The organism is Pseudoalteromonas sp. S3260 (assembly GCF_005886925.1).
Lineage (GTDB): Bacteria > Pseudomonadota > Gammaproteobacteria > Enterobacterales > Alteromonadaceae > Pseudoalteromonas > Pseudoalteromonas tetraodonis.
The window spans coordinates 1-115,343 of the sequence record NZ_PNCV01000010.1 but is presented as its reverse complement, the minus strand read 5'-3'; the positions used below and the strand labels follow the sequence as shown (position 1 = coordinate 115,343).

107 protein-coding genes, 2 tRNA genes and 1 pseudogene (1 of these 110 running past the window's edge) are annotated in these 115,343 nt (G+C 40.1%); 42 read left to right on the top strand and 68 right to left on the bottom strand.

Going from position 1 to position 115,343, the window contains the following annotated elements:
• Positions 1-66: the start of a hypothetical protein gene (locus CWC14_RS02250; RefSeq protein WP_138561021.1), read on the bottom strand. Its footprint begins 726 nt before the window's first position; 66 of the gene's 792 nt are visible here — the first part of the coding sequence; the start codon lies at positions 64-66; the stop codon falls past the left edge of the window.
• A gap of 375 nt (positions 67-441) precedes the next feature.
• Here CWC14_RS02250 and gloA point away from each other — a divergent pair, with 375 nt between their 5' ends.
• Positions 442-969 carry a lactoylglutathione lyase gene (gloA, locus tag CWC14_RS02245; RefSeq protein WP_138561019.1) on the top strand — a complete coding sequence of 176 codons (528 nt, stop codon included), beginning with the start codon at positions 442-444 and terminating at the stop codon, positions 967-969.
• 72 nt (positions 970-1,041) lie between these two features.
• On the opposite strand, the gene htpX is transcribed toward gloA, so the two are convergent.
• From htpX to bioB, 5 genes are all read right to left on the bottom strand, one after another.
• Positions 1,042-1,905: a protease HtpX gene (htpX, locus tag CWC14_RS02240; RefSeq protein ID WP_064666216.1), complete on the bottom strand. Its 864-nt coding sequence runs from the start codon at positions 1,903-1,905 to the stop codon at positions 1,042-1,044.
• A gap of 139 nt (positions 1,906-2,044) precedes the next feature.
• Positions 2,045-2,728 carry a dethiobiotin synthase gene (bioD, locus tag CWC14_RS02235; protein ID WP_138561017.1) on the bottom strand — a complete coding sequence of 228 codons (684 nt, stop codon included), beginning with the start codon at positions 2,726-2,728 and terminating at the stop codon, positions 2,045-2,047.
• A gap of 18 nt (positions 2,729-2,746) precedes the next feature.
• Positions 2,747-3,565, bottom strand: coding sequence for a methyltransferase domain-containing protein (locus CWC14_RS02230; protein ID WP_138561015.1), 819 nt, complete (start codon positions 3,563-3,565; stop codon positions 2,747-2,749).
• Positions 3,562-4,716 carry an aminotransferase class I/II-fold pyridoxal phosphate-dependent enzyme gene (locus tag CWC14_RS02225; protein WP_138561013.1) on the bottom strand — a complete coding sequence of 385 codons (1,155 nt, stop codon included), beginning with the start codon at positions 4,714-4,716 and terminating at the stop codon, positions 3,562-3,564. The genes CWC14_RS02230 and CWC14_RS02225 overlap by 4 nt, the downstream gene beginning before the upstream one ends.
• Before the next feature lie 55 nt (positions 4,717-4,771).
• Complete coding sequence (bioB, locus tag CWC14_RS02220) at positions 4,772-5,812, bottom strand: biotin synthase BioB (RefSeq protein WP_138561011.1); 1,041 nt, start codon at positions 5,810-5,812, stop codon at positions 4,772-4,774.
• 95 nt (positions 5,813-5,907) lie between these two features.
• On the opposite strand from bioB, the gene bioA reads away from it, so the two are divergent.
• The 5 genes from bioA to CWC14_RS02195 all read left to right on the top strand — a co-directional run bounded on the left by bioA (position 5,908) and on the right by CWC14_RS02195 (position 11,772).
• On the top strand, positions 5,908-7,209 hold the full coding sequence (gene bioA, locus CWC14_RS02215) for an adenosylmethionine--8-amino-7-oxononanoate transaminase (protein WP_076921316.1): 1,302 nt from the start codon (positions 5,908-5,910) through the stop codon (positions 7,207-7,209).
• Positions 7,210-7,389: 180 nt separating this feature from the next.
• Positions 7,390-8,202, top strand: coding sequence for a hypothetical protein (locus tag CWC14_RS02210; protein WP_013464977.1), 813 nt, complete (start codon positions 7,390-7,392; stop codon positions 8,200-8,202).
• Positions 8,203-9,249, top strand: coding sequence for an extracellular solute-binding protein (locus tag CWC14_RS02205; RefSeq protein ID WP_138561009.1), 1,047 nt, complete (start codon positions 8,203-8,205; stop codon positions 9,247-9,249).
• Positions 9,249-10,748 (top strand): ABC transporter permease, encoded by a 1,500-nt coding sequence (locus CWC14_RS02200; RefSeq protein WP_138561007.1) that lies wholly within the window; start codon positions 9,249-9,251, stop codon positions 10,746-10,748. Before CWC14_RS02205 ends, CWC14_RS02200 begins: the two co-directional genes overlap by 1 nt.
• 13 nt (positions 10,749-10,761) lie before the next feature.
• Positions 10,762-11,772 (top strand): ABC transporter ATP-binding protein, encoded by a 1,011-nt coding sequence (locus tag CWC14_RS02195; protein WP_076921321.1) that lies wholly within the window; start codon positions 10,762-10,764, stop codon positions 11,770-11,772.
• Between the two features lie 57 nt (positions 11,773-11,829).
• On the opposite strand, the gene CWC14_RS02190 is transcribed toward CWC14_RS02195, so the two are convergent.
• Positions 11,830-12,264, bottom strand: a complete 435-nt coding sequence (locus CWC14_RS02190; RefSeq protein WP_013464982.1) for an AAA family ATPase — start codon at positions 12,262-12,264, stop codon at positions 11,830-11,832.
• A gap of 291 nt (positions 12,265-12,555) precedes the next feature.
• Between CWC14_RS02190 and asnS the strand changes: the two genes are divergently transcribed.
• On the top strand, positions 12,556-13,953 hold the full coding sequence (gene asnS, locus CWC14_RS02185; protein WP_013464983.1) for an asparagine--tRNA ligase: 1,398 nt from the start codon (positions 12,556-12,558) through the stop codon (positions 13,951-13,953).
• A 61-nt stretch (positions 13,954-14,014) separates the two neighbouring features.
• On the opposite strand, the gene CWC14_RS19600 is transcribed toward asnS, so the two are convergent.
• From CWC14_RS19600 to CWC14_RS02170, 4 genes are all read right to left on the bottom strand, one after another.
• On the bottom strand, positions 14,015-14,374 hold the full coding sequence (locus tag CWC14_RS19600; protein WP_249928673.1) for a hypothetical protein: 360 nt from the start codon (positions 14,372-14,374) through the stop codon (positions 14,015-14,017).
• A gap of 117 nt (positions 14,375-14,491) precedes the next feature.
• The gene (locus CWC14_RS19595) at positions 14,492-15,043 is read right to left on the bottom strand and encodes an acyltransferase family protein (RefSeq protein WP_249928672.1); all 552 of its coding nucleotides are present in this window, start codon (positions 15,041-15,043) and stop codon (positions 14,492-14,494) included.
• Positions 15,044-15,267: 224 nt separating this feature from the next.
• Positions 15,268-16,194, bottom strand: coding sequence for an electron transfer flavoprotein subunit alpha/FixB family protein (locus CWC14_RS02175; RefSeq protein ID WP_138561005.1), 927 nt, complete (start codon positions 16,192-16,194; stop codon positions 15,268-15,270).
• The gene (locus CWC14_RS02170) at positions 16,195-16,944 is read right to left on the bottom strand and encodes an electron transfer flavoprotein subunit beta/FixA family protein (RefSeq protein ID WP_076921329.1); all 750 of its coding nucleotides are present in this window, start codon (positions 16,942-16,944) and stop codon (positions 16,195-16,197) included.
• Between the two features lie 220 nt (positions 16,945-17,164).
• Here CWC14_RS02170 and CWC14_RS02165 point away from each other — a divergent pair, with 220 nt between their 5' ends.
• The 5 genes from CWC14_RS02165 (at position 17,165) to CWC14_RS02145 (ending at position 22,921) form a co-directional block, all read left to right on the top strand.
• A complete protein-coding gene (locus tag CWC14_RS02165) occupies positions 17,165-18,811 on the top strand; it encodes an electron transfer flavoprotein-ubiquinone oxidoreductase (RefSeq protein ID WP_076921332.1) in 1,647 nt (548 codons plus the stop codon).
• A 101-nt stretch (positions 18,812-18,912) separates the two neighbouring features.
• Positions 18,913-19,377: an acyl-CoA thioesterase gene (locus CWC14_RS02160; RefSeq protein WP_024602547.1), complete on the top strand. Its 465-nt coding sequence runs from the start codon at positions 18,913-18,915 to the stop codon at positions 19,375-19,377.
• Positions 19,378-19,627: 250 nt separating this feature from the next.
• Complete coding sequence (locus tag CWC14_RS02155; RefSeq protein ID WP_055012103.1) at positions 19,628-20,197, top strand: outer membrane beta-barrel protein; 570 nt, start codon at positions 19,628-19,630, stop codon at positions 20,195-20,197.
• A gap of 165 nt (positions 20,198-20,362) precedes the next feature.
• Positions 20,363-21,067 (top strand): tRNA (N6-threonylcarbamoyladenosine(37)-N6)-methyltransferase TrmO, encoded by a 705-nt coding sequence (gene tsaA, locus CWC14_RS02150; protein WP_090492532.1) that lies wholly within the window; start codon positions 20,363-20,365, stop codon positions 21,065-21,067.
• A gap of 129 nt (positions 21,068-21,196) precedes the next feature.
• A complete protein-coding gene (locus tag CWC14_RS02145; protein ID WP_076921336.1) occupies positions 21,197-22,921 on the top strand; it encodes a proline--tRNA ligase in 1,725 nt (574 codons plus the stop codon).
• A 123-nt stretch (positions 22,922-23,044) separates the two neighbouring features.
• Here CWC14_RS02145 and CWC14_RS02140 read toward each other — a convergent pair whose 3' ends face one another.
• From CWC14_RS02140 to CWC14_RS02130, 3 genes are read right to left on the bottom strand one after another with little or no spacing between them, the layout of a single operon-like run.
• Positions 23,045-24,253 (bottom strand): ABC transporter permease, encoded by a 1,209-nt coding sequence (locus CWC14_RS02140; RefSeq protein WP_138561027.1) that lies wholly within the window; start codon positions 24,251-24,253, stop codon positions 23,045-23,047.
• Positions 24,246-25,034, bottom strand: a complete 789-nt coding sequence (locus tag CWC14_RS02135; RefSeq protein WP_138561003.1) for an ABC transporter ATP-binding protein — start codon at positions 25,032-25,034, stop codon at positions 24,246-24,248. The genes CWC14_RS02140 and CWC14_RS02135 overlap by 8 nt, the downstream gene beginning before the upstream one ends.
• Complete coding sequence (locus CWC14_RS02130; RefSeq protein WP_138561001.1) at positions 25,031-25,843, bottom strand: DUF3025 domain-containing protein; 813 nt, start codon at positions 25,841-25,843, stop codon at positions 25,031-25,033. The genes CWC14_RS02135 and CWC14_RS02130 overlap by 4 nt, the downstream gene beginning before the upstream one ends.
• A gap of 107 nt (positions 25,844-25,950) precedes the next feature.
• On the opposite strand from CWC14_RS02130, the gene CWC14_RS02125 reads away from it, so the two are divergent.
• Entirely contained in the window at positions 25,951-27,579 is a 1,629-nt protein-coding gene (locus tag CWC14_RS02125) for a M28 family metallopeptidase (RefSeq protein ID WP_138560999.1), read from the top strand.
• Between the two features lie 85 nt (positions 27,580-27,664).
• Positions 27,665-28,834 carry a putative manganese transporter gene (locus CWC14_RS02120; RefSeq protein WP_138560997.1) on the top strand — a complete coding sequence of 390 codons (1,170 nt, stop codon included), beginning with the start codon at positions 27,665-27,667 and terminating at the stop codon, positions 28,832-28,834.
• Between the two features lie 99 nt (positions 28,835-28,933).
• Here CWC14_RS02120 and CWC14_RS02115 read toward each other — a convergent pair whose 3' ends face one another.
• The 6 genes from CWC14_RS02115 to seqA all read right to left on the bottom strand — a co-directional run bounded on the left by CWC14_RS02115 (position 28,934) and on the right by seqA (position 36,313).
• Positions 28,934-30,481, bottom strand: a complete 1,548-nt coding sequence (locus tag CWC14_RS02115; RefSeq protein WP_138560995.1) for a dihydrolipoyllysine-residue acetyltransferase — start codon at positions 30,479-30,481, stop codon at positions 28,934-28,936.
• A gap of 8 nt (positions 30,482-30,489) precedes the next feature.
• Complete coding sequence (locus CWC14_RS02110) at positions 30,490-31,467, bottom strand: alpha-ketoacid dehydrogenase subunit beta (RefSeq protein ID WP_013464999.1); 978 nt, start codon at positions 31,465-31,467, stop codon at positions 30,490-30,492.
• Positions 31,467-32,681 (bottom strand): thiamine pyrophosphate-dependent dehydrogenase E1 component subunit alpha, encoded by a 1,215-nt coding sequence (locus tag CWC14_RS02105; RefSeq protein ID WP_064662492.1) that lies wholly within the window; start codon positions 32,679-32,681, stop codon positions 31,467-31,469. Before CWC14_RS02105 ends, CWC14_RS02110 begins: the two co-directional genes overlap by 1 nt.
• Positions 32,682-32,946: 265 nt before the next feature.
• Positions 32,947-33,999 carry a succinylglutamate desuccinylase gene (gene astE, locus CWC14_RS02100; RefSeq protein WP_138560993.1) on the bottom strand — a complete coding sequence of 351 codons (1,053 nt, stop codon included), beginning with the start codon at positions 33,997-33,999 and terminating at the stop codon, positions 32,947-32,949.
• A gap of 82 nt (positions 34,000-34,081) precedes the next feature.
• Positions 34,082-35,719: a phosphoglucomutase (alpha-D-glucose-1,6-bisphosphate-dependent) gene (gene pgm / locus CWC14_RS02095; RefSeq protein WP_138560991.1), complete on the bottom strand. Its 1,638-nt coding sequence runs from the start codon at positions 35,717-35,719 to the stop codon at positions 34,082-34,084.
• A gap of 9 nt (positions 35,720-35,728) precedes the next feature.
• The gene (gene seqA, locus CWC14_RS02090; protein WP_028835192.1) at positions 35,729-36,313 is read right to left on the bottom strand and encodes a replication initiation negative regulator SeqA; all 585 of its coding nucleotides are present in this window, start codon (positions 36,311-36,313) and stop codon (positions 35,729-35,731) included.
• 314 nt (positions 36,314-36,627) lie between these two features.
• Between seqA and CWC14_RS02085 the strand changes: the two genes are divergently transcribed.
• The 5 genes from CWC14_RS02085 (at position 36,628) to fur (ending at position 39,159) form a co-directional block, all read left to right on the top strand.
• Positions 36,628-37,395, top strand: a complete 768-nt coding sequence (locus CWC14_RS02085; RefSeq protein ID WP_008113779.1) for an alpha/beta fold hydrolase — start codon at positions 36,628-36,630, stop codon at positions 37,393-37,395.
• Between the two features lie 95 nt (positions 37,396-37,490).
• The gene (locus tag CWC14_RS02080; protein WP_138560989.1) at positions 37,491-37,712 is read left to right on the top strand and encodes a DUF2788 domain-containing protein; all 222 of its coding nucleotides are present in this window, start codon (positions 37,491-37,493) and stop codon (positions 37,710-37,712) included.
• A 2-nt stretch (positions 37,713-37,714) separates the two neighbouring features.
• Positions 37,715-37,993 carry a LexA regulated protein gene (ybfE, locus tag CWC14_RS02075; protein WP_008113775.1) on the top strand — a complete coding sequence of 93 codons (279 nt, stop codon included), beginning with the start codon at positions 37,715-37,717 and terminating at the stop codon, positions 37,991-37,993.
• A 13-nt stretch (positions 37,994-38,006) separates the two neighbouring features.
• Entirely contained in the window at positions 38,007-38,534 is a 528-nt protein-coding gene (gene fldA, locus CWC14_RS02070; protein WP_008113772.1) for a flavodoxin FldA, read from the top strand.
• Positions 38,535-38,715: 181 nt separating this feature from the next.
• The gene (gene fur, locus CWC14_RS02065) at positions 38,716-39,159 is read left to right on the top strand and encodes a ferric iron uptake transcriptional regulator (RefSeq protein WP_013465004.1); all 444 of its coding nucleotides are present in this window, start codon (positions 38,716-38,718) and stop codon (positions 39,157-39,159) included.
• Between the two features lie 70 nt (positions 39,160-39,229).
• On the opposite strand, the gene glnS is transcribed toward fur, so the two are convergent.
• Entirely contained in the window at positions 39,230-40,894 is a 1,665-nt protein-coding gene (glnS, locus tag CWC14_RS02060; RefSeq protein ID WP_036982606.1) for a glutamine--tRNA ligase, read from the bottom strand.
• A 214-nt stretch (positions 40,895-41,108) separates the two neighbouring features.
• On the opposite strand from glnS, the gene CWC14_RS02055 reads away from it, so the two are divergent.
• Positions 41,109-42,179 (top strand): DUF3083 family protein, encoded by a 1,071-nt coding sequence (locus CWC14_RS02055; protein WP_138560987.1) that lies wholly within the window; start codon positions 41,109-41,111, stop codon positions 42,177-42,179.
• Positions 42,180-42,257: 78 nt separating this feature from the next.
• Here the strand turns inward: CWC14_RS02055 and sucD are convergent, their stop codons facing one another.
• From sucD to sdhC, 8 genes are all read right to left on the bottom strand, one after another.
• Positions 42,258-43,130, bottom strand: coding sequence for a succinate--CoA ligase subunit alpha (gene sucD / locus CWC14_RS02050; RefSeq protein ID WP_024603036.1), 873 nt, complete (start codon positions 43,128-43,130; stop codon positions 42,258-42,260).
• Complete coding sequence (gene sucC, locus CWC14_RS02045; protein ID WP_008464053.1) at positions 43,130-44,296, bottom strand: ADP-forming succinate--CoA ligase subunit beta; 1,167 nt, start codon at positions 44,294-44,296, stop codon at positions 43,130-43,132. Before sucC ends, sucD begins: the two co-directional genes overlap by 1 nt.
• A gap of 176 nt (positions 44,297-44,472) precedes the next feature.
• On the bottom strand, positions 44,473-45,990 hold the full coding sequence (odhB, locus tag CWC14_RS02040) for a 2-oxoglutarate dehydrogenase complex dihydrolipoyllysine-residue succinyltransferase (protein WP_138560985.1): 1,518 nt from the start codon (positions 45,988-45,990) through the stop codon (positions 44,473-44,475).
• 3 nt (positions 45,991-45,993) lie between these two features.
• Positions 45,994-48,813: a 2-oxoglutarate dehydrogenase E1 component gene (gene sucA / locus CWC14_RS02035; protein WP_138560983.1), complete on the bottom strand. Its 2,820-nt coding sequence runs from the start codon at positions 48,811-48,813 to the stop codon at positions 45,994-45,996.
• A gap of 87 nt (positions 48,814-48,900) precedes the next feature.
• On the bottom strand, positions 48,901-49,617 hold the full coding sequence (locus CWC14_RS02030; protein WP_008112091.1) for a succinate dehydrogenase iron-sulfur subunit: 717 nt from the start codon (positions 49,615-49,617) through the stop codon (positions 48,901-48,903).
• Positions 49,618-49,627: 10 nt separating this feature from the next.
• The gene (sdhA, locus tag CWC14_RS02025) at positions 49,628-51,400 is read right to left on the bottom strand and encodes a succinate dehydrogenase flavoprotein subunit (RefSeq protein WP_013465011.1); all 1,773 of its coding nucleotides are present in this window, start codon (positions 51,398-51,400) and stop codon (positions 49,628-49,630) included.
• Positions 51,401-51,748: a succinate dehydrogenase, hydrophobic membrane anchor protein gene (gene sdhD / locus CWC14_RS02020; protein WP_013465012.1), complete on the bottom strand. Its 348-nt coding sequence runs from the start codon at positions 51,746-51,748 to the stop codon at positions 51,401-51,403.
• On the bottom strand, positions 51,739-52,116 hold the full coding sequence (gene sdhC / locus CWC14_RS02015) for a succinate dehydrogenase, cytochrome b556 subunit (RefSeq protein ID WP_076916082.1): 378 nt from the start codon (positions 52,114-52,116) through the stop codon (positions 51,739-51,741). Before sdhC ends, sdhD begins: the two co-directional genes overlap by 10 nt.
• A 406-nt stretch (positions 52,117-52,522) precedes the next feature.
• Here sdhC and CWC14_RS02010 point away from each other — a divergent pair, with 406 nt between their 5' ends.
• The 3 genes from CWC14_RS02010 (at position 52,523) to CWC14_RS02000 (ending at position 55,576) form a co-directional block, all read left to right on the top strand.
• Complete coding sequence (locus CWC14_RS02010; protein ID WP_013465014.1) at positions 52,523-53,809, top strand: citrate synthase; 1,287 nt, start codon at positions 52,523-52,525, stop codon at positions 53,807-53,809.
• 111 nt (positions 53,810-53,920) lie between these two features.
• Positions 53,921-55,147 carry an aminotransferase class V-fold PLP-dependent enzyme gene (locus CWC14_RS02005; RefSeq protein WP_138560981.1) on the top strand — a complete coding sequence of 409 codons (1,227 nt, stop codon included), beginning with the start codon at positions 53,921-53,923 and terminating at the stop codon, positions 55,145-55,147.
• Positions 55,148-55,159: 12 nt separating this feature from the next.
• On the top strand, positions 55,160-55,576 hold the full coding sequence (locus CWC14_RS02000; RefSeq protein WP_024603040.1) for a SufE family protein: 417 nt from the start codon (positions 55,160-55,162) through the stop codon (positions 55,574-55,576).
• Between the two features lie 36 nt (positions 55,577-55,612).
• Here CWC14_RS02000 and tcdA read toward each other — a convergent pair whose 3' ends face one another.
• Genes tcdA through CWC14_RS01965 form a run of 7 tightly spaced genes read right to left on the bottom strand, consistent with a single transcriptional unit; the run spans position 55,613 to position 63,073 of the window.
• On the bottom strand, positions 55,613-56,410 hold the full coding sequence (tcdA, locus tag CWC14_RS01995) for a tRNA cyclic N6-threonylcarbamoyladenosine(37) synthase TcdA (protein ID WP_024603041.1): 798 nt from the start codon (positions 56,408-56,410) through the stop codon (positions 55,613-55,615).
• Positions 56,411-57,091, bottom strand: coding sequence for a TIGR01621 family pseudouridine synthase (locus CWC14_RS01990; RefSeq protein ID WP_138560979.1), 681 nt, complete (start codon positions 57,089-57,091; stop codon positions 56,411-56,413).
• A complete protein-coding gene (gene kdsB, locus CWC14_RS01985; RefSeq protein ID WP_024603043.1) occupies positions 57,084-57,848 on the bottom strand; it encodes a 3-deoxy-manno-octulosonate cytidylyltransferase in 765 nt (254 codons plus the stop codon). Before kdsB ends, CWC14_RS01990 begins: the two co-directional genes overlap by 8 nt.
• Positions 57,836-58,033, bottom strand: coding sequence for a Trm112 family protein (locus CWC14_RS01980; RefSeq protein ID WP_008112074.1), 198 nt, complete (start codon positions 58,031-58,033; stop codon positions 57,836-57,838). The genes kdsB and CWC14_RS01980 overlap by 13 nt, the downstream gene beginning before the upstream one ends.
• Positions 58,023-59,003, bottom strand: coding sequence for a tetraacyldisaccharide 4'-kinase (gene lpxK, locus CWC14_RS01975; RefSeq protein WP_138560977.1), 981 nt, complete (start codon positions 59,001-59,003; stop codon positions 58,023-58,025). The genes CWC14_RS01980 and lpxK overlap by 11 nt, the downstream gene beginning before the upstream one ends.
• Entirely contained in the window at positions 59,000-60,745 is a 1,746-nt protein-coding gene (gene msbA, locus CWC14_RS01970; RefSeq protein ID WP_013465021.1) for a lipid A export permease/ATP-binding protein MsbA, read from the bottom strand. Before msbA ends, lpxK begins: the two co-directional genes overlap by 4 nt.
• A 60-nt stretch (positions 60,746-60,805) precedes the next feature.
• Positions 60,806-63,073 carry a DNA internalization-related competence protein ComEC/Rec2 gene (locus CWC14_RS01965; protein ID WP_138560975.1) on the bottom strand — a complete coding sequence of 756 codons (2,268 nt, stop codon included), beginning with the start codon at positions 63,071-63,073 and terminating at the stop codon, positions 60,806-60,808.
• Here CWC14_RS01965 and CWC14_RS01960 point away from each other — a divergent pair.
• Entirely contained in the window at positions 63,053-63,559 is a 507-nt protein-coding gene (locus CWC14_RS01960) for a DUF2062 domain-containing protein (RefSeq protein ID WP_013465022.1), read from the top strand. The genes CWC14_RS01965 and CWC14_RS01960 overlap by 21 nt on opposite strands.
• A 97-nt stretch (positions 63,560-63,656) precedes the next feature.
• On the opposite strand, the gene CWC14_RS01955 is transcribed toward CWC14_RS01960, so the two are convergent.
• The 21 genes from CWC14_RS01955 to CWC14_RS01855 form a co-directional block, all read right to left on the bottom strand.
• Complete coding sequence (locus tag CWC14_RS01955) at positions 63,657-65,396, bottom strand: DUF3466 family protein (RefSeq protein WP_138560973.1); 1,740 nt, start codon at positions 65,394-65,396, stop codon at positions 63,657-63,659.
• Positions 65,397-65,407: 11 nt separating this feature from the next.
• Positions 65,408-67,321, bottom strand: coding sequence for an ATP-binding cassette ATPase Uup (gene uup, locus CWC14_RS01950; RefSeq protein WP_076921383.1), 1,914 nt, complete (start codon positions 67,319-67,321; stop codon positions 65,408-65,410).
• Positions 67,322-67,336: 15 nt separating this feature from the next.
• The gene (locus tag CWC14_RS01945) at positions 67,337-67,576 is read right to left on the bottom strand and encodes a glutaredoxin family protein (RefSeq protein WP_016900376.1); all 240 of its coding nucleotides are present in this window, start codon (positions 67,574-67,576) and stop codon (positions 67,337-67,339) included.
• The gene (gene rlmKL, locus CWC14_RS01940) at positions 67,569-69,686 is read right to left on the bottom strand and encodes a bifunctional 23S rRNA (guanine(2069)-N(7))-methyltransferase RlmK/23S rRNA (guanine(2445)-N(2))-methyltransferase RlmL (RefSeq protein ID WP_024603050.1); all 2,118 of its coding nucleotides are present in this window, start codon (positions 69,684-69,686) and stop codon (positions 67,569-67,571) included. Before rlmKL ends, CWC14_RS01945 begins: the two co-directional genes overlap by 8 nt.
• A gap of 90 nt (positions 69,687-69,776) precedes the next feature.
• The gene (locus tag CWC14_RS01935) at positions 69,777-70,307 is read right to left on the bottom strand and encodes a cell division protein ZapC (RefSeq protein ID WP_013465028.1); all 531 of its coding nucleotides are present in this window, start codon (positions 70,305-70,307) and stop codon (positions 69,777-69,779) included.
• A gap of 131 nt (positions 70,308-70,438) precedes the next feature.
• Positions 70,439-71,449, bottom strand: coding sequence for a quinone-dependent dihydroorotate dehydrogenase (pyrD, locus tag CWC14_RS01930; RefSeq protein ID WP_138560971.1), 1,011 nt, complete (start codon positions 71,447-71,449; stop codon positions 70,439-70,441).
• 106 nt (positions 71,450-71,555) lie between these two features.
• Positions 71,556-76,397, bottom strand: a complete 4,842-nt coding sequence (locus tag CWC14_RS01925) for an NAD-glutamate dehydrogenase (protein ID WP_138560969.1) — start codon at positions 76,395-76,397, stop codon at positions 71,556-71,558.
• Between the two features lie 210 nt (positions 76,398-76,607).
• The gene (locus CWC14_RS01920) at positions 76,608-78,929 is read right to left on the bottom strand and encodes an efflux RND transporter permease subunit (protein WP_138560967.1); all 2,322 of its coding nucleotides are present in this window, start codon (positions 78,927-78,929) and stop codon (positions 76,608-76,610) included.
• The gene (locus CWC14_RS01915) at positions 78,929-79,924 is read right to left on the bottom strand and encodes a WD40/YVTN/BNR-like repeat-containing protein (RefSeq protein WP_138560965.1); all 996 of its coding nucleotides are present in this window, start codon (positions 79,922-79,924) and stop codon (positions 78,929-78,931) included. The genes CWC14_RS01920 and CWC14_RS01915 overlap by 1 nt, the downstream gene beginning before the upstream one ends.
• A 124-nt stretch (positions 79,925-80,048) precedes the next feature.
• Positions 80,049-81,413: a DUF1329 domain-containing protein gene (locus CWC14_RS01910; RefSeq protein WP_138560963.1), complete on the bottom strand. Its 1,365-nt coding sequence runs from the start codon at positions 81,411-81,413 to the stop codon at positions 80,049-80,051.
• A gap of 13 nt (positions 81,414-81,426) precedes the next feature.
• Entirely contained in the window at positions 81,427-83,523 is a 2,097-nt protein-coding gene (locus tag CWC14_RS01905; protein WP_138560961.1) for a DUF1302 domain-containing protein, read from the bottom strand.
• 253 nt (positions 83,524-83,776) lie between these two features.
• Positions 83,777-83,998 carry a DUF2835 family protein gene (locus tag CWC14_RS01900; RefSeq protein ID WP_016900377.1) on the bottom strand — a complete coding sequence of 74 codons (222 nt, stop codon included), beginning with the start codon at positions 83,996-83,998 and terminating at the stop codon, positions 83,777-83,779.
• A 3-nt stretch (positions 83,999-84,001) separates the two neighbouring features.
• A complete protein-coding gene (pepN, locus tag CWC14_RS01895) occupies positions 84,002-86,596 on the bottom strand; it encodes an aminopeptidase N (protein WP_138560959.1) in 2,595 nt (864 codons plus the stop codon).
• 50 nt (positions 86,597-86,646) lie between these two features.
• The gene (gene nhaC / locus CWC14_RS01890; protein ID WP_138561025.1) at positions 86,647-88,131 is read right to left on the bottom strand and encodes a Na+/H+ antiporter NhaC; all 1,485 of its coding nucleotides are present in this window, start codon (positions 88,129-88,131) and stop codon (positions 86,647-86,649) included.
• A gap of 157 nt (positions 88,132-88,288) precedes the next feature.
• The gene (gene prc / locus CWC14_RS01885) at positions 88,289-90,313 is read right to left on the bottom strand and encodes a carboxy terminal-processing peptidase (RefSeq protein WP_013465038.1); all 2,025 of its coding nucleotides are present in this window, start codon (positions 90,311-90,313) and stop codon (positions 88,289-88,291) included.
• Between the two features lie 27 nt (positions 90,314-90,340).
• Positions 90,341-90,979 carry an RNA chaperone ProQ gene (gene proQ, locus CWC14_RS01880; protein WP_138560957.1) on the bottom strand — a complete coding sequence of 213 codons (639 nt, stop codon included), beginning with the start codon at positions 90,977-90,979 and terminating at the stop codon, positions 90,341-90,343.
• Between the two features lie 16 nt (positions 90,980-90,995).
• Positions 90,996-91,274: a hypothetical protein gene (locus CWC14_RS01875; protein WP_010390163.1), complete on the bottom strand. Its 279-nt coding sequence runs from the start codon at positions 91,272-91,274 to the stop codon at positions 90,996-90,998.
• A complete protein-coding gene (gene msrC / locus CWC14_RS01870) occupies positions 91,274-91,732 on the bottom strand; it encodes a free L-methionine (R)-S-oxide reductase MsrC (protein ID WP_036954616.1) in 459 nt (152 codons plus the stop codon). The genes CWC14_RS01875 and msrC overlap by 1 nt, the downstream gene beginning before the upstream one ends.
• A gap of 128 nt (positions 91,733-91,860) precedes the next feature.
• Positions 91,861-92,241, bottom strand: coding sequence for a hypothetical protein (locus CWC14_RS01865; RefSeq protein WP_138560955.1), 381 nt, complete (start codon positions 92,239-92,241; stop codon positions 91,861-91,863).
• 172 nt (positions 92,242-92,413) lie between these two features.
• Positions 92,414-92,504, bottom strand: a tRNA-Ser gene (locus CWC14_RS01860).
• Positions 92,505-92,556: 52 nt separating this feature from the next.
• Positions 92,557-92,647 (bottom strand) — tRNA-Ser (locus CWC14_RS01855).
• A gap of 252 nt (positions 92,648-92,899) precedes the next feature.
• On the opposite strand from CWC14_RS01855, the gene CWC14_RS01850 reads away from it, so the two are divergent.
• The 6 genes from CWC14_RS01850 to CWC14_RS01825 are packed head-to-tail and all read left to right on the top strand — an operon-like array spanning position 92,900 to position 95,600.
• Positions 92,900-93,565, top strand: coding sequence for a Bax inhibitor-1/YccA family protein (locus CWC14_RS01850; protein ID WP_008112034.1), 666 nt, complete (start codon positions 92,900-92,902; stop codon positions 93,563-93,565).
• Between the two features lie 55 nt (positions 93,566-93,620).
• Entirely contained in the window at positions 93,621-93,974 is a 354-nt protein-coding gene (gene tusD / locus CWC14_RS01845; RefSeq protein WP_008112031.1) for a sulfurtransferase complex subunit TusD, read from the top strand.
• A complete protein-coding gene (gene tusC, locus CWC14_RS01840) occupies positions 93,971-94,327 on the top strand; it encodes a sulfurtransferase complex subunit TusC (RefSeq protein ID WP_008112028.1) in 357 nt (118 codons plus the stop codon). The genes tusD and tusC overlap by 4 nt, the downstream gene beginning before the upstream one ends.
• Positions 94,324-94,590 (top strand): DsrH/TusB family sulfur metabolism protein, encoded by a 267-nt coding sequence (locus CWC14_RS01835; RefSeq protein WP_028835169.1) that lies wholly within the window; start codon positions 94,324-94,326, stop codon positions 94,588-94,590. The genes tusC and CWC14_RS01835 overlap by 4 nt, the downstream gene beginning before the upstream one ends.
• A 3-nt stretch (positions 94,591-94,593) precedes the next feature.
• Complete coding sequence (locus CWC14_RS01830) at positions 94,594-94,923, top strand: TusE/DsrC/DsvC family sulfur relay protein (protein WP_008112024.1); 330 nt, start codon at positions 94,594-94,596, stop codon at positions 94,921-94,923.
• Positions 94,923-95,600: an rRNA large subunit pseudouridine synthase E gene (locus CWC14_RS01825; RefSeq protein WP_138560953.1), complete on the top strand. Its 678-nt coding sequence runs from the start codon at positions 94,923-94,925 to the stop codon at positions 95,598-95,600. The genes CWC14_RS01830 and CWC14_RS01825 overlap by 1 nt, the downstream gene beginning before the upstream one ends.
• 57 nt (positions 95,601-95,657) lie before the next feature.
• On the opposite strand, the gene CWC14_RS01820 is transcribed toward CWC14_RS01825, so the two are convergent.
• Complete coding sequence (locus tag CWC14_RS01820; protein ID WP_138560951.1) at positions 95,658-96,932, bottom strand: sensor domain-containing diguanylate cyclase; 1,275 nt, start codon at positions 96,930-96,932, stop codon at positions 95,658-95,660.
• A gap of 468 nt (positions 96,933-97,400) precedes the next feature.
• Between CWC14_RS01820 and mnmA the strand changes: the two genes are divergently transcribed.
• The 5 genes from mnmA (at position 97,401) to CWC14_RS01795 (ending at position 102,196) form a co-directional block, all read left to right on the top strand.
• Positions 97,401-98,501 (top strand): tRNA 2-thiouridine(34) synthase MnmA, encoded by a 1,101-nt coding sequence (gene mnmA / locus CWC14_RS01815; RefSeq protein WP_138560949.1) that lies wholly within the window; start codon positions 97,401-97,403, stop codon positions 98,499-98,501.
• The gene (gene hflD, locus CWC14_RS01810) at positions 98,501-99,103 is read left to right on the top strand and encodes a high frequency lysogenization protein HflD (protein WP_008113587.1); all 603 of its coding nucleotides are present in this window, start codon (positions 98,501-98,503) and stop codon (positions 99,101-99,103) included. The genes mnmA and hflD overlap by 1 nt, the downstream gene beginning before the upstream one ends.
• Before the next feature lie 31 nt (positions 99,104-99,134).
• Positions 99,135-100,505: an adenylosuccinate lyase gene (gene purB, locus CWC14_RS01805; protein WP_138560947.1), complete on the top strand. Its 1,371-nt coding sequence runs from the start codon at positions 99,135-99,137 to the stop codon at positions 100,503-100,505.
• Between the two features lie 80 nt (positions 100,506-100,585).
• On the top strand, positions 100,586-101,728 hold the full coding sequence (locus CWC14_RS01800) for a ribosomal protein uL16 3-hydroxylase (RefSeq protein WP_138560945.1): 1,143 nt from the start codon (positions 100,586-100,588) through the stop codon (positions 101,726-101,728).
• 9 nt (positions 101,729-101,737) lie between these two features.
• Complete coding sequence (locus tag CWC14_RS01795) at positions 101,738-102,196, top strand: GNAT family N-acetyltransferase (RefSeq protein WP_010390180.1); 459 nt, start codon at positions 101,738-101,740, stop codon at positions 102,194-102,196.
• A 33-nt stretch (positions 102,197-102,229) separates the two neighbouring features.
• Here CWC14_RS01795 and CWC14_RS01790 read toward each other — a convergent pair whose 3' ends face one another.
• Together CWC14_RS01790 and CWC14_RS01785 are read right to left on the bottom strand one after the other, a co-directional pair.
• Positions 102,230-103,447: a pyridoxal phosphate-dependent aminotransferase gene (locus CWC14_RS01790; RefSeq protein WP_010390182.1), complete on the bottom strand. Its 1,218-nt coding sequence runs from the start codon at positions 103,445-103,447 to the stop codon at positions 102,230-102,232.
• A gap of 129 nt (positions 103,448-103,576) precedes the next feature.
• Entirely contained in the window at positions 103,577-103,921 is a 345-nt protein-coding gene (locus tag CWC14_RS01785; protein WP_138560943.1) for an Hpt domain-containing protein, read from the bottom strand.
• A 131-nt stretch (positions 103,922-104,052) separates the two neighbouring features.
• Here CWC14_RS01785 and CWC14_RS01780 point away from each other — a divergent pair, with 131 nt between their 5' ends.
• Positions 104,053-104,646: a tRNA-uridine aminocarboxypropyltransferase gene (locus tag CWC14_RS01780; protein WP_138560941.1), complete on the top strand. Its 594-nt coding sequence runs from the start codon at positions 104,053-104,055 to the stop codon at positions 104,644-104,646.
• A gap of 18 nt (positions 104,647-104,664) precedes the next feature.
• Positions 104,665-105,447, top strand: coding sequence for a CLCA_X family protein (locus tag CWC14_RS01775; RefSeq protein ID WP_138560939.1), 783 nt, complete (start codon positions 104,665-104,667; stop codon positions 105,445-105,447).
• Between the two features lie 25 nt (positions 105,448-105,472).
• Here CWC14_RS01775 and dcd read toward each other — a convergent pair whose 3' ends face one another.
• Entirely contained in the window at positions 105,473-106,057 is a 585-nt protein-coding gene (gene dcd, locus CWC14_RS01770) for a dCTP deaminase (protein ID WP_010390186.1), read from the bottom strand.
• A gap of 2 nt (positions 106,058-106,059) precedes the next feature.
• Positions 106,060-107,136 carry an iron-sulfur cluster carrier protein ApbC gene (gene apbC / locus CWC14_RS01765; protein ID WP_138560937.1) on the bottom strand — a complete coding sequence of 359 codons (1,077 nt, stop codon included), beginning with the start codon at positions 107,134-107,136 and terminating at the stop codon, positions 106,060-106,062.
• A gap of 177 nt (positions 107,137-107,313) precedes the next feature.
• Here apbC and metG point away from each other — a divergent pair, with 177 nt between their 5' ends.
• Positions 107,314-109,338 carry a methionine--tRNA ligase gene (gene metG, locus CWC14_RS01760; protein ID WP_138560935.1) on the top strand — a complete coding sequence of 675 codons (2,025 nt, stop codon included), beginning with the start codon at positions 107,314-107,316 and terminating at the stop codon, positions 109,336-109,338.
• A 111-nt stretch (positions 109,339-109,449) separates the two neighbouring features.
• On the opposite strand, the gene CWC14_RS01755 is transcribed toward metG, so the two are convergent.
• Both CWC14_RS01755 and CWC14_RS19120 read right to left on the bottom strand, forming a co-directional pair.
• Positions 109,450-110,091 (bottom strand): hypothetical protein, encoded by a 642-nt coding sequence (locus CWC14_RS01755; RefSeq protein ID WP_249928671.1) that lies wholly within the window; start codon positions 110,089-110,091, stop codon positions 109,450-109,452.
• Positions 110,092-110,315: 224 nt separating this feature from the next.
• Positions 110,316-110,489 carry a hypothetical protein gene (locus CWC14_RS19120; RefSeq protein ID WP_171036814.1) on the bottom strand — a complete coding sequence of 58 codons (174 nt, stop codon included), beginning with the start codon at positions 110,487-110,489 and terminating at the stop codon, positions 110,316-110,318.
• 135 nt (positions 110,490-110,624) lie between these two features.
• Here CWC14_RS19120 and CWC14_RS01750 point away from each other — a divergent pair, with 135 nt between their 5' ends.
• Positions 110,625-111,167 carry a Tll0287-like domain-containing protein gene (locus CWC14_RS01750; protein ID WP_138560933.1) on the top strand — a complete coding sequence of 181 codons (543 nt, stop codon included), beginning with the start codon at positions 110,625-110,627 and terminating at the stop codon, positions 111,165-111,167.
• 14 nt (positions 111,168-111,181) lie between these two features.
• Here the strand turns inward: CWC14_RS01750 and CWC14_RS01745 are convergent, their stop codons facing one another.
• The 3 genes from CWC14_RS01745 to CWC14_RS01735 form a co-directional block, all read right to left on the bottom strand.
• Positions 111,182-111,703: a DUF2937 family protein gene (locus CWC14_RS01745; RefSeq protein ID WP_138560931.1), complete on the bottom strand. Its 522-nt coding sequence runs from the start codon at positions 111,701-111,703 to the stop codon at positions 111,182-111,184.
• Between the two features lie 106 nt (positions 111,704-111,809).
• Positions 111,810-112,289 carry a nucleoside deaminase gene (locus CWC14_RS01740; RefSeq protein WP_249928670.1) on the bottom strand — a complete coding sequence of 160 codons (480 nt, stop codon included), beginning with the start codon at positions 112,287-112,289 and terminating at the stop codon, positions 111,810-111,812.
• Positions 112,290-112,408: 119 nt separating this feature from the next.
• Positions 112,409-112,864 carry a GlcG/HbpS family heme-binding protein gene (locus CWC14_RS01735; RefSeq protein ID WP_249928669.1) on the bottom strand — a complete coding sequence of 152 codons (456 nt, stop codon included), beginning with the start codon at positions 112,862-112,864 and terminating at the stop codon, positions 112,409-112,411.
• Between the two features lie 241 nt (positions 112,865-113,105).
• Here CWC14_RS01735 and CWC14_RS01730 point away from each other — a divergent pair, with 241 nt between their 5' ends.
• The 3 genes and pseudogenes from CWC14_RS01730 (at position 113,106) to CWC14_RS19585 (ending at position 114,476) form a co-directional block, all read left to right on the top strand.
• Positions 113,106-113,606 carry a fasciclin domain-containing protein gene (locus CWC14_RS01730; RefSeq protein WP_013465061.1) on the top strand — a complete coding sequence of 167 codons (501 nt, stop codon included), beginning with the start codon at positions 113,106-113,108 and terminating at the stop codon, positions 113,604-113,606.
• Between the two features lie 246 nt (positions 113,607-113,852).
• Positions 113,853-114,095, top strand: a pseudogene (locus CWC14_RS19590) (flagellar brake domain-containing protein); the annotation flags it as partial.
• Between the two features lie 51 nt (positions 114,096-114,146).
• On the top strand, positions 114,147-114,476 hold the full coding sequence (locus CWC14_RS19585; protein ID WP_249928668.1) for a hypothetical protein: 330 nt from the start codon (positions 114,147-114,149) through the stop codon (positions 114,474-114,476).
• A 74-nt stretch (positions 114,477-114,550) separates the two neighbouring features.
• On the opposite strand, the gene lepB is transcribed toward CWC14_RS19585, so the two are convergent.
• Entirely contained in the window at positions 114,551-115,141 is a 591-nt protein-coding gene (lepB, locus tag CWC14_RS01720) for a signal peptidase I (RefSeq protein ID WP_249928667.1), read from the bottom strand.
• Between the last annotated feature and the right edge of the window lie 202 nt (positions 115,142-115,343).

Sequence of the window (115,343 nt, the reverse complement as noted above, 5' to 3'; positions counted from 1 at the left end):
AATTCGAGTAGGAGCTATTTTTGCAAAAGCCTTTTTAAGCGCCCAGATTTGAATTTTTGACCACATACCTATCCTAAAAACATAACAGCTTATTGAACACCACTTTGGGGGTTTGTAACACCCCAAAAAGAAGTATATTACATTGTTCAATAATTCCACTAAACAACTTCAATGTAAACAAGTAATTACGTAGGCTATAAAATGACTATTGTTAAAATACACCAAAACGACTTTTAATAATGTTATGGGACAAAACCCCAGCACTGTATAAATAAACAGTGTTGGTGGGTTTACCATTTTCCGCTTACAAAGCACCCAACTAACTGGCTGGTAATTTAGCAAGGTGGTTTTAATTTTTGCTGCTGTTTATTATGATGAGCGTACACTCTGCCTTTTTAAATCCATTAAGGTTTTATCAGTCATTTTATTAAGGATTATCTCATGTCTAGCTATAACGAATCTCCAGAGCAAATTGCACAGGCCACTGAGGGCTTTGTGATGCAGCAAACCATGTTGCGTATTAAAGATCCAGAACCGTCACTGGCATTTTATGAAAACGTATTGGGCATGAAACTGTTAGGAAAGTACGACTTTCCTGGTATGGAGTTTACTTTGTACTTTTTAGGCTATGAGCAAGATATGCCAAAAGGCGATGATAAACAAAAAACACAGTGGGTGTTTCGCCGCCCTGCGCTGATTGAGCTTACCCATAATTGGGGAACTGAAAACGACGACAGCTTTAGCGGTTATCACAGTGGAAATGAAGAACCAAAAGGGTTTGGCCATATTGGTATAAGCGTACCCGATGTATACGCAGCCTGCGAGCGCTTTGCTAAGTACGATGTGGAGTTTGTAAAACAGCCAGACGGTGGCTCAATGAAGGGCCTTGCCTTTATTAAAGACCCAGATGGTTACTGGATTGAAATACTTTCGCCAGAGGGCATTACTGAGATTATTCAATCGCAATAAAAAACACTAAACATAAAAAAGCCTGCAAATGCAGGCTTTTTGTTTACAAGTACTGTGAAAAACTTGAATTTTTTAACGACGTAGTGCGTCTATACGTGCATCAAGCGGTGGGTGAGATGAAAACAACTCAGCCATGCCTTTACCACTGGCAATACCAAAGGCCATCATTGAGCCTTCTAATTGCGATGGGTGGTTTTGCTTTAATCGCTCAAGGGCTGAACGCATTTTATCTGCACCAACCAACTGAGCTGCGCCGTTATCGGCTGCAAATTCACGCTTACGGCTGTAATGGGCAACCACAATGCTTGCCAATACGCCAAATAGTACTTGGAATAACATATCGAATAAGAAGTAAGTCCAGCTGCTGCCGCCCTCTTCTTCATCGCTATTGATAAAGTTATCTACAATGCCAGCCAGTACTTTAGCGGCAAAAATAACAAAGGTATTAACCACACCTTGAATAAGCGTTAGCGTTACCATATCACCATTAGCCACATGCGAAACCTCATGGGCAAGTACAGCTTCAGCTTGATCTTGGCTCATGTTATGTAATAAACCTGTGCTTACCGCCACCAGCGAATTATTTTTACTCGGGCCCGTTGCAAACGCGTTCATTTCTGGGCTGTCGTAAATCGCCACTTCTGGCATGTTAATACCGGCTTTTTTAGCTTGAGCAGCCACAGTGTTTACCAGCCATTGTTCGGTTTCGGTACGAGGTTGGGTGATCACTTGCGCACCGGTTGATTTTTTGGCGATCCATTTCGACATAAATAACGAAATAAACGATCCACCAAAACCAAATACAGTCGCAATTAGTAAAATTCCGCCAAGGCTACGATGGCTTAAGCCCAGCGCACTCATTATTATTGAAAGCACCACACCTAATACCAACATAACCGCCAGGTTAGTTAATAAAAACAAAAATACACGTTTCATACGAGTTCTCCAAAAATAACATTTATTGCTGAGCGATTTACTATGTTTGATCGGCTTTGAGCAATCACTGCGTTATGACACACTATGTCATAATGTCAGCGCCATTCTGTGACAAACTATGTCACAACACAAGGGTTATTTATGGATTTAGTAATAATTTTTCAAGCAGGGTTTTATAAATTTGTAATTTAGGGGTTTGCTCTGTGTATGGGCTAATGGCAAGCAGTGGAAATGGTAAGCGTGTTTTCAGTGAATCTAGGTTTGCTTGGTATTCATCCATAGTGGCATCAACTTGGTTAGCAATCCAGCCAATGCAATTAACCCCCATATTTTGCATATGTGCTGCCGTGAGTAATGCATGATTTATACAGCCTAGTTTCATCCCTACCACTAATATTACTGACAGTTGCTCTGCTTTTACCCAGTCGTACAAATACTCGTTATTATTAATTGGTAATGCCCAGCCGCCCGCGCCTTCTGTTAACAGGTAATCGGCGCCTTGTTGCTTAACATGTTGATAAGCCATGCTGAGCTTTTCTACTGTTATGTTTAGTCCCGCTTGCTCTGCAGCTATATGGGGAGCTATTGGCGGCGCAAATGCAAATGGGTTAATTATGTCGTATTTAGCGCTGACTGTGGCACTTTCCATTAGCATTAGCGCATCGGCGTTTACGAGCTGCTCAAACGCCATTTCACACCCAGAGGCAATCGGCTTAAAACCTATGGCGCGCTTTTTATGTTGCGCGAGTAACTTCAACAGCAAACTGGTTACATGGGTTTTACCGGCGTCGGTATCGGTACCGGTAATAAAAAACTGGTTCATGGCATGGCCTTATTATTTTTACTGGGCTTTTTCTAATGATAACAATACTACATGGTAAGATACATGGGCTTTATTGTTTATAATCGGATAGGCATCACATACTTTTTGCAGCGCTGATTTGGTTAATAAACCACGACGACTTGTTGCATGATTTTGTGCTGTGGCACCAATGGCTTTAATCGATTTTATAGCCGCTAATGAACTGCTGTGCTGATCGGTATAGATGACTTTTTTTGATGCGTTGATCTTAAACCCGGCCTTTTCAACCGATTGGTTTATATTATTATGGCTTGCAAACTGATTAATATGATTATGTGAATCAAGCACTGCAAAGGCGGTTTTGATCTCGTTTAATGACCCTGCAACAACCGTACTAATGTAGGCTTGCCCGCCTGGTTTTAATGCTTGGTAAAGCGAGTGCATTAAGGCTTCAAAATTAGCAGACCACTGCAGCGCAAAATTACTAAATAGCACGTCAATACTGTTAGCTTGCAGCGGTAAGTTATCCATATCGGCGCACAGTTTTGGGGTGTTTAAATTACTGCTTTTTAGCATGTTAAAACTTAAATCTATGGCAACAACTTGGCCAAATAATGCCCTTAAAGCCTGAGTATTAACAAGCGGCCCTGCGCCTAGGTCAACACAGAGCCTTTTAGGGTTTGCACTAATGAGTTTAAATAAATCATTTGCCGCTTGTTTTTGCACATTGGCATGCTGGCTGTAACTGTTTGCTGCTTTTGAAAATTTATGCGCCGTGGTTATTTTTAAAACCTGAGCAGCTATACACACAGTTGTAGGGCTAAGTGGCTTAGTTTTAATTGCCTGCGGGCTTATCATGAAATGACCTTTTGTAAACTACCAACGAGTTGTTTTATATCGTCATGGGAGTGGGCTGCACTTAAGGTAATACGCAAACGCGAGGTATTGTGTAAAACAGTTGGCGGGCGAATAGCCGTTAGCCAAATGCCCTGCTGCTTTAGTTGCTCACTGGCTTTTAACGTTTGCTCGGCGCAGCCTAAAACAATCGGTTGAATCGCGGTGTTAGAGTCCATTAACGCAATGTGCTGCTCTTTTGCTAGGCGTTTAAACAGCGCAATATTAGCGTTTAATTTGGCTCGCCTGTCGTTGGCGTCTCTTATGCTTTTAATACGTGCCAAAGTATAAGCGGCAATAAACGGTGACATAGCGGTTGAGTAGGTATAATCACGATTAAACTGCAGCATGTAATCTATAAAATGCTGCGAACCTAATACGCACGCCCCACTACTAGCAACCGCTTTACCAAAGGTGATCACTAAAATATCGGGCAAGGTATCGGCTGCAATTAAGGCTTCACAACTGCCTAGCCCCGATTTTCCTAAAGCACCAAAACCATGTGCATCGTCTATCATTAGCCAGGCGTTATGCTGCTTTGCTAAGGTAAATAGCGCTTTAATTGGCGCGGTATCACCATCCATGGAGAACACACCCTCAGACACAATGAGCTTATTGCGCGCTTTTGATTTTTCTAGCCGTGAGCGTAAATGGTTTATATCGTTATGGTTAAAGCGTATTAACGCGGCGTTGGCGTGTAATGCGCCATCAATTAAACTGGCATGATTGAGTTTATCTTGAAAAATCGCACTGTGTTGCGCTGTCGCTTTATCTTGGAACAAGGCTTTAATCACACTGCTATTTGCGCTAAAGCCCGAATTAAACAACATGCCAGCCTCATAACCCAAAGCACAGCATAAAGCTTGCTCAAGCGCTTGCTGTGGTTGTTGATAACCCGTCACTAATGCTGAACTGTGGCTACCGAGTAATGGCGCACTGGTTAACTCCACCGGCGAATCGCCAAACCCTAAATAATCGTTACTCGCAAAGTTAAGGTAGGTTTTATCTTTAACCGTAATAGTGCGCGCCGTTGCGCTTTGTACTACATAGCGTTTACGCAATAGCTGCTGTGCTTTGCGTTCATCTAAATGGGTGTTTATAAATTCAAATGACATAAATGCTTTAACCTTCAACGCAATACTTTAAACCATTAGCATAGTACTGAGCACTTTACGCTTCGTAAAACAATTCTGAGGTTGCTTTATCAGCCACTTGCGATGACAAAGACGCAGCAACGGCTTCATCAGAATAGTCTTCGGCTGTCTCAGGGTTCATCCCGAGCTTTCTAATTAATTGCATGTCGGCATCGGCTTCTGGGTTTTCGGTAGTAAGAAGTTTATCACCATAAAATATAGAGTTTGCACCGGCAAAAAAGCACATTGACTGCATTTGCTCATTCATTGCTGTGCGTCCTGCTGATAAACGTACGTAACTATGGGGCATCATAATACGTGCTGTGGCAATGGTACGAATAAACTCAAACTGATCTAAGTCATCAACGTTTTCAAGCGGTGTCCCTTTTACCTTTACTAGCATATTAATTGGCACGCTTTCGGGCTGCTGGGGTAAATTAGCCAACTGCATTAATAAGCCATAGCGGTCGCTTGCTTGCTCACCCATACCGACAATACCGCCGGAGCATACTTTCATACCAGCGTCTCGCACATTGCCTATAGTATCAAGGCGGTCTTGAAAGGTACGAGTTGATATAATTTGCTCATAGTATTCAGGTGAAGTGTCGAGGTTGTGGTTATAGTAATCAAGCCCTGCACTGCGCAGTTCATGAGCTTTTTCGTTATTTAACATGCCTAAAGTCATACAGGTTTCAAGGCCAAGGGCTTTTACTTCTTTTACCATTTGCGAAATGTATGGCATGTCTCTGTCTTTTGGATCTGACCATGCAGCCCCCATACAAAAACGAGTGGCGCCTTTTTGTTTTGCTAACCGTGCTTGCTCTACCACTTTTTCTACTTCTATTAGGCGCTCGCGTTCTAAATCAGTTTTATAATGCCCCGATTGCGGGCAATATTTACAGTCTTCTGGGCAGGCACCTGTTTTAATAGATAACAACGTAGAAATTTGTACTTCGTTTGGATTAAAATTAGCGCGATGCACAGAGGCGGCTTTAAATAATAAATCGTTAAATGGCATTTCAAATAAGGCTTTTACTTCCTGATGGGTCCAATCGTGTCGAACTGTTGCAAGCTCCATAATACTCTCTTTTATTTTTTGCTCTTGGTGTTATTGGCTTAGAATACGTATTGCCGTACCATTGTCAACGAAGCCCACTTAGTTAAAGTTTACATATGAACAAAAAACAAACGATAGACCTTGATTTTGATCGTCAGCACATTTGGCACCCCTACACCTCAATGACTCAACCTATTCCGGTTTACCCCGTTACACATGCTAGTCACAACCTTATTCACTTAGAAACGGGCGAACAACTCATTGACGGTATGGCCTCATGGTGGAGTGCTATTCACGGCTATAACCATCCGGTTTTAAATGAAGCGATGCACGCCCAGATAGATAAAATGAGCCATGTAATGTTTGGTGGCATAACCCACCAGCCGGCAGTAGAGCTCTGTAAAAAACTGGTAGCGATAACGCCAGAGGGATTAACAAAGGTGTTTTTAGCCGACAGTGGCTCAGTAAGTGTGGAAGTAGCTATAAAAATGGCGCTGCAATATTGGTTAAGCCAAGGGGTTACAACAAAACAAAAATTAATGACCCCGTTTAAAGGCTACCATGGCGATACGTTTGCAGCGATGAGTGTGTGCGATCCTATTAATTCTATGCATAGTTTGTACGCAGGTTTTTTGCCTGAGCATATTTTTGTGCCTGCCCCTATTAGCCAATTTAATAGCGCGTTTAATCAAGCCGAGGCGGATGAACTAGAACACTATTTTTTAAATCACCACCAGCACGTTGCCGCCTTTATTATTGAACCCATAGTACAAAACGCAGGAGGAATGAACTTTTATCATCCTGATTATTTAGCCTGTGTGCGTAAGCTCTGCACTCAATACGATGTGCTGCTTATTTGCGATGAGATTGCCACCGGATTTGGCCGCACCGGCAAATTGTTTGCTGTAGAGCATGCCAATATAGAGCCCGATATACTGTGTATAGGTAAAGCGCTGACTGGTGGCGCAATGACCCTTTCAGCAACCATAACTAGCGACAAAATAGCCACAGGAATCAGTGAAGGAGAAGCTGGGGTTTTGATGCACGGGCCTACATTTATGGGAAATCCGCTGGCCTGCGCTGTTGCCTGCGCCAGTATTGATTTATTACTAAGCCAAAACTGGCAACACCGTATCAGCGAAATAAATACTCAATTACAGCAGCTGCATAAATGCCAAGCGCTCAGCGCCGTGGCGAATGTACGTACTTTAGGAGCTATTGGCGTAGTAGAGCTTACAGAAGAGGCTGGTAGCATTGATGTCGCTAAAATTCAGGCTTATTTTGTATCTCAAGGAGTATGGATACGCCCCTTTGGTAAACTAATTTATCTAATGCCACCGTATATAAGTGACAAAAACAGTATTCGCGCTTTATGTGATGCTATTTATGACGCCATAAAAGGTAAACATTACGTATAGGTAGGTTAACTATTATTAAGGGTTACGTTAAAATTTATGCAAATAATTAGTTTGCTGCCTATTCGTCCCAAAACATTGGTATTTTTAGCCCTGACCTGTCATTTAGTGTGTTGATCTGAGTGATCTTTAGGGATATGATAATGCCTATCATTTACAATAACATTTATGGACTCACTTGCTATGAAAATATTACTTAAGCCTGCCAAGACATTAAGTGCAAGTTTTTTACTCGCCTCTGCGATTTTTGCACAACCTGTATTTGCTAATGGCCCTATTGGTGAGCATGTTAATCACCTTCAAGCTAATTTAAAAACTTACAATGAAGACGTTGAATGGATGATCTCTAAAGTCGATACCATGGTAAGCGATTACGAGAAAAAAGGCGCAAAAGCAGTCAATAGTGATGATTTGGTTGAGTACTGGGAATCAGTTAAATTCCACAGCGCAATAGAAACTAATTACGTGCCTGTCTATGCCTCTATTTGGCAAGGTTTGTATGGCATAAAAATGGCTATCGATAATAAAAAACCAGCGCTAGAAGTACGCAAACAACAACAAGCAATGAACAATGCCCTATGGCAAGGATTAGGCGCAGTTAAATTGGCGGCTAAGTTTCAACAAAAAGGTTTATTAGATAGCGTTAAAGCAACAGCAACCAAAGAAATGACGCAAAGCGCGACTATCGACGAAATTAAACATAAATTAGACCGAGTGGTCGCTAAATACGCAGAACGTTTAAGCGATGAAGCCACCAACATAGTGCACGATACTTACCTACATTTATTTGAAGGTGTTGAAGGTACACTAATTGAACAAGACGCGAAGTTAGTAGAAGTTCTAGAAAAAGACTTTAACGTAACACTTCCACAAGCAATTTCTAATAATAAAAGTGTTGATGAAGTTCGTGATGTGGTTGTTGATATGCAAACCAAACTAAGCCGCGCTCAAACGCTGATTGAAAAAGCAGAAAAAGCACGTAAGGATGTATTTTAAGTGAAACGCAGAACCTTTATTCAAGGCTTAGCTGCGTTAGGGGTAGCGGGTGCTTTACCGCTATCGCTTTCACGCGCTTTTGCCGCTGATATTGCTATTGTAAACCCCGTGTCTGTTGATACATTGCCTAAATTAAAAGGTGCATTGACGCTTTATTTAGGCCGTGGTGAAGGTGGCTTATACGAAAACGTATTACAAGCCATTCAAAAAAAGAACCCTGATCTTGACCTTGCCATTCGTCGCGGCCCTACCGCAGCGCTTGCCAACACCATTGTTGCCGAAGCAAATGCAGGGGTTAAACGTGCCGACTTATTTTGGGCAGTCGACTCTGGGGCAATTGGTTTAGTTACCGATGCCGGCCTTGCCAAGCCCATGCCGAGTGATTTATCAGCGCAATTACAGCCACAATTTAGATACGATGAATGGGCACCTGTAACTGGTCGTATACGTACTTTGCCTTTTAATACTGAGCGTTTAACCAAAGAGCAAATTCCAACAAGCATTATGGATATTGCCGACAGTGATTTAAGTATTGGTTGGGCGCCTGCTTATGCTTCTTTTCAATCGTTTATTACTGCTATGCGACTTTTAGAAAGTGATGATAAAACGGCTAAGTGGCTCAAAAAAGTTAAAAAACGTTCTAAAACCTACGCAGGTGAACTCGGTGTGGTAATGGGCGTTGAACGTGGTGAAGTAGACATTGGTTTTGCTAATCATTACTACACGCTGCGCTTAAAATCAGGTAAGCCAGATGCAAAACTTGATTTAGCCTTTACGCAAAATGATGCTGGCTGTTTAGTTAACGCTTCAGGTATTTTATCGTTATCTGAAGACCCACTGGCAATCAACTTTATGCGCTATTTACTTAGCATTGAAGTGCAAAGTTATTTAGCAAGCGAAGCCTATGAAATCCCACTGGTTAATGGCATTACTCAACCCGATGGATTGCCAAAGTTAACCAGTATTTCGCCACCTAAAATTGATTTAACTCAGTTGGCTGATTTACGCCCAACTATAGATTTAATGCGCAGCAGCGGCGTTTTATAATGCGAATACCTACATCTTACCCAATGGCGCTGCTTGCAGCGCTAGTGACCCTGACCCCTATTTTTGTTTTAATTACGCTTGCCTCTGACGCAAGCTCTTTTTTTGATAGCCATAATTTAACTATTTTAGGCAATACCCTGTCGTTAATGGGGTTAACCGTATTAGGTTCAATTTTAATTGGTGTGCCCTTAGCATTCATTAGCGCCTATGTGCAGTTACCGTTTAAAAAGTTTTGGCTGGTGGTGTTTGCAGCCCCGCTTGCTATTCCTAGTTACATTGGCGCTTTTACGCTTTATGCTGCATTTGGCCCTGGTGGTGAAATAAACAACTTACTTGGTTTTGAAACCCCCTCTATGTATGGGTTAACGGGAGCCGCCATTGTCATGACCTTGTATACTTTTCCGTTTGTTATGATGACTACCCGTTCGTCTTTACTTAGTTTAGATGCCAGTATGGTCAACGCTGCTCGCACACTGGGTATGTCGATGACGCAAAGCGTATTTAAAGTTATTTTACCCCGCGTAATAAATGGCATTGCTGCAGGGTCATTATTGGTTGCGCTGTATACCTTATCTGACTTTGGTACTCCCGCAATGATGCGCTTAGATACGTTTACCCGTGTTATTTATGTGGAATACAATGCTTTTGCCTTAAGCCGTGCGGCTATGTTATCACTGCAACTGATGGTGATTGTTGGCTTTTTATTAATGATTGAATCACAAATAAAAACCGCCTCAGAGCGTCAAGGTCGTTCGCTTATTTTATTCCCTAAAAAATGGCAACTAGGCGCTATGTTTGCCACCTTTGCGCCTATTTTATTACTCGCTATTGGCCTACCTTTGGCAGTATTTACTTTGTGGTTAGTGCGTGATGGCTTTAGCTCGTTTGATTTGAGTATTGCCTGGCATTCAACTTACGCTTCAGCCATTGCCGCTATTGTTACAGTTATTGTTGCCATTCCAGTTGCCCATGCGGCTTTAAGTGGTAAGGTTGGTAAAGTAATGGAGCGTGTTACTTACTTTGGTTTTGGTATTCCGGGTATTGTTATGGGCACAGCGCTTGTGTATGGCGGCTTACAACTACCCTTTTTATATCAAACGCTGGGCTTATTGATTATTGCTTATATGCTACGTTTTTTACCACTTGCGGTAGGTTCTGTGCGTACCAGCACCGAGCATCTTGACCCAAGTTTGGTAAAATCAGCACGGGTATTAGGGGCAAGCCCGCGCGAAGCTTTTACGCGTATTACTTTACCCCTAACTATGCGTGGTATTATTGCAGGTGGCGCCTTGGTCTTTTTAGAGTCAATGCGCGAATTAGAAGCCACACTTTTATTAGGCCCCACCGGCTTTGAAACGCTATCTACCTACTTATGGCGTGTTTACGAAGCCGGTTATTTTGGCCGTGCCGCTATTCCTGGCTTATTGTTGGTGGTGATTTCTGCGGGTGCTTTAGCTATTATGATGTCTGGCGAAAAACGCAACCAGTTTGAACATTAAGGATTTATAAAAAATGCTATCTGTAAGTCAGTTGTCTATAGATTATGGCAGTAATCGTGTTGTTAGCGATTTAAATTTCACCTTAGGTGAAAGCGAAATATTAATGCTTGTTGGTCCAACAGGTTGCGGAAAAAGTACTATTTTACAAGCGTTAGCGGGGCTTTTACCGATTAGCGAGGGTGAAATTAAAGTGGCTAAATGGACAGCGACACCAAAGCATACTGTGGCGCCTGAAAAACGCAGCGTAGGTATGGTGTTTCAAGACTTTGCGTTGTTCCCTCATTTAACAGTTGAACAAAACGTATGTTTTAAACTTAAAGACACCAGCCCTGCCGATCACTGGTTAAAGCTTCTTGGTTTAGATGCATTTAGGCATAAAAAACCAGCCACACTGTCAGGCGGGCAAAAGCAACGCGTAGCATTAGCGCGTACCCTTGCCCACCAACCTGACTTTGTATTACTTGATGAGCCGTTATCTAACCTTGATGCTGCCTTAAAAGATATGTTGCGTTGGGATATCCGCAACGCATTAAAAGAAGCTGGTGTACCGGCAATTTGGGTAACGCACGATCAAGAAGAAGCGCTTTCGGTGGGCGATCGTGTGGGTGTTTTAAAAGGCGGTAAAATACAACAAATTGACACCCCAGAGCAGTGTTTTAGTACCCCAAACAACCGCTTTGTGGCCCGCTTTTTAGGTGAAGCCAGCTTTATAAAAGGAACCCTAAATAACGGCCAAGCGCTTACCGATATTGGTAATGTACCTGCAAACGGCGTTGATTGTGACACTGGTGAGGTAGAAGTTTTGCTTCGTCCAGATGATGTATTATTAGTACAAAGCAGTATTGGTAATAATGGTGAAGTAATTTGGGTACGCTTTGAAGGCGGTAGCCGTTTATGCGCGGTTAAACTTGCATGCGAAACCGTGGTAACTAGCCGAGTAAGCCATGAGGTGGTTGTACACCCAGGTGACAAGGTACATGCTTCGCTCAGTACATCTCATCCCCTAGCGGCATTTAAAAGCTAGCGCGTAATAACACGAGTAGTTTTATGAAAAAGCCCTAATTTTGGGCTTTTCTTATAATTACCACTCAAACATGTAGGCCATTTTACTAATGGTTTTAAGCGGTATGTTATGGCTGTTGCGCTTGGCATATAAGTGCTGCATTGATTTGTCTTTTACTTCACCAACAATCACTTCTTTTACTTGATACCCTAAAGCTATCGCTGCTTGCGAATAGGCAATGAATTCCCATTTTTTAATGTTAGTGTTATCAACAATAACCAGTTCAATACCTTGTGCTAACGCGTTAATAAAACGTGCTAGGTTTAGGTTATGATATTGCGATAATTTAAACTTATCGAAATGATATTCACCCTGTTCGTTTACAAAGTAATCATCTGTTGAGCAAATAAAATAATTGCTTTCATCTGCACCCGATAATTCGTCAGCGAGATTTTGCGCATAATATGACTTACCACTGCCTGGCAGTCCTCGTAAAATAAAAACTTGTTTCATAGCATCCATTTTTTATTAATGGTAAACGTTAATTCGGTTTGATTACTAATAATGCCACAAATTAATGAATTTTCAGAGTAACAAATGGTAATAGTAGCCATTTAACACTAAAAACTGGTTAAAAAAACCGCGCATGACTAAAAACTTTTAAAGAGTTGCCCACAACAGTTTTTTTATTTTACTTTACTAGGTATTATACAAGGTTCAAGTGCAGTGACCTTACATACATAAATGCATGAGTAACGCACAATTAATTTATATAGTTAGGCAACTTATATCATTGGAGTGAAGATGAGCCATTTAGCGATTTCAGAGCTATTAAAAGGCAATGTTGCGGTAGACAGCCAAGTAACCATTAAAGGCTGGATCCGTACACGCCGCGATTCAAAAGCAGGAATATCATTTTTAGCCGTTCATGACGGTTCGTGTTTTGATCCTATTCAAGCGGTAGTTCCTAATTCACTGAATAATTATGATGAAGTTACAAGCTTAACAGCAGGCTGTTCTGTGTCGGTTACCGGTGTATTAGTACAATCAGCAGGACAAGGCCAATCTTTCGAGATTCAAGCTAACTCAGTGACTGTGTTAGGTTGGGTTGAAAATCCAGATACTTACCCAATGTCGGCGAAGCGCCACAGCATTGAGTACTTACGTGAGCACGCTCACCTGCGCCCGCGCACCAATATGATTGGCGCAGTAACGCGCGTACGTAACTGTTTAGCGCAAGCGATTCACCGTTTTTACCATGAGCAAGGCTTTTACTGGATCAGTACACCAATCATCACAGCCAGTGACTGTGAAGGTGCGGGTGAAATGTTCCGCGTATCAACCCTTGATATGCAAAACCTGCCAATGACAGATAAAGGCGAAATTGATTACAGCGAAGACTTTTTTGGTAAAGAAGCATTCCTAACGGTATCTGGCCAGTTAAACGGTGAAACATATGCATCAGCTATGTCAAAAATTTACACCTTTGGTCCTACGTTCCGTGCAGAGAATTCAAATACATCTCGCCACTTAGCTGAATTTTGGATGGTAGAGCCAGAAGTTGCGTTTGCTGATTTAGAAGATATCGCAAAATTGGCTGAAAACATGCTTAAGTACGTGTTTAAAGCGGTATTAGAAGAACGCCGTGACGACATGGAGTTTTTTGCTCAACGTATCGAAAAAACAGCGATTAGCCGTTTAGAGGAATTTGTTGAAAAAGACTTCGCACAAGTTGATTACACAGACGCTGTAGAAATTCTAAAAGCATGTGGCAAGAAATTTGAGTACGCTGTTGAATGGGGTGTAGATTTACAGTCTGAGCACGAGCGTTACCTAGCAGAAGAACACTTTAAAGCACCGGTTGTTATTAAAAACTACCCGCGCGATATTAAAGCATTTTACATGCGTCAAAACGAAGACGGTAAAACCGTAGCGGCTATGGACGTAGTGGCACCTGGCATTGGTGAGATCATTGGTGGTTCACAACGTGAAGAGCGTCTTGATGTATTAGATGCACGCCTTGACGAAATGGGCTTAAATAAAGAAGACTACAGCTGGTACCGCGACCTACGTAAATACGGTAGCGTGCCACACTCTGGCTTTGGTTTAGGGTTTGAGCGCTTAGTTGCTTATGTTACCGGTATGGGTAACGTACGTGATGTAATTGCATTCCCTCGTACTAAAGGCAGCGCAACGTACTAAGCCACGCTTTGTAACGTTAAATAAAAAACCAACCTAAGGGTTGGTTTTTTATTGTCTTTATCTAAATCTTTATAAATATCTTGCGTTTATAAAGCATATTTGACATTAACCAAAAGCCAATAACATGCAATAAAGCAAAGGTGAACGATGCCAATTTAGCACTCATGACTAAGGCTAACTGTTGATACATCCAATCCCCCAAGTTTAGCTCGCCAATATTAATCAGTGAATAGCTCAGTACCCACACACCCGATAACACATAAATAAACAACGGATTCGAGCCATATACAATTAATGGATTAACAAGGCGTTCGGGTTTTACTATGTCGCAAAGCCATACAAAAAAGGCCAGTACAATACAGGCAATCCCTGAGGTGTAAATAACGAAGGTACTGGTCCAAAGCGATTTATTAATTGGCATAATCAGCGAGCCTAATTGCCCTAAAGCGATACCAACAACCCCAATGACCAACAAACGCTTAATACTTGTCCATTGACTGCTAGAACTGGTAAGTAAACGGGTAACCTCAAAGCCAAATTAAACACTTACTACACTTGGTAAGGTGCTCAAAAGCCCTTCTGGATCAAACGCTAATCCTTTACCTTGCCACAAATGCGATTCACCTAATACCGCTATATCAACCGTTCTAACCAGGTTGTTCTCTAGTGTATAGGCATTATTAGAACCAACACTTAAAAGCAGTAACCAATATGCAATTAAAATTGCAACCGATAAGCTGATCACCCCTCGCCTGTTGAGTAACAATACACAGATAGACGCTAAAATATAGGCAATGCCTATTCGCTGTAATACGCCCAGTATTCTTAAGTTTTCAATGCTCGTGGTAAAGGGATACATATTTAACGCTAAGCCAATAGCAAAAATAATTGCTCCTCGTTTTATCAGCCGTAACACTTGGCTTGCATTAGCTGTGCTGTTGGTTTTTTTAAATGAAAAAAACATCGCAGAGCCAATTATAAACATGAAAAACGGAAAAATTACATCCGTTGGTGTACACCCATGCCAATCGGCATGAAGTAAAGGGGCATACACGTGGGACCACGAACCCAGTGTATTTACCAGTATCATTACCCCCGCATAGCATCAAGCGCTTTATACCTTGTCATTTTGGCTCCTATTTAATAATTTGAGTGTCTACAACTGACAACGCTGTCACCTTGTTATAAAAAAAGCCAAGCGCAAGTAATTTAGATAAGTGGCGTTATTGAATTAAAAAAGCCGCAGAATCAAGAATGAAACGGCGGCTTTAAATCAGAATATTTAACTTTATATAATGCTGTGGTTATTAAACTTTATAAAGCTTGTTCAAGTTCAGGTAATACATCAAATAAATCAGCAACTAAACCGTAATCAGCCACTTGGAAAATAGGCGCATCTGAGTCTTTATTTATGGCCACAATAATTTTTGAGTCTTTCATGCCTGCTAAATGCTGAATTGCACCACTAATACCCACCGCTATGTATAAATTAGGCGCTACAATTTTACCTGTTTGGCCTACTTGCATGTCGTTAGGGACAAAGCCTGCGTCAACCGCTGCACGTGAAGCGCCAATTGCAGCTCCCAGTTTATCGGCAATACCATTAAGTAGCACAAAGTTTTCACCATTTTGCATGCCTCGACCACCTGAAATAACCACATCAGCTGCGGTGAGCTCTGGGCGTTCAGACTCAGTTTGCTCAACACTTACAAAGCTACTTAACTGTGAATCAGAGACCGTATCTAAGGTTGTGACATTAGCTGGTGCTTGTTCGCCTTGTAAATCAAAGCTACTTGCACGCACGGTGATCACTTTTTTATTATCGAGTGATTTAACCGTTGCTATGGCATTTCCCGCATAGATTGGGCGTTTAAACGTGTCTGCGTCAATAACATCAATAATTTCTGAAATTTGTGCAACATCTAATGATGCGGCAACACGCGGCATAAAGTTTTTACCTGTCGTTGTGGCACTTGCCACGATATGGCTATACTCATCTGCAAGTGATAACACTAGATCTGTCATGCTTTCAGCAAGTTGATGTTCGTACACCGCGTTATCTGCAAGTAATACATTTGTAACACTCTCGATGCTCGCAAGTGACTCACTCATGGCACCTAAGTTTATGCCAGCTAACAATACATCGACATCAAAGCCTAATTTTTTAACGGCGTTAATGGTTTTTGAGGTTTCTGGTTTTAAGGCACCGTTATCGTGCTCTGCAATTACAAGAGTTTTCATTTAAATCACCTTTGCCTCTGTTTTAAGTTTTTCTACAAGCTGTGCAACGTCTTCAACAATAATGCCGCCGCTGCGTTTTGCTGGTTCTTCTACATGAACGACTTCAATACGCGGTGTTAAATCAACACCTAGCGAATCAGCCGCTATAACTTCTAACGGCTTACGTTTGGCTTTCATAATATTAGGTAGCGACGCATAACGTGGCTCATTCAAACGTAAATCGGTGGTGACTATTGCGGGTAAATTAAGCGCAACAGTTTGCAAACCGCCATCAACTTCGCGGGTTACATTCACTTTGCCATTTTCAATAACGACTTTTGAAGCAAATGTACCTTGGCCGCGATTAGTTAATGCAGCGAGCATTTGGCCTGTTTGATTATTATCAGAATCGATAGATTGCTTGCCTAAAATAACCAGCTCAGGAGATTCTTGCTCAACCACTTTCGCAAGTAACTTTGCAATATGGAGAGATTCTAGGTTTTGCTCGGTTTCAACATGAATCGCTTTATCAGCGCCAAGGGCAAGTGCTGTGCGTAATTGCTCTTGTGATGCTTTAGCGCCAATAGTCACAACAACCACTTCGCTTGCAGTACCCGCTTCTTTTAAACGAATCGCTTCTTCTACCGCAATTTCACAAAATGGGTTCATTGCCATTTTTACGTTTGTTAAATCAACACCGCTGTTATCAGGTTTAACGCGAGCTTTTACGTTGTAATCAATCACTCTTTTTATTGGTACGAGAACTTTCATAGGGACTCCATAATTATTTAAACCTATAAGCTAACGTCTACGTCAACCTATTTATTTTATGAAATCAGACTACTTCCTGTTGACGTAAACGTCAACCTAAAATAACCTTAAACTATTCACAACCTGTAACGATTAATTTGCATAACAAAGAAACAGGTTGCTTAGCTTACTTTTTGCCAAATAATGCAAAGGTGAGTCCGTCATAGATAAAGAGGTTATTATGATTGAACGCGAAACCATGGAATTTGATGTAGTTGTTGTAGGGGCAGGTCCTGCGGGGCTTTCAACAGCAATTAAACTCGCGCAGCAAGCACAAGAAAAACAACAAGAGTGCATGATATGTGTAGTTGAAAAAGGCTCAGAAGTGGGCGCGCATGTATTATCGGGTGCTGTTTTTGAAACCAAAGCATTGGATGAACTACTGCCAAACTGGCAAGAATTGGGCGCGCCTGTTACGACTAAAGTCCAAAGCGATGAAATTTATTGGTTTAATAACGAACAAAAAGCAACCTCAATTCCTCACTTTGCTACACCAAATACATTTCATAATAACGGTAACTACATTGTTTCTATGGGGAATGTATGTCGTTGGCTTGCTGAGCAAGCAGAAAACTTGGGCGTTGAAATATTTCCAGGCTTTAGTGCTCATTCACTTATTATTGAAGATGATGTTGTTAAAGGCATTATTACCGGTGATATGGGGCTGGATAAAAACGGTGACGAAAAAGACGGTTACATGCCGGGTATGGAGTTACGTGCTAAATACACGGTATTTGCTGAGGGCTGTCGCGGCCATTTAGGTAAGCAACTGATCAATCAGTTTGCTTTAGACGATGAATGCTCGCCACAGCATTACGGTTTAGGCTTTAAAGAAATTTGGCAAGTGGATGAATCTAAACATCAGCTTGGTAAAGTAGTTCACGGAACCGGTTGGCCATTGAGTGGCGATACTGGCGGTGGTGCTTTTATGTATCATAGCGAAAACAACCAAGTGGTGGTTGGTTTAATAGTTGATTTAAATTATTCAAATCCACATTTAAGCCCATTTGATGAGTTTCAGCGCTTAAAACACCACCCGGTATTTAAAAACACCCTCGAAGGGGGTGAGCGTATTGCTTATGGTGCGCGCGCCATTGCCAAAGGCGGTTTACACTCTTTACCTAAAATGCATTTCCCGGGTGGCTTGTTAGTGGGCTGTGAAGCAGGCACGCTTAATTTTGCAAAAATTAAAGGTAATCATACGGCTATGAAGTCAGGCATGATAGCCGCTGAGGTCATTTTTAATGCGCTACAAAACGATTTAGCTAACACTGATTTAACCCAGTACACCGCTGAGTTTAAAAAGTCATGGGCGTATAAAGAGCTGTATCAATCTCGAAACTTTGGCCCTGCAATGCATACATTAGGTAAATTTGCAGGCGGTGCATACAACACCCTTGATCAAAACATATTTAAGGGTGCCCTACCGTTTAGTTTTAAAGATAACGTACCCGATCACGCCACTTTAAAAGACGCTGATCAAGCTGAAAAAATTGCCTATCCAAAGCCTGATGGCAAACTCAGCTTTGATAAGCTTTCTTCGGTATTTTTATCAAACACTAATCATGAAGAATCGCAGCCGTGTCATTTAAAACTCAAAGATGCATCAATTCCGATTAAGGTAAATTTAGTTAAATTTGATGAACCTGCACAGCGATACTGCCCTGCCGGCGTTTATGAAGTACAAGAAGTCGAAGGCGAGCAAGTCTTTGTGATCAATGCACAAAACTGTGTGCATTGTAAAACCTGTGATATTAAAGATCCGAACCAAAATATCACCTGGGTCACCCCTGAAGGTGCTGGCGGTCCTAACTACCCCAATATGTAACAACCTTTCTAAAGAAATTATAAACTTATCCTAAATTGCAGGGGCTTCGGCCCCTTTTTTGCGCTATGCTGTTAAGTAATATGAATAAATGAGAGTGTGTTATGGCGTCGTCGAGTGTAATTTTTCGTTTTTTAGCAGAGCCTACCGATGTAAATTTTGGTGGTAAGGTGCATGGTGGTGTGGTCATGAAGTGGATTGACCAAGCAGGCTATGCCTGTGCTGCAGGTTGGAGCGGTCATTACTGCGTAACCGTATCGGTTGCGGGCGTTAAGTTTAGCCGTCCTATTTTGGTTGGCCAAATTGTTGAAGTGGAAGCAAAAATTGCACACACCGGTAAAACCAGTATGCAAATTTTCATACAAGTACGCTGTGGCGACCCTAAAACCCAAAACTTAGTTGAAACTAATCATTGTGTAATAAGTTTTGTTGCTATGGATGAGACGGGCTACCCTGTTGCCGTTCCTGAATTCACATCTGTTACTGACGAAGATAAAAAGCTAGAAAATTACGCCATTAAAATGAAACAAATAGCGATAGAAACAGAAAACTTACTTTATCAAGTTTAATTAAGTACCTTTTGCAGGTATGTATAAACTACAACAAGCTGTAAATTCTACAATTTTTATTTTTTTACAAATTAACAGTACGCTTAACAGCTGGATGTTTTGCGTACTTAAACCACCAAAAAAGTTCAATAAATACACTTTAAGAGAAAATATTGAACAAAAAAATTATTGGCATGTTCACTGCAATTAGTAAATCGACGTTTGATAAATCTATCGAACATTAGATTTTATTTTTTAAAGGAGCTATACAATGATTAAAACACTTTCTCTCTCTGCACTTGCTTTAGCAACACTGGGTTTTAATTCAGCAGCACAGGCTGATGTTACCGACATGGACTCTCCACGTATTTATACGGGTATTGGTTACGGCCAATATTCATTTCAGTTTGAAGATAGCGAAAACGACACCGATTTCGATGACGATGCGCAAATGTTAAAAGGTTATATCGGTACTCAATTTAATGAACATTTAAGTCTTGAGCTTGCCTATCAAAATTTTGATGAAGTGAGTGACATAGACAGTAAAGCAGAAATTGATGGGGTATCACTAGCAGCGCGTTTTGCAGCGCCAATCACTGAAGACTTTTCTGTTTATGCAAAAGGTGGTTGGTTTGAATGGGATGCAGACGTTACTCAAGAGCTACCGGTTGGCAGCGTAAGCGCATCTCAAGATGGCGGCGACGTATTTTACGGTGCAGGTATTGAATATGCATTTACAACCAATATGCAAGTGCGTTTAGAGTATGAGCGTTACGAATTAGAAGATGATATTGATCCAGAAATGGATGTTGCGTCAGTATCATTCCAATACATGTTTTAATAACAACTCAATAGTTGCAATCTAAGGGTAAGGCTAGGTTTAGCCTTGCCCTTTTTTATTCCATATTTAAACCAATCAGTCTATAACTCCTCTCCTAATTAAGCTAATGCCAGCAACATTAATTAAAGGTAGAATAACGCTCTATTTTTTCTATAACCGAGCATTATGAGCGATTATCAAATTTCGGCTATTGGCCATATTCAATCACCGTATAAACAAAAGTTTGCCATTCCTAGACAACCTCGATTAGTGCCCGAAGCTAAAGCTAAACTTATTTTTGCTCCAGATTTTAATCGTGAAGAATTTGTTCGTGGTTTAGATGAATTTAGCCATATTTGGCTATTATTTCGTTTTCATGAAACCGCAGATAAAGGCTATTCAGCAATGGTGCGCCCGCCGCGCCTTGGTGGTAATGAACGTAAAGGCGTTTTTGCCACACGCGCTACATTCAGACCTAACGCTATAGGGATGAGTGCTGTTAAGTTAGAGGGAATTGAATACAAAAATGGGCAGTTAGCGTTATTGCTCGCCGGTATTGATTTACTTGATGGTACACCTATTGTTGATATTAAGCCTTATTTGCCCTATTCAGACGCTTTACCTGATGCCAGTGCAGGCTTTGCCGACACGCGCCCTGAAACTCACATGAGTGTTGAATTTAGTGAGCAAGCTTTGGAATTTATAAATAAACAAAGCCACTATCCTGAGCTACAAGCGTTTATCAGCAATGTGCTAAAACAAGATCCTCGCCCAGCGTATAAAAAGCAAAAACAAGGCATGCAAAGTTATGGTATGAATTTGTATGAATACAACATTACCTGGCAAGTGACTGACTCTCATCATCTGGTTACTCATATAGAGCCCAGTTAAACTAACTTTAAAACCCTGCTATAGCTATAAAATGCGATAAAAAATCACTTAGCGCTTTAGTGTCAATGCATCCGCTGGTAAACTGAGCGCCTTAATTAAAAGAACATATTACTCTATTTCGGAAAAAACATGCGTACTAGTCAATATATACTCGCTACACTTAAAGAAACGCCATCAGATGCGGAAATTGTATCGCATCAATTAATGCTTAGAGCCGGAATGATCCGTCGCGTCGCTTCGGGTTTATACACTTGGCTACCCTCTGGTTTACGTGTGCTTAGAAAAGTAGAAAACATTGTACGCGAAGAAATGGATAAAGCAGGCGCAATTGAAATGCTAATGCCAGTAATTCAACCGGCTGACTTATGGGAAGAGTCTGGCCGCTGGAGTGAGTTTGGTCCAGAGCTTATGCGCTTTACCGATCGTCACAATCGTGAATTTGCCATGGGCCCTACCCATGAAGAAGTGATCACCGATTTTGTTCGTAAAGAAATTAACAGCTACAAACAACTACCAATTACTTTGTACCAAGTACAAACTAAAGTACGTGACGAACGTCGCCCACGTTTTGGTGTTATGCGTGCCCGTGAATTTACTATGAAAGATGCCTACTCATTCCATTTAACCGATGAATGTTTAGATGCAACGTATCAAGTAATGCACAAAGCCTACTGTAATATTTTTGAACGTTTAGGCCTTGATTTCCGCCCAGTAATTGCAGATACAGGCTCTATTGGCGGTAGTGTATCGCATGAGTTTCACGTACTTGCTGAATCTGGCGAAGACGCCATTGCTTTTAGTGATGCCAGTGACTACGCCGCTAATATTGAAAAAGCAGAAGCGCTAGCGCCAATTGAATCGCGCCCTGAAGCAAGCAAAGAGCTAAAAGCATTCCCAACGCCTAATGCTAAAACAATTAATGAGCTGAAAAAACACTATGGTGTAAAACCACATCGCGGTGTTAAAACACTGATTGTTTATGGCGCCCCTGATGAAGACGGAAAACGTGGCTTAGTTGCACTAGTACTGCGTGGCGATCACGAGCTTAATGAACTTAAAGCTGAAAAACACCCACTGGTTGCTGCACCATTAGAAATGGCAACCGAGGCAGATATTGTGGCTGCCATTGGCGCAAAACCGGGTTCTTTAGGCCCTGTTGGCTTAAACATGCCAATTATTGTTGATAGAACGGCGAATGTAATGGCTGATTTTGTAGCTGGCGCAAACAAAGACGATGAGCACTTTAGTGGTATTAACTGGGATCGCGACGTAACAGACTACGAGGTTGCTGATATCCGTAATATTGTTGAGGGCGATCCTAGCCCGTGTGGTCAAGGCACGTTGCAAATTAAGCGCGGTATTGAAGTTGGTCATATTTTCCAACTAGGTACTAAATACTCAGAAGCAATGAAAGCAGGTGTATTAAGCGAATCGGGTAAAAACCAAACAATGACTATGGGTTGTTATGGTATTGGTGTATCGCGCGTAGTTGCCGCTGCCATTGAGCAAAATAACGACCAATACGGTATTACCTGGCCTAAAGCCATCGCCCCTTTCGATTTAGCAATTGTGCCAATGAATATGCATAAATCGCATCGTATTCCTGATATTGCTAATAATCTATATCAAGGTTTGAAAGATGCAGGTTTAGATGTGCTATTTGATGACCGTAAAGAGCGCCCTGGTGTTATGTTTAACGACATGGAATTACTCGGTGTACCTTACACGCTTGTCATTGGTGAGCGTAACCTTGATGAAAACAAGGTAGAACTTAAAAACCGCCGCACTGGTGAAAAGCTAATGATAGATATTGATAGCGCGATTGAAACAATCAAAAATCAATTTAATGCATAAGCTTAAAATTAATTAAAAAAACCGCTGTATGATTTTTTCATACAGCGGTTTTTTATTAATTTCTGTAAGCCAAGCTCGATTTTTTAAGTACTCATTTCAGCACTAAAACCTAATAATAATTAATTATCTAAACAACACATCTTCACGGTTAAACCATTTCACACAAAATGCCAGGAGTGCCCCTGCGATGAGTGCTGTTGCTAGGAATATCAATCCCACCAGCGTGTAATCAACGGTGCCTTTAACAATTTCTTTAATCGCTAAGGCGACGTTAGTTACCGGAATAAACGCCGTTTTAGAAGTCAGTTCCATGTTAGGCATTATTGAAATAATAATCGGGAAAAACACGACCATACTTAATGGCGTCATGTAATTTTGCGCTTCTTTAAACGAGCGTGCATAGATTGATATTGCCAGAGCTAATGCAGAAAAGGTTGCAGCTATAGGCAATAATAAGACAAAAATCATTAGTAAGTCTGTGATAGCCAATGTACTAAAAGCGGCTTTGATAAATTCAAGATCAGCAAAAGCCAGCGCTAAGGCTATCCAACACCCCATACTAATAACGGTTATCGTGGTTGATGCAATTGACGTAGTGAGTAGAGTAATGAATTTACCCAATACTAGCTCGGTACGAGTAATAGGTGTAAGTAATAAAGTTTCTAAGGTACCTCGTTCTTTTTCACCGGCCCCTAAATCAATAGCTGGATACGTTGCGCCTACCAGTACTAACGGAATAAGTAGATAAGGTAAAAACCCACCCACTTTTTCACCTAGGTTTTCGCGCTTATCGGCAGTGTCTACTTTAACTACATTAACTGGCTTTAAAATAGATTCTTGTGCGCTTTTATCTATACCAAAGCTCAATAATTTACTTTCTTGTAAAGTATCGCTGTACTCTTTAGCAAGCTCTTTGACACGCTCAAATAAGAAGTTAATTGATTTTGAATCATTAAATACAACTTGCCATTCGCTTTGCTTTTGCTCATTTAATGTTTTCACTGCATCACTTGGCAGGTATATTCCCATGTCGATATCGCCGGCGTTTACACCAGCTTTTAGCTCCTCAATACTGTTGAAGGTTTTATCACCTTTATATAACTCAAAGCTTTTGTGATAAAACACTTTATCAGTAAATTCTGGTGCATAGTCGCCATTGATAATCACATAGGTATTTACTTTTTGTTCAGCATCAAGCGCAGCTTGCGAGGATATAAACGCAACCACAGCAAATAACAACGGGAAAACTACAATAGGAAATACCACCACGAACAATAAGGTTTTTTTATCGCGTAGTAGCTCGGTTAATTCCTTTTTAAATACTTCAAACATCATGTTTCTCCGTTAAAATGTTCATAAACGCTTGATTTAATTCTTCACTGTTGCCTGCCTGTTTAAATTCAGCAAGCGTGCCATCAAAACAACTAACGCCTTCATTAATCACCGCAACGCGGTCACATAAAAGGGCTACTTCATCCAAATGATGCGTAGAAAAAATAACAGGAGTACCTTGTGCTTTTAAGCCTTTAATAAAGTTGATCACCGTTTGGGTGGTCATAATATCGAGGCCGGTAGTTGGCTCATCGAGAATAACAACGTCTGGGTTATGTACCACAGCACGCGCAATGTTGGCTTTTTGCTTCATGCCGGTTGATAAGTTTTCAGCACGTTTATCAATAAATTTATGCATATCAAGTAAGGTAAATAACTCTTCACAGCGTGCCTTAATAGCCGGCTTGCTCATGCCGTGCAGTTTTGCAAAGTACTCTATGTTTTCTTTTACCGTTAAACGACCATATAAACCAGTAGAGCCGGATAAAAAACCGATAGATTTACGCCCAATGAGTGGCTTTTTAATTATGTCATTTCCTGCAATAGTAATACTGCCATCATCAGGTTTTAAAGCGGTAGAGATCATTCTTAATGTTGTGGTTTTGCCTGCACCATTAGGCCCTAAGAGCCCTAATACTTCGCCTTTTGCACAGCTAAAGCTGACATTTTTGACCGAGTGAAAATAATCTTTATCTTCACGGGGGTCTATATCATCTATTTTATTTTTTTTATGATCTTTAGTGAGCTTAAATTTCTTTTTAAGCGCGGTAACTTCTATCATTTTCGTGTCCTTCGTTTCGGTCTAAAATAGTCCGTGTTATCGTAAAATGATGGATTGTTATTCTCATCACACCAACCAGGAACACCTAATAAAGGTAAAGGTGAAAGCTGTTTGTTATCGGCTAAACAATCATCAGTTTTAATCATCTCATAAAGGCGCTGATCTAGGTACTGATATTGCGTTACTAAATCTTTACAAAATATTTCATCGGGTACATTTACAAATAAGGCTTTGCCTGTGAGCCCAATATAAGGTTTGGTCAACATTTCGTAATTAGCGTGGCCAAACATGAATGGCGCTATAGTTTTACCCCACTGCTCTCTATGCGTTATAAATGCTGTTTTCCATTGGTGGTCTCTTAAGCATTCTTTCCAATTTGAATCACTAATAGCTAAAACTACGCCACACTCGTCAAACAGGGTTAATGCGTTACGATGTTTACTGCGTTGTTTTAAACCATGGACTGCTATTTCATCTACATGACGCTGATTTATTAAGGCTTTTGTTTTTGGAAATAAACACCAAATAAAACCACCAAACAGATCATGCCAGTTTTGTTGTCGGGTGGGCACGTCCCCTGTTTCAAAAATGACTTGTTCATAATAGCGCTCAGCAAAATCAACCTTGGCATCATCGACAAAACGAATGGGGAGATTATTAGCATTGATGGCGTTTAAATACGGGGTAAAGTACGCAGGCTCAGGCCAGTCTGTTAGCTGATCTATTTTAAACAGCTGACGAAGGTGCTCAAATGCACCTCCATTTATACTCGTTACTTGAAATTGTTCTGGGGGAGTAAAACGCTTCATTGTTACCTTTACTGTACATTTTTATCAGCAACAGTTTACCGCAAAAACTGGTTCTAATTAATAGAAGTTCATATACTAACGCCACTTAGAACAAAAAAAGAGCCAATATGAAACGTTATTTTTCTTTGACCCTAATAACAACGGCAATTTTAGCCGGCTGTGCAACAACAAGTATCACATCTGATGATGTCGCTAAAGGCTACAACAGCATTCAAGCGGATGAAATTGCTAAGCATGTAAAAGTGTTAGCTTCAGATGAATTTGGTGGACGTGCTCCTTCATCTGAAGGTGAAAAGCTTACACTTGATTACTTAACAAAAGAATTTACTGCTTTAGGCTTTGAGCCGGGTAATGGCGACAGCTTTTTCCAAGAAGTGCCGCTTGTATCGTTAGAAGCAGACTCTGATATGGTGCTTAATATTGGCGGTAAAGACTACCAATACAAAAAAGACATGGTTATGGGCAGCAGCCGTATTAGTGCGCAAGAAGGAATTGAAAACTCGGAGCTTGTATTTGTGGGCTACGGTGTTAACGCACCTGAATATAACTGGAATGATTACGAAGGCCTAGATGTTAAAGGTAAAACCGTTGTTATGCTGGTAAACGATCCGGGTTTTGCAACTAAAGATCCTGCTTTATTCACCGGCGATGCAATGACCTATTACGGGCGCTGGACTTACAAATACGAAGAAGCAAGCCGTCAAGGTGCTGCTGGTGCTATTATTATTCATGAAACTGCTCCAGCGTCTTACCCTTGGTCTGTGGTTGAGAACTCATGGAGTGGCGAGCAATTTGGTTTCGTAAAAGAAAACAATAATATGGACCGTGTTGCTGTTGAAGGTTGGGTTACTGTTGATGTAGCAAAAGAGCTTTTTTCTAAAGCAGGCCTTAATTTTGAAACCGCCAAAGCAAACGCTGCCAAAGGTGCTTACCATGTTGATATGGGCGATTTAACAGCCACTGTGAATGTAAAAAACACCATCAAAAAATCGGTATCTTATAACTTTATTGCCACTCTTCCTGGTAGTAAAACACCCGATGAGCATATTATTTACTCTGCGCATTGGGATCATTTAGGAACGGATAAAAATCGTAAAGGCGATCAAATTTATAATGGTGCCCACGATAACGCAACAGGTACAGCCGGTATGATAGAAGTTGCCGAAGCCTTTACCAAACTAGGTAAACGCCCTGACCGTTCAATGACCTTTTTAGCGGTAACCGCTGAAGAGCAAGGTTTATTAGGCTCGAAATATTATGCTGCGAATCCAGTTATTCCAGCTAATAAAACCGTTGCAAATATTAATATGGACAGCTTAAACCTATTAGGTAAAGTAAAAGATATTAGTGTGGTGGGTATTGGTAAATCACAAATGGATGAGCTATTAGCAACTGCGGCCAAAGAGCAAGGCAGAAAAGTATCGGGCGACCCTAAACCATCTTCAGGTGGTTACTACCGCTCAGATCACTTTGCCTTTGCTAATATGGGTGTTCCTGCCATGTATGCCGGTGGCGGTACACAAGCGTTTGATGAAGAAACTGCAAATTACCGTAAGCGTATGAGCTTAGTACTGCGTGGTTGTTACCACCAACCTTGTGATAGATACCGTGATGAGTGGGATTTATCAGGTGCGGTTCAAGATTTACAATTATTTTATAAAGTAGGTTTTGATATTTCACAACAAACTCAGTGGCCTACGTGGAATGAAAACTCAGAGTTTCAACGTAAAAAGTAACTACTGCGACAACACGTAAATGATATTGATTATCATTTAATTAAATAGTACAGTGCGATCTCATTCTTTAATTAGGTCGTACTGTATGTTTTTAACATCCCATTTAGGAGTTATTTCGCCAGCTGCAAAACGTGTTTTTCATCAAAATAAACGCCTAATTTTACCTCTGTTAATTTTAGTCTGTTTAGCCCTGCCCGATTTACGCGCCATAACAATTACTGCACTGAGTGATGCTTTTTTTCAAGTCAGTGTGTTTGTTGTTGCGACCTTATTTATTTACTACTACGCGATTGATCATTTACCCCAACTAGAGCTTCGTTACCTAAATGCTAAGTCACCGGTATTAGAGGTCAGCTTTGCTGCTTTTTTAGGCATGTTACCAGGCTGTGGTGGCGCGATTATTGTGGTGACTCAATTTACAAAAGGCCAAGCTAGCTTTGGCGCAATTGTTGCTGTATTAACGGCCACTATGGGTGATGCCGCGTTTTTATTGTTAGCGACTCGCCCTACCGAGGGTTTAACCATCATGGCAATAGGGTTTGTGGTTGGCTCAGTAACGGGTTTAATCGTCAACACACTTCATAAAACAGGCTACTTATGCCCAACTGATCAAAAGCACACACCACAGGTTACCCTTTTACCGACGAAAATAATTACGCTCAGTAAGCCTATTTGGTACATCGCTATTATTCCGGGGTTACTCATTGCCTTTTTACTCGCTTTTAATATTGATTTGAGCCAATTTGGGCAGTACACCACATTCACTGTTACTCATTTTGGCGCATTAATGGCGTTGTTTGTCGTATTTATGTGGGCGTTATCTTCAAAAGGTGAAAGCTATAAAGAAGTAACCTCAGAAGATGATATATGCAGTCCACCTTCAAAACTCACAAAAGTACTGCAAGATACGCATTTTGTAACCGCGTGGGTGGTTGCCTCCTTTATATTATTTGAACTACTGGTGACAGTGTTTGGCCTTGACTTAAAAACATGGTTTTTAAATTATGCTTATATGGCCCCGCTCATAGCGGTATTAATTGGTTTTTTACCTGGCTGTGGCCCGCAAATAATTGTTACCACTTTATATATTCAAGGGGTTATTCCGTTTAGCACATTAGCGGCCAATGCCATTTCCAACGATGGCGATGCGCTTTTCCCAGCCATTGCCATGACACCTAAAGCGGCTATTATTGCCACACTATATACCGCAGTCCCGGCGTTATTAGTGGGTTATGGACTGTATTTTTTCAGCTAAATTGAACTACCTTTTATTGAATTAATTTACTTTCAAGATATAAAAAACCAGCTAATTAGCTGGTTTTATTTATTCATATTAATAATTTAATGAAAAAGATTAGCGCATTGCCATCATCATTTTAGCTGGCTGCTCTAAGTATTCTTTCCATAAATTATTAAAGCGCGCGATAGTGCCGCCATCAATTACACGGTGATCCCCTGACCAACTTACTTGCATAATTGCACGCGATACCACTTGCCCTTGCTCGTCAAAGCGCGGAAGGTGCTGTAATTTACCTAAGGCAACAATCGCCACTTCTGGCTTATTAATAATTGGCGTAGCTATAGTGCCACCAATCGCACCTATATTCGAAATACTAATAGTACCGCCTTTTAAATCATCTGGTGCTACGCGGCCTTCTCGAGCTGAATCGGTAAGCTGAGTTAAACTGTTAGCAACCTCTACAATACTTTTAGTTTGGCAAGCCTTAATGTTAGGCACTAATAAACCGACTTTAGAGTCTACTGCAACCCCAATGTTATGATCGTCATAGTAAGTAATTTCGCTACAATCATCATTTACTTTTGAGTTAAGTACTGGGAATTGACTCATTGCCAACGATAACGCCTTAATAAAGAACGGCATCATAGTTAACTTAACACCCTGTGCTTTATATTGCTCTTTAAGATCAGTTCGAAGTGCAATTAAATCAGTTAAGTCAATTTCATCACTATAGGTAAAATGTGGAATAGTAGAAACCGATGCCACCATTTGTTTTGCCATGGCCGCTTTAATGCCTTTAATCGCTTCTGTTCGTGTTCCACCCGAACTAGTCGCGTTACTCTGAGTCGTTTGTGGCTTGTTAAGCTCAGAGGTATCCATGCCAGATGGCACTTCATTTTTTATAAACGCCTCAATATCTTGTTTATAAATACGGCCATTTTTACCACTACCTGGTACGCAGGTTAAATCAACGTCAAGCTCACGCGCTTTACGCCTAACCGCCGGTGATGCAACCGCTTTTTTGTTAACTATTGCAGTTTGCGTTTGCTTAGCAGGTGCGTCTGACGTTGCGTTACTTTGTGCTTTTACAACTGCTTGGTTAACATCAACGTCTTCTTTTGCGACTTGCCCTGCAACCGTCATTTGAAATAATGGGCTATGCACCTTTGCAATTTCACCTTTTTGATAATACAGCTTTTGCACTGTACCTGTGTATTTAGCCGGTATTTGTACTAATGCTTTATCGGTCATTACATCACAAACGGCTTGGTCTTCTTCTATTTCATCGCCCTCTGCCACTAACCATTCAACAATTTCACACTCAACAATACCTTCACCAATGTCGGGTAAAATAAAGTCTTCTAAGTGTTCACGAGTACTTGTTGGTGAAGAAGCTGTTTGAGTCTCTTCACTAGGCGCTTCACCGGCAACATCCATTGCAAATAACGGCGCATGTACTTTAGCAATATCGCCTTTTTTACAATGCAGCTTAGTGATCACCCCATCGTGTACCGCTGGAATTTGCACTAAGGCTTTATCTGTCATCACATCACAAATAGGCTGATCTTCTTTTACAGTGTCGCCTTCTTGTACCAGCCATTCGACTACTTCGCATTCAACTATGCCTTCACCAATGTCGGGTAATATAAAATCTTTAGCCATGGAAACCCCTAAAAGTTCACTGATTGTTTAATTGCGGCCATTACTTTTAATGCATCTGGAACATATTCTTTTTCGAGCGCCAGCGGGTATGGCGTATCTAAACCACACACACGTAAAATAGGCGACTCTAAATGCAGAAAACACTCTTGAGCGATGGTTGCGGCTATTTCTGCGCCAAAACCGTTAGTAATAGGTGCTTCATGACTAACAATAAGACGGCCTGTTTTAGTCACTGATTTAGCAATCGTTTCAACATCCCATGGTAAAATACTGCGAAGGTCAATCACTTCACAGCTAATGCCCTGTTCACTGGCTTGCTTTGCCGCTGCTTCTATAATTTCCATTTGTGCACCCCACGCTAATAAAGTAACGTCAGTACCTTCTTGAACCACTTCAGCTTTACCAAGTTCAATGCTGTAATCTTCTTCAGGCACTTCACCAGTTGAAGCGCGGTATAAACGTTTGGGCTCAAAAAATAGCACTGGGTTGTCGTCTTTAATACACGCACGCAGTAAGCCTTTAGCTTGGTACGGGTTACGCGGCACAACAATTTTTAACCCTGGCGTGTGAGCAAAGTACGCTTCTGGCGATTGCGAGTGATACAAACCACCAGCAATACCGCCACCGTAAGGTGTACGAATCGTTAGATTACCCACATTAAACTCATTACCACTACGATAACGAAACTTAGCCGATTCATTCACTATTTGGTCAAACGCAGGAAAGATGTAATCAGCAAATTGAATCTCTGCCAATGCAGGTGCACCAAAGGCTGCCAAACCATTAGCAAAGCCTAAAATACCTTGCTCTGTGAGCGGGGTATTGAATACGCGATGCTTACCGTACTTTTCTTGTAACCCTGATGTTGCTCTAAAAACACCGCCAAAATAACCCACGTCTTCACCAAAAATACACGCTTGAGGATGTTCATTCATGGTGATATCTAAAGCAGAATTAATTGCATGTAGCATGTTCATTTTAGCCATTACTTAATTCTCCCTGCTGTTGTTGGGTAGGCGTCTGGATGTGCTTTTATATGCGTTTTAAGTTCATCATATTGACGTTGTAAAGATGGAATTGGCGTATCGTAAACATCTGAAATTAGCTCTTCTAACGCCGGCTTATCAATTACTTCAGCGCGTTTTAGTGCCGCTAAAATATCATCACGAATTGTTTCTTTCGCTTTGATATCTTCTGCGTCATCTAACCAGTTTTGTTTTACTAACCATTTTCTAAAGCGCTCAATTGGGCATGTTTTATAGTTTGCTTCTTCATCTTTTGAACGGTAACCGCTTGGATCATCTGATGTTGAATGCGCACCTAAACGATACGCTATCGATTCAATTAATACCGGTTCACCTTGTGTTGCAGCAATTTCGCGGGCTTTTTTAGTAGCCGCGTAAACGGCGAGCGCATCACTGCCATCAACACGAATAGTTTTAATACCATAACCCACACCACGCGATGCAATCCCATCGCCTTTAAATTGCTCATCGGCTGGGGTTGAAATAGCATAACCATTGTTACGTGCAAAAAAGATAACCGGTGCTTTATGTACTGCAGCCATATTTAAGCCTGCATGAAAATCACCTTCTGAAGCAGCCCCTTCACCAAAATAACAAATAGTAACGTTATCAATAGTACTTGCTAGTTCACCTGTTTTAGCATCAATGTGTTTTACTTTTTGACCATATGCGTAACCCGTAGCCTGTGGAATTTGTGTTCCCAAAGGTGATGAAATGGTCATGTAGTTAAGTGCTTTAGAACCATAATGGATCGGCATTTGACGGCCTTTACCTAAATCTAATTCATTAGAAAACATTTGGTTCATAAATTGATCAAGGGTAAAACCTCGATAGTGTAAGGCTGCTTGTTCACGATATTGCGCCATGATCATGTCATCTTGATCAAGGGCTGCAGCAGAGGCTGTTACCGCGGCTTCTTCTCCTAAACACTGCATGTAAAAGCTAACACGCCCTTGGCGTTGAGCACCCTGCATACGTTCATCCAATAAACGAATAAAACGCATGGTTTCGTATAATTTAATAGCGGTGTGTTTAGAAATATCAGGTGCAGGAGCACTAGGATGAATGTCGCCGTCCTCAGTTAAAATACTCAGGGTTGGAATATTAAGTGCGTGGCCGTCAATAAACTCAAGCTCATGATTAATATTCAGCGATACGTTATTGGGATTACTCATAACCTACCTTCTTTTGTTGTCGGTATCACAGCGCCCCTTTGGATTATTATTATGGGTGATAGTTGCTGAATAAACTTTGCAACATCTGCACTGTATTTAATTAAAGCTGCCAACACTTTACGTTAACGTAAAGTGTTATTCAACAAAACTGTGACCAAAGAAAAGTAAATAATGAGCAAAAAACTGGCAAGTTAACTATACATATAATTAACCACTTATTAATCAGTTGGTTAAACTTTCATAACAAGTGGTCTGATGTGTTGATTTAGCTAAAGCGGCTATCCACTTGCATAGGGACTACTGTAAGTAATGCACGTTGCCCAATGGCAACCTGTGCGTTAGGAAAAATAATTGCTTCCCCTTCTACGTCGGCATATATGGCATTATCGCCATCGGTGGCTAAAAGCTCACCCTTTGCAAACCCTGTAAAATTCTCGGCATCGTCAGAAAACGGAAAACTAAAGTTTTGCTCTGTGCGGTTAATAGTACGATGAACAGAAAACAACTCAAAGTCGCTTGCATTAAATTCTGGGTATTTTACTTCTTTTTGGCTAATTAATGCAGTTAGAGTTTGTTTTGTTTTTGCAAAGCGTGACATGTCGTTTTCACCAAAGGGTTTCACTTGCCCAAGCTCTACAGTAAATGAGTCAGCCCCATGCACAAACGACGAATAGTAGCTAAACGTGGTAGCAGGCGACTTCATCATCAATACTGTATTTACACCACAGCTTAATAAGAACTGCAGTTGCGACTTTTTCCAAGGCTTGCCATGTAAAAATGGGTAAACAGCAAATTTTTCGTTTTTAGAACCGCGAATAGCGGTATGTAAATCATAATGACAGCGATACGTACCCTGCTCTGAACGCGCATAAAAATCGCTAACATATTGCTCAAGTTTATCAGCGCGAACGCGTTCGTCGTTCATCGCTATACCATCAACAGTGTGGTGGCCGTTAAACAAGCGGTTTAAGTTCTCTTCTACAAATCGTTTACCAATATTAATTGACTGAGGATTACCAAAAATAAATAAAACACGCTGTTGTAATTCAAGTTGCCCACTAATAATGTGTTTAATGAGTTCATCGCAAATTTCAATGGGGGCTGTCTCATTGCCATGAATGGCACTGGATAGCACCACATTTTTTGAGGTTATACAATCTGGTTCAAATTCAATTACTCCGGTATCGTGTATGGTTACTTTAGTCTGGTTGTTAAGCGTAAATTGACCTGCCTCTAAATGCCATTCATGGTTACGCGAAAGCGTTAAAAAATCACCATCTTGTTTTAATTGATTAATATATTCTGAAGTGGCTGACATCACTATAAAGCCCTTTTTGTTTTATAAATTATAGATACAAAAACGGCTGATAAAATCAGCCGTTTTTAGTTGTAATTGCATATTAGCTAATCACTGAATCAACCAGTTTTTTAGCTTCTTTTTCTAATAAGGCTAAGTGCTCTTCGCCTTTAAATGATTCTAAGTAAATTTTATAAATATCTTCCGTACCTGACGGACGCGCCGCAAACCAGCCGCTTTCAGTTACTACTTTTAAACCACCAATTGCCGCATTATTACCTGGCGCATGAGTAAGTTTTTGTAAAATGGCTTCACCCGCTAAGGTATCTGCTTTTACGTCATTTGCACTGAGCGCTTTTAATCGTGATTTTTGCTCAGGCGTTGCCGGCGCATCTAAACGTTTATAAAGTGGCGCACCAAACTCTTGTTCTAGCTCTTTATATAACGCAGACGGTGTTTTACCTGTAACTGCAAGAATTTCAGCGGCAAGTAGCCCCATGATAAAGCCATCTTTGTCTGTACACCAAACGCTGCCATCAAAACGTAAAAAAGCAGCACCAGCACTTTCTTCACCACCAAAAGCCAATTTACCTTTATTTAACCCCTCAACAAACCATTTAAAACCAACCGGCACTTCTTTAACTTTACGGTTATTACGCTCAGTGACTTTATCAATCATTGAGCTAGAAACGAGGGTTTTACCAATTTCAACACTGGCATCCCAGTCACGATGTGTTAGCAAATAATCAATGGCTACCGCTAAAAAGTGATTTGGGTTCATTAACCCATCTGGTGTTACTATGCCATGGCGGTCATAATCAGGGTCATTACCTATCGATAAATCAAAATCATCTTTAAGGGCAATTAAATTCGCCATTGAATAAGGCGATGAGCAATCCATACGAATTTTGCCATCTTTATCAAGCGGCATAAATGCAAAACGCGGATCAACACTGTCATTCACAACGGTTAAATCTAGATTATATTTTTTAGCAATCACTGGCCAAAAGTTAATGCCTGAACCACCTAATGGATCGATACCAATTTTAATACCTGCATCACTAATCGCTTTTAAATTAATAATGTTTTTTAAATCATCAATATAAGGCGTCATTAAATCTTCGTAGCGAATAAAACCAGAACGTGAAGCTTTAGCAAAAGGAAACAGTTCTACTTCAACTAAGTCTTCTAATAATAATTGATTGGCTCTGTCTTCAATACATTTTGTAACGTCTGTGTCTGCAGGACCGCCATTGGGCGGGTTATATTTAAAACCGCCATCTTCTGGTGGATTATGAGATGGAGTCACTACAATGCCATCGGCAAGCTCATTAGGATGATTTTTATTATAACTAACAATAGCATGGCTAATAACTGGCGTTGGAGTAAAGTCACCATTTTCTTGGGTGATCACTTGGACTTCATTAGCAACCAACACTTCAATTGCTGAGTTAAAGGCCGCCTCGCTCAGTGCGTGGGTATCTTTACCTAAAAATAACGGACCAAATATATCGTTCTGTTTTCTATAATCACAAATAGCTTGGGTGATTGATAATATGTGTGATTCGTTAAATTTTACATCGTAGGCACAGCCTCGATGCCCTGAGGTGCCAAATGCAACACAATGCTCGGGGTTTTGCTCTAAGTCAGGCTCATTTAAATAATACGCAGACACTAACTTTGGTACATTCACTAAAGCCGATTGTGGTGCAGTTTTACCTGCGCCGGAATGAATTGCCATGGTCTTTCCTTAAAGATAATCACGAATTTTTTCAGCTTGCTCGTTGCTATAGCCTAAACTAAGTGCAACTTCATGCAGCATCATTTTTTTACGCGTGGTATTAGAATTGGTCATCACCCAATATTCACTGTCAGTGATATTTTTTGGGTTCATACTACTACCGCTATTCACTAAGTCTTCTTTACTGGTCGCGAAGTAAACACGATCTCGACCTTTAATATCTAGCACCGCAGAGAAGTCTGTTTTATGCGTTCGATAAAATGCACTTAAAATAAATAAAAAACGACCTACAACGCCTTTTTGCATCGCCAATTCTTCTTTATTTAAAATATTAAATACGTTTGCATTTTTTTTATTTACCGGCGGTTTTGCCACTTGGGTTGGCTGTTCAACGTCTGCTATAGGTTGTTCAAGTGATGAATTAGACACACTAACGGTTTCATTTTTATGATCAGTGTCTAGTTTAGTGGTGGTAATTTTTTCGCCGTTGAGATTTAATAAACGACGTAAAATAGTGGATGCACTCTCACCAATACTCTGTGTATTGCTTGCAATGTACTGATATAACTCGTCGTCTATGTCGATTTGTTTCATGTTCTTCCTGTCATTACGGGTCACATTTTTCTTTCGATATGATTATACCCAAATCACCTCAAGATGCGAGCGTCGTTGGAATTAAAAGCGATATTAGGCAAGACAATATTGCAAATAATAGTCGTTCTATTATTAAAAGTTATGACGAGTATAAATCGCTTTTAAACCCTCACTGCCTTAACATAACTATAATTAATAATGACCAAATAATCAGAGAGCTAGGTATTTTGCATCCAGCGTTTAAATAATACCTGTATTTTTTGCTTTTTAGGGTAATGCTCGGCAAACTATGCGCAAAATTGAAGGAGACGTCTATGCAATTAAATTACAAACAAATTGGTCAAGGTCCAAATGTTATTTTGATCCATGGACTGTTTGGCTCTTTAGAAAACCTTAATGTGATTGCAAAGCCATTAAGCGAGCATTTTTGCGTAACCAATGTTGATTTACGTAATCATGGCCTTTCGCCCCACAGCGATGAAATGGATTATACTGAAATGGCTAATGATGTTGTTGAATTAATGACGGCATTAAACATACAAAAAGCGCATCTGGTTGGGCACTCTATGGGCGGCAAAGTGGCGATGCAAATAGCACTGAGCCATACTGATTTAGTCGATAAACTAGTGGTTCTTGATATTGCGCCTGTGAGCTACCCTGCGCGCCATACTCAAATACTTGAGGCTTTAAATGCAGTAAAAAATGCAGATATTAGTGATAGAAAGCAAGCTGATTTAATAATGCAACCGTATATAGAGGAGTTAGGTGTACGTCAGTTTTTATTAAAAAGTTTATATAAAAATGATGATGGGCACTTTGTTTGGCGCTTTAATTTACCTGTGCTCGATGATAAATATTCAACTATTACCGCAAACATTAATGCAAATAATTCTTGTTTGTGCGAAACTCTGTTTATTAAAGGTAATGACTCTGACTACATTTTAACCGAGCATCGCGAAGCGATTAATGCGCTGTTTAAAAACGTCAGTGCAAAAATCATTCATGGTGCGGGTCATTGGTTACATGCCCAAAAACCACAGGCTGTAAACAAAGCAATCAATGATTTTTTAACTGCAGTTTAATGTTATTTTTATGGCGTGTTTTTGATTTATCACACTAAATAATTAAAGATTTATGTGCTATAGTACGTGCCGTTTAATTTAAAGGTTATACGTCGATGGTCAGTCAGTTTATTAACGAATTTGATACCTTAGGGTTGTATTTTGGCTTATCAGGTATTTTTATTTTTATCGGCTTGGCAATTAAAGACGTACTGAAAAGCGGCAATGTGCCTAAATTTGGTCGTTATATTGTGTGGCTGGTACTCTTTTTAGGTTGCTCTGGCTTTATTGCCAAAGGACTTATTCAGGTATTTTGGCAAGGTGCGGGTGTAGGTTAAGCATGGCCAAGTCAGAAACAGATAGAACAACGCTTGATTTATTTGAATACGAAAAACGTCCAGGAAGACCTAAAACTAATCCCCTTCCTCGGGATATGCAGTTAAAGGTTAATAAACGTAATCAAATAAAAAGAGATAAGGCACGTGGTTTAAAGCGTGTTGAATTTAAAGTTTCGTCACAGCTGTATCAGGCACTGAGTGATATGGCAGATGCACAAAATATTAGCCGCAGTGCGTTGATCGAAACAATTTTACAAGAAAGATTGGCTATTGATAGATAAAAGGTTTAAATCCATGGCAAGTGTAGGCATTTTTTTCGGAAGTGACACAGGTAACACAGAACACGTAGCAAAAATGATCCAAAAAGAATTGGGTAAAAAGCTCGTTGCTGTGCATGACATTGCAAAAAGCTCTAAAGAAGAGATTGCTGAGTTTGATCTGATCTTATTCGGTATTCCAACTTGGTATTATGGTGAAGCGCAATGTGATTGGGATGATTTCTTTCCTGAGCTTGAAGAAGTAAGCTTTGAAGGTAAACTAGTGGCTATTTTTGGCTGTGGCGACCAAGAAGACTATGCAGAATACTTCTTAGATGCTATGGGCATGATCAACGATATCGTAACAGAACGTGGCGCTATTGTTGTAGGGCATTGGCCTACAGACAGTTATGATTTTGAAGCATCAAAAGGCATGGCTGATGACAAACATTTTGTTGGTTTAGGTATTGATGAAGACCGTCAGCCAGAATTGACTGAGCAGCGTGTTAAACAGTGGTGTGCTCAGGTATATGATGAAATGTGCTTAAGTGAGTTAGCAGATTAATCCCCCCTTTTAATGCTAACTGTTTAAAATATTATCAAACAGTTAGCATTTTCCGCGTTAATATTGATATAGATCAATTGTTCTTTGCACTTCCTGCTAAGGCACGTTATCCTAACTGTTATTGTGACGAGTACATCTTGCAAGATGTCTAGTATAACTAAATAAAATTGAGACAGATTTAATGACTGATCATAACTTGGAACTTAAAAAAGCCGGGCTAAAGGTAACTTTACCGCGTATTAAAATTTTAGAGATTCTTCAATCTCCAGATAACCAACACATAAGCGCTGAAGATGTTTACAAGGTTTTATTAGATCTAGGCGAAGAAATTGGTCTTGCGACTGTTTACCGTGTTTTAAATCAATTTGATGATGCAGGAATTGTAAGCCGTCACCACTTTGAAGGCGGTAAGTCAGTATTTGAACTTTCTGGCAGCACTCACCATGACCACTTAGTGTGTTTAAAATGTGGCAAGGTTGTTGAGTTTGAAGATGATTTAATTGAACGTCGTCAACTTGAAATAGCTGAAGAAAACGGTATTAAGCTGACCAATCACTCTCTTTACCTATATGGCGAATGTGAAGATAAAGACGCGTGTAAAGCGTTTGCGCAAAGCAATAGTTAAAAGCCTATTTAGTTTAATAAAAAAAACCTGCGATTAAGCAGGTTTTTTTTAACTAAAAAATAGAGCAATATTATTTGTGCTCTATTTTAGCCCACGAATCACGTAAGCCTACCGTTTGGTTAAATACCAGGTTTTCTGATTTAGTATCACGTGAGAAATAACCGGTACGCTCAAACTGAAAACCTTGTGCAGGTACAGAATTAGCCAATGAAGGTTCAAGTTTAGCATTAGAAATAACCACTAATGAGTCTGGGTTTAACGTGCTTTCAAAGTCCTCTGCGGCTGCAGGGTTAGGCACACTGAATAAACGGTCATATAAACGTACTTCAGCTGTCACTGACTCAGACGCAGATACCCAATGAATAACCCCTTTTACTTTACGACCATCGCTTGGATTTTTACCCAATGTTTCAGGATCGTAAGTACAGTAAATAGTGGTAATTTCACCGTTATCATCTTTTTCAACACGCTCTGCCTTAATCACATAAGCACCACGTAAGCGTACTTCTTTATCAAGCACTAAACGTTTAAACTTATTGTTCGCTTCTTCACGGAAATCTTCGCGTTCGATAAAAATTTCACGCGTGAAAGGCACTTCACGGCGACCCATTTCTTCTTTATTTGGGTGATTAGCCACAGAGAGCGTTTCTACTTTATCGGCTTCATAATTCTCAATCACAATTTTCACTGGATCAAGTACAGCCATTGCACGCGGAGCATTTTCGTTTAAGTCATCACGGATACACGCTTCAAGCATGCCCATTTCAACCATATTTTCCTGCTTGGTAATACCGATACGCTGACAGAATTCACGAACAGATGCCGGTGTATAACCACGACGACGCAGACCCGCAATGGTTGGCATACGCGGATCATCCCACCCTTCTACGTGCTTATTAACCACTAAGTCATTAAGCTTACGCTTTGACATAATTGTGTATTCAAGGTTTAAACGTGAAAACTCAATTTGTTGCGGGTGACATTCAAGGCTGATGTTATCCAATACCCAGTCATATAAACGACGGTTATCTTGGAACTCTAGCGTACATAATGAATGAGTAATGCCTTCAAGTGCATCAGAAATACAATGCGTGAAGTCGTACATTGGGTAAATGCACCACTTATCCGCTGTTTGATGATGATTAGCAAAACGTATACGGTATATAATTGGATCGCGCAGCACCATAAATGAGCTGGCCATATCTATTTTAGCGCGAAGGACACATTCACCTTCTTTAAATTCACCGTTACGCATTTTTTCAAATAATGCGAGGTTTTCTTCAGGTGATGTTTCGCGGTATGGGCTGTTTTTACCAGGCTCTTTTAATGTACCACGGTATTCGCGAGCTTGATCTGCAGTTAAAAAACAAACATACGCTAAGCCTTTATTAATAAGCTCTACCGCATAACCATAAAGTAGATCAAAATAGTTTGACGAATACTTAATCTCACCATCCCAATTAAACCCTAACCACTGTACGTCTTCTTTAATTGAATTAACGTAGTTAATATCTTCTTTTTCTGGGTTTGTATCGTCAAAACGAAGGTTACATAAACCGTTATAGTCTTTGGCGATACCAAAATTTAGGCAAATTGATTTTGCATGGCCAATATGTAAAAAGCCATTAGGTTCAGGTGGAAAACGGGTATGCGTTGTGGCATGTTTTCCACTTGCTAAATCTTCATCAATTCGGGTTCTAATAAAGTTATTTGGGCGATTCTCGATTTCCGCCATAGGATTATAAACCTCTGTATATTGCGTGATAACAAAACTACTGCATTATTACAAAAACCAACCTTAACATACAGTAATAGATGCGGGTTTATGCAGTTATTACCAAAGTTTGTTAGATAAGGGATAGTTTATGAGCAAAATTTGTTTTAGCGCAATATTAAAGTCATTAAAGCGATTTATAGTAAACGAATAACCCCAACTTAAAGGAACGAAGATGGCCTCATTAAATCAACACCGCATATATATTCCAAGTAGTGCACGTGCGAATCATTACTTATTAGCTGAAATTACACCTAATGAAGATTTTTATAAAAACTTCAGTAATATTAATGCTTGCTATGAACGAATTGCGCGTCAGTTATTTGCATCATGTGATGAATATGAACTGCATAATGTCCATTTACTCGCAAATGATAAACTCCCCGTGGTGAGATTTCATGATGAGTCTTACCAACTTGAAACCGATAAGCAAATGTTGTTTTTTTATAACCCTCGTTACCATGAAGCGCATAAACTTCATCACACAGAAAATCAGCAAAGTAAAAAAATACGCCTATTGTTTTTAGCTACTGGCGAAGATATACGTGCCCACTCAGCGCAGTTTCATACAAATGTACAAAAAGTATTGAGTCATTTACAAGATCAGTTATTTTTAGACCAGCCAAGCTTTAAACTGCGCGATCATCAACATTTAACCTATGACTTATTCGCTAAAGAAAAAGGTAATAAAGAAAGCTATGGTTATAAACTAAGAAGTTTGTACCCTCGTTATCAATCCAGACAATGCGCAATACCCAGTAGCCATTCTGAAATGACTTACGTCACCTTCTCTATTCCCGTGTCACGTAATATTAAGACGCAATTTCAAACACAAATTAATAGCCAAACTTATAAGCCGTTTTATAGCCACTTTTCGCAGTTATTTAGTCAACTTTGTGAGGATAATAAACTCACCCATGCAGCGATGGTTGCCAATGGGGCAATGCCAATAATTCGTAATAGTGAAGTAGATAGAAATGAGGGAAATGGTGAGTTACAAAAAATTAGTTTTGATATAGAAGATTCAGCGCCGCAAATAAAAGTATTTTTTGATGAAAATAAACTCGTAGAGACGCTACATTTTGTAATTGTTGCCGCCGAACATAACAAACATGAGATTGGCTATGGTCGCTTTATGAACCAAGTAGAGAAAACCGTTCATGCATTCTGTGATGAATTAGCTATTAATAAGCAGCGCCAAGATTTATCTCTGCGATTTTTTCAACATATTAGTTACCCGTTTTAAGATTAAGGGTAATACGCTCTAGCCATACATAACAAAAAGGCTCGCGATTGCGAGCCTTTTTTAAAGAATAACCGCTGATTACCAGCCTGTTTTTTCTTTAAGTGCTTTACCGATATCAGCCAGTGAACGTACAGTTTTTACGCCCGCAGCTTCTAATGCAGCAAATTTCTCATCAGCAGTACCTTTACCGCCTGCGATGATTGCGCCAGCGTGACCCATACGCTTACCTTCTGGTGCAGTAACACCAGCAATGTAAGAAACAACAGGTTTAGTTACGTTAGCTTTGATGTACTCTGCAGCTTCTTCTTCTGCAGTACCACCAATTTCACCAATCATTACGATTGCTTCAGTTTGGTCGTCTTTTTCGAACATTTCTAAAACGTCGATAAAGTTAGTACCTGGGATTGGGTCGCCACCAATACCAACACACGTAGACTGACCAAAACCAGCATCTGTAGTTTGCTTAACCGCTTCATACGTTAACGTACCAGAGCGAGAAACAATACCTACTTTACCAGGCTTGTGGATGTGACCAGGCATGATACCAATCTTAGTCTCACCAGGAGTGATAACACCTGGACAGTTAGGACCGATCATACGTGTACCTGTTTGATCTAGTTTAACTTTAACGTCAACCATATCAAGTGTAGGAATACCTTCAGTGATACAAACAATTAGCTCGATGCCCGCATCGATTGCTTCTAAGATTGCATCTTTACAAAAAGGTGCTGGTACGTAGATAACTGATGCAGTTGCGCCAGTTGCTTCTACAGCGTCACGTACTGTGTTAAATACTGGAAGACCAAGGTGCGTTTGACCGCCTTTACCTGGGCTTACACCACCAACCATTTGTGTACCGTACTCAAGCGCTTGCTCTGAGTGGAAAGTACCTTGACCACCAGTGAAACCTTGACAGATAACTTTTGTATCTTTATTGATTAATACAGACATTATTTGCCCTCCGCAGCAGCAACAACTTTTTCAGCCGCGTCTGTTAATGATTCAGCAGCGATGATGTTTAGATCAGACTTAGCAAGTACTTCACGACCTAGTTCAGCATTAGTACCTTCTAAACGTACAACTACTGGTACTGTTACACCTACTTCTTTAACTGCGCCAATGATGCCTTCAGCAATCATGTCACAACGAACGATTCCGCCGAAGATATTAACTAAAACAGCTTTAACGTTGTCATCTGAAAGGATGATTTTGAATGCTTCAGAAACACGTTCTTTAGTCGCGCCGCCACCAACATCTAGGAAGTTAGCTGGCTTGCCACCGTGTAGGTTTACGATGTCCATAGTACCCATTGCTAGGCCTGCACCGTTAACCATACAACCTACGTTACCATCTAGGGCTACGTAGTTAAGCTCGAAGCTTGCTGCGTGAGCTTCACGTGCATCTTCTTGAGATGGATCGTGCATTTCACGGATTTTAGGTTGACGGTAAAGTGCATTACCATCGATACCAATTTTACCATCTAGACAGTGAAGGTTACCTTCATCTGTGATTACTAGTGGGTTGATTTCAAGTAATGCGAAATCGAAATCGTTGAACATGTTGCCAAGACCCATAAAGATCTTAACGAACTGTTTCATTTGTGTTGGGTTAAGACCCAATTTAAAACCAAGCTCACGAGCTTGGTAAGCTTGAGGACCTACTAAAGGATCAATCTCAGCTTTGTGGATAAGTTCTGGTGTTTCTTCAGCAACAGTTTCAATTTCAACGCCGCCTTCAGTAGACGCCATGAACACAACTTTACGAGAAGCACGGTCAACAACAGCACCTAGGTACAGTTCGTTTGCGATATCTGTACAGCTTTCTACTAAAATTTTAGCAACTGGCTGGCCTTTCTCGTCTGTTTGGTAAGTAACTAGGTTTTTACCTAACCAGTTAGCTGCAAACGCTTTAACTTCGTCGATAGTTTTAACTAGCTTTACACCGCCAGCTTTACCACGTCCACCTGCGTGAACCTGAGTTTTAACAACCCACATATCGCCGCCAATTTTTTCAGCAGCTGCTGCAGCTTCTTCAGGTGTATCGCAAGCGAAACCTTGAGAAACTGGTAAACCATATTCGGCAAAAAGTTGTTTTGCCTGATACTCATGCAAATTCATGATGCTTTATCCAATTTTTTATATTAAAAGAGCTGAATATTTATGCAAATAAACAACTATCCCAAATTGCGTGCCTAGTATAGATCTCATGGCGCTACATGAAAACCCCAGTATGACCTTAGGCGCAAAAAAAAAGCTGTGATTTTAACTCACAGCTTATATTTCATACTACTTAATTAAACATCTAGCAGTAAACGTGTTGGATCTTCAAGTAACTCTTTAATTGTTACTAAGAAACCAACTGATTCTTTACCATCGATTTGGCGATGATCGTAAGATAACGCTAAATACATCATAGGTAAGATTTCAACTTTACCATTAACAGCCATTGGACGATCTTGGATTTTGTGCATACCTAAGATTGAAGACTGCGGTAAGTTAATGATTGGTGTTGATAGTAATGAGCCGAATACACCACCGTTAGTAATAGTGAAGTTACCGCCGGTCATATCGTCAAGTGTTAGCTTACCATCACGACCTTTAAGCGCTAGCTCACGAATACCCTTTTCGATTTCTGCAACAGATAGCTTGTCACAGTCTTTAAGTACAGGTGTTACTAAGCCACGAGGTGTAGAAACAGCAATGCTGATGTCGAAATAGTTGTGGTAAACAATATCATCGCCATCAATTGATGCATTTACATCTGGGAAACGCTTTAACGCTTCAGTCACTGCTTTCACGTAGAAAGACATGAAACCTAAACGGATACCGTGGCGCTTTTCAAATACTTCTTGGTACTGCTTACGAAGATCCATGATTGGCTTCATATTAACTTCGTTAAATGTAGTTAACATTGCAGTAGAGTTTTTCGCTTCAAGAAGACGATTCGCAATTGTTTTACGTAAACGTGTCATAGGCACACGTTTTTGTGTACGGTCACCCATAGGTGCTGCTGGCGCTGCTTCTGATTTTGCCGCTGGTGCAGGTGATTTTAAGAATTGATCAACATCTTCTTTAGTCACACGACCATTTTTGCCTGAACCTTTGATTTTTGATGCATCAAGGCCTTTCTCAGCAATTAAACGACGAACTGATGGCGTTAACACATCTGAACCCTCACTTGAGCTTTCTTCTTTGGCTGCTGGTGCGTCCGCTTTAGCGTCAGATTTAGCGGGTGCAGCGCCTGCTTTTACTTTACCAATTACTTGCTCACCAAGAACAGTGTCGCCTTCGTCATGAATGATTTCACCCATAACGCCGTCTTCTTGGGCAACCACTTCAAGTACAACTTTGTCTGTTTCGATATCTACCAAGTTTTGGTCGCGTGTTACCGCGTCACCTGGTTGAACATGCCAAGTAGCAATTGTTGCATCTGCAACTGATTCTGGAAGTACAGGTACTTTAATATCCACTTCTTTACCTTCTGATGCTGGTGCTGATTGCGCCGCAGGCGCGTCTTCTGATTTATCTGATGCTGAGTCATCTTCTTTTGGCTCTTTACTTGGTGATGCTTCATCTGCATCGCCAATTAAACCGATCACTTGGTCGCCAAGTACCGTAGCACCCTCTTCTTGTGAAATTTCAGTGATTACACCGTCATTTTGTGCAACCACTTCTAAAACCACTTTGTCTGTTTCAATATCTACTAAGTTTTGGTCACGGCTTACTTTGTCGCCAACACTTACATGCCATGTAGCAACGGAAGCATCTGCAACCGACTCAGGAAGAACAGGAACTTTAATTTCTGTGCTCATTGCTTATCCTTTCTTTTCTATAGTAAGCGCGTCGGCAACGAGCGCTTGTTGTTCTTTAGTATGTACTGACATATATCCACATGCAGGAGATGCTGACGCCTTACGACCTGCATATTTCAATTTTGCACCTTGTGGAATTGCATCAACAAAGTGATGTTGTGAGCAGTACCAAGCGCCTTGGTTTTGCGGCTCTTCCTGACACCACACAAAATCAGTAACGTGCTGGTAGCGTTCAATAATTGCTTTCATTTCGGCATGTGGGAACGGATAAAGCTGTTCAACACGAACAATTGCAATATTGTCTTGCTCAAGTTTACGACGCTCTTGTAATAGTTCGTAGTAAACTTTGCCGCTACAAAATACAACACGTTCTACTTTCTTAGGGTCAATCTCATCAATCTCATCAATGATGTTGTGGAATACACCCTCAGAAAGCTCTTCTAGCGATGACGTTGCAAGTGGATGACGTAGCAATGATTTAGGTGTCATTACAATCAGTGGACGACGCAGTGGTCTAACTGATTGACGACGTAACATTGCGTACACTTGAGCCGGTGTTGATGGTACACACACTTGCATATTGTGATCAGCACAAAGCTGTAAAAAGCGTTCTAGACGAGCCGAGCTGTGCTCTGGACCCTGACCTTCATAGCCATGAGGTAACAAACACGTTAAGCCACATAAGCGACCCCACTTTTGTTCACCTGAACTTAAGAACTGGTCAAATACCACTTGTGCACCATTAGCGAAATCACCAAATTGTGCTTCCCACAATACTAATGAAGTCGGCTCTGCAGTTGCATAACCATATTCAAATGCTAATACCGCTTCTTCAGACAGTACCGAGTCAAAAACTTCAAACGTACCTTGGTCTTCACTAAGGTTCTGTAATGGTAAATACGTTGCACCATCTTTTTGACTATGAACAACCGCATGACGGTGGAAGAAGGTACCACGGCCTGAATCTTGTCCAGTTAGACGAATATCAGTACCTTCAGCTGCAATAGTTGCATACGCTAAAGTTTCTGCCATACCCCAATCAAGTGGTTTTTCGCCAGCAGCCATTGCTTTACGATCATCGTATATTTTTTTAACACGAGATTGTGCTTTGTACTCTTCTGGGTAACTTGCAACTATGTTACCAAGTTCTTTAAGCTTTTCTACCGAAACGCTAGCATCGTAATCAACACTCCATTCATGACCTATATACTTAGCCCAATCTGAAGAGTGTGATGTTTCTGGCTGAATTTCTTCAACAACACAGTTGCCATCGTCTAAACCATTACGGTAATCATCAGCAAGCGCTTTCACTTCATCTTCTGTGAAAGAACCTTCAGAAATCAGCTGATCCGCGTAGATTAAGCGAGGTACTGGGTGTTTTTTAATTTTTTGGTACATAATTGGCTGGGTAGCGTTAGGCTCATCAGCTTCGTTATGACCATGGCGACGGTAACAAACAAGGTCAATCACAACGTCACGTTTAAACTGATTTCTAAAATCAAGCGCGAGTTGCGTTACAAAAGCAACCGCTTCAGGATCGTCAGAGTTTACGTGGAAAATTGGCGATTGAACCATTTTTGCGATATCAGTACAGTAATCAGTTGAGCGTACATCGTCTTTTTTACTTGTTGTAAAACCAACTTGGTTATTAACAACAATACGAATACTACCGCCACAACTAAATGCATTAGTTTGCGATAAGTTAAACGTTTCTTGAACAACACCCTGACCTGCAATTGCTGAGTCGCCGTGGATAGTGATTGGAAGTGCTTTGCTGCCTGTTTTGTCATTAAGACGATCAAGACGAGCACGCACAGAGCCCATAACCACCGGGTTTACGATTTCTAAATGCGACGGGTTAAACGCAAGTGCCATGTGCACGTTGCCACCTTTAGTCGCGAAATCTGATGAATAACCCATGTGATATTTAACATCACCTGAGCTTAACGTTTCTTTGTGCTTGCCAGCAAACTCATCAAAAAGTTCTGATGGATTTTTGCCTAGCACATTAACAAGAACATTTAAGCGACCGCGGTGAGCCATACCAATAACGGCTTCTTTTTGGCCACTTTCACCGGCACGGTGAATAAGCTCTTTTAACATAGGCACTAACGCATCGCCACCTTCAAGTGAGAAACGCTTAGCACCCGGGAACTTAGCCCCTAAATATTTTTCAAGACCATCAGCCGCCGTTAATCCCTTGAGGATTCGTAGCTTTTCATTTTTATCAAATTTTGGCCTAGACTGAACAGACTCTAAACGCTGTTGTAACCAACGCTTTTCTTCTGTTGATGTGATGTGCATATACTCGGCGCCAATAGAACCACAGTAAGTGGTTTTTAGTGCTTGGTATAACTCACCTAAAGGCATAGTATCGCGGCCAACGGCAAACGATCCTACGTTAAATTCGCGGTCAAAGTCAGCATCCGATAAGTCGTGGTACTCTAGCTCTAAATCTCGTACACGCTCTCGTTGCCAAATACCTAGTGGATCTAGGTTTGCATTTTGGTGTCCACGAAAACGGAAAGCATTAATAAGTTGCAGTACTTTAACCTGTTTAAGGTCGCCACCACTGCCCTCTGCTACCACTACTTCTCTATGCTTGTTTTTAGCAAGCGCCGCAAATTGTGAACGAACTTCTGAATGTTTTACTTCAACATCCACACCATCTACTTTTGGTAACTGTTCGAACACTTCTCGCCATTCTTCTGGCACCGAAGTCGCATCGTCTAAATACGCTTCATAAAGCTCTTCAACATAAGCAACGTTACCGCCGTTTAAATGTGAAGATTCTAGCCATGCCTTCATCACACCTTCGTGCATTTATAAGCCCTTTTTTTTAGCGCAGAAATTAATAGTTATATAACAAGATGGCTAATAAATTATTAGCCATCTTTCGTCTACTAGAAATTAAACCGAGCGGTTTAATAACATAGATTTTATTTGCCCAATTGCTTTGGTCGGATTAAGACCCTTAGGACAAACGCTAACACAGTTCATGATACTGTGGCAACGGAACACACTGAATGCATCGTCTAAGTCAGCTAAACGCTCTTCTGTTGCTGTGTCTCGGCTATCAGCTAAGAAACGGTAAGCATGAAGAAGGCCTGCTGGACCTATAAACTTATCTGGATTCCACCAGAAAGAAGGACACGATGTAGAACAACATGCACATAAAATACACTCGTAAAGCCCATCTAATTTATCACGTTCTTCGATAGATTGAAGACGTTCACCTGCAGCAGGCTCATCATTAATTAGATACGGTTTTACTTTTTCGTATTGAGTGTAGAACTGACTCATGTCAATAACAAGGTCTCGAACAACAGGAAGTCCAGGTAATGGACGTACTACGATTTTACCTTTGCCATTTTTTTGCAGCGTAGATAAAGGAGTAATACATGCTAAACCGTTCTTACCATTCATGTTTACGCCGTCTGAACCACACACACCTTCACGGCATGAACGACGAAACGATAGTGTAGGATCCTGCTCTTTTAATAGTAAAAGTGCATCCAATACCATCATGTCTTGGCCTTCCTCAGTTTGCAAAGTGTAATCTTGCATACGAGGTGCGTTATCAACATCCGGATTGTAACGATAAACTGAAAATTGTACTTGTGCCATCGTCTCGCTCCTAGTAGGTACGTGCTTTAGGTGGGAAAGCTTCACGTGTTTTAGGCTCGTAGTTTACTTTACGCTTGCTCATTTCATCCGTTACCGGATTAAATACTGAGTGACATAACCAGTTTTCGTCATCACGATCTGGGAAGTCAAAGCGAGAGTGTGCGCCACGGCTTTCAGTACGGAAGTTTGCAGCTACTGCAGTTGAGTAAGCTGTTTCCATTAAGTTGTCTAGTTCTAAACATTCAATACGCATGGTGTTAAAGTCTGATGATTTGTCATCAAGACGCGCGTGCTGTAAACGTTCACGGATTTCTTTAAGTTCAGTAAGACCTGTAGCCATTGAGTCACCTTCACGGAATACCGAGAAGTTAAGCTGCATACATTGTTGTAGGTCTTTCTTGATTTGAACTGGGTCTTCGCCTTGACCAGCTGTTGAGTTTTCCCAACGGTTAAAGCGCGCAAGAGACGCTTCTAGGTCAGACTCTGAAGCCGCTTTAGAAATTTCAACATCATTTAGATATTTACCTAAGAAGTTACCTGCTGCACGGCCAAATACAACTAAATCGAGTAATGAGTTACCACCTAAGCGGTTAGCACCATGTACAGATACACAGGCAATCTCACCAACAGCAAATAAACCTTGTACAACTTTTTCGTTGCCTGCAGCATCGATATTAAGTACTTGACCATTAACGTTTGTTGGCACACCACCCATCATGTAGTGACATGTTGGGATAACTGGAATCGGTTCTTTTGCAGGATCAACGTGAGCAAATGTTTTAGCAAGATCACATACACCTGGAAGACGTAAGTTAAGCGTTTCTTCGCCTAAGTGGTCAAGTTTCAACTTAAGGTGAGGACCCCAAGGACCATCACAACCACGACCTTCACGAATTTCTGTCATCATTGAACGAGCAACAACGTCACGAGACGCTAAATCTTTAGCATTTGGTGCGTAACGTTCCATGAAGCGTTCGCCATCTTTATTTAAAAGATAACCACCTTCACCACGACAACCTTCAGTTACTAGCGTACCAGCGCCAGCTATACCTGTCGGGTGGAACTGCCACATTTCCATGTCTTGCATAGAAATACCAGCACGTGCAGCCATACCAACACCGTCACCGGTGTTAATGTGAGCATTGGTTGTTGATGCGAAAATACGACCTGCACCACCGGTAGCTAACACAACTGCTTTTGATTTGAAGAAGGTGATTTCACCTGTTTCAATTTCAATCGCTGTACAGCCTACTACATCGCCATTATCGTTTTTAACTAAATCAAGTGCATACCATTCTGAGAATACATTGGTTTTGTTTTTAACGTTTTGTTGATAAAGAAGGTGTAATAATGCATGGCCCGTACGGTCAGCTGCTGCTGCAGTACGCGCAGCCTGTTCACCACCAAAGTTTTTCGATTGACCACCGAAAGGACGTTGGTAAACACGGCCATTTTCAAAACGCGAAAATGGTAAGCCCATGTTTTCTAATTCAGTAATAGCTTCCGGGCCAGTTTGACACATGTATTCGATAGCGTCTTGGTCACCGATAAAATCGGAACCTTTAACGGTATCATACATGTGCCATTCCCAGTTATCTTCATGCGAGTTACCTAACGCGACTGTAATACCGCCTTGAGCAGATACAGTGTGTGAGCGTGTCGGGAAAACTTTAGAGATTAGCGCACATGTTTTGCCAGATTCAGTAATAGCAAGAGCAGCGCGCATACCTGCACCACCGGCACCAATTACTACGGCGTCAAATTCACGAACAGAATATTTCACTTAAACACCCCATAAAACGATTAAACCCACAGCTACGTAAGCAACAGCCATTAGGTTTAGTACAAAGCCTAAAAAAGCACGCAATTTAGCGTTCTTTACATAGTCGGTAAGAACCTGCCAAAGGCCGATACGGGTATGAACCATAATGCAAACTAGGGTTATTAACGTTGCCCCTTTCATTGCTAGGTTTGAGAATAGGCCTGTCCAGGCTTCATATGTGACTTCTGGCATTGCTAAAAAATAGCCAATAATAAAGATTGCATACGCGCTGATTATTAATGCCGTTGTGCGTAAAGATACAAAATCTTGTACGCCATCACGTTTAAGAGTTGCTTGATTTAAGACCATATCCACACCCCTGCCAATACAGCAAACACAACGCCAAGTGCCATCGCAATTTTAGCGCTAGTATTGCCTGATTCAAGTTCTTCCCAATGCCCCATATCCATAATAATGTGACGGATACCACCGATAAGGTGATAACCTAATACAGAAAGGGTGCCCCAAGCTATAAATTTGGCAATGAATCCGTTAAACAGACTCTTGACGAATTCAAAACCTTCAGCTGAAGAAAGAGACTCTGACCAAGCCCAAATGACAAACGTTAAAGCAAAAAATAATGCAACACCGGTGACGCGGTGAAAAATTGAAGCTTTAGCCGTTGCCGGCATAGATATAGTTGTTAGATCTAGATTTACAGGTCTTTGCTTTTTCACAGTTACTTGCCCATCTTGCCCGCAGTGGGGCTCATCTACTTGTTTTTCTAAAACCCACCAAATGTTTCTGGTGGAACTATCAAAATAAACGTATTGATACTAATAAAGTTCACTTTTTATGAAAATTATTATGTAAAAAAAAGTTTACCCAAATACAAATTGGTTAAAAACCTCCGTTAGTATATATAGCCGGAGACTCTTTTACAATTCTTGTTTACTTAGAGTCGTTTGCGAATTAGCCAATGGTATAATATTCAATCTTTACCGAATATTTATTATACATATGTGCATAATACTTATAAAAATTGACTTTATACCCCTCTTTCACGTTAAAATGTAGAGATGTGCTTAGAATAGATTTTAGAATATAAAAATCAGAATAGTTATCTTAATAGGAGATACATAGATGGCAGATAAGAAAGCCACGGTCCATATTGATGGGCTAGATCCAATCGAACTTCCAATTTATCAAGGTACTGCTGGCCAAGATGTAATTGACGTACGTACACTCGGCTCACATGGTCACTTTACTTATGACCCAGGTTTCATGTCGACTGGTTCTTGTGAATCTACCATCACTTACATCGATGGTGGCAAAGGTGTTTTATTACACCGTGGTTACCCAATCGAACAGTTAGCAGAAAGCTCTAATTACGTCGAGTTATGCTACTTACTATTAAATGGTGAGTTACCAACTAAAGAGCAATACGATGATTTCGCTACAAAAATCACTCGTAGCACTATGCTAGATGAAAAAATCGCAAACTTCTTCCAAGGTTTTCGTTTTGACGCTCACCCAATGGCGATGTTATGTGGTGTGGTTGGTGCTTTATCTTCTTTCTACCATGAAGATCTGGATATCACTGACGCAGTTCAACGTAAAACAAGCGCTATTAAATTAGTTGCTAAGTTACCAACAATTGCAGCAATGGCGTACAAAACAAACATCGGTCAACCATTTGTATACCCACGCAATGACTTAAGCTATGCAGAAAACTTCTTACACATGATGTTCTCTGTGCCTGCTGAAGAATACAAAGTAAACCCTGTCACAGCTAAAGCAATGGATAAAATCTTTATGCTTCATGCTGACCATGAGCAAAACGCATCAACCTCTACAGTACGTTTAGCTGGTTCTTCTGGTGCTAACCCTTATGCATGTATTGCTGCGGGTATTGCATCACTTTGGGGCCCTGCTCACGGCGGTGCTAACGAAGCATGTTTAAACATGTTAGAAGAAATTGGCTCAGTTGATCGCATTGACGAATACGTAGCAAAAGCTAAAGATAAAGCGGACCCGTTCCGTCTTATGGGCTTTGGACACCGTGTTTACAAAAACTTCGATCCTCGTGCAACAGTAATGCGTCAAACATGTCATGAAGTGTTAGCAGAGCTAAACATTCAAGATCCATTGCTTGATATCGCAATGAAACTAGAGCAAATTGCACTTGAAGACCCGTACTTTGTTGAGAAGAAACTTTACCCTAATGTAGATTTCTACTCAGGTATTATCTTAAAAGCAATCGGCATCCCTACCAGTATGTTCACTGTAATCTTTGCAATGGCACGTACTGTAGGTTGGATCTCACACTGGGACGAGATGCTTTCTCAACCTGGCCACAAGATCAGCCGTCCACGTCAGCTTTACACAGGTGAAACACACCGTGATTATAAAGCAACTGACAAGCGCTAAGCATTAAGTTAGTTTAAAAGGCCGCCTCTGCGGCCTTTTTTATTACCTGCTACTTGAGAATTATCTTAAACAGATTACAATTCCTGCCCACTTGATTAACTTTATGAGCCTATGTCTGTGTCCTCGTTTGATCCTAAAAAAATCCGTAATGACTTTCCTACTCTAAATCAGACAATTAATGGCTACCCTCTTGTTTATTTAGACTCAGCAGCAACAACACAAAAACCACAATGCGTGATTGACGCTACCACAGAGTTTTACACCTTACAGAATGCAAATGTTCACCGCGGACGTCATACGCTGAGTGAGCAAGCTACAGCGGCTTATGAGCAAGTACGTCAACGCGTTGCCGATTATTTTCAGGTAACCAGTAGCGAAATTGTCTGGACCAAAGGCGCCACTGAAGCGATTAACTTAGTTGCTCATGGTTTAAGAAATACATTAACAGCTGCTGACACTATTTTAATTAGCCCAATCGAACACCACGCTAATATCGTGCCGTGGCAAGAACTGGCAGCGCAAACCGGGGCAACATTAAAAACTTTACCACTTAACGCTGATGCTACATTTGATATAGCACAGTGTTGTGAAGTGATTAAGCGCACCAACCCTGCACTACTGGCTATTACTCACGCCTCTAATGCACTAGGCAATATTACTGATTTAGCCCCCTTAATAGCCTCAGCGAAGGCGATAGGTGCGCTAACCTTAGTGGATGGCGCACAAGGGGCGCTGCATTTAAGACCGGATTTAAAAAAGCTCGATTGTGATTTTTACGTGTTTTCTGCTCATAAAATGGTGGGGCCAACAGGGCTAGGCGGTTTATATGGCCGTTATACAACCCTAAATGCACTATCGCCTTATCAAAAAGGCGGTGAAATGATTGAAAAAGTAACCTTAACGCACAGTACTTATCGTGACGCTCCCGCTAAATTTGAAGCAGGAACGCCAAATATAGCCGGCGTTTTAGGTTTTGGCGCTGCACTTGAGTATTTAATGGCGCTTGATCTGCAAACATTACAGCACTATGAACAGCAGTTGTTTATTTATGCAGCGAACGCATTGAGCAAAATAGACGGTATTATTATCTACAGCGACCTCAAATCGAATATTGGCACACTTTGCTTTAATTATAAAAATGAACATCCTTATGATCTGTCAACTTTACTTGACGGCTATGGTGTTGCTGTACGAAGTGGTCATCATTGTACCCAACCTTTAATGAGTCATTTAAACCTAAATGGCTCACTGAGAGCGAGTTTTGCTTTTTATAATACGACTAAAGATGTAGACCAATTTATTGCCGCACTCAAAGAATGCATTGCTTTATTAGACTAATTTGGATAAATAATGACACACACATATCAACTCGTAACTAAAAGTATTCAAAGCAGTAGTAGCTGGCAACAAAAGTACCGTGAAATTATGTTACTCGGTAAAACGCTGCCACCTTTAGCCGATATATTAAAAACAGATGATGCGTTAGTGCCAGGCTGTGAGAGTAAAGTATGGATGTTTGTTGAGTTTGACCTAACCGAGAATGCACTGGTTGTAATTGGAGACTCTGATACTCGCATAGTAAAAGGCTTATTGGCGTTAATTTTAGCCCTGTATAACGGTTTAACACCCGAAGAAGTGTTAGCAGTAAATGCTTATGATGAATTTGAAAAGCTTGGCTTAATCAGTCATTTGAGTGCGTCAAGAGGCAATGGAGTAAAAGCCATGGTTGAAACAATACAAACCATGGCCAAGCAAAAAGCGCTTTAAGCGCTTTTTAAATACTATTAAACCAAAACACTTTATTTAAGTATTTAGACGCGCACGCTTGTCTAAGTATTTTCGAACCGCTTTAGCGGCAACAAAAAAACCAAAACTACCGGTGATCATCGTCACTGAGCCAAAGCCATTATTACAATCCATGTTCATACTGCCATCAGCATTTTGCTTCGCATGACACACACTGCCGTCACTACCTGGGTAAACAAGCTGTTCAGTGGAATATACACAGTCAATATTAAATTTACGTTTTGGGTTTGAACTGAAATTATATTGTTTACGCAAAATGTAACGCACTTTTGCAAGTAATGGATCTTGAGTGGTTTTTGCCACATCGCCAAAAGTAATTTGACTCGGATCGGTTTGCCCACCTGCACCGCCAGTTGTAATTATAGGCATTTTATTACGTTTACAGTGAGCTATTAACGCCGCTTTTTCTTTAACCGCATCAATACAATCTATTACATAATCAAAACCTTGAATATGCTCTTGAATATTATCAAGGCTAATAAAGTCATCAATCACATTCACTACACACTCAGGGTTGATAAGCTTGCAGCGAGTTTTCATCGCCTCAACTTTAGCTTCCCCTATTGTGCCTGTTAAGGCATGAATTTGACGATTTACATTAGTTGCACAAATATCATCTAAATCAATTAAGGTGATTTTACCTACGCCGGTACGCGCTAGTGCTTCAGCAGTCCAACTGCCTACACCACCAATACCCACAACACAAAAATGTGCTTGCTGTAACCACTCAAATTGCTGTTGACCATACAGTCGTTTAATACCACCAAAGCGGATATCAGTTACTTGTTCACTCATTTACCAATCCAGTTTCCACGGCGTTTGCCAAGAATTAAAATCTTGATGTTTTATCAATTGCGCATACTCTTCACCAGATTCAGGCAACAGGGTATGTTGTATTTTTTGCCCTTTCCATAAAAAATCCAGCGCAAATGCATGTAAATAGGTACGCTCTGCAGGGCTACCTGCATAACTCGTATCACCCATTATGGGGGCACCCAAACTCTTTAAAGCAACTCTAAGTTGATGGGTTTTACCCGAATAGGGTTTTAATAGGTAAGCTCTAAAACCATTTTTAAAACTAAATGAATAAAACCGCGTAATAGCGGGATTTATTTGCGAGTTTAATAGTTTAAAAGTACCCCGACGTGACTTCGCCATGTCTCCTTTAACCCAACCTTGCTTTTTTTTAGGCTTAGAATCACTTACAGCTAAATAAAATTTATTAATAGTATGCTCAGTAAACATCTGGGTAAACTTTGCCGCAGCGTCTTTATGCCGCGCTAATATGATCAGCCCTGAAGTCACTTTGTCTAGACGATGAACCGCAAACAATTTTTCGTTTAGTTGTTGCTCAGCAAGAACCACAAAACCAGGGCTTTCTTCTGAATGAAAATTAAGCCCTGCAGGTTTAGTTATAATATAAAAATCATCGTGCGTGTATTGCACCTTTAACACAGGCGTATCTGCTTTATTCACGCGCTTTACTTTGAATATGCGCAACGACTTTAGCTAAATCCTCTGGTGTATCAACCCCAGCATGAGGGGTCACCAGCGCTTGCTCTATTTTAATCGCATAGCCATGGTAAAGCACCCTTAGCTGCTCTAGTGATTCTAAAACTTCTAACGGTGATACCGATAATTGAATATATTGCTTTATAAACCCTGCGCGATACGCGTAAATACCCACATGGCGTTGAAAAGGCGCTAAATTAAGTGGTTGCTGCTCAGCCATCATGGCACTTCTATCAAATGGAATGCTGGCTCTTGAAAAATATAAGGCATTTTTATTAATATCGCTGACCACTTTAACCGCATTAGGGTTAAACACCTCATCACGCTCTTCAATGGCAACACTTAGGGTTGCCATAGGCGCGGTTGATTGCGCTAATAATGTAGCCACTTGTGACACGTTATCAGGGGATAATAATGGTTCATCGCCCTGCACATTAACTACGATAGTATCTTCTGATAAGTTTAGTAAATCAACGACTTCTGCTAACCGTTCAGTCCCTGATTGATGATCTTCTCGAGTCATCAATACATCATTGGTAAAGTGTTTGGCCGCATCAAATACTTTTTGATGATCGGTGGCAATAACCACTTTACTCGCTCCCGACAAACACGCTTTTTCATAGACATGTTGGATCATTGGCTTGCCACAAATATCAGCAAGTGGTTTACCTGGCAAACGAGTAGAAGCGTAACGCGCAGGAATAACAACTACGAATTCCACTTTTCTACCTCTTCAAGAGACAATTCTCGGGCTTCATTTTCAAGTAATACCGGAATATCATCGCGTACCGGGTAAGCAAGCTTTGCAGCTGTACTGATCAGCTCTTGGTTTTCTTTATCAAAGCGCAACTTACCTTTACACACGGGGCAAGCAATAATTTCGAGTAACTTCGTATCAAAGGCCATGATGGATCCCTTTTTCTATTAATAGTAAATTTAATGTGTTTATTACCGCCGCTGTTGGTTTAGCATCAACAGGCAAGTAATACCAATTAGGCTTTGCAAAATCACGGCATTTAACCGCATCTTTTTCTGTCATTAATACACAGTCATCGCCAAATTGAGCGAAATCATCAGCGCTATAAGCATAATGATCGCGAAAATGATGTGTAGACAGTAATTTAATACCTTGTGCTTGCAGTGAAGCCTCAAAACGACCTGGGTTACCAATAGCACTCACCGCATGCGCAGCCTTTAAAGGCGTCGCTATATCCGTGTTATCGGCAACGCGTTTAATAACCGATGGCTGCAAGCGATAACTAAACTCATCCTCAGAGCCATTTTCAATTACTAGGTCTACGCTCTTTAATCGAGAGACGGTTTCGCGCAGTGGCCCTGCGGGCATTAGCAAACCATTACCAAATTTTCTTTCGCTATCAACAATACAACATTCTATGCTGCGTGCCATTTTGTAATGCTGCATGCCATCATCAGAAATGATCACATCAAGCTTAAAATTTGCGTTGAGCTTTTCTATATTGTGCTGCCTATTTGGCCCCACAACTAACGGACATTGTAAACGGTTAAATAAAAGTACCGGCTCATCCCCAGCCTCTAAAGTAGTCGTATTAGCAGTCACTAATAATGGGTAATGAGCTGCTTTCCCAGCATAGCCGCGACTAATTAAACCAACAGATAAACCTTGGGCGATTAAGTGATCATGCAGCCATAATACAAATGGGGTTTTACCATTACCGCCAACGCTTATATTACCAACTACAATAACCGGTGTTTTGCTGATAAACGATTTAAAAATGCCGAACTTATAGCAATATCTACGCAGCAAAGAAATACAGCCAAAAATAGCGGACAGTGGTAATAGCAATAATGTAATTAAGCTAAAAGGTTTATACCAGCTTTGCTCTATTTTACTCACCCTTGCTCACCAAACTGCATTTTGCATAACGCAGAATAAGTGCCATCGTTAGCAAGTAAATCTGTATGGGTACCACTTTCAATAACTTGACCACTGTCTATTACATAAATGCGGTCACTATTTTCAATAGTCGATAACCTATGCGCAATTACAATAGACGTTTTGTCTTTCATTAATGTATCGAGGGCATGTTGAATGAGTTTTTCTGATTCAGTATCCAGCGCCGAGGTCGCTTCATCTAAAATTAAAATTGGTGCATCTTTTAATATTGCGCGAGCAATCGCGATACGTTGACGCTGACCACCTGAAAGCATCACCCCATTCTCACCAACCATAGTGTTAAGTTGTTCCGGTAAATCTTTTACAAACTCCCAGACATGAGCTTGTTTAGCCACAGCATGAAGCTCCTCCATCGATACATCGCGTTGGAGGCCATAACAAATATTATTTGCAATCGTGTCATTAAAAAGCACCACTTGCTGCGATACTAAAGCAAATTGACGACGTAAATCGGTGAGCTTATATTCATTTAAAGCAATACCATCCAGTAATATTTCACTGGGCGCTTCTAAATCATAATAGCGAGGTAATAAGTTTGATATGGTGGATTTACCCGAGCCTGAGCGGCCAACAAGCGCAATGCTCTCGCCCGCTTTAATAGTCATAGACAAATTATTTAATACCGGCTCGTCTTTGGTTGGGTATTTAAAGGTGACATTTTTTACTTCAATATGACCTTTAACTTTATCAACCGATAAGGTGCCTGTGTCTTTTTCTATTTCTTCATCTAGCACTAAAAATACACTCTGCGCAGCTGAAATACCGCGTTGTAAATCGCTGTTCACATTGGCAAGCTGTTTTAACGGGCGTAGTAACATCATCATCGAAGAAATGAGCACTACAAAATCCCCAGAGCTAATACTGTCTATCATTGAGGGCATAGACACCACCCATAAAATAACAGCCATTGCACTGGCGGCTAAAATTTGAATGATAGAGACACTTAACGCCTTAGTCGCATCCATTTTGATACGTTGCTGGCGATTATGATTATTAATTTTAGAAAATTGATCGATTTCTTGAGTTTGACCACCAAAGCCGTGGATCACTTTGTGACCACTGAGCATTTGCTCTGAGCTGCGGGTAACTTGCCCCATCGCAGACTGAATATTTTTAGATATATGACGAAAACGTTTAGATACCACCGCCACTATAATAGCCACTAATGGAATAATAACTAAAAAGATTAACGATAATTGCCAGCTGGTATAAAACATAACTGCAAGTAAAAACACCACAAAAGCGCCTTCACGAACTACAATAAGCAATGCTTTGGTAATCGCTTGCTGTACTTGCTCTGTATCAAAGGTAATTTTTGAAATAAGGTCGCCAGTCGAGTTTTTATCATGAAACGATACTGGCAAATGTAATATATGCTCAAATAGTTCTTGGCGAAGCGCACGCACTACCTGCGAACCAACATAGCTTAAACAGTACGATGACATAAAATTAAATACGCCACGCCCGATCACCAACGCAATAACCACAAATGGCGCATAAGTAAGTACCTGACTATTACGCTCATTTAAACCTTCATCGATAAACGGCTTCATCAGTTGGATAAATAATGCATCCATACCTGAATAACCTATCATTCCAATAATTGCGACGATGGCAACCGACTTATAGGCACCAACGTAAGAAACAAGCCGTTTATAAATTTGTGTAGTACTTTGATCCATAACACTCTCTAAAACCACTGACAGCCTCTATTGTATCCTTAGCAACAGCAAAACAAAACGTCAATCTTTGATAAACCAATAACTTTCCTGCGCCCTCGCTGTAGTAAGCTCAAGGTGCTTAGCATAAAAATCAACTCTAACTTGTCCTACATCACCGGTGCTATATTGTTTGGCGTTTATTTTATTGTAACGCTCAACTACCGCTTTACTTGGAAATTGCCACTGACCTTGATAGGCACTTGAATGAATCACAATCGTTGGGTTTACTGCCTTAATAAACTCGTCACTCGAGGAGCTGTCACTGCCGTGGTGTGGGCTTATCAAAACGGTACTTTGTAAATCATCTTCCTTTTTAATTAATTGAGACTCTCGCGTCTTTGATATGTCACCGGTAAGTAGCACACTATAGTTTGCAGCTGAGATTTTAACGATACAGGAATTATCATTACTATTATTAAATTCCTCTTTAGTAAAGGTTTTAATACTCAACCCATGAAAATCGCGTGTTGTTGCTATACAGTCGTTATATACACCATTTGGATGAAAATAATCAAAACTCCATGCATAACCGGCCGCTTTAAAATGCGCAACACCTCCGGCATGATCGTTATCTTGATGACTGACAATCGCGGTACTTACCGTTAGATTATGGGCGTCAATATAGGGTAGTAATACACTAGGCACACGACTAAAGCGATTAAAGTAACTCGGGCCAAAATCATAAATAAACGCATGTTTGTCTTTTTTTATCAGTACCATTAGGCCATGGCCTACATCAAATACGTTCAACTGCCAAAGACTAGATTGCGTAAAATAATAATTAGACAGTAAAGTCAAAAGCGGAATACACGCCAGTACGCGAAGCTCAATAAAATAAAGTAAAGGAACGACACTATAAAGCAGCACCACAGTGGTTATACTTACCTGACCAACATTAAGCCAACGTATGTGCTGCGGTATTGCCAGCAACATTTGATAAATATAGGTCAGTGGAAAATCATACAACACAATAAACGCATGCCAGTCGGTTAATAACCCCAGCAACACACTTAAAAATAAAGCAGGCATTAATACAAAAGATAAAATGGGAATAGCGACAAGATTTAAAACTAAACCAGCTAAACTCACGCCATTAAAAAAGTATAATGACAGCGGTAATAAGCCAATAAATAATCCCAGTTGAATAACAAAAAGAGTGCGAATATTGGCTAACAATGAATGACCTCGCAGCGGAAACTGTTTTAAAACCATAAAAATAATACATACCGCTAAAAATGAAAAATACAGGCCAGGATTAAGCAAACTAAATGGATTAACCGCTAAAATAATAACCAATGCATATAAAATACTTCGCCATCTAAGCGCTTGCTTCGCTAAGTAATAAAGCAACAAATAACAACCCAACATAATTAAAGCGCGGGTTGCCGAAATAATGAAATCACTCAAGTAAACATAAATGAAGGCGGCAACAAAGCCAGCAGCGCTATAAAAAATAGCAATATTTAATGATTGATTTAGTTCAGGCTTAATCAACTTAAGAAAACAGCGCACTGCAAAATAACAAAAACCGAAAACCAAAGAGATATGCAATCCAGAAATAGCCAGTAAATGACTTAACCCAAGACTTTGCATTAATTGTTTATGCTCAAAGGTCATTAACGACTTGTCTCCGGTTAAGAGCACGTAATATAGCCAATTAAGCTCAGCACTACTTACGAGCTTTTTGACATAAGTCCGGTAAGCCGCAATATGATTATTTTGTGGGCGGTTGTAAATCGCTAACTGCTTATTTAATACTGTGCCTTTAAACGCTATTTTTTGTGTAAAGGCATAGAGTTGACTGTCGAACACAGTAAAATTTTTAATCCCCCTAAAATTTTTTAACCTAACTTGAGCAGTAAAAGCATCCCCTGGCTGAATAGGTTGTGTTGAATTAATACTTAATAAGGCATTAGGTGCTCTAAACTGACTATATTCGCTATCTTCCAAACGGGTTATCTTCACTTTTACGTATTGTGGAGGGGTTGAAGAAATAACCTCTTCGACAACAACATTGACTGAATAAGCATATTTTTCGTGCTGATTAGGTAATTCAAATGAATAAAACAAGATAAAATGTGCCGCTACACAGCAAATACCGCAAATAAAGCCTAACAATACAGTTAAAAACGGCTTAAAATACGTGCTCACAATGAGGATTGAAATTGTGATAACTGTAAATTCAAGGGTTTGGTAATAAAATACGGTAACAACAACTCCGATAACAAACCCAAGACTCATCCACACAGAAGTAAATGGTTGCTTTAAATGGCTAAAAAAACGATCCAACGGTTTTTACCCGATCCAAATAAAATTAGACATCACAAATCGCTAAGAATATTTGGCCGTCTTTTACATGATGCTAACCTTTGGCATTTAAATAGACGTTCGGCACGAGGTGCTTTTGCTGTTGGGCTCTTTTTTGCTTTCATCCCTGTTCCTTTTCAAATGGTGCTCGCGGCTGCCGCAGCGATAATTTTGAGAGTTAATTTACCCATTTCTGTTGCGCTAGTATGGATCACTAATCCACTGACTATGCCGCCAATTTTTTACGGCTCCTACCTTGTTGGTACATTAGTACTTAATCAACCAGAACAACACTTTGCGTTCGAAGCCAGTTGGGCATGGTTTATAGAAAGCTTAACGACAATTGGCCCTGCATTCTTAGTCGGTTCATTGGTATGCGCCTCTATCGCCAGTGTCATTGGCTACTTTGGAATAGATCTAATTTGGCGCCGCTCTGTAAGGCGGGCATGGGGAATGAGAAATAATTAGCCTCTCTTCCTTTAAATGCTTACATTACTATAGACAAAAAAAACCCAACTTAACAAGTTGGGTTTTTTAGTCGTTCTGTTTAACGATTTAAACTCATTTAAAATCTAAATACACGTCTTAAACCAACAAGTGGTAGTAATAATAAACCAAACCAAGAAAAGCTCGCAGAACTGCGTTCGTAAAATTCAGCATCTGGGGCTTTACAATTCTCAACTTCACCATTAGGGATAGGCGAAAGTTTTACCGCAACGGCTACACTTTCATACTCAATATTACCATTTACATCGGTAACAACTCCGCCCAATGAATTTCGTTTTTCAACTGTTTTAGTTGCAACACCAAATACTTCGTTGTTTTCATTAATCGATTTAGCTTCTACCATTTTATAGCTGAAACTGGTTTCACCATCACTGTCATAACAAGGCAGCAGCTTATTTAGATTAGTGATCTTGTCGTCGCCAATTTTATAAATAAAGGCTTCTGAACGACGTGAATTATCTGATTCGCCAATTTCTCCCTCACCAACAATGTAACCTTGATTATTAATGTCATTAGCATATGAGCTTGAACTTATAAAGTAATCTTCTGGAAACACGGTCGTGTTTGTATTTATATCATGGTAAAAAAGTTTGTTTCTTAGTGTGCCTTCTATTCGCTTAGTCGCAAAACCTACAACAATATCATTATCGTTGATAGCAAATGCTTTACCACTTTGCCAGTCATCTCGCTGTTCAATAAAATCGACCACTTCACCATCTTTAAAGTAAGCTGGCATCGTTAAGATTGTGGAATCTCTATCAAAGTAACGGGTATTAGAAAAACCGGCTGCAACGCCATTTTTATTAACCGCTAATGCATTACTAATAAATGGGTTACTGTCTTCATCTTCTTTTGGTGTCAGCGCTAAACCTAACAATTCTGTTGAGGTTACATTATAGGCACTGTCTAGTGTCCACTTAACCGCTGTTTTATTAAATAAACCACGTGTGTTACGACTATTAATTGATTCAATACACGTCATTACAGGTTCATCAAGACCATCACAATTATCAGCAATTAAGGTTTGTCTCTCTGTAGGGATACTCACTGATACATTACCAACAACAACGTAACCCGTGTCAGTGGCAACAATATCAGACGCTTTACTCGTCCCACCATGTTCAGTAAATTCTGGAACAAGCGGCACTTCTACACCGCCTTCAGAAATTAAAATACCACGTTCTATAAACTCTCGGGTAAACCAAGTTTCTTCTTCAGTTTCACCATCTGGTGTAAAAGTGATTTTATCAAACGGTGCACTGCCCCAACCTACGGTCGTACCGTCCTGTGCAACAGCATTATAAAAATTGCTGGTCGATCGCGTTAACCCATCATAATCAACCGAAGCCACATCAAACAAAGATTGCTCTGTAATTACACCACTGTTGTAATTTGTAGCAACAATTGAGCTAATTTTTTGATATTCAAAGTTAGCAGATAAGTTTGACAAAAAACGAACCATAAAAGTATGCGCATCAGCATTGGTATAAATAGCGTCGTTGTTTTCGATGTCGTCAAGTGTAAACGTAATTTCTTTGTCACTTAGTTCAAATGAATTTACTTCATTAGTATAAGCGTTCTTAATTAAACTATCGGTAAAATCAATATAACTAATATCAATTGGGATATTGTATAAGCCATTAGCAAGTCCAATGACATGTCCGTTTTCACTCACATCGGTAACATAAGTATGTTTTGCGTTTTCAAAGTTACCTAACTCCGTTAACGCATAGGTAGCACTTAATGCCGATGTACTCAGTGTTGCTAAAACACTGGCCGCGAGTAATTTATATTTCATTTTATTCCTTACTACTGATTCTTTAATTCTTCAAGTTCTTCCCAACGCTCAAAAGCGGCTTCAAGGTCAGACTCGAGTTGGGCTAAATGGTTCAATTCCTTAGCTGTTACATCACTGTCTTGCTTGAAAAAGTCTTCGTGACTTACTCGTTCTTGTTGTTTTTCAAGCTCAGCTTCAAGTTGCTCCATTTTATTAGGTAGTTGCTCTAGTTCAAGTTTTAATTTGTAAGAGAGTTTATTTGCTTTGTTATTACTTTTAACGGGTGCCGGCTCAGATTTTTCAACCTTTTTAACTGGCTGCTGTTGCTGCTGCTTTTCTTGCTCTGCTAAATAGTTGGTATAGGCTTCATAATCGCTGTAACCGCCAACGATATCTGTTACCTTGCCGTTACCCTCAAAGGCCCATACACTCGAACACGTATTATCAATAAACTCACGGTCATGGCTAACTATCAGCACAGTACCTTGGTATTGATTGATGATATCTTCTAGTAACTCTAACGTTTCTATGTCTAAGTCGTTGGTAGGCTCATCAAGAACCAATATATTTGATGGCTTTAAGAATAACTTAGCCAGAAGTAATCTATTTTTTTCACCACCTGAGAGCGCTTTTACGGGGGTACGAGCACGTGCTGGTGGAAACAAAAAGTCTTGTAAATAACCTAATACATGACGAGAGCGCCCGCCCATCATCACTTCTTGCTTACCCTCAGCCACGTTATCTTGAACGGTCGCTTCTTCATCGAGCTTTTCACGGTACTGATCAAAATAAGCAAATTCTAAATTAACACCTTGCTTTATTTCGCCACTGTCAGCTTTTAAATCACCAAATAGTAATTTTAATAGTGTTGTTTTACCAATGCCGTTAGGGCCGACTAACCCAATACGGTCACCACGCATAACCAAAGTAGAAAAGTCATCAGCAATGATTTTATCTTTAAATGCATGGTGTAAGTGTTTCGCTTCAAACACTAATTTACCTGAACGATCTGCCGTTTCAATATTGAAATCGGTTTTGCCTACTTGATCAACACGCTTTTTACGCTCATTACGTAATTGTTTAAGCTCACGAACACGCCCTTCGTTACGCGTACGACGCGCTTTAACACCTTGGCGGATCCACGCTTCTTCTTCCGCTAAACGCTTATCGAACAATGCATTTTGCGTTTCTTCCACTTTTAAATCATGCGCTTTTTGTTCTAAGTAAGTGGCATAATCACCTGGATAAGAAATTAGTTTACCTCGATCTAAATCTAAAATACGTGTTGCAACGGCGCGAATAAAAGCACGGTCATGCGATATAAATACAATCCCGCCTTTAAACTCTTTTAAAAATTGCTCTAACCACATTACACTTGTCATATCTAAGTGGTTGGTAGGCTCATCGAGTAATAATAAATCAGGCTCGCTCACTAGCGCACGCGCAAGTGCAACTTTACGTAACCAACCACCAGAAAGTGATTCTAGTTTTGCATCGGGGGTTAATTCTAGTTGGGTTAAAACCAGTTGAATACGGCTATCAAAACGCCAGCCATCAGCTGCTTCTAATTTATTTGATAAGCGCTCTAATTTATTGAGTAACTGATCAGTACAATCTGTTTGCAATTGTGTACTTACATGATGAAAATCAATCAGTAAGTTAGCAATTTCAGGCATACCTTGGGCAACATAATCAAATACAGTGCCGCTTGCGCCTTTAGGCGGATCTTGTTCTAAACGCGATATTTTTAAACTACCGACTTGGTTTATTTCGCCGTCATCGAGTATTACTTGGCCATCTAAGACTTTTAGAAGCGTTGATTTTCCTGCACCGTTACGCCCTACAATACACACTCGCTCACCGCTTTCTATAACCGCATCGGCATTATCTAATAATGGGTGCGTACCGTAGGCTAATTGCGCTTTTGAAATTCTAATTAAATCCATAATTAATCTTTACTCTTATTCTGCTTGCGCTAAAAACTGCTGCGCCTGAGGTGCAGTAAATGGCCAAAACAATTGCTGGCCTTGTTGATTTTTTAAAACCGGAATACTGATTTGATACTCTAAAATTAATGAGTCATCGCTCATAATATCAATAAGTTGTAATTCATCAGCTGATGAAAGTAACGGTTTTAACAGTTGCTCTGCTTGCTCACACAAGTGGCAACCGTCTGTGTGATATAAAACCCACTTAGCCATGTTTAATTAACCAGCTATTATGAATTTTTTTATTACGTTTAAAATCGGGAGATAAGGTTTTTTCTGAAATATTTTCTGCTTTTAAGCCTAAGCCCATTAACCCTACTTCGTCCATCACAAAGCCGCGTTTATTGTTAGAAAATATAAGCGTACCCGATGGGCTCAATATTTTTTTAACCCAAGTTAACAGCTTAATGTGATCATTTTGTACATCAAACGCATCTTTCATTCGCTTAGAGTTAGAGAATGTTGGAGGGTCTAAAAAGATCAAGTCGTATTGGCCTTGTGCATGCTCTAGCCATTTTAAACAGTCGGCTTGCTCAAACCGATAACGTGTATTGCTAATATCGTTAAGTGCAAAGTTATCTTGCCCCCATTTTAGGTAGGTTTTAGATAAATCAACGGTAGTAATTGCTTTTGCACCGCCTAATGCAGCATGAACCGACGCTGTTCCCGTGTAGGCAAACAAATTTAAAAAGCGTTTATCTTTTGCATTTTCTTGAATGTAACGACGCGCAAGACGATGATCTAAAAATAGTCCGGTGTCTAAGTAATCAAATAAGTTAACTTTAAACTTAGCACCAAACTCCTCTACCACCATGGTTCTGTTTTGCTTAGCCATCGGGGTATATTGTTCTTCACCTTTTTGCTTTTTACGTACTTTTACCGCAATGTTTTCAGGTGCAATATCCAGTTGTTGCGCTGTTAAGCTAATAACATCTTGCAAGCGTTTTTCTGAGGTTTTTTCATCAATTTCTTTTGGTGCTGCGTATTCAAAAATAACCGCTGAATCACCATAAATATCAACCGCAACGTTATATTCAGGAATATCCGCATCATACACGCGATAGGCATGTACTTGATTTTGCTTAAGCCAATTTTTTAAGCCTTGCTTATTCTTTTTCAAGCGATTAGCAAAAGCCATTGAGCCTTCAAAGTTTAAAGCCGGTTTGTCATCCGTGGTAAGACTCACTTGCTTGTCATCAAGTTGATACAAGTTTAATTCAACATCAAGTGGACCATTTTTAAATTTATAACGTTTTTGCTTCACCAATTTAAGCAGTTTAAACAAGCTTTCATCCATGCCTAATAAAGCTAGTTTCCAGTGGTTGAAGTGTTTTTTAAAGCCAACACCTAAACTGCGATGTAAGTTAACCAGCTCAGCCATAGAGCCAATTCGCTCACCGTAAGGTAAATTAGAAATAACAACACCCGGCAATTTAGCAACCGCAGTCAATTTAGTTGCATCGCTTTGTTTAAACTTAATTACCGTATCAAGTTCTGCGCGCTGCGCATTGGCAATGGCTTTATCAAGGACATTTGCGTCGTAATCATGGCCAATCAACCACAATTTAGGGTCGGTAATATTTGCTAAAAGCTGCTCTTTAAGTTCTTTGAATTTTGCCACTCTAAAGCTAGGTAAACGCTCAAACGCAAAGCCTTCACGAAATAGACCTGGCGCTTCATTACGCGCCATTCCAGCGGCTTCAATTAAAATAGTTCCAGCACCACAACAGGGATCAAATAAAGGCTGATTAACATTTTCAAGCCAGCCACTGCGCTTAATAATTGCTGCAGCTAAATGTTCTTTAATTGGTGCTTTACCTTGACCTTGACGGTAACCACGCTCTGATAAACGCGGGCCAGAGTAATCAATATAAAGTGAAACACCATGGCGATTTAAACGTGCAACCACTCGTACATTTGCATCTTGCTTATCAACATTTGGGCGCTGTTCATACAGATCATTAAAATAATCAACAATCGCATCTTTAATCACTAACCCTGAAAACTGGGTATTTTTAAGCGAGTCGTTTGTGCCATTAAAGTCAACCGCAAAGGTTTGCGTAGGCCCAAACCACTCTTGCCAAGGTTGTAAGCGTGCAAATTTATACAAGCTGTCTTTGTCATTTACGCCTTCTTTTTCTTCAATAAGCATAAGTACACGCGTAGCAAAGCGTGTTGATAAACACACCTTTTGCGCTAGCAATGAGTCAGCCTCAAAGCGAACAGAACCCACAGTTTGTTTTGACACCGTAGCGCCAAGCTCTGTAAGTTCATCAACCAATAAATTTTCGATTCCGATAGAAGTAAGTGCGATAAATTGCAAAGTAAAAACCCTTAATAGCTAATTGCGCGGGATTATAACATAGGTTTGCGTACAAATACGCCATAAACACGGTGGGGAAACTAAATTAGATTAAGCGGTTTGACTATCGTACTGTGAGATAATAAGCGGGTGAACACGGTTGTTTAATACGCGGATCACTTCAAACTGTGAGAGTGATAAATTATCGTCAAGCGCAAAGGTTTCGCTTAAATTAATACACACAGAAGCATCAGGGCAATGCTCCACAATTAAAAACTCGCCAGTTTGAGATTCAGAGCTCAAGTTGATAACGGCTTCAGTACTAGGTGTTGTACCCGTGTAGGGTTTAAAAAACCAACTTTTAGCTAAAACGGGCTTTAATTGAAACTTAACCGCGGTCGCATTGAGCGCTATTTGACATAATTGCGCAGGATTCCATAAGTTAAACTGCTCGAGGTAATAATATACCTGCTCATAAAAAGCGGCGTCTTCTAAACTAAAGTAAGGGTTTTTAAAGGTGCAATCTGTTAATTGCCTTAGTTTATAAGGGGTGCATAGTTGCATATCGTCATTTAAATCAAGCAGTAAGCGGTTTTTTTCAGCACACGCTATCCACTGCCATTGCTTTGACGCTTGTAACATTTGCCCCTCCCTACTTAGTACTTAAAAAAATAAAATAAGACAATAAGCTTAGAGTATAGCTGCTTTTGACCATTTTTAAAACGTCTTTTTAGAACATTTATCGAACGATCAAAAGCTTACATAACTGATCCTTATAAGTCGTTAATGATCGACTTGACCAATTGTGGTCCTTTATAAATAAATCCAGTGTAAACTTGAATCAAATCAGCCCCTGCGTTCATCTTCTCTTTAGCCGATTGAACGTCATCAATACCGCCTACACCAATGATAGGTAATTGATTATTAGTTAAACGTTTTAGTTCAGAAACAATATGAGTTGAACGCTCTCTTACCGGAGCACCCGATAACCCCCCTGCTTCATCAGCATACTGCTGACCTTGCACTAGGCTACGCTCAAGGGTGGTATTTGTGGCAATCACACCATCAATTTTATTCGTTAATAGTGATTCGCTCACTTGTTCAATTTGAATAGGATCTAAGTCTGGCGCAATTTTAACCAGCATAGGTACATTTTTATTATGCTTGGCAATTAAATCTAACTGCTCATTTTTTAAACTTTGCAATAGGTCATCTAATGCTGCGCCATATTGTAAGTCACGCAATCCTGGTGTATTCGGCGATGAAATATTGACGGTTATGTAAGATGCATACTCAAACACTTTACGCATACAGTGAATGTAATCATCTTTGCCCTGCTCATTTGGTGTATCTTTATTTTTACCAATATTGATACCTAAAATACCATCGTATTTAGCTGCTTTAACATTGTTAACTAAATTATCAACACCTTTGTTATTAAAGCCCATACGATTAATAATCGCATTCGACTGTGGCAATCTAAACATACGTGGCTTATCGTTCCCCGCTTGAGGACGCGGTGTTACTGTACCCACTTCTACAAAACCAAACCCCATTTGGGCGAATGCATCAATACACTCGGCATTTTTATCAAGACCAGCGGCAAGCCCTACGGGATTTTTAAATTCGAGGCCTAAAAAGTTCACAGGCTTATTTGCCACGCTTTGTGACCACGCGGCACTTAACGGTGTATTAGCAAAGCGACGTAAGTTATTAAGAGCAAAATCATGGGCCCACTCCGCATTACGGGTAAACATAAAACGGCGAGCTAAATCGTAAAACATGAATATAATCCTCTTAAAGTTGTAGACAAAAAAATACCTCAGACAAGGCTGAGGTATTATATAACAAAAAACTGTTTAACGATTAATTTTAATCAGTTGCAGTTTATTACTTTGCAGAGGTATCACAGTTGTGGCCTAGTAACATAAGCTCTCTAAGTGCAACTGAGAATTTTGCAAAGTCATGACTTTGCGATGTTTTAAATTCAGTTAGCATTTGTTTCCAGCGCTGTAATAACAGATCTTGGCTATCCATCCACTGTTCAATTTGGCCATCAACATCACTACTATCACCTTCAAAGCTGTTTAACACTACTTCAGATAATGTACGTTGTTGCCAATCTAACTCTTCACGATATGAAGCACGCGCAAGTGCTTGCCAATGGTTTGAAACAGGTTGATTAGTAATTTGGTCTAAGAACCAATGTAGCCCCATTTGCGCACCAAGTTTGAAGTAAGTGTGCGATACCATATCGATTTTACGATTAGAGTTTTGCGCAATTTGTGTCAAGTCCATTACAGAGAACAAGCTTGATAACGATACAATACGCTGAGCAATCTCAACCGGAACACCGCTTTGCGTTAGCTCTTCACGTGCACTTTCTATACGATCGCTTTCTGTTTTCACGATGTATTTAGTTAAGTTTTCACTTAAATCGGCAAACGTTGGTGCAAATGCTTCAATTGATTGCTCAATGGTTTGTGCTTTCGTACGATGACGTAAGAACCAACGAGTTGCACGACGAACAGTACGACGTAACTGGTACAACATTTCTGTTTGTACGTTAGACGGTATCTTGTTATCTAAATCACTAATCGATAACCAAGTGTCACGCATTTGGAATATTTCACTTGCGATTGAATAACATAATGCAATCTCAGCTTCGTTTGCACCTGTTTCTTCATTCATACGCACCATAAAGTTTAAGCCCATATCGTTAACAATATTATTTGCTAACTTAGTGGCAATGATCTCTTTGCGTAGTGGGTGATTATTCATAGCATCGTTAAACTTCTCACGTAATGGACGTGGGAATGATTTAACCAATAACTGACGATAGTAAGGGTTTTCGGTAATTTCGTCGGTTACTAATGACTCTTTAAGAACCATTTTCGCATAAGAGACCAACACTGAAAGCTCAGGACGTGTTAAATCTCTGCCTGCGGCAGCACGCTCTGCTAACTCCTCATCCGTCGGAATAAACTCAATCGCACGGTCTAACTTGCCCTCTTTTTCAAGCGCATGAATAAAACGAATTTTTTCTTTAAGCGTTGAGGTCCCTTTCGATTGGGTAATCGATAAAGTGTGTGTTTGACGATAACAGTCTTTAAGCACTAATTCAGATACTTCGTCGGTCATTGAGTAAAGTAACTCATCACGTTGCTTACGTGTTAAATCACCTTCGGCAACTAAACCATTAAGTAAGATTTTAATGTTTACTTCGTTATCTGAACACGCAACACCGCCTACGTTATCGATAAAGTCAGTATTTACACGGCCACCTTTAGCAGCAAATTCAATACGACCTAACTGGGTTGCCCCTAAGTTACCGCCTTCGCCAAAGACTTTAGCGCCAAGGTCTTTACCATTAATGCGCAGTGCATCGTTTGCACGGTCCCCTACATCCGCATCTGTTTCTTTAGAGTGCTTAATGTATGTACCAATACCGCCATTCCACAATAAATCAAACTCCATCATAAGTGAGGCTTTGATCAATTCATTAGGCGTCATGCTGGCTTTTTTAGTGCCCAACATTTTTTTCATTTCTGGGCTTAGCGTAATCGACTTGGCTGCACGAGAGAACACACCACCGCCGCTTGAAATTAACTCTTTGTTGTAATCTTCCCATGATGAACGTGGTAAATTAAATAAACGCTCGCGCTCTGGGTAAGAAGCAGCTGCATCGGGGTTTGGATCCACAAAAATATGTAAGTGGTTAAACGCCACTTGCAAACGAATGTGCTTTGATAACAACATACCATTACCAAATACATCACCGGCCATGTCACCAATGGCAACGGCAGTAAAGTCTGTGGTTTGACAGTTAATATCCATTTCACGGAAATGACGCTTAACAGACTCCCATGCACCACGGGCAGTAATACCCATTTTCTTATGGTCGTAACCTACTGAACCACCTGATGCAAACGCATCACCTAGCCAGAAGTTATATTCGATTGCGATACCGTTCGCAATATCAGAGAAAGTCGCAGTTCCTTTGTCCGCTGCAACCACTAGGTATGCATCGTCTTCATCATGACGAGTAACATCAACAGCAGGTACAACTTCGCCGCGCTCAATATTATCTGTGATATCTAATAAGCCACGAATGAAGATTTTGTAACATTCTTGGCCTTCTTTGATAAACGCTTCGCGCTCACTAGGTAGTTGTTTACATACAAAGCCACCTTTTGAACCAACCGGTACAATTACGGTATTTTTAACCTGCTGCGCTTTTACCAAGCCCAAAACTTCAGTACGGAAGTCTTCACGACGGTCTGACCAACGAAGGCCGCCACGCGCAACTTTACCAAAGCGTAAATGCACACCTTCAACACGCGGCGAGTAAACGAAAATCTCAAACGCAGGCACAGGCAGTGGTACTTCTGGAATTAAACTTGGTTGAATTTTAAGTGAAATATATGACTTAAACTTACCTTCAGCATCTTTTTGGAAGTAGTTTGTACGCAGCGTTGCAACAATCATATCAACGTATAAACGGATAATACGGTCATCATCAAGATTCGCTACGTTTTCTAACTCTGCATAAATTTCTAAGCCTAGTTTTTCAAGTGTTTTAGCACTTGCAGGACTTTTAACTGAGAATTTTTTAGCAAATAAATTAACGATTTTAGCCGCGATGTGTGGGTAATTAGCAAAGGTGCTTTCGATGTACGTTTGCGAGAAAGTAACCCCAATTTGGCGCATGTATTTAGCGTACGCACGTAAAATTGATGCTTCGCGACCGGTTAACCCACCCATTAACACTAAACGGTTAAAACCATCGTTTTCTAAACGATTTGCCCACACACTGGTTAGTGCGGCACGAAAACGTGCGGAAATTTTATCAAAATCGGCCATCCCTTTGCTATCAATCAGCATTGAGAAGTCCATAATCCAATTAATTCCACCATCACTGGTTTTAACTGAGTAAGGTGTTTCACCTACAACACGTAAACCAAAGTTTTCCAGCATTGGCATCACATCTGATAAATGAATTGGCTCATCTTTGTGGAATAAGCTTAAACGAACAATATTGCTGCTCGCCTCTTCTTGTGGACGATAAAACAACATCTCAAGTTTGTTGTCATCGTTTAGCATTTCTAGCTTTTCAATATCAACAACAGCGGCACTTGGTAGTACTTCTTCTTTATATGAACGTGCAAAAGCGTTGCAGTATTTACGGTTTAATTCGTTACCACGTGCTTCACCAGCAGATTCGAGTAAGGCTGATTGGAGTTTATCTTCCCAGGTACGAGCGGCTTCTATTAGATTATTTTCTATGTCTTTCACGTTATATTCAATATTGTTATCGGTCACACGAACGGTGTAATGAGTACGCGCCAGTGTTGACTCTGAGAAATAGGTAGTAAATTCGACTTTAACGTCAGAATTAAATGCATTCGCTAAAATAGCCTGCGTTTCGCGGCGCAGCGCCGTGTTATAACGTTCACGTGGTACATACACCATACAAGATAGGAAGCGACCGTATGCATCTTTGCGAACAAATAAACGACACATATCGCGTTCTTGAATTTGTAACACGCCCATAGCAACTTCAAGTAGCTCATGTTCGCGAGCTTGCACTAATTCGTCACGTGGGTAGGTTTCTAAGATGTTTAATACCGCTTTGTATGCATGTGTACCCTTAGCAAAATCACACATATCCATAATGCGATTAATCTTGCTTTTAAGAACTGGGACATCAGCAGCGCTGTTATTATAAAAGTTAGATGAGAATAAACCTATAAAACGGTCTTCACCAATCACATTACCTTTGTCATCAAAACGCTTAACACCCACATAATCAATATAGGCTGGGCGATGAACTCGAGATAATGAATTGGTTTTCGTTAAAATTAATAAGTTGCTACTACGTGCTTCTTGACGAGCCACTTCAGGTAACTCAGAAAGTAAACGTGTATGCTCAGCATCCGAGTTTTTCATTAACCCTAAGCTGGTATCCATTTTACCTTTTAATTGATAATCACCTTGGACTGGCGAGAGCTCATATTGGCGGTAACCCATTAATGTAAAGTTGTCTTTTACTAGCCAATCTAAGAACTCAACGGTTTCATTTATTTCGTTATCATTTTTATCTTTGTGGCTTTTAGGCAAGCTTTTGCTAACTGCGATTAGTTTTTCGCGAATAGGCTGCCAATCTTCAACCGCAACCGATACATCAACGAGTACAGATTCAAGTTCTTTTTTGAAAGACTCAATAACAGTAGCATCTGTTTGACGGTCAATTTCTATGAAGAATACTGTTTTTGTTGATGTTGATTCTTGCTCTGCTTTTAAGCTTGATAACCCTGATATTTTATCGTTTTTATCACGTTGAATTTTCAGTGGGCTATGTAGAAGTAAGTGAGAGGCAATGTTTTCTCGTGTCATGGCCATACGCACAGAGTCAACTAAAAATGGCATATCTTTAGCAATGATCTCTACAATGGTATGCGATGACTGCCAGCCATCTTTTGCCACTTCAGGGTTGAAAACGCGAATAACTGCGTCATCTGATGTATTTTTTTCTAGCGAATTCCAAAGGCTAAGTGCAGCACCATATAAGTCACTGTCGTTGCGATTTGCCAAATCCTCTTTAGACATATTGCTGTACAAGGCTTTGGCGAATTTCTCAACGAGTAACACATTATCAGCGCGAACTTTTTTCTGGATAAGCTTACAGACGTTATCTAAAATAACCGAGGCTTGGCCTTCATTTCGTGTCATTGTATGTTCCTTAATCTATCACTGCTAGTTTAGCAGAGTATTTGTACAGCCATTTATTAGCGTGGAGTCAGTTAAATTCTAACCCTTTTGAAACTAATAAACAGCCTTTTCGATGAAAACATTTTAAGCATTTCAGCTATTTGGTCATCTATTCACAAAATATAGATATAAATGGCCATTACTGGCCATTTTGGAGCAAATTTATTCACCTTATTTTTTCTGGTCAGTCCAGAGTAAGCTGCCAATTGCAGGTAAAAGTAACACTGCGCCCAACATATTTACTAAAAACATGAAGGTAAGCAGAATTCCCATATCAACTTGGAACTTCAAATCAGAAAAAATCCACGTACTTACACCAATCGCTAATGTAATACCGGTAAATAACACCGCACTACCACGTTCAACTAATGCATTACGATAAGCAATACTCAATGGTACGTTTTGTTTTAACTGCCCCATCATCGATGACAAAATATAAATACCGTAATCAACACCAATACCTACACCCAGAGCAATCACTGGTAACGTTGAAACAGTCAGACCAATCTCAAGCTGTACCATCAGTGCTTGTGCAAGGGTTGATACTATGTACAAGGGTAATACCACCGCAATTGTTGCTTTTACACTCTTAAAACTAAGTAAGCATAAAATAATAACCGCACCGTATACATACAACATCATAGGTATTTGCGCTGCTGAAACAGACTCATTCGTTGCAGCCATAACACCAACTGGCCCTGACGCTAATTTAAAGGCAAGTTTATCTGTGCCCTCTTCATCGGCAAATTGTTTTACTTTTGCAATCACGTTATCAATTGTTTGTGCTTTGTGATCGTCTAAAAATATAATCACCGGCATTACCGAACAATCACCGTTTAATAACCCTGTACTGGTTTCTACACGTGACGTTGATTGCACTAAACTGGCAGAATTGCGCGGCAAACTTTGCCACTTTAAATTGCCCTCGTTGTAACCGGCATTGACCGATTGTGCCACTGAACTCAGGCTCACTGCTGACTGCACGCCCGCTAAGTTTTCAACTTTATATTGAAAACGCGATATACGTTCCATTACATCGTGCTCTGTACAGGCCGCAGGGTGTGCTTCCACAATCACTTTTAAAATGTCAGACGAAATGGTGTATTTGTCCGATATTAAAAAGGTATCTTGGTTATAACGTGCATCTTGGTGCAACGATGGCGCACCCGCGTGTAAATCACCAATACGCATTTTATCTGCTTGCCAATAACCCAATGCAAATAAAACCAAGGTGAAACCTATGATCATTTTTGCTGTTTTAGGGTCAGTTGCTTTAACTAATAAATCGCGCATTGCATCGAGTATATTCGGTTTGTTGGCATCACCCGATTGAATATGGATGCTGTTTTCAAAACGCATATACGATGCCCATACAGGCAATAAAATAAGATTAGTAAATATAATAACAGCCACCCCTAAACTTGCTGTAATAGCCAGTTCACGAATGATGCCGATATCTATAGTTAAAAGTGTTAAAAAGCCAACCGTATCTGATAACAACGCAATCCCACCTGGTACCAGCAAAGCTCTAAAGCTAGATTGACAACATACGGCGGTCGTTTTGCCCTCAGTGACTTTTTTACCAATGGCGTTGATCATCTGCACACCGTGACTTACGCCAATAGCGAAGACTAAAAATGGCACTAAGATAGACATAGGATCAAGACCGAAGCCTAAGCTAGAAAGCAATCCTAACTGCCAAATAACGGCAATAATAGAACACACAATCGGTAAAATAGTGAGTTTCAAGCTGCCACAAAATAGCCATACCATGACGAATGTAAACGCAATCGCGATGGCAAAAAATAAAACAACCCCTTTTGCACCTTCAGCGATATCGCCAGCCATTTTTGCAAAACCGATAATATGAATACTGATATTATCAGTACTTAAAGGTTCACGAATTTCGGTTTCTAATTTTTTTGCAAAAGCGAGAGTGTCTAATTTTTCTTGTGTTTGCGGATCAGTCTCTAACAGTTGGGCGGTGACCATGGCACACGAATAATCGCTTGCTATCATACGACCAACTACTTTTGCCTTTTCAATATTTTCTTTTACAACGCCTAACCCTTGCTTGTCTGCTTTAAAGTTAGCTGGAATGATAGGGCCACCGGCAAAACCGTCTTCAACGACTTCAACAAAACGGGCACTGGGTGAAAAGATAGAATTTACTAAAGGACGATTTACCCCAGGAATAAAATAAAGCTGATCGTGCACTGCTTTTAATTGGGTAAAAAATTCAGGATTGAAAATATCTTCGCTGTCGTCACATACGGAAATTAAAATACTATTTGCACCACCAAACTGTTTCTCATGTTTAGTGTATACCTTCATGTATTCATGATTGAGCGGAATATTTTTATTAAATGACGCATCAAGTTGAATCTGTGTTGCTTTAAAAACCAATAAACAGGTGATCAACACAAAACTTATGAGCACCACTAAGCGGTGTCTAAAAATCGCTTTTTCTAAAAAATCTAAAATTGCTTGCATTAAGGGGTCAACTCCTTCACTTTAATGCCATTTTCTGTCGCCAGAATAAGTCTATCTTTAACAATTACACCATCAAGTATTGCCTTACCATCGGCCAATTGCTCGTATGACAACTCATCATCTTTTAGATGAAAAATAACACCGCTATTAGCCAGTAATAGCCATTGTTTATTGTTGTAGTTGATAATGCTATTAATAGTGGCGGTTTTGTCATTTTCTAAATGCTGCCATTGTCCACTGTCGGTTTTATTTAAGAAAATATTACCGCGTAGCCCTGCGACGATTTGTTGCGATGAATCAGAAGCAAAACCAAAAAACGAGCCAGGGTAAATTTCATCTAAACGTTGCCAAGTTTGGCCATCGTCATCACTTTTTGCCATTAAGCCCATCTCTCCCACTAGCATTAAACCCGAACTAGTCGGTTCAATGCGATTAAAGTGAGGTAATATAGACGAGGTTTCTATTTCGTAACCCTCAGGATCGGTTTGTTTTAAATCGTTTAAGTACGCTCTATCTTCACTAAATAACAGTGAATCTAAAAAGCGTTTTTGCCAATGTTCGCCGCCATCACTGGTTTGATAAAACATACCGTAGGCGCCCACGGCATAACCATGTAAATCGTCTTTAAAATAAATATCTAAACAGGGTTTATCAAGTGAGAGCTTTGCTTGTTGTAACTGCCAGTTCTCACCACCGTCGGTGGTATTTATAATTGTGGCGTCATGTCCACATGCCCAGCCATTAGAATCATTAGTAAATTCAACCGCTGTTAGTAATACTTGTGTAGGCACTGATTGTGCTTGTTGCCAATTGTTACCATCAACACTTTTAATGACCGTACCGTGCTTACCCACAGCAATGAGCCCTGCTGAGGTTTGTGTGATATCGGTAAGGAGTGTTTTATCTGCATTAATCGCGCTAATCGCACTTAAAGGTGCGTCTTGTGCAAAACTCGCACCGCTTAGGATCAGGCTGGCATAGACCAAATACTTCATAAATTAAATTCGCCTTGAACTGAGGATTTGTTTGTCTGTTATAAAGAGGAAAACCTGTGCGTTAATAGACAAACGCGATGTGAAAGAAAAAAGGCACCTAGGAAACTAGGTGCCTGCTTTTATACTATCTGCCAGCGCGACGTAAAGCGCTCGATGTGAACTCATTATCATTAAATGACTGAGAAAAATCATACATCTTTTCTTGGTTATCTAAACCAATGGCTAAGTAGCGACGTGAGTTAAGGTCGTGGTAAACCTCAAGCGTACTCCACTGAGTCGGTACTTCGTAATAGTTAAGGCCATAAGCCATTGCTACACGATACAGTTGGTCGCGATTATCGTAAATATCGGTAACATGTACTTGCCAGCTGTCTTCATCAATGTAGAACACACGTTTTTTATAAATATGGCGCGTGTCATCTTTTAAGTTTGCTTCAACAACCCACACACGGTGTTTTTCATAACGTGTATGCTCTGGGTTGATGTGGCCCGGCTTTAAAATATCATCATAGGTTAGCTTATCACTATGAAGCTTGTAGCTATTGTATGGGATGTAAAGCTCTTGCTTGCCTTTTAGCGTCCAGTTATAACGATTTGGTGAGCCGTTAAACATGTCAAAATCATCGGTAGTACGTAAGCTATCTGCTGCTGTACCCGGAGCATCATACGCTACATTAGGTGCACGACGAACACGACGCTGACCTGAATTATACGTCCACGCTTGACGTGGTGTTAATATTTGATCCATGGTTTCATGTACTAACAATGCCGTACCTGCCAAACGTGCTGGCTCTGTCACTTGCTGTTTAAACTTAAACAAAATATTAGAGTCTTGCAGCTCAGCAGGCGTTGCACTTGGATCAGAATATTTAACTAATAGTTGCTCATCAAAGCCAACATAGTTGTACGACCCCGATGCCGTTGGCGCTGCTTGACCACCAAAGCGCTCAATTGATTGACCACGATAGCGAAGTAAATGGTTCCAAATTGCTTCTAAACCCGTTTTAGGAATTGGAAATGGAATACCAATTGCTGTGTTCTTAATGCCGTTACCGCCTTCAACTAATTCAGCTGTAGTAGCAAATTTCTTTGTCGCATCGTATACAAACTGTGGGTATGATGCTGAACGACGTGTTTTGTAAATAGGCATTTTAAACGTATCTGGGTACGCTTCAAATAATGCTATTTGCCCAGGGCTTAAATTTTCTTTGTACTTATCAATATTGCTTTTATCTATAGTAAACAATACTTCATCAGTTGCGTAAGGGTCTAAGTGGTGCATACCTGGCTCATAACCTGCTGGTGCAGCAGTAATACCACCGTTCCACGCTGGGATTGAACCATCTGCATTCGCTGCTTTTTCTGCCCCAATTGGGCTTAGGTCTTTACCTAGACGCGCAGCTTCTTCTGGACTAATTTTAGCCAGTGCTGTGTGACTTGCAAACAAACTACAAAACGCTGTAGCAATGAGGGCAGGTTTTTTAATCATAATAATGTTACCCCTAGATAGAATATTTTAAGTTAAAAGAAACGTAATCTCGGTCAGAGAAAGTGTTGGTGTCGCCACCACCCCAAAATGAGTTGTAACTCACATCTAAAGACCATGCATTTTGGTAATTAAAGCTCATAGTAGCACCTAGTGACTTACGATCTTCAATGAATAAGAACATTGGATCAGGCGTATTACCATTAACATCATGCGAGAACACAAAACGAGGTGAGAAGTTAATACCATTGTAAATATTAAAGTAATCACCTTTGGCAATTAAGCGATAACCCCAAGACGACGCCGTAGCAAACGATTTTTGCTCAGGGCCATTTGATAACGCCATGTGTAATGCAGAGTAATCTGAACTACCAGGGCCTTGCATAATACCGCTTCGACCAGTACCTGACACATTCAAGCGCATTTCATCGTATTCAGGCATATTGTTGATACGAACACCACCAATTTCACCCACCACAGCCCAACTATCAGCACCTAATGACGGGCCAAATAAATGCGTTGCCGTAAACTGTAATTGTGATGTATTGCGCTCAATATAACCTTTGGCTAATTCACCAGGGCCGACAACACTTGCAGCATCACCTTTACTCATTTGCGAAATACCTGCAAACTCAGGACGTAAACCCGCAATAGCTAATTGTTCAGGCATTGCTGCATAAAGTAATTCTACGTCATCGATTTGTAGCGGTTCGTCTTCACGAAAAGTAAACTCACCTGCAAACGCTGTTTCACCAAGTGAAGTGTTAAAGCTTAAACCGTAAAGTTTAATATCTTCAGGGTACTCGTTAGTTGCTTTAGCAAATGCTTTTAAATCAGATACGTTATCAGAGGTAATTTCTGTGGTGGCAATCATCGCTAAATCTTGTTGTATTGATGCTTGCGTGAAGTTAGATACGCGACCTGAAATAAGTGGACGACGGCTATGGTAATTTACATGGTAAAGTGCCACTTCTGTATCGTTCCACTCGGGTAAGAACATGCCTAAGCGTAAACCATATTGGCCGCCATCATCTGGCTCTGTTTTGCCATCGTAGCCTTTGCCTTTTAGCGCGACCTTGGTCGGGTACGCTAAGTACATATTTGCCAATAGCTCTTGGCCAGCTGAGCTTGATGGGTCAATACCTTGGCTCGCAGCCACTTGGCCATAAGTTGCCATCAGGTTATTCAAGTTATCTGTTAAAAACGCTAAGTCAATATCAGGATTTGAGGTAAAACCAAGCTGTACATTTTGTTGATAACCGTTTTCAGCCGCAAAATCATTGGTAGAAAAATAAGTCCCTGCTGCTGGTAAACGTGTTTCATGCCATTGGTATTGATAAAAGCCCTCTAAGGTGATGTTTTCTGTAAGCCCTAATGAGGCCCACAACATACCAACCGGAATAAACGCTTCTTTTAGTTCAGCACCTGGTGCTTTTAATCGGTCAATATCAACCGGGTTTACGTTAATACCATGAGAGATTAATGTACTTTCCCCCCAGTTAACCACTTGTTGACCAACTCGAATAGAAAGCGGGTTTTTGCCTTCATTTAAATCAAAGTTTGCCCACACATACGCATCAAGTAAACGAATGTCAGCACAGCTTTGCTCTTTAGTATCATCATCATCACACGGATCTACACCCTGACCTGATGTTGGATTAACGTAGGCACGATCGCCGTCCATTAATTCAAAATCATAAAAGTACATAAAACGAGTAAATAAGCCGTAGTTATCTTTACTTATTGATAGATCATGCGTGCCTTTTAATAGCTTTGAAAAAGTTTCGCCGCTATCAAAGTTTAAATCGCCTGCATCACCATTATTTGAGTAAGAGCCCGGTTGAGCCCAGACATCTTGAGATGAATAAATTGTATTGATTGCTGGGTTATAACCTGTCCAATCAAATGATGGGTTATTACTTTTACCAATGAGGTTAAAGTCACGGTCTTCTACGCGAATACTTTGCCCATAAGAAAAAGTAGAGTCGAAAGCGATATCAAAACCGCCTACCTCAAATGTTGCAGCCTGTGTCTGTGCTGCTGATAAACCGATAGCCGCAGCTGTTAAGCCGAGTACTATTTTATTTTTAACAAAAAGCGATCTTCTTATCATTTTGGTTCCCCCCTGTCGCGGGTATTTTTTGTGTGATCAAGTTATTGTTTTTAGTGTAATCGTAACGATAGAAGCGAATTAAACAAATTACAAATGGTCGCCTTCAATCAGTTATAAGTTTTTTATTTGTTTAACGTTTACGTATTGGTAAGACGTCATACCAGATAATTTATACACGTAAATTAACAATAGAACAAATCGAAATTAACAAAAAGGCAATATTTGTGTATATCTATATCACAAAAAACAACAGCTAGGCTACTCGTTCGAGACGGATGAACTTGTTTTCATTACTTAAAATAAGTCTAAACCGACCACGAATACCTAAACTAGACATGAAGGGCCGAAGATAATGCGCAGCAAAACGAATTGTTTTGCCGCTATCAGCTGTTACTTGAATTGAGCTATACCGGCCATGGTAATAATCCATGCACTCGTTATAGCTCAAATTTATATAAAAATAATGTTCTATCATGATTTATTGTAAAGCTTTTTCAACCTTTTCAAATAAATCATCGCTTAAACCTTCTAAATTCGAAAGGCGCTCTAATTGCGCTTTCATTGCACTGGCACGGGTTTCATCATAGCGGCGCCATGACATAAACGGCGTTAACATACGTGATGCATTTTGCGGGTTAATCGCATTAAGCTTAATTAATAAATCGCCAAGTAATGTATAACCTTGACCATCTAAGCGATGAAATTGTGCGGTATTAAAGTGCGAAAAACTCCCCACTAATGCACGAACTCGATTCGGATTTGAAAAATCAAAACATGGATGTGTATACAAGGCCTTAATTTTCTCAATGGCATCATCAGCGCTGTTCATTGCTTGTAAAGCAAACCATTTATCCATTACTAGCACATCATGGCGCCATTGGCTGTCAAAATGCGCAAGTAATTGATTTGATAATGGGTGCGCAGCTTTAACTACACTGCTCAAAGCGCCAAGCACATTAGTCATATTTGTTGATGCTGCTGCCTGCTCAATTAAGCTTGCCGCCTTAGCACTGTCTGTTTTTGCTAAATAGTGCAAGCAAAGTTGTTTTAAAGCGCGAATAGCCACCGCTTTGGCACTCACACTACCATCATCGGTGATTGCCTGATAACAACTTAAAAACTCAGTATGTAGTTGTTTGGCAATTTGTTGTTCGAATAGCTCAATATTGGCAATAATGTCATCAACCGGAATAACGTCAAACTCCGCAGCTAAAGTATCAAAACTAGGCAGTTTTAAGAGTTCAGCAATCAGCGCTAAATCACCCTCTCGTTGCGATATTAGCACCCTAAGTGCATCAATAACGGCATCGCTTAGTGGTGCATTACTAGCTGAAATAACGTTTGCCTTGAGTGCATCAATAAACAATTGTTGTTGTGCATCCCAGCGTGAAAAGTCACTGCGTGCAAAACGCATAATATGTAATAAATCAGCTTCAGTGATCTGTTGATTCAAAATACACGGTGCTGAAAAATCTTCTAGCAATACGGCGGTTGGACTGTGTTCAATATTATCAAAATGAAATGTTTGTTTAGCTTGAGTAACATTTAATACGCTATCAACCTTTTTACCTTGGTATTGCAATGCAATACTTTGGCCTTGCTGATCTAAAAGTTCAATCGCAAAAGGAATATGTAACATCGCATTATTAGGCTGATTCAGGGGCGCAAGTTGCTCTATAGTGAGCGTGAAGATTTGTGCACTTTCATCATACGCTTTGGTAACGTTTAAACGTGGTGTCCCACACTGATTATACCAACGCTTAAATTGTGATAAATCAATTGATGATGCATCACTCATTGCCGCAACAAAATCATCGCAGGTAACCGCTTGGCCATCATGACGCTGAAAATACAGTATCATGCCTTTTTGGAAGTTTTCCTCACCCAACAATGTATGCATCATACGAATAACTTCAGCCCCTTTGTCATACACAGTAACGGTGTAAAAGTTATTCATTTCGATGACTTTTTCTGGGCGTATTGGGTGTGCCATTGGGCCGGCATCTTCGCTAAATTGATGAGTGCGCATCACTTTTACCGCGTCAATTCTATTTAGCGCACGAGAGCCTAAATCACTGCTAAACTCTTGATCTCTAAATACCGTTAAACCTTCTTTTAAAGACAGCTGAAACCAATCACGACAAGTTACACGATTTCCGGTCCAGTTATGAAAGTACTCGTGGCCAACAATAGACTCAATGGTGTGGTAATCTTTATCGGTTGCCGTTTCTTGATTTGCCAGCACACATTTACTGTTGAAAATGTTTAACCCTTTATTTTCCATTGCTCCCATATTGAAGAAATCAACGGCAACAATCATATAAATATCAAGGTCATACTCTAAATTAAAACGTGACTCATCCCAAGCCATCGCTTTTTTAAGCGACGTCATAGCATGCTCTGTTTTAGGTAAGTTTCCTTTATCGACAAATAACGCTAGGGTGACATCCTTACCACTGCGGGTAGTGTATTTATCGTGTAAAACATCAAAGTCCCCTGCCACTAGAGCAAACAAATAACTCGGCTTTTTGAACGGATCTTGCCATTTTACAAAATGGCGTCCATCTTGCGTTTCACCACTGTCCACTTGGTTACCATTAGAGAGCAAATGCGGAAATGCCGTATCGGCAATAATAGTGACATCAAAAGTTGAAAGTACATCAGGACGATCCATGTAGTAGGTTATTTTTCTAAACCCTTGCGCTTCACATTGAGTACAATAAGCGCCTCCCGATAAGTACAATCCCTCAAGTGATGTGTTTGTTTGCGGTGAAGTTTGCGTCACTATGCTTAACTGACATTCATCAGGCAGATTATTAATGATTAATTGCTGATTTATAATTTTATAATCTGTGAGCTCTGCACCGTCAATCGATAAAGAGATCAAAGTTAAGTCAATACCATCTAATACCAGAGGCACATTTGAATCACCCACGCGTTTAAGCGTTAATAAAGCATTTACTTGAGTCGTTAATGGCTGTAAGTCGAAAGTCAGCTCAGTATGCTCGATTGAAAAATCGGGGGCTTTATAGTCTTTTAAATATTCTGCTTGAGGTTTTTGTAGTTCAGTCATGATCACTCCAAAAAAATAGCCCCTTTTAGTGATAAAAGGAGCTACTTAAATTAAGCCGTTTGCTTAGGCTTGATACGCAGTATCTTAATACCTAAGTAAGCATAAATAACGGCTAAGAAAGGATTTATAAGGTTGAAAAATGCATAAAGTGCATAATCAAACGGATTGATTAATAGGACACTTTGCATATACGCACCACAGGTATTCCATGGTATGAGCGGGCTGGTAATTGTGCCACCATCTTCTAGTGTGCGTGACAAATTAACCGGCTTTAACCCGCGCTTTTTATATTCTTCTTTAAACATACGCCCAGGTACAACAATAGCAATATACTGATCTGCTGCGATAATATTGGTACCAATACAGGTAGCAATAGTTGAAGCAATTAATGAACCGGTACTTTTTGCGATTTTAAGAATACTTTTAACAAATATATCAAGTAGACCGGTTTTTTCCATAATCGCACCAAACATAAGTGCCGTCATGATCAACCATGTGGTTGTTAGCATGCCTGACATGCCGCCGCCACTGAGTAACGAGTCCATTTTTGCATCACCGGTACTAATAGTAAAACCGTCAAAAAAAGTGGTCCAAACCAGTTTAAAGTAACCAACAAATTCACCTTGGGTCATATCTATTTGGCTAGCAATTAAATCAGATTGAAATAACAATGCCCATACAGCGCCAATGACAGCGCCTATAGAAATAGCCGGAAACGCTGGCATTTTTCTTATTGCTAAGACTAGTAACACAATTAAAGGCACCAACATTTCTAAACCAATATTAAAGTTTTGCTGAAGAATTGCAGTTATTTGGTCTATTTGACCAGCCTCTCCCGCTGCTGTCGCGTTAAAGCCCATGAAAACAAAGATGATTAATGCAATCACAAAGCTTGGAACAGTTGTCCATAACATATGGTGAATGTGTTCAAATAAATCAGCACCAGCAACAGCCGGTGCTAAATTGGTTGTTTCTGACAATGGGCTAAGCTTGTCGCCAAAGTAAGCGCCTGATATAACTGCACCGGCGGTGACTGTCGGCTCTAAGCCAAGTCCAGAAGCAACGCCAAGTAGTGCGACACCTATAGTCGCTGCTGTGGTCCACGAACTACCAATACTCATTGCTACAATGCCACAAATTAAACAACTCGCGGCGTAAAACCAGCTAGGGTTGATTATTTGCAAGCCGTAATAAATTAAGGTCGGAACCGTTCCTGATAATAACCAAGTTCCGATAAGTGCCCCCACCATGAGTAGAATTAAAATAGCGCTAAGAGATAAGGTAATTCCCTCAATCATTGCATCTTCTAATTTTTTCCATGTGTAGCCATTTTTTAAACCAATTAGTGCTGCAGCGAAAGTTGCAAACAACAAGGCAATTTGATTGGGACCTGACGATGAGTCATCACCAAATAAGTACACAGCGGCACCTAATAAACAAATTAATACAGCAATTGGAATGAGTGCATCAAAAAACGAGGCACTTTTTAGTGGTTTTTCTTCAATGGGCTTCAAAATATAGACTCCTACACACATTCGATGCATGTTGATTATTTTTATTAGCACGTACGCGCATTTATTGAGCACTATTGATCTAGCTCAACTTTTGGTAATCCGCGATTATAACAATTTAGCAAATTATCGATAGTAAAAAAGGCGCCTAGGCGCCTTTTTTTACAAAGTGAAGCTGAATTTAGCGCTTAGCTACGCGACCATATTTGATATAATCTTGCGTAATAAGAGCAGCTTCTTCAAGAAATGGGTCAAGCTCTTCAATTACCTCAGGCACATCATCCAAGTTTTCTACAGGTTGTTTGCCTAAACGCTTTAAACGCTCGTTAGTGCGTGCTAGTGCTCGCGCTTCATTTTCTTCTTTTTCTTTAATGCGCTTTTTCTCGACTAAAGAAATTGTTTTACGATCTTTTTCTTCGTTGTAACGAGCGATATCCTCAAACACATAATTAAATTCAGGTTCAGTTTTAATTCGCTCATTGTGCTGTTTTTCAAGCACATTTATAACAGGATTTAAACGCCCTATTTGCTTATACTTCGCTTGTACTATGCTATCCCATGGTAGTGCATTATCTTGCTTACTTTCCCCCCACTCAGCAGGGTCAATAGCCGATGGGAACGTAATATCTGGGATCACCCCTTTATGCTGTGTACTACCACCATTAATGCGGTAAAACTTTGCAATTGTATATTGCACACTACCTAGCGGGTTATCGTATAAATCATAAGCACGTGCGAGGCCTTTATGCTGCTGCACAGTGCCTTTACCAAAGGTTTGTTCACCAATAATAACTGCGCGGCCATAGTCTTGCATTGCCGCTGCAAATATTTCAGATGCAGACGCGCTGTATCTATCAACAAGCACTGTCAGTGGGCCATCGTAATAAGTAATGCCATCACGATCTTTTTGCTCTTCAATGCGATTATTTAATGTATGAATTTGTACCACTGGGCCTTGATCAAAAAACAAGCCTGACAGCTGCGTCGCTTCATATAGCGAACCACCGCCATTTTGACGTAGGTCTATAATAATACCGTCAACTTTTTGCTCTTTTAATTTAGCAAGTTCTACTTTTACATCTTTAGAAAGGTTGTTGTAAAAGCCAGGGATTTCGATTACCCCTATTTTACTAGTCAGATCTGAATAGCTGGCTTCAAATACTTCTGATTTTGCTGCTCGGTCTTCCAGACGAATTTTATCACGGGTTATCTCAACTACCTTTGGCGTACCGTGAGCATCTGCACCCTTTAAATATTGTAAACGTACTTTCGTGCCTTTAGGACCTTTTATAAGATCAACCACGTCATCTAAACGCCAACCAATAACATCAACAAACTCTTCGCCCTCTTGAGCCACACCAATAATGCGATCATCGGCTTTAATTTGCTCAGATTTGTCTGCAGGGCCTCCTGGAACTAGACTACGAATAACCGTGTAGTCTTCATCAGGCGTTAATACTGCGCCAATCCCCTCAAGCTCTAAGTCCATGTCCATTTTAAATTGTTCAGCACGACGAGGTGACAAGTATGAAGTATGCGCTTCAATACTGCGTGCTAGCGAGTTCATTACAATTTGAAATGCGTCTTCAGATTTTGACTGAACAAGGCGTTTTTCTGCGTTTTTATAGCGCTTAGTCAACACCTCTTTAATGCCTGGCCAATCTTTGCCAGTCATTTTTAAACGCAGTGCATCATATTTTACCCGTTCGCGCCAAATTTCATCAAGCTCAGCTTGGGTAGTTGCCCACGGTGCATCTTCGCGGTCATAAAAATATTCATCTTCTTCGTCAAACGTCATTTCGTTTTCAAGTAGCGACAGTGAAAATTCATAACGTTCAAAACGGCGTTTAAGGCTTAAGTTGAAAATATCAAACGTAAACCCTAACTGGCCGCTAAGCAGCGCGTTATCAAAACGGTTACGATATTGCTCAAATGAGTCTACATCGCTTTTTAAAAACACGCTTTTATTAAAATCAAGGGACTCGATGTAACGATCAAATACTTTACTCGAAAGCTCATCGTTAAATCGAACGGGTGTGTAATGTGAACGAGTAAATAGATTAGCCACTCGTTTGCTGGCTGTACCGTGCTGACTTTCTTGTTTTAACAAGGGTAAGTCTTCTAATGTTACCGGCTCTACTGCAGCAAATAACGAACCTGAAAACAGCGCAGCAACTAACGGAATGAGCGTAAACTTTTTACTCATACACAACTCCTTAATTTTTTTCGCAACTTAAATAATGTATAAGCTGTCGGCTTTGGTTTTTACTTGCATACCTGTCACTAGTTCAACGTGAACATCGTCTTTGTTTACTTCAGTGATTACTGCATTAACAAGTGCTTGGCCAAGTTTAACTTTAACCTTGTTATTAACCTTGACCTCGCCTGCAGGTAAAGGTTCAACTTTTCCTGAACGCTTAGGCGCAGCGGCTTTGGCAGGTTTTGCTGTAGCTGATGGATTTTTAGCTGAATGCGCTGGCTTCTTCTTAAAAGATTTTGCATCTGAGTCTTGACGTGGGCGTTGCTGCTTTTTGCGCTTTGCCATTTTAGCACGGCTTTCTTCCAACGCTTTTTGTGCGTGGTCAATATGCTCTTGCTCAACTTTTTCGCCTTGATTTCCGTCAAGATCGATTCTAAATTCAGATTTAGTAACCGCTTCAAGGTAGCGCCAGTTAGATGTGTATTTTCTAAGTGCTTGACGAACTTGTGTTTTACTAACTTTTTCAGAGCCTTCAATACGCTCAGCGATATCTTTAAAAATACCTACTTTAAGCGGCTGAATGCCCTCTTTTTGTTTAAAACATTGTGGAAATTCTTGATATAAGAACTCCAATACTTCATTAATATCTTTTAGCTTGTTTGTGGTTTCCATTTTAGAACCTATTTAATCACATCTTTTCATCAAGGGCAGAATCAACATAGTGGATACACCAATCGGCTAACTCTTCAAAGTCAGCTTCAATCACAGCCATATCACCACGTAAATGTTCCCAAATACCATTTATAATTTCATCAATTGAATCACAGTCTAAATCATCAGGTAGACGATCCCATGCCATGTGAATCAAATCATTGAGCGTTTCCGCTACATGTTCTTCATCCCCTTCCCAATCACCAACATCTTGAACGGCAAAAAGGTAGTCTTGAACATTTAGCAAGTCTTTCATTACAGGCTAGCCTCTAAGCATTTTACAAGTGCCTCAAGCCCTGCTTGGTCATCAGTATCAAATCGACCAATACTTGGGCTATCTATGTCTAGTACCGCAAATACACGGCCGTTTTTCATGATAGGTACAACTATCTCAGAATTTGATGCTGCATCACAGGCTATATGACCGTCAAAAGCATGCACATCTGAAATTAATTGGGTTTGCTCGGTCGCCGCAGCAGTGCCACATACCCCTTTTCCTACTGGAATACGAATACAAGCTGGATTGCCTTGAAATGGACCAAGTACCAATTCTGATGGTGAATCCATAAAATAAAAGCCCGCCCAATTCACATCTTCTAAAGAGGTAAATAACAGCGCGCTTATATTTGCCATATTGGCAATTATGTTTGATTCACCGCCTATCAGCGATTCAGTTTGCTTAACTAATGACTGGTAAAAATCGTGCTTTTGCATACCAAACTACTTCTTATTAAACATACAGTAGCTAAAGGTACTCTTTGTCACTAAAAATTGAAACCTTTTGCGGGTAAAAAAAAGGAAATTACATGGTTTTACGACACACTTGATTAAATATTCCGCAATTAACTTTGTACCGATTTACGCAGGCCGAATAAAAACAGTCCAGCGGCAAACCCTGACATCACACTATTTATTAAAAAGATCTCGCCTGTAGTGGCGCTCAAAAGATAACTAAAAATAGCGCCACCCAGCAAGCCCAGTGTTAATACTCCAGAATAATTTACCTTAGAATACTTAAACATAAGTAAATAACCCGGCACTACAAACGCGGCCATAGTTAAACCCACTATGTGCGCGTTAGCAATAGCGGTCATTAATAGTCCTAAAAAAATAGAAACAGCGTCACCGCGCATAGTCAATGAGTAGTAAATCCCCAACATACTACCAATAATAACGGGAGATAATAATGAAAGTGCGACACTTTTTGCGAGTTGATGTTTCATTGTAAGATCCTTAACAAAAACATAAATCTTTAATTTCTAAGCATGCACTAAGAGCCAAAGCTTATAAATAGAGACTATGGTCGTATTTTTTAACTGAATATGCTTGGTTTTGAAAAAGATATAGCGAATATGAGGCACAAAAAAGCCCGCAAATAGCGGGCTTATCTGATAATGGTGGAGAGATAGGGATTTGAACCCTAGAGGGGCTATAAACCCCTGCCGGTTTTCAAGACCGGTGCATTCGACCACTCTGCCATCTCTCCGAAAGTGCATAAACTACAAGTAAGAGTGTACTCATAATTATTTTTAATAAGGTGGTGGAGAGATAGGGATTTGAACCCTAGAGGGGCTATAAACCCCTGCCGGTTTTCAAGACCGGTGCATTCGACCACTCTGCCATCTCTCCGCACGGCCTGAATAATAGGGAAACCCTTGGGCTTTGTGAAGCTTTTTTTTCATTTTTTTGTTCAAGTGATTAAAAAACAACTAATTTGTTTAAACATAAAGCAATGAGAGCAAATCCTAACCGGCAAATGAACTTTTATTTAAATTTAGTTGTCTATTGATCTACAAAGGTTTGCCCAAACATATAAGAGTTGGTAATCTAATTTTAGTTAAATTACAGGAACTACTTAGTTTCACTTACAGGAGCTCTACAATGGCGTTTAATCAATCGTACAATACTGCAAAGCCGGTAATGTCGACCATTGAAACAAACAAAGTGCTTAAAAACACTTATTTTCTACTTGCAATGACACTTGCATTTAGTGCCGTCACCGCCGGCATTTCAATGGCACTGCAATTACCTTATTTCATGGGACTAGTGTTCACTCTGGTTTCGTTTGGCCTTCTTTTTGTTGTAAACAAAAAAGCCGACACAGCATCTGGTGTATTTTGGGTGTTTGCGTTTACAGGATTAATGGGAGCTGGTTTAGGCCCACTCCTTAATCACTATGCACAATTACCTAATGGCCCTATGCTAATTATGCAAGCGCTAGGTTCTACGGCGTTAATCTTCTTTGGTTTATCTGCTTATGCACTTAACACTAAAAAAGATTTCTCGTTCATGGGTGGTTTTTTAACTGTGGGCTTAATTGTGGTTATCGTGGCAAGTATTGTAAATATTTTCCTAGGTAGCTCTTTAATGTTTATGGTACTAAACGCAGCCGTGGTACTAATCATGTCTGGCCTAATTTTGTTCGATACGAGCAGAATCATTAATGGCGGCGAAACGAATTATATCCGCGCAACGGTTTCTTTATACCTGAGCGTTTATAACTTATTTACGTCTTTACTTGCGTTACTTGGCGCAAATAATGACTAATTAAATAGTTCTGTTAAAATAGCCCCTTTATTGGGGCTTTTTTATTGGAATAGTTTTGGCACGCTTTGTACTTTCTTTACATACTCCACCATCGGATCACGATACCACACAGCGTATTGTTAAATTTGCTCACGCTTGTTTAGCACAAGGGCATAGTATTGATGCAATATTTTTATACCAAGATGGTATCTATCATGCTTCTACTCATTTTGAGCTTGCCTCTGATGAGCTCAATTTATCCTCGCTTTGGCAACAGCTAGCCGACAAAAATATTAATTTAATGCTGTGCGTTACGGCAGCTGAAAAGCGTGGCTTAGATATGCAAAATACTGGTGTATTCGCTGTAGCTGGCCTCGCTGAATTTGCTATGTTAGCCAGTGAAGCAGATAAATGGATACAATTTAAATGATTAATGTACTCGTTATTAGTCAATCAAGCCCATTTGATGACATGCATATTCGCGATGCACTCGATATGACGCTTATTTTTGCCGCAGTTGATCAAAATATAAGTTGGTTGTTTAGCGGTCCTGCGGTGCTAGCTCTTAAAAAAAATCAAAGCCCGAATAGTTTGGGGCTTAAAGATTTTTTTAAAAATATTAAAACCCTAGAAATATATGATGTTGATAATATCTACGTGTGTGAGAAGTCACTCATTGACTACGGTTTAAGTAAAAATGAGCTACTTATTGAAGTAAAAACCGTTAACTTTAATGCCCAAAAACAGTTAATTCAAAATCAGCAGCACGTGGTAACGCTATGAGCACTTTACATATATTTTCAAAACCACTGAATTACTACAGTGCAAACAGTCTCGATAATCTGATTATGCTAACAGACTCGGTTTTATTAGTGGGTGATGCCTGTTTTGCTAAAGGGCAATACAGACAATTTGCCGATTCGCTTTATATTTTAAAGGACGATGCAGCGGCGCGTGGTATCTCTTTAAATTTGAATGATAAAGCGATTAGCTATGATGAGTTCGTTACCCTAAGTTTATCATCTAAACAATCAATTACTTGGTGATTTATGCTGGAATTTAATAATCAAACAATAGACACAGATAAGCAAGGTTACCTGCTAGATCATACTGATTGGTCAAAAGAGTTAGCCGATGTTATTGCACAACATGAAAGCATTATATTAACCGAGCAGCATTGGGAAGTTGTTAACTTTGTGCGCGCATTTTATCTAGAATACAACACCAGTCCAGCCATTAGAATGTTAGTCAAAGCGATGGCTAAAGCGCTCGGTGAGGATAAAGGTAATAGCATGTACCTGTATAAGCTTTTTCCGAAGGGACCGGCCAAACAAGCCACTAAAATTGCGGGCTTACCTAAACCTGCACGGTGTATTTAATGAAACAAAAAGCTAAAAACACGTCATCATCAACAAGTAAACGCAATACAGGTCGTACATATTCGCGCAGTGCTGTAAAAAAGAGCCCGATAAAAAGAGCAATTAAGCCACAGATAGCCCAAAGCGATAAAAAAGTTATTTTATTTAACAAACCTTATGATGTCCTTTGCCAATTTACAGACGAGCAAAATAGACAAACACTGGCTAATTTTATTCCTATTAAAGATGTTTATGCTGCGGGTCGCTTAGACAGAGACAGTGAAGGCTTGTTATTATTGACCAATTGCGGGAAATTACAAAATACCTTAACCGCTCCTGGTAAAAAAACCAACAAAACGTACTGGGTACAAGTTGAGGGGGTGCCTACAGAAGCATCTATTGATGCGCTCAGTCAAGGGGTCGAACTCAAAGATGGATTAACCTTACCTGCACAGGTAAAGTTAATCGATGAACCAGCGCTTTGGCCACGCACTCCCCCAGTGAGAGCACGTAAATCAATTCCAACATCTTGGTTGAGTATCACTATAAACGAGGGGAAGAACCGTCAAGTTCGACGAATGACCGCACACATTGGCCACCCAACGTTACGGTTAATTCGCTATAGTATTGGTAAATACACACTCGATGGAATTGAAACAGGTCAATATAAAATCAGTGGATCAACAACCAACAGTTAATACTTTACGTTAGCCTTTGCTTATCTGGTATTAAAAGCAAAGGTTAAACATGCTGTGCTATTCATGCCTTCCTAAGGCAATACAATTTCTGCCCTGCCTTTTTGCATAATACAGCGCACTATCCGTTGCTTTAAAGAAATCGACATGGTTAGTTTTTTCGCCATGTTTTACCGTATGAACTCCCATACTCACAGAGAGAAAGCCAGTAAAACTATCTTCATGAGCTATCGCTAAATCTTCAATAGATTTTTGTATTTGTTCTGCAATAAAGAGTGCACCTTGATTATCTGTTTGAGGGAGTAAAACAACAAACTCTTCTCCGCCATAGCGCGCTACAAAGTCCTCAGGACGACTGACTGTTTCTGCCAGCTTTTGCGCTACGCTATGTAAACACTTATCCCCGGCAATATGACCATACCTATCATTAAATTTTTTGAAATTATCTATATCAATAAGGATCATAGAAAGTTGAGTATTTACCTTTATCAGTTTTTTAAATTCAGCATGTAATTTTTCGTCAAAACGGCGTCTGTTGGCAATTTTAGTCAATGAGTCTAAAAAGGCCATATCGCTGAGTATCTCTTGGGTTTTCAAACGCTCCGTCGCATCGTTAAATACAGCAATAAATTCACTTTCTACACTAATACCTGACACTTGCATTATCACTTTCGAACCATCTTTACATACAATTTGATAGTCATTAGCAGGAATATCGTCATTATTTTTATTTGCCTGCGCTAAAGACTCACCCCACATCGTTTGAGCCGACTCTCTATAACTAGGCTCAGGATACGCGACCTTCCACCACTGTTTTAAATTAGGGATATCATCAATTGTATAGCCAAATACATCTACAAACCGTTGATTAAGCTTTAAAATATCGCCGGTTACCATACAAACATTACACACGGGCAAGGGCAAAATAGTAAATAATTTTGCATAATGGCTCAGCTCATGTTTTCGTATTGGATGTTCAGTTGCACTACTAACAAAACGCTGCTGCTCAACGTGTTTCATTTCAAGAGAAGCATTCATAGTGGCAACAAAATGCCATTCTAGCCACCACTTTTCTAACTGCTTTAAAATGACTTGTTGAAAGGGATTAATAAAGTCTAAAGAATGTTCAATGAGTCTAAATAGCGCTGAAATAGGGTTGGGTTCTTCAAAGCGGTACGGACGAGGAACCCTAATGGTTTGATAAAACAGTTTGTAAGCTGATTCTTTAACGTTATGTGGTAATTGTTCTGCTACTAAGCAATCATCGCGATGTACCTTTGTTGATAACTCAACAATGTAAGATTTTACCTTTTGTGCTTGAGAAGCATAATTCATATATTCATTCCATTGACTATATTATAAATACTTATTTGAGTGTTTATTCAATATAAACTCATCTAAAGGGTATTGCATAATCATTTGGTTGTAAAGGTTTGTTAATGAACAATAATAAATATATTCTTTGATATTCTATAAACAGTACTAACAGCCTAAATAAACAACATTTACTCATCATTTATAACTTAAATGAGTGTTTATAATTTAATGGCCTGACACCTAGGACCTGTTGTTCTTTGCAAATTAAAATGTGTTCAAACAAAGAGGCTATAATATCACCGCAAAATGTGTAATCTAATCGGCTAAGTAAAAATCGACTAACAAAGAGTAAATCATCCCTAACCAACATAAAAAAAAGCAACAAAATCTATTCAATAGCCCTTCCTCTCTTTAAGCACTTACAAAATACATGCTATAATCGCGGCCTTTCCAAGTTAACAGTAATCTGTATAAGCGAAATTATTCATGAGCGAAAATAGTCACATTAAAGTCATCGTTGGTATGTCCGGCGGTGTTGATTCTTCTGTATCTGCATATTTATTAAAACAACAAGGCTACCAAGTAGAAGGCTTGTTTATGAAGAACTGGGAAGAAGATGACAATGATGAATATTGCGCTGCCGCTGAAGATTTAAAAGATGCCCAAGCTGTCTGTGACAAATTAGGTATTGAACTTCATACCGTTAACTTTGCAGCGGAATACTGGGACAACGTATTCGAATACTTTTTAGCAGAATACAAAGCCGGTCGCACACCTAACCCAGACATCATGTGTAACAAAGAAATTAAATTTAAAGCCTTTTTAGAATTTGCGGCTCAAGCACTTGGTGCTGACTTTATAGCAACGGGCCACTACGTACGTCGTGAGCTCAGAGATGATAAATATGTTATGTGCCGTGGCCTAGATGATAATAAAGATCAAAGCTACTTTTTGTACACATTGAGCCATGAACATATCGCGCAAACGCTGTTCCCTGTTGGAGATATTGCCAAGCCAAAAGTACGCCGTATTGCTGAAGAGCAAGATTTAATTACCCACGATAAAAAAGACAGTACTGGTATTTGTTTTATCGGTGAGCGTAAATTTAAAGATTTCTTACAAAAATTCTTACCTGCTCAACCTGGTGTTATTGAAGACACAGATGGTAACAACGTTGGTGGGCATGAAGGGTTGATGTACCACACCTTAGGTCAGCGCAAAGGCTTGTTAATTGGTGGTATGAAAGAAGGCTCAGGCGAACCTTGGTATGTTGTAGACAAAGATGTTGAACGCAATGTATTGATTGTGGGCCAAGGTAAAAATCACCCTCGCCTTTACAGTAATGGCCTAAATGCCAACCAATTACACTGGGTAGATCGTGTTGGTCCTCAAGGTACTACTCGTTGCACCGTAAAAACACGCTACCGTCAAGAAGACCTAAGCTGTACCTTATTAGTCGGTGAAGATGGTATGGCACGCGTATTATTTGATGAGCCACAAAAAGCGGTAACCCCAGGACAATCTGCCGTATTTTACGCTAATGAAGTGTGTTTAGGTGGTGGTATTATTGACTCGGTGATCAAATAATGAATCAACATCAAGTCATGGCGCTTGCAGCCATGTGTCAAGTGGCTAAGCAAGTTCAGAAGGTTGCCCAATATGGTCGCGCTGATGAACAAGATTTATCGATTTTATTATCAAGTATTGTGCAAACCTCGCCAGCTTCCCCAGAAGATGTTTATCAAGGTGAACATAACTTACGTGATGGCTATAAAACATTGATGGCACAACTGAGTGCCGGTGCTCAAAAAGATGTAGAAATAGTCAAATATGTAGGTGGTTTAATGCAGTTAGAGCGTGCGCTTAGTGCTAACAGTAAAAGCCTCAATGAATTAGGTAAACGTATTGATGATATTCATCGTCGTTTAGATCATTTTGCTATTACCGATGACAGTGTTGTTGCCGGTTTAGCAGATATATACTCGTCGGTGCTAAGCCCCCTTGGGCACCGAATTCAGGTTTATGGTAAACCCGAGTTATTAAAACAGCAGCTCACGCAAAATAAAATCCGCGCATTACTTTTAGCCGGAATTCGCAGTGCAGTATTATGGCGACAAATGGGCGGCAAACGTCGTCATTTCTTTTTTGCGAAAAGAAAAATTCTCGCCATAGCTAAAACAAAAATTTAATTATCGTTCAAACTAAAATTTAGGAGTTATTATGGAGCTTTCAGCGTTAACGGCTATCTCTCCGGTTGATGGTCGCTACGGCAGCAAAACCACTGAACTACGCAGTATTTTTAGCGAATTTGGATTAATCAAATACCGCGTAACCGTTGAAGTGCGTTGGTTGCAAGCGTTAGCTGCAGCAAGCGAGATTAAAGAAGTCCCCGCTTTTAGCGACGAAGCAAATGCGCTGTTGAATGCAATTGTAGATAACTTCTGTGAAGCTGATGCTCAGCGAGTTAAGGACATCGAACGCACAACAAACCATGATGTTAAAGCCGTAGAGTATTTACTAAAAGAAAAAGTAGCTGATAATGCTGAGCTACACGCAATTAACGAATTTATTCACTTTGCCTGTACTTCTGAAGATATTAATAACCTATCTCATGGTTTAATGTTAAGTGAAGCGCGTAACCACGTCGTTTTACCTTATTGTGATGAGTTATTAAGCGCCATTAAAGAAAAAGCAATTGAGTACAAAGCCATTCCAATGATGACTCGTACACATGGACAGCCTGCAACGCCTTCAACCATGGGTAAAGAGTTTGCAAACGTATACATGCGTTTAAAGCGTCAACGTGATCAAATTGCCCAAGTAGAAATGCTAGGCAAAGTAAATGGTGCTGTAGGTAACTACAATGCTCACCTAAGTGCTTACCCTGATTACGACTGGCATACTCACGCAGATAAATTTGTAGCTAGCCTAGGTTTAACACTTAACCCGTTTACCACACAAATTGAACCGCATGACTACATTGCAGAACTATTTGATGCTATTGCGCGTTTTAATACTATATTGCTCGATTTTGACCGCGATATGTGGGGATACATTGCGCTTAATCACTTCAAGCAAAAAACCATTGCCGGTGAAATTGGCTCATCAACTATGCCACACAAAGTGAACCCGATTGATTTTGAAAACTCAGAAGGTAATTTAGGCTTAGCCAATGCTATCTTAGGTCATTTAGCACAAAAACTACCTGTGTCTCGCTGGCAACGTGATTTAACTGACTCAACCGTATTACGTAACTTAGGTGTAGGTATGGGTTATGCGGTAATTGCATACCAATCTACACTTAAAGGTGTAAGCAAGCTAGAAGTTAACGAACAACGTTTAGCCGATGAGCTTGACCAAAACTGGGAGCTACTAGCAGAGCCAATCCAAACAGTAATGCGTAAATACGGCATCGAAAAGCCATATGAAAAGCTAAAAGATTTAACGCGTGGTAAACGTGTAAATCAAGAAATTATGGCTGATTTCATTGATGGTTTAGATTTACCAGACGCTGCAAAAGCAGAAATGAAAAAGCTAACCCCAGCCAACTACATTGGTCGTGCTGTTGAGTTTATTGATGATTTAGTTTAATTACTCAAATCTACTAATAAAAAGCGAAAGGTACCTGCCTTTCGCTTTTTTCATTTAGGTCTTAACGTTATAGGCATTCTATGTATCAATTAAAAATAAATGAATTATCTGAGCAAGCGTTTTTAAATCAATATTGGCAAAAAAAGCCACTGTTAATCAAAGGAGGTTTTAGTGACTTTAAAGACCCTCTTGATGCCAATGAACTGGCAGGCCTCGCCATGGAAGACAGCATAGAGTCGCGTATTATAACCAACCATAACCAGCAATGGCAGTCCCATCAAGGGCCGTTTGAAGATTTTGAAATACTCACCGATGAGCACGCTACTTTATTAGTGCAAGCAGTCGATCATTGGCACCCAGAAGCCGCACAATTGCTTGAACCATTTCGTTTTATTCCTAACTGGCGTATAGATGATTTAATGATCAGCTACTCAACCCCTGGCGGTGGTGTTGGACCGCACTTGGATCAATATGATGTATTTATTATTCAAGGAGAAGGCAAACGCCATTGGCGAGTAGGCTTACCTGATGCCTCATTAAAGCAATTTGCTCAAAATAAAAGCTTGTTACAAGTTGAAGCCTTCACCGCAGTAATTGATTGTGTTTTAGAGCCTGGTGATATCTTGTACATACCACCAGGTTGTCCGCATGAAGGCTATGCCATTGAAAATGCTTTAAACTACTCGGTCGGATTTAGAGCACCTAATCAACAAGATTTACTGTCTAGCTTTGCAGATCATATTATTGACACAGAAAGCGGTCAAAAACGTTACACGGATCATACCCTCGCGCTACGTGATTCAAAAGGTGAGCTTACGCAAAGCGAAGTTGATAAAGTAAAAACGTTAATGCAGGCTTTAATAGAAAACGACAGCTTATTTAAAAATTGGTTGGGAAACACATTAAGTCAACCTAAGCATGATATGGATTTAGCGCCTGAAGAAAACCCGTTTAGTACAGCTGAAATTATGCAACAACTTGACAGTGATTTGACATTTGAGCGTCTTGGTGGCACGCGTGCAATTTACCAATGCATAGGTGATGAGCTGCTTTTAAGTGTTAATGGCGAAAACTACCCTTTACCGCTATCTGATTTAGAGGCTGTAAAACAGCTAACTGATTTTATTGAATTTGATAGCAGCTTGCTGAATTCAACCACACCTAGCCTAGATTTTATCGAAACCTTTACTACACTGGTTAATGAGGGTATTTGGTTTAGCTAGGAGGAGGCTATGGTTTATACTGTTGACAAAGTTGATTGGCAAAGTGAAAAAGATCAACTTCAACAAATAAGAGAGCGTGTTTTTGTTTACGAATTACATATTCCAAAGAATATTGAATTTGATAGCTTAGATGCGCTCGCTCAACATATTCTGGTTACCGATAATATGCACTCACCTGTTGCTACAGGTCGATTATGTAATGATGGTTTAATAGGAAGAATTGCCGTACTACCCCAGCACCGCAATCGCAACGTTTATAAATCTCTACTTAATTTCATTGTAAAGCTTGCCGCAGAGCAAGGTATTGAGGCTGTCAGTATTAACTGTATTTTAAATGAAGTAGAACGATTCAAAAATAACGGCTTTACTGTGCAAGGGCACGTTTTTATGGAAGCTGGCATTCCTAGACAGAGAATGGAATGCCCCATTACATGCTTTGAAACACGGCCATTTACTTTAGTGCATTAACCAAAAAACGAGCCAAATGGCTCGTTTTTTACTTTATTCTTGTCGGTAATCTTTGAAGAACCGCTGCATTTTCATCATCGCACTGCTTAAATCATCTTTATTAGGTAAAAACACCAATCTAAAATGATCGGGATCTGGCCAGTTAAAAGCGCGCCCATGTACTAATAATATTTTTTCTGCCTTTAACAAGTCAAACATCATTTGTTCATCATTTTTAATATTAAACAATTTTGTATCAACTTTGGGAAATGCATACAGCGCCCCTTTTGGCTTTTTACAGCTTATCCCCTCAATTGCATTTAATCCACGCCAAGCAATATCTCGTTGCTCGTATAAACGGCCTCCGGGGTCAATTAGGCTATCAATGGATTGTACCCCACCCAATGCTTGCTGAATGGCATATTGAGCAGGGACGTTTGCACATAAACGCATTGAGGCAAGAATATCGAGGCCTTTAATTAAATCTGTCATTAAGGCAGTGCGCCCGCTTAGCACCATCCAACCCATTCTAAGACCAGCGGCGCGATATGTCTTAGCTAAACCGTTAAACGTAATAATGGGAATATCGTCGCACAATGCACCAATAGAAGTATGGGTAACGCCGTCGTACAGAATTTTCTCGTATATTTCGTCACTTAACAGTAAAAGCTTGTGCTCTCGGGCAATGTTGATCAATTCTTCAAGCAAGGCATCACTGTACACAGCCCCTGTTGGATTATTAGGGTTTATTAACACCAATGCTTTAGTTTTTGAGGTGATTTTGCTTTTAATATCATCAATATCAGGAAACCAATCTTGCTCTTCATCACATAAATAGTGAACAGGGTTACCGCCTGCTAACTTTACCGACGCAGTCCAAAGCGGATAATCGGGTGCAGGAATTAATACTTCATCGTCATTATTTAACAACGCTTGAGTGACCATTTGAATCAGTTCACTCACACCGTTACCAATGTAAATATTATCAACGTCTAAGTTGTGTAAACCACGCTGTTGGTAATGCTGATAAATAGCAACACGCGCAGAGTAAAGCCCTTTAGAATCACAATAGCCTTGAGCAGAATATAAATTACGAATAATGTCGCGGTGCATATCTTCTGGCATATCAAAACCAAACGCCGCAGGGTTACCAATATTAAGCTTAAGTACTTTTTGGCCCTCATCTTCCATTTTTTTAGCTTGCACTAAAACGGGGCCACGGATGTCATAACAGACGCCGTCTAATTTATGACTCTTTTTTATTTCTGACATTGTTACCTCTAAAGAGCAAGTTAGCCTTAAGACTAACTCAGTAAAGCCGTGAATTACTAGGGGAAATTAAGCGCTTAAAACTGAAAAAAATTCACGTTAACACTTTATTCTGTTCTTCATAAAACGGGTTTATCGCTGAGCGTGCCACTCAATTAATTTTGCTTGCGAGCCAGTAACTTGCGCCATTAAATTATTTGCTGCATCAACAGCCTGCTCGTCATTCCCATTATTTAAATTATATTCAATTAAACGTGCTACCTCGGCTAAACTTGCCGCTCCAAATTGAGCCGCATTTGACTTAAGGCTATGAGAATGGCGAATTGCAGCCTCTTTATCTTGGCCAAGCGCTGCAATAGTTTCGTTCCCTAAGCGCTCAAATTCCGCACAACAAAATTCCAGCGTATCTGGAAATTGTTCACCTAATAGCGATTCCATACTTTCTAAAGCGGATTCGTCGATACTGATTTCTGTCATATTGATGCCCTATAATGCGTTCCTGCAATTTATATTTCATCTCTTACTCTATATCTAAGCACAAAAAAAACCAACTTTATTAATGCAAAAATGTATAATTAAGTTAAATGTATTAATCGAATGGTTAGCTTATGGCACGTGCCCTTTGTGAACGCTGTAATTTTTCGCTAAGCACCTGTATTTGCAATGCAATCACCTGTGTTGATAATCAAACTCAGGTTGTTGTGTTACAGCACCCCAGTGAAGCAAAAATTAGTAAAAATACGGCACAGTTATTGGCATTAAGTTTAACGCGATGCAAAATAATTATAGGCGAGAATAATCGAGATTTTGCTTGCTTACAAAAGCTGCCGCTCAGCTCGACGGTGTTACTCTATCCAAACGAGGACGCAATTGAGTTAGATGTAGCTAATGACAATGAAAACGTGCGACCCATTACACATTTAATAGTGCTCGATGGTACATGGAATAAAGCCTTTAAAATTTTGCAATTAACCCCACTATTACAACAGTTTAAAACAGTAAGCTTTCGCCAAATTCCCACGAACCGTTATACTATTCGTAAAGCCCCAAGAGCAGATAGCTTGTCAACACTAGAGGCCGTAGCGCATAGTTTATCGCTCATTGAAGCACTCAATCCGGCGCCGTTGTATGATTTATTAGATGAATTAATTACCAAACAAACCCAACATATGCCCACTCACGTAAAAGCACGTTACCTGTAATTAAAAATGAAATAACCAATGCGTAATATCCCTTCTCGATTAAAGCGTGGATTTTCACGCCAAGGCCCTGACTATCGTTTTGACGACCAAGTTGATTTTAGCGATATTAGAACGACTTTTGGTTTTCGTTCGATGGTAGTTGGTAAATGGGTGACTAAAGAAGAGCGATTTATTAGTGCCAATTTAATTTATGATGCGCTAGCTGATTTAGCGCAAATTTTACATTTACCGCCAACAGCAATTGGCCTTCGCGGTAAGCTTAACTTTGCCTTTGGTCACGGTGGGCAAAAAGGCGTGCAAGCACACTATAATGCTTACGATCAAACTCTCGCACTGGCAAAAAACGCAGGCGGCGGTGCTTTAGCCCATGAGTGGTTTCATGCATTTGATCATCATATTAGTGAGCATTTATTTAAATCAAAAACCCGCTTTGGTTTCGCCTCTAAGTTATGGTTATCAAACTCTCCCGATTTGAGCCATCCACTTAATGATGCACTTAATAAATTTTATAAGCGGGTATTTTTAGCGCGAAACGGGGAAGATGCGAATGAATTTGTACAACGCTGTATCGCGTTTGATAAGGCACACAAGCAGCAATACATGAGTATGCCAGAGGAGCTTGCAGCTCGGTGTTTTGAAGCCTGTATAAATCAGCACCAAACAATAAAAAATAGCTTTTTGGTCAGTGGATTAAGCAGTAATAATTTAATTTACCCTGAGCTTAGCCAAACGCTACAAGCCAATGAAGCACTTAACCAATATTTTCAATTATTAGGTTACGCGCTTCATCAACAAACATAGTAATCGTTTCTAAAAATCAGAATTACTATTTATCATCACTGATACGACTTGCCACCGCGCTATTCTGATCTTTATATTTTGCATCAACACGGGTGTTATACGGGTTTTCACATGGACCGGTGAGCGTTTCAAAGCTCATTGCACCAATCTTCATCATGGGTCTAAGTGCAAGTGGCAGTTTACCCGAGTTATAAAACTCTAAAACAATATTACCACTCCAACCAGGGTCGATTCTGTGTGCGGTTACATGCACCATTAAACCTAAACGTGCCAGCGACGAACGCCCATCTAACCAGCCAACAATATCTGCAGGTAGGGTTACTTTTTCATAGGTTATTGCTAATGCAAGCTCGCCGGGGTGTAAAAAGAATGCTTCGCCTTCATCTAGTACAATTTCGTCGCTCATAATTGATTCTAAGGCTTTATTAAGCTGATCTTTTGGACCACTTAAATCAACAAAAGCGGCATTATGGGCATGAAAAGTTCTAAACTTATTACCTAAGCGAAGATCAGCGGTAACCCCTGAAATCATTTCACTCGTTGGCGCGGGCTCGATAACAATGCGCCCGTCGTTTAAATATTCTTTTATATGTGTATCTGAAAGTCTCATTTTTAATCTTCCGTAATCACAACTTCAATCGCGTTGTGATGTTGTTGATAATAAAGCGTACTGGCGATGAGCCGTGCGGCTGCACTGTAAGTTTCACTTATAGCGGCACTTGCATCATTGGCAATCAATTTACCTTGTTCAGAGGATTCTCTGATATTAATCGCAAGCGGAATATGTGAAAGCACAGGAACACCATGCTTCATGGCTAATTTTTGTGCGCCATCTTTACCGAATACATGATTAGCTTCGCCGCAATGTCCGCAAATGTAATGGCTCATATTTTCAATTAAACCAAGCACTGGCACGTTTACTTTATTAAACATAGCAATGCCTTTTTGCGCATCTGCCAACGCTAAGTCTTGTGGCGTTGTAACAATTACAGTGCCACTGGCAGGTACTTTTTGGCTCATGGTTAATTGAATATCACCGGTACCTGGCGGCATATCTACAATTAAATAATCAAGTTCACCCCAATCGGTTTCATTTAAAAGCTGACTAAGCGCGCCTGAGGCCATTGGGCCGCGCCATACGGTGGCATCATCGCTGGGGACTAAAAAACCGATAGATTGCGCTTTAATACCATTGGCATCAAACGGTTGTAATTGTTTATTGTCTTTTGTAACCGGCTCACTGCCAACTAATCCTAACAACATAGGAATTGACGGACCATAAATGTCGGCATCCAGTATCCCTACTTTTGCGCCCTCGTTTTTAAGCGAACCGGCAAGATTTACAGCCGTAGTAGATTTGCCTACCCCACCTTTGCCTGAGGCCACTAAAATAATGTGCTTTATGGCTTTAAATTTTGCAGGCTCTTTAAGTGCCACAACCGCACTTACATTTACCTCGATTTTAAGTCGCTCAGCTAAAAAATTAGCAACATGCGGCATTTCAGATTGCGCGGCAAAAGGAAGAGTGAGTTTAACAATAATTGATTTATCGGTGTTTTGAGTAATATCAGCAATAAAATCTTGCTCAATACCCACAGCAAAAGCGGCACTGCGATAGGCCGCTAAAGCAGAAATAATCGGTTGTTTTTGCACCGATTTAGCAGAGAATAGTTTCGACAGTCCAAACATAGCAATAAAATAGCGTTTCTTTGATGAAAAGTGCCACGGAATTATGTAACATTCAGGGCATTAACACCAGTCAATTAGTAAATATCAATAAGCAGTGTACTCTGTTACTACCGCGCTTATCGATAATGTAATAATTTTCATCTGTTCCTAGCTAGGAACGCTTAATTTGGAATGATTATGGCACAGCGAAAGATCCTGATTACTAGCGCATTACCTTATGCCAATGGCCCTACCCATTTGGGGCATTTATTAGAGTATATTCAAACTGATATTTGGTCGCGTTTTCAAAAACTACAAGGCCACGAAGCATACTACGTGTGCGCAGATGATGCTCATGGCACACCTATTATGCTTAATGCGCAAAAGCAAGGGATCACGCCAGAGGAAATGGTTAAAAACGTTAGCATAGAACGCCAACGCGATTTTGCTGATTTTAATATCAAATTTGATAATTACCACAGCACTCACAGCCAAGAAAATAAAGAATTTAGTGAGCTTATTTATAACCGCCTTAACGATGCCGGTCATATTAAAAAGCACACTATTTCTCAGTTATTCGATCCAGAAAAAGGTATTTTTCTGCCAGACCGCTTTGTTACTGGCACCTGCCCTACCTGTAAATCAGAAGATCAAAATGGTGATAGCTGTGATGCCTGTGGCGCAACTTATAGCCCAACAGAGCTAATCAACCCACGCTCTGTCATGTCGGGTGCTGAGCCTATTTTAAAAGATTCTGAGCATTACTTTTTTGACTTACCAGCCTTTGAAGGCATGCTTAAAGAATGGCTACACTCAGGCACAATCCAGCAAGAAATGGCGAACAAGCTAGATGAGTGGTTTGCCGATGGTTTGCAGCAGTGGGACATAAGCCGTGATGCACCTTATTTTGGTTTTGAAATTCCAAACGCACCAGGTAAATATTTTTACGTATGGCTAGATGCGCCTATTGGTTATATGGCGAGCTTTAAAAACTTATGTGACAAACAAGGCATCGACTTTGATGCGTTTTGGCAAGAAGGGTCTGACGCTGAGCTTTATCATTTTATTGGTAAAGACATCATCTACTTCCACAGCTTGTTTTGGCCTGCGATGTTAGAAGGCGCTCAATTTAGAAAGCCTACTAACGTATTTGCCCATGGATTTGTTACAGTTAATGGCGCAAAAATGTCTAAATCAAAAGGCACGTTTATTAAAGCGCGCACATATTTAGATAACCTAGACCCAGAATTTTTACGTTATTACTACGCAGCTAAACTTAACAGTGGTATCACCGATTTAGACTTAAACCTAGAAGATTTTGCACAGCGTGTAAATTCAGACTTAGTGGGTAAAGTAGTTAATATTGCGAGCCGTTGTGCTGGCTTTATTACTAAAAAGTTTGACGGTAAGTTAAGCGACACGATTATGGAACCACAGCTACTTGCTGAATTTCAAAATGCCTCAGCCACTATTACTGAACATTACGAAAATCGTGAATACAGCCGCGCAATTCGTGAAATTATGGCGCTTGCTGATAAAGCAAATCAATTTATTGATAATGCTGCGCCTTGGGTGCTTATTAAAGACGAGTCTAAGCAAGAAGAAGCGCATCAGGTATGTTCGTTAGGACTTAACCTATTTCGTGTGCTGATCACTTACTTAAAGCCTGTACTACCTGGTATGGCAAGTAATGTTGAAGCCTTTTTAAATGATGAATTATCTTGGCAGGGTGCGCAAACAGCGTTAGTAAGCCACCCTATCAATAAATTTAAGCCGTTAATGCAACGTGTAGAAATAGATAAAGTGAATAAAATGGTTGAAGAATCAAAAGAAAGCTTAGTTGCTGAAAAAGACAAAATCGATCCTAATAGCCCACTTGCAAAAGAGCCTATTAGCGAAGAGATTGAGTTTGATGACTTTGCAAAGGTAGACCTGCGTGTTGCTAAAATTGCCAAAGCAGAGCACGTAGAAGGCGCTGACAAGCTGCTTAAATTAACCCTTGATTTAGGCGGTGAAACTCGCCAAGTGTTTGCTGGAATTAAATCGGCTTACGCACCAGAAGACATTGAAGGTAAATTAACGGTAATGGTTGCTAACCTCAAACCACGTAAAATGCGTTTTGGAATGTCTGAAGGCATGGTACTTGCGGCAGGCCCTGGTGGTAAAGAAATTTACATTCTTAACCCAGACGACGGCTCTGAGCCGGGTATGCGCGTAATGTAATTATTATCGCTTAAAGCCGCTAATATTTAGCGGCTTTTTTTCATCTGTTATTTAGCTATTCTAATAAGAATTTTTAACGCCGCTATTCTCTGGTTTGCTCCCTGAAAATCATTAAGCATTATTGCGATTTGGTATTACTGCAACAACTTTTGCTAAGTGAATCACCAAGCTTTGCGAGCTAATATACACAAACCAGTTTATATAGCGCACTTGAGGGTAAAAGCCTTGCCCCTGATTACCATAAATCCAAAAAGCACCAATAATGGCATCAGCCAATGCAGCAAGGAAAAGCCCTAAGCTCACCCACACTATTGGTTTGGGTGCGTTAATCCCACCATAGGCAACAACTAATACCAGACCCATAAGCCCAACAGCCGTTATCACTAAACTATAGACCCCAGTCATAGCTAAAATAGTATCTCCTACCCCCTCAAGATACATAGAAGAGAGCGACGCACTACTTAGCACCAACACAACAACAAAAAAAAGTGCACTTTTTATAAGCGACACCCGACGTTTTATATTAAAAGCTAACACACAGGCTATAAATAAAAGGCTGTAACCAGGTGCAAAAAATAAGATTGAATCCACTAAATAATCATGTTTTATCAAGGTACTATAGCGATAATAGTGTTGGGGTAAATTAAAATTAATCACATCACCCGCGATACACAACATAAAAGCGCCACTGCCTAAAAGAGCAATAAAGCGTAATTGTTGGTCTTTAAAACGTTTAAATATCCAAGCTGACATCGTTACACTATTAAACATAAGTAAGCAGAGCGAACTCAGTGACAACAGCATTAAAACACGTTTATTTTCAGGCGCAAGTAGCCCTATTAACATCACAGCTAAAGCGCACAACCAAGCTATAAAAGTAATAATTTGATGCGGATGTTTTATAGATAACGGATTAATTGCACTATCCAACCTTTAAAATTAATAACGTTAACTTAGCAAGTTTTTATCGTCCAAGGCTATTTTTTGTTTTGCATGTGCTGCATTTCTTTTTGTATTTTAAGCCGACATTGCGCTAACTGTTTGAGTCGAATTGCTTTAATAGCGGCTAATGGATCTTGTGCATTAAGTCCACCAGCATCATGGTTATTTTGTTGGTTTATTATTTTATTCTCATCGTGCTTATTGTGCATATCTTTTCTCTTGAAACTGTTTATCGATTTTAGGCGCGGTGCCTTAAGTAAAAAAGTGCTTAAACGCTAAACGATTTACTTGAAAAACACCTGACACCCTGTATATTAGAGCCTTCTAATATTTAGAGGTGTATTATGCGCATTATTTTGCTTTTTTCCAGTTTATTTCTTTCATCCGCTGCTTTTGCTAGCAATACCGACGAGGCACGACAAACCATTAAGGCATTTTCAAGTGATTTAAAACAGATACTGGTTAGTACTATGAAACAAAGCGGCCCACTAGCGGCAATAAGTGTATGTAATACAGCTGCACCCGCTATCGCTTTACAACATAGCAATAGTCCTTGGCAAATTAGCCGCAGTGCTTTGAAAACTCGTAACTCAGATAATCAACCCGATACATGGCTCAAAAATGTTTTATTAAACTTTGAACAACGTAAGCTCAATGGCGAGCCGGTAGCAAGCATAGAATATCAAGAGCAAAGACCGGATGGCTGGTATTTTGTAAAAGCGATTCCTACTCAAAAAGCGTGTTTAGCGTGTCATGGCAGTCACATTGTCCCCACAGTTTCTAAAAAAATAGCGACTTTATACCCTAATGATCAGGCAACTGATTTTAAACTGGGTGACATTCGTGGCGCATTTGTTGTTAAAAGGGCCATTGAAAATTACCAATGATAATTCATAGACGATCAGCTATTAAATTTTACAGCATCAGATGCAATACGCTTTTTACGCCTAACATATAAAGTATGTGGCAGCATAAGTAATTGATTTAATAAAATAGCTAATACCAATGCAAACAACACTGCACTCGCGGTTAAAGGAATACCTAACTTAAAGTTATCAAGTGTATTTTGTAATCTGTCAACGCGCTCAGGGGAGAATATATACAGCATTTTTTGTAGTAGATTACCTTGTTCAAAAATAGCCATCCCTTTTTTTAAATCGGCAAATTGCTGTAATGTTTGCTGTTTTTGATTTGCATCGGCTCTAACGCTAGGTTCAGCGTTAGCTAAGTGGCGGTTTATCATCGCTTGCGTGCTAGAAAAGTTATATTGCTTGGCCGTTTTTGCATAGCCGTCGACTTGCCATTTTGTTGCATGGTATAAGCCCGCTAAATGCTGCTGGTAATGATCGCTCAGCTGTGGACATTGCAAAGAGACAATAAAAGCACACGCAAATAGTAGTTTATCAAACATCTTAACAATCATAGTTATGCCTTTTGCTGCTCTGATTTAAAAATGAGTACAGGTAACTATAACATGTACTCATTATTTACTAATTGAATTATAAAAGGAAAGCTCGCTGCTTTTTTAGTTACCTTGCTTGGTGAAATTGACGGTGCAAAGCATGAACTTGCTCTGCAAGTGCCGGTACTGGACCATAAACCGCCGTATTGGGAGAAATAGCCTCAATAGGCAAAGGATTGACCGGTGCTGGAGCAACGTGCATTTCACTTAGCCACGTTGTTAACTGTGCAGTAGAACTCACATACATAATTCGCCCTAAGCCAACCCAAGCATGTGCCGCAGCACACATAGGACAATGTTCTCCTGAGGTATACACTGTGGCGCTGGCGCGTTGCTCTGGGGTCATATTGTTGGCTGCCCAACGAGCAATCTCAAATTCAGGATGACGAGTATGATCGCCACCGGCAACACGGTTACGATCTTCCATACATACATGCCCATTAGCATCAACAAGGACAGAGCCAAACGGTTCATCACCGGCCTCTAACGCTTCTTTTGCAAGTTCAACACTGCGCTTTAAATGCGCTAAATCAGTCTCATTCATCATGTGTGCACTCCTTTAACTGTCATCATAACTTTATCTGTTAGCCATATTTTTAATAGTCTGAATGTTACTCTTTTTCTAACCATAACGCTTTGATCCCTGCTTTTGCAACACGTACATCCTCACACAGCCCCCACCACAGTATCGTTAATATAAATAGGCACCCCGCTATCCAATATTAAAATGTTTTCATCTAAATAACGAAGGTCTGCTGGAATAGTGCCCTCTTTTATGCCTTTTGCTATAACTGCGGGTTCTCGCTTTTGCGAATTGGCGGTATAGGCTTTTTTATAACTGGCACGAAGAGTATGAACACCGGCACGATGATCGCGAAGTACCGCCAGCGTTTGTGCAGATACATCCACAACGGTTATTGATACAGCTAAATTGTCCTTGAGCGCCGCTGCAGACGCTGCATTGACTATACGCTGTGCCATTTCACCCGTTAGTTGCGCCACCATAGCCACATTTTCAAGCTGTTGATTATAAGTATTTATCTGCATTTCAGTTTGTCCAGCAACAGACGCTAATGAAGAAAGTGATGCAATGAGCGCTGTAAAAATAGCCCGTTTTTTCATGGTTTATTTCCTATTGTTAATTAATGACGTTATATCGCTGAACTGGATATAAAAAATTGAAAATAAACAGACCGTGTTTACTCATAAAAGCTTTCACTAGGAGGGTTAATAGCAGGATTTGCTTTTTATAAAATACTTTTATTGGGATAAGGTAATGTAACCCCCCTTTTTTAAAATAATCGTAAGCTAGCAACTCGGCGTAATATTTAACCGACAACTAATCAATTTAAAGGAAAGTAACATGTTTAAGAAAATAGCGTCTGTTCTGACTTTTGTATTAGCAAGTTTAACCCTATCTACAGCAGCTCATGCCGATCACCATGGTATGAAAAAAGATATCGTTGATGTAGCTGCTGCCAATGGTTCGTTTTCAACACTCGTTGCAGCTGTCAAAGCGGCAGGCCTCGTTGATACGTTAAAAGGAGATGGCCCTTTTACTGTATTTGCGCCAACTGATGAAGCATTTGCCAAGCTACCAGCAGGTACCGTTGAAAACCTTCTTAAGAGCGAAAATAAAGACAAGTTAACTGCAATTCTTACCTACCATGTGGTATCAGGTAAAGTAATGGCTGCAGACGTTGTAAAATTAGACAGTGCAACGACCGTGCAAGGCCAGTCTGTGAATGTAACCACCAATGATGGCTCTGTTATGATCAACAATGCAAACGTAGTAATGGCAGATGTAAAAGCCAGCAACGGCGTGATTCATGTCATTGATACTGTTTTGTTGCCAAAAGAGTAACAATCTAATCTCCACAGCGGAGTAAAATACTAACTTCGCTCACTATTACAAGCACAAAGTATTGTTTTCTTTTACTAAATGCCCTCTTTTATACTAGTGATTTTTACACTATATTAAAAGATAATTAAGCGTCTGTTAATATTGAGAAAGTGTTTGTGGAAACAAAATTAAAATAATACTACTGTTGAAGATAAACCAACTGAAGATCAAAAGAAGTTTTTCCTCGATTTACTCCCGGGAAAGCTAATTGATATCCAATTTAACAATCCCATTCAGGTTCGCTTTAAACTCACTTTAATCGGCTACGACACCAGTAAATATTTAATATTAAAATACCCTGCTCAAGCAGGTAAAAATGATTACAGCGACATTTTAGTTGAAGGTAATGGGGCTATTGTACGTTATATCATTGAAGACGAACGGGGCGAATGTGTTGCTTTTTCAACCAGCATATTAGCGATTTCATTTCGCCCTGAACGATTAATTTATTTAGCTTACCCTAAAAAAATTGAAAGCCGACAATTACGTGAAACTAGCAGGTTGCCTACACACATTCCGGCTAAAATTAGTTTACATAAAGGCGATATTGATGCTGATAGTAAAAGCTTATTGCACGGTTTAATTATTGATATTTCTCCGAGTCGCTGTCGCTTTGCTATTCACGTAAGCTCTGGATTTGTTGCACTAAAAAAACGTCAAGTTTTTGTGCATATACTTTCTCCATTAGACAACGAGCCTGTAATTATTACGTCTTACATTAGGAATAACCAAATGAAAGGCAACCGCCTTAGCGTTGGTATAGAGTTTGATGCTTCAGAGCAAGTTAAGCTTAACAAGCTGTTAGAAGCTTACTCGGTTGATATTGATTAATGCCTTAAATAATCCTACCTGCAGAAACAGCAATGGCTAACCAATCTTGCTTAGCCATTGTAATAGTTAGTTTTTTATTCTAAACGCTTCAAAAACCGGTCACTTCTTGGCAAGTAGTAATCATCATAATCAAGCGAGACAATCACTCGCTCTGCCCGACCCAGCAACTCATCACGTGGAACTAATCCAATGACCCGCGAATCCGCACTGTTATCGCGGTTATCACCCATAACAAGATAATGATCTGCTGCTATTGGTGTTGCCGGAAACTCTACTAAGCTTGCTGCCGATTTGGTAAGCCGTATGGTATGAGCATGCCCCTTTAAGTGCTCAGTTTTATCTAGCCACCGAATACTCTCGTTTAAAGTGCTATAACTTACTTTCTCGCCATTAATGGTCAATTCGTTATTTTGCAACGAAACTATATCACCTGGTGTGCCAATAACGCGTTTTATTAAACGGTTCTCCGCCACTTTAGAATCAAATACAATAATATCGCCGGTTTGTGGTTCTGCCAGTCTTAACAGGGATACATGCGTAAATGGTATACGTAAATCATACGTCATTTTATCGGTAAGGATTCGGTCGCCTTCTTCAATAGTCGGTTTCATTGAACCTGTTGGTACTTCGTACCAATCGGCGACGGCACTACGAAACACACTCATTAAGATAATAAAAACAATAGGGCCTGTTGACCTTTGCGGATTGGAATTTGTTCAAACAAGGGGCGATTTAATCGCGGCGCGAGGTTTGTAACCTAGTGGGCTAAGTAAAAACCGAGCAAAGCTTCCGCGTCCTGCTCACGCCCCTTACCTACATCCATGTAGGCAACAAAGAGTAAATCGCCCCTAGGCAGAACCCTTCGGG

Coding starts and splice junctions, on each gene's coding strand:
- mnmA (WP_138560949.1), top strand. CDS start 97,401: ATGAGCGAAAATAGTCACATTAAAGTCATCGTTGGTATGTCCGGCGGT.
- CWC14_RS01730 (WP_013465061.1), top strand. CDS start 113,106: ATGTTTAAGAAAATAGCGTCTGTTCTGACTTTTGTATTAGCAAGTTTA.
- CWC14_RS01800 (WP_138560945.1), top strand. CDS start 100,586: ATGTATCAATTAAAAATAAATGAATTATCTGAGCAAGCGTTTTTAAAT.
- CWC14_RS02170 (WP_076921329.1), bottom strand. CDS start 16,944: ATGAAAGTTCTCGTACCAATAAAAAGAGTGATTGATTACAACGTAAAA.
- CWC14_RS02165 (WP_076921332.1), top strand. CDS start 17,165: ATGATTGAACGCGAAACCATGGAATTTGATGTAGTTGTTGTAGGGGCA.
- CWC14_RS01850 (WP_008112034.1), top strand. CDS start 92,900: ATGGCGTTTAATCAATCGTACAATACTGCAAAGCCGGTAATGTCGACC.
- CWC14_RS02155 (WP_055012103.1), top strand. CDS start 19,628: ATGATTAAAACACTTTCTCTCTCTGCACTTGCTTTAGCAACACTGGGT.
- CWC14_RS01905 (WP_138560961.1), bottom strand. CDS start 83,523: ATGATAAGAAGATCGCTTTTTGTTAAAAATAAAATAGTACTCGGCTTA.
- CWC14_RS01775 (WP_138560939.1), top strand. CDS start 104,665: ATGCGTAATATCCCTTCTCGATTAAAGCGTGGATTTTCACGCCAAGGC.
- CWC14_RS01830 (WP_008112024.1), top strand. CDS start 94,594: ATGCTGGAATTTAATAATCAAACAATAGACACAGATAAGCAAGGTTAC.
- hflD (WP_008113587.1), top strand. CDS start 98,501: ATGAATCAACATCAAGTCATGGCGCTTGCAGCCATGTGTCAAGTGGCT.
- CWC14_RS01865 (WP_138560955.1), bottom strand. CDS start 92,241: ATGAAACATCAACTCGCAAAAAGTGTCGCACTTTCATTATTATCTCCC.
- CWC14_RS02135 (WP_138561003.1), bottom strand. CDS start 25,034: ATGATAGAAGTTACCGCGCTTAAAAAGAAATTTAAGCTCACTAAAGAT.
- CWC14_RS02115 (WP_138560995.1), bottom strand. CDS start 30,481: ATGGCTAAAGATTTTATATTACCCGACATTGGTGAAGGCATAGTTGAA.
- CWC14_RS02030 (WP_008112091.1), bottom strand. CDS start 49,617: ATGGCACAAGTACAATTTTCAGTTTATCGTTACAATCCGGATGTTGAT.
- CWC14_RS02195 (WP_076921321.1), top strand. CDS start 10,762: ATGCTATCTGTAAGTCAGTTGTCTATAGATTATGGCAGTAATCGTGTT.
- CWC14_RS19595 (WP_249928672.1), bottom strand. CDS start 15,043: ATGATACTGGTAAATACACTGGGTTCGTGGTCCCACGTGTATGCCCCT.
- tusC (WP_008112028.1), top strand. CDS start 93,971: ATGATTAATGTACTCGTTATTAGTCAATCAAGCCCATTTGATGACATG.
- CWC14_RS01900 (WP_016900377.1), bottom strand. CDS start 83,998: ATGATAGAACATTATTTTTATATAAATTTGAGCTATAACGAGTGCATG.
- pyrD (WP_138560971.1), bottom strand. CDS start 71,449: ATGTTTTACGATTTAGCTCGCCGTTTTATGTTTACCCGTAATGCGGAG.
- CWC14_RS02110 (WP_013464999.1), bottom strand. CDS start 31,467: ATGGCTAAAATGAACATGCTACATGCAATTAATTCTGCTTTAGATATC.
- CWC14_RS01980 (WP_008112074.1), bottom strand. CDS start 58,033: ATGGCCTTTGATACGAAGTTACTCGAAATTATTGCTTGCCCCGTGTGT.
- CWC14_RS01925 (WP_138560969.1), bottom strand. CDS start 76,397: ATGACACGAAATGAAGGCCAAGCCTCGGTTATTTTAGATAACGTCTGT.
- CWC14_RS02210 (WP_013464977.1), top strand. CDS start 7,390: ATGAAAATATTACTTAAGCCTGCCAAGACATTAAGTGCAAGTTTTTTA.
- glnS (WP_036982606.1), bottom strand. CDS start 40,894: ATGGCGGAAATCGAGAATCGCCCAAATAACTTTATTAGAACCCGAATT.
- CWC14_RS19600 (WP_249928673.1), bottom strand. CDS start 14,374: ATGCCAATTAATAAATCGCTTTGGACCAGTACCTTCGTTATTTACACC.
- CWC14_RS01755 (WP_249928671.1), bottom strand. CDS start 110,091: ATGTCAGCTTGGATATTTAAACGTTTTAAAGACCAACAATTACGCTTT.
- CWC14_RS02140 (WP_138561027.1), bottom strand. CDS start 24,253: ATGTTTGAAGTATTTAAAAAGGAATTAACCGAGCTACTACGCGATAAA.
- bioD (WP_138561017.1), bottom strand. CDS start 2,728: ATGAACCAGTTTTTTATTACCGGTACCGATACCGACGCCGGTAAAACC.
- gloA (WP_138561019.1), top strand. CDS start 442: ATGTCTAGCTATAACGAATCTCCAGAGCAAATTGCACAGGCCACTGAG.
- CWC14_RS01820 (WP_138560951.1), bottom strand. CDS start 96,932: ATGAATTATGCTTCTCAAGCACAAAAGGTAAAATCTTACATTGTTGAG.
- CWC14_RS02120 (WP_138560997.1), top strand. CDS start 27,665: ATGTTTTTAACATCCCATTTAGGAGTTATTTCGCCAGCTGCAAAACGT.
- CWC14_RS01780 (WP_138560941.1), top strand. CDS start 104,053: ATGGCACGTGCCCTTTGTGAACGCTGTAATTTTTCGCTAAGCACCTGT.
- CWC14_RS02175 (WP_138561005.1), bottom strand. CDS start 16,194: ATGAAAACTCTTGTAATTGCAGAGCACGATAACGGTGCCTTAAAACCA.
- CWC14_RS02005 (WP_138560981.1), top strand. CDS start 53,921: ATGTCTGTGTCCTCGTTTGATCCTAAAAAAATCCGTAATGACTTTCCT.
- bioA (WP_076921316.1), top strand. CDS start 5,908: ATGAACAAAAAACAAACGATAGACCTTGATTTTGATCGTCAGCACATT.
- htpX (WP_064666216.1), bottom strand. CDS start 1,905: ATGAAACGTGTATTTTTGTTTTTATTAACTAACCTGGCGGTTATGTTG.
- bioB (WP_138561011.1), bottom strand. CDS start 5,812: ATGGAGCTTGCAACAGTTCGACACGATTGGACCCATCAGGAAGTAAAA.
- CWC14_RS02145 (WP_076921336.1), top strand. CDS start 21,197: ATGCGTACTAGTCAATATATACTCGCTACACTTAAAGAAACGCCATCA.
- msbA (WP_013465021.1), bottom strand. CDS start 60,745: ATGGATCAAAGTACTACACAAATTTATAAACGGCTTGTTTCTTACGTT.
- CWC14_RS01935 (WP_013465028.1), bottom strand. CDS start 70,307: ATGTTACAAGCGTCAAAGCAATGGCAGTGGATAGCGTGTGCTGAAAAA.
- asnS (WP_013464983.1), top strand. CDS start 12,556: ATGAGCCATTTAGCGATTTCAGAGCTATTAAAAGGCAATGTTGCGGTA.
- sucC (WP_008464053.1), bottom strand. CDS start 44,296: ATGAATTTGCATGAGTATCAGGCAAAACAACTTTTTGCCGAATATGGT.
- CWC14_RS02000 (WP_024603040.1), top strand. CDS start 55,160: ATGACACACACATATCAACTCGTAACTAAAAGTATTCAAAGCAGTAGT.
- CWC14_RS01745 (WP_138560931.1), bottom strand. CDS start 111,703: ATGATTGTTAAGATGTTTGATAAACTACTATTTGCGTGTGCTTTTATT.
- lepB (WP_249928667.1), bottom strand. CDS start 115,141: ATGAGTGTGTTTCGTAGTGCCGTCGCCGATTGGTACGAAGTACCAACA.
- metG (WP_138560935.1), top strand. CDS start 107,314: ATGGCACAGCGAAAGATCCTGATTACTAGCGCATTACCTTATGCCAAT.
- CWC14_RS01960 (WP_013465022.1), top strand. CDS start 63,053: ATGGCTAAAAAAACGATCCAACGGTTTTTACCCGATCCAAATAAAATT.
- CWC14_RS02130 (WP_138561001.1), bottom strand. CDS start 25,843: ATGAAGCGTTTTACTCCCCCAGAACAATTTCAAGTAACGAGTATAAAT.
- ybfE (WP_008113775.1), top strand. CDS start 37,715: ATGGCCAAGTCAGAAACAGATAGAACAACGCTTGATTTATTTGAATAC.
- seqA (WP_028835192.1), bottom strand. CDS start 36,313: ATGAAACAAATCGACATAGACGACGAGTTATATCAGTACATTGCAAGC.
- CWC14_RS19120 (WP_171036814.1), bottom strand. CDS start 110,489: ATGCACAATAAGCACGATGAGAATAAAATAATAAACCAACAAAATAAC.
- CWC14_RS02230 (WP_138561015.1), bottom strand. CDS start 3,565: ATGATAAGCCCGCAGGCAATTAAAACTAAGCCACTTAGCCCTACAACT.
- CWC14_RS02225 (WP_138561013.1), bottom strand. CDS start 4,716: ATGTCATTTGAATTTATAAACACCCATTTAGATGAACGCAAAGCACAG.
- CWC14_RS01825 (WP_138560953.1), top strand. CDS start 94,923: ATGAAACAAAAAGCTAAAAACACGTCATCATCAACAAGTAAACGCAAT.
- proQ (WP_138560957.1), bottom strand. CDS start 90,979: ATGGAAACCACAAACAAGCTAAAAGATATTAATGAAGTATTGGAGTTC.
- CWC14_RS02160 (WP_024602547.1), top strand. CDS start 18,913: ATGGCGTCGTCGAGTGTAATTTTTCGTTTTTTAGCAGAGCCTACCGAT.
- CWC14_RS01750 (WP_138560933.1), top strand. CDS start 110,625: ATGCGCATTATTTTGCTTTTTTCCAGTTTATTTCTTTCATCCGCTGCT.
- CWC14_RS02080 (WP_138560989.1), top strand. CDS start 37,491: ATGGTCAGTCAGTTTATTAACGAATTTGATACCTTAGGGTTGTATTTT.
- dcd (WP_010390186.1), bottom strand. CDS start 106,057: ATGAGACTTTCAGATACACATATAAAAGAATATTTAAACGACGGGCGC.
- CWC14_RS01785 (WP_138560943.1), bottom strand. CDS start 103,921: ATGACAGAAATCAGTATCGACGAATCCGCTTTAGAAAGTATGGAATCG.
- fur (WP_013465004.1), top strand. CDS start 38,716: ATGACTGATCATAACTTGGAACTTAAAAAAGCCGGGCTAAAGGTAACT.
- CWC14_RS02010 (WP_013465014.1), top strand. CDS start 52,523: ATGGCAGATAAGAAAGCCACGGTCCATATTGATGGGCTAGATCCAATC.
- CWC14_RS01735 (WP_249928669.1), bottom strand. CDS start 112,864: ATGAAAAAACGGGCTATTTTTACAGCGCTCATTGCATCACTTTCTTCA.
- prc (WP_013465038.1), bottom strand. CDS start 90,313: ATGAGTAAAAAGTTTACGCTCATTCCGTTAGTTGCTGCGCTGTTTTCA.
- CWC14_RS01740 (WP_249928670.1), bottom strand. CDS start 112,289: ATGATGAATGAGACTGATTTAGCGCATTTAAAGCGCAGTGTTGAACTT.
- CWC14_RS02190 (WP_013464982.1), bottom strand. CDS start 12,264: ATGAAACAAGTTTTTATTTTACGAGGACTGCCAGGCAGTGGTAAGTCA.
- astE (WP_138560993.1), bottom strand. CDS start 33,999: ATGTCAGCCACTTCAGAATATATTAATCAATTAAAACAAGATGGTGAT.
- fldA (WP_008113772.1), top strand. CDS start 38,007: ATGGCAAGTGTAGGCATTTTTTTCGGAAGTGACACAGGTAACACAGAA.
- CWC14_RS02055 (WP_138560987.1), top strand. CDS start 41,109: ATGGCCTCATTAAATCAACACCGCATATATATTCCAAGTAGTGCACGT.
- msrC (WP_036954616.1), bottom strand. CDS start 91,732: ATGCAAAAGCACGATTTTTACCAGTCATTAGTTAAGCAAACTGAATCG.
- sucA (WP_138560983.1), bottom strand. CDS start 48,813: ATGCACGAAGGTGTGATGAAGGCATGGCTAGAATCTTCACATTTAAAC.
- CWC14_RS01920 (WP_138560967.1), bottom strand. CDS start 78,929: ATGCAAGCAATTTTAGATTTTTTAGAAAAAGCGATTTTTAGACACCGC.
- CWC14_RS01790 (WP_010390182.1), bottom strand. CDS start 103,447: ATGTCAGAAATAAAAAAGAGTCATAAATTAGACGGCGTCTGTTATGAC.
- tcdA (WP_024603041.1), bottom strand. CDS start 56,410: ATGAGTGAACAAGTAACTGATATCCGCTTTGGTGGTATTAAACGACTG.
- CWC14_RS02200 (WP_138561007.1), top strand. CDS start 9,249: ATGCGAATACCTACATCTTACCCAATGGCGCTGCTTGCAGCGCTAGTG.
- CWC14_RS02085 (WP_008113779.1), top strand. CDS start 36,628: ATGCAATTAAATTACAAACAAATTGGTCAAGGTCCAAATGTTATTTTG.
- pepN (WP_138560959.1), bottom strand. CDS start 86,596: ATGACTGAACTACAAAAACCTCAAGCAGAATATTTAAAAGACTATAAA.
- apbC (WP_138560937.1), bottom strand. CDS start 107,136: ATGTTTGGACTGTCGAAACTATTCTCTGCTAAATCGGTGCAAAAACAA.
- CWC14_RS02125 (WP_138560999.1), top strand. CDS start 25,951: ATGAAACGTTATTTTTCTTTGACCCTAATAACAACGGCAATTTTAGCC.
- CWC14_RS02105 (WP_064662492.1), bottom strand. CDS start 32,681: ATGAGTAATCCCAATAACGTATCGCTGAATATTAATCATGAGCTTGAG.
- CWC14_RS01915 (WP_138560965.1), bottom strand. CDS start 79,924: ATGAAGTATTTGGTCTATGCCAGCCTGATCCTAAGCGGTGCGAGTTTT.
- CWC14_RS01910 (WP_138560963.1), bottom strand. CDS start 81,413: ATGATTAAAAAACCTGCCCTCATTGCTACAGCGTTTTGTAGTTTGTTT.
- CWC14_RS01835 (WP_028835169.1), top strand. CDS start 94,324: ATGAGCACTTTACATATATTTTCAAAACCACTGAATTACTACAGTGCA.
- tsaA (WP_090492532.1), top strand. CDS start 20,363: ATGAGCGATTATCAAATTTCGGCTATTGGCCATATTCAATCACCGTAT.
- uup (WP_076921383.1), bottom strand. CDS start 67,321: ATGGATTTAATTAGAATTTCAAAAGCGCAATTAGCCTACGGTACGCAC.
- CWC14_RS01795 (WP_010390180.1), top strand. CDS start 101,738: ATGGTTTATACTGTTGACAAAGTTGATTGGCAAAGTGAAAAAGATCAA.
- CWC14_RS01875 (WP_010390163.1), bottom strand. CDS start 91,274: ATGAAAGACTTGCTAAATGTTCAAGACTACCTTTTTGCCGTTCAAGAT.
- sucD (WP_024603036.1), bottom strand. CDS start 43,130: ATGTCTGTATTAATCAATAAAGATACAAAAGTTATCTGTCAAGGTTTC.
- nhaC (WP_138561025.1), bottom strand. CDS start 88,131: ATGTGTGTAGGAGTCTATATTTTGAAGCCCATTGAAGAAAAACCACTA.
- sdhD (WP_013465012.1), bottom strand. CDS start 51,748: ATGGTCTTAAATCAAGCAACTCTTAAACGTGATGGCGTACAAGATTTT.
- odhB (WP_138560985.1), bottom strand. CDS start 45,990: ATGAGCACAGAAATTAAAGTTCCTGTTCTTCCTGAGTCGGTTGCAGAT.
- CWC14_RS01945 (WP_016900376.1), bottom strand. CDS start 67,576: ATGGCTAAGTGGGTTTTATATCACACAGACGGTTGCCACTTGTGTGAG.
- CWC14_RS01955 (WP_138560973.1), bottom strand. CDS start 65,396: ATGAAATATAAATTACTCGCGGCCAGTGTTTTAGCAACACTGAGTACA.
- purB (WP_138560947.1), top strand. CDS start 99,135: ATGGAGCTTTCAGCGTTAACGGCTATCTCTCCGGTTGATGGTCGCTAC.
- pgm (WP_138560991.1), bottom strand. CDS start 35,719: ATGGCAATTCATTCCGGCGCAGGTAAAACTGCACCACAATCGGCTTTA.